We start from the raw sequence: 91,688 nt of genomic DNA, 5'->3' as shown, positions 1-91,688 counted from the left end.
AGAATCAAGCAATCCCAATCGATGAATATCGATGTGTGAGGCAGTCTAACTATATGGCTACTAGAATATAAAAGGCATGACAGAATCGGCTGGTATTTATCCCGTCAGGTTCCCTCAGTAATGACATGTGACCACTTCGAATTTTGTTATCAACAAGCGATCCCATCGCAATGACTATCATCTTCACCAGATAGCAACGTCTCAGTTTTTATGACAAGTTTTCGCTTGAAAAAGCGTCAAAATCAGCCCAATTTACAAAAAAATATGACAACTGCTATAATTGAAGTCCAAAAAGATAAATCATTAGCCTAACTCACTGTTAAAGATAGAATTTGTCAACAGCCGTCGAAACTTCTGTCTCATTAAATTTCCAAGGGTGTGAATTTATGGGCAAAGTCTATGATGGCTTGCACCGTATCAGCTTCTTAATCAATGAAGAAGGTGTGATTGAGCATGTATTTAATAAGTTCAAGACTAAAACTCACCACGAAGTAGTGCTTGATTACTTGAACGACAAAGCATCTTAAGACACCTTGTAGTTCGGGACATTCAATTCAAAAAAGCCTCGCTTGTGTAGCGAGGCTTTTTTACTCTTTTCAGATAGCTAAGTGGCGTGCTGAGTGCCATCATCATGACTTGGTAGTGCATTCCAAACCGCTTTAACTAGCGTTGCCAATGGTATGGCAAAGAACACTCCCCAGAAGCCCCATAATCCACCAAATACCAAGACCGCAACGATAATTGCTACCGGGTGTAAATTCACCGCTTCAGAGAAGAGTACTGGTACAAGAACATTACCATCCAACGCTTGGATAATACCGTATGCTACAAGTAACCAGTAAAATTGTGGTGCTAAGCCCCATTGGAACAGACCCACCATAGCAACGGGAACCGTAACGGCTGCTGCACCGATATAAGGGATAAGTACTGAGAAACCAACCAACACGGCCAACAAGACCGAATAACGAAGATCTAGAATAGCAAAAGTGACATAACTTACTGTACCAACAATCAAGATCTCCAATACCTTACCACGAATGTAGTTAGAAATTTGCTGGTTCATCTCGATCCAAACTTTATTCGCTAGACGACGGTTACGAGGTAAAACGCCGCTCGCCATGCTGACCATCTCTTCTTTGTCTTTCAACAAGAAGAAAACCAGTAACGGTACTAAGATCAAATATACTGCTAGCGCCGCTAAACTAACAAGCGATGCCAGTGAACCTTTCACTACATTTTCACCCAAAACGAGAACTTTATCTTTCACGTTGCCCATTATGGTTTCAACTAAATGAATTTCAGCGAGATCAGGGTATCGTTCAGGTATCGTCGCGACAAACTGCTGCATGCCGTTATACATATTTGGAATATCATTCAGTAAGTTTCCAACCTGATTCCAAATTGTTGGCACTAATCCAAAAATTGCTAACAGCATTAAACTGATGAAGAGGAGGATGACCGCTACCACTGACAGTGTTCTCGGTAAACCAAGTGCGCATAGTTTGCTAACAGGCCACTCTAATAAGTACGCCAAAACAATCGCCACCAACAATGGAGCAATCAAATTACCGAAGAAGTAGATGGTAATAAATCCAAATAACAGAATTACTACCAAGCTCACTGCATCTGGGTCGGAAAAACGTCGCTTATACCAACGACGGACCATATCTAGCATCAATTAATCATCCTGTTTACGAATATTGATAACGCTCACTTCACCTTCAATCCTATGATTTATTGCTGCATTCTGGATAGATAAGTATTGAAGGACGTCCGAGACTGAGTGTTTGTCGACTAACCTCACCGACAATAGTTGCCCTATTTCAATCTGTTTAAAAGCGCGCTTGACTAAGAGTAATGACATCGGGCATCGCTCTTCCACTAAATCAAGATGCATATCGGTCATACTCTTTCCATTTGAACAGCATTGAAACTTAACATATACGCTACGAATCTCTCAAAGTCATCCATTGTAAAGACTTTTGATAGCATACCCAACCAGTAAGTGTTACAGAAACTATGAATAATGGATATTCACACAAACCAGAGATAACAAAATACAGCTAAGCCCGAGAATGAGAAAACCTTTCCTATCCCAGTTCCGTATGCAAAAATGAGTGGCAAGAGGATAAGGTAGGAAACCAAGTTAGGATTTCATGGTCAAAACTACCACATTTTAAGGAGTCACCTCAGTCGTATGTTGAAACGCGCCCGTTCATTGATTTGCCTATGCGTCGCTACCGCATTAAGCGTCCCTCAAGTTGCCTATGCCGAACTCGGTCTTCCCGATATCGGAACTGCAGCAGGGGCAACGTTGACCATAGATCAAGAACTCATTTATGGTGATGCGTATATGCGGATGATTCGCGCTAGCTCTCCAATTGTTAATGACCCAGTGCTCAATGAGTACGTTGATTCTATTGGCCATCGATTGGTTTCCAGTGCTAATGATGTAAAGACCCCTTTCACTTTCTTTATGATACGCGACCGCAACATAAACGCTTTCGCGTTCTTTGGTGGTTATGTCGCACTGCATACGGGGCTGTTCCTTCACGCCCATACTGAAAGTGAGCTGGCCTCAGTTATGGCGCACGAAATCGCCCACGTCACTCAGCGCCACTTAGCTCGTAGAATGGAAGACGAAGCTCGCCGTTCACCCGCTACTGTTGCAGCACTTGTTGGTTCACTTTTATTAGCGATAGCTGCCCCTCAAGCGGGTATGGCAGCGCTTACAGCGACCACTGCTGGTTCGATGCAGGCTTCTATCAACTATACACGCAGTAACGAAAAAGAGGCCGACCGATTTGGCATTGCCACTCTTGCTCGCGCCAAGTTTGACGTCAACGACATGCCTCGTTTCTTCGGTCGTCTTGCGGACGAATATCGTTACGCAAGCAAGCCGCCACCAATGTTATTGACTCACCCACTTCCAGAAGATCGTATTACCGACACTCGTGAGCGAGCTCAGAGCTACCCACCGCTGCGAGTACAGCCATCAATCAATTATCATCTGGCTCGGGCTAGAATTGTAGCCCGCTATGCTGGAATTAAGTCTGCTTCGGCAATGGATTGGTTCGAGCGAACCGCTCGTAAAGCAGGACCGAAAATTCAAGACTCCTTCGAATACGGCAAAGCCCTGGTGTACCTAGACACTAATAAACTCGATGAAGCTGAAGCAATACTCGACAAGCTTTTAAAGAAAGATCCAAACAACAATTTCTATCTAGATGCAGCATCCGACCTTTACATTGCTCAAAAGCAGCCTGAAAAGGCAGCCGAGCTGATGAAAGAAGTCTTAACCGTTAAGCCTAATAACCCAGTCATTACTATCAACTACGCCAACGCGTTACTTAAAGGCGAAAAATACAAAGACGCGATTCAAGTTCTCCAGCGTTACACCCACGAGCACCCTAATGATACTAATGGCTGGCACTTGCTGTCGGAAGCTAACATTAAACTAGGCAATAGCGCCGAAGATCTTGCTGCACGCGCAGAAATCTTGGCCTTGAATGCTCAGTGGGATAAATCTATTCAGCTTTACTCTCAGGCTAGTCAACTGGCCGAGTTAGGAAGCCTAAAACAGGCTCGCTATGACGCACGTATTGACCAATTGCTGGTACAACGTGACCGTTTCATGGCATTACAATAAAACCAAAAAGGAATAGCCATCTATGTCAGTCACCATTTTTCATAATCCACGTTGCTCTAAAAGCCGCCAAACTCTTGCTCTTCTTGAAGAAAAAGGCATTCAACCAGAAGTAGTTAAATACCTAGATACACCACCAACAGTAGAAAAGCTCAAAGAGATTTTTGGTCAGCTGGAATTAGAAAGCGTTCGTGCGATGATGCGTACTAAAGAAGATATTTACAAGGAGCTTAATCTAGCAGATCCGGCACTGACCGATGATCATCTGTTTCAGGCTATGTTTGATAATCCAAAGCTAATCGAGCGTCCTATAGTGATCAACAACGGTAAAGCAAAGCACGGCCGCCCGCCTGAGCAAGTGCTAGACATCCTATAATGTCATGCCAAATTCTGGTGCTTTACTACAGTCGACATGGAAGCACCAAACAACTCGCTCGTGCGATAGCGCGAGGGGTTGAATCAGTCGAGCAATGCCAAGCTATTCTGCGTACAGTGGAAGAGTTGACGACAGAGTCAGACTCAAACAGTGGCGATCCGGTCGTCTCCATCAAGGAGCTAAAGCAATGCGACGGTTTAGCTATGGGTAGTCCAGTTTGGTTTGGCAACATGGCTGCTCCTTTGAAGCACTTTTGGGATCAAACCACCAGCTTATGGATCGCTGGAGACCTAATCGATAAACCCGCATGTGTGTTTACCTCATCATCCTCATTACATGGCGGTCAAGAAAGCACCGCCATGAGTATGCTACTTCCTCTGTTGCACCACGGGATGATGATTTTAGGTATTCCCTATAGTGAGCCGCAGTTACATACCACGACAACCGGTGGAACGCCTTACGGAGCATCACACGTAGCAAATTCAAGTACACAACTTAGTATTGAAGAGTCAGAGCTAGCTTTTGCGTTAGGAAAACGCTTGGCACAAACCGCCAGAAAATTGAAGTAATGGAATCATGATAGCAATCCCTTTTAAAACCAAAACCATGCGCATCTTTGCACTGGCAGCCAACTTAGCATTGCTAACTTGGGTCACTGTTTGGCACGGCTATTTGTCTCCACATCCTCACATTAGCCCCACTGCGATTACAATCGCTTGGATGATTCCGCTGCTATTACCGTTACCGGGTATTATCGCGGGAAAACCTTATACCCACGCTTGGGCGAACTTTGTGTTGATGTTGTATTTTCTGCATGCACTAACACTGCTTTATGCCGATGAAGGAGAACGTTGGCTAGCATTAGTAGAACTTCTACTCACCTGTTCGGCCTTCGCAGGAAACATCCTCTACGCCAGATTAAAAGGAAAGGAGCTTGGACTTAAGCTACCAAGACTGTCTTCGGTAGAGAAAAAGGAAAAACAGCGCTTCGAAGAGTAGGCTTTTGAAGAACAAGAAATTCTTGAAACAAGAAAAAAGGAGGCATTGCCTCCTTTTTCAACCTGTAAATTTACGCCTCAACTAGTATAGCCATTCAAAAGTCAGTTGTGGCTTAGCGATTAGGCCAGATGTAGACGCTGTAGACTCTGATGAGTCCGTAGCCACATTAACCTCATCAACCGACGACACTGTTGCTGGTTCAGCAGTATCGGGCTGAGCTGGAGTATTCGCCTCAGGATTTGCCGTTGAGCTATCGACCTCAGGTAAAGTCGCAGGTACAGCTGTAGGAGCAGGCTCAACCACAGCTTCTTCCGGCAGAACTTCAACCAGCTTTACTAAGCCAAGCTTAAGTACTTCTTGTTCAAATGACTCAATCGAACCAAGTAAGTAAGCTCTGATAATGACTTCATCACCTTTAACTTCAGCCACTTCCACTTTCGCCGTCGAAGCTAAGCGGCCTAATGCACGTTCCAGAGTAAAGAACGCATCTGCACTCTTCATACCGATAAAAGACACAGTAACAGTGCCTGCACTTTCGCCGCTAATCACTGTTGCATTTTTAGAGGCGAAATAGTCACTGACTTGATCGATAAGGTTAGCCATTGCAACGCCACCTGACGCTGAACCAGTGATAGGCTCTAACTGGTTTCGACCTAAGGTTTCTGGTGCTTGGTCGTATAGTGTCCAGCGTAAACTACTACCTTCAGCTCTTACAACCATCACCGCATCTACAGGATAACGCTGAGTTGCTTGTGATATTGGGCCTACAAAGCCTCCCCACAAATCTGTTGGTTGAATTCCCGTCATGTCATCAAAATCACCAACAGGGAATGTCACTGGAAGCCCACGTCGTTTTGCTTCTTTTCTTAGCTGATTCGCCGCTTCAGAATTGGTATGTTCCCAAGTAATAGCGCGATCCCTACCGTCATCTTCGACCAACCACACCATGACATTGGCACGATCAATTGGCCAAGAAGACAGATCAGCTTGCTTCAGTAGAGTATTAATTTGCTCACTATTGAATGTCATTCTTAATGCTTGCTCACCATTTAGCTGCGTATAACCCAACTGTGTAATGAACCTGGAGCTCTTGCCTAGTGCTTTCTTTACCACGGGATTAGCCGCCGCCTTCGAATCACCGCTGGCTTTAATGAGTACTTCCAGCATGCCTTGCTGGCGAGCTACTTCATCAGCATTCGGTTCTTCAGAATTCACCACCACTTCGGTCGAGTAAATATCAACCTTGGTCAATGCATAAGCTGGCAATACAAAGACTGTTGCCAACAACCAAGCTAAATAACGCATAAGCATCCTAAATTACAAAGATATAAGTCGAAATGATAAGCAAGTATGAGTTCAGGAGCAAGCCAAGTGCTTCAAGGTTTGGTTAATATTTTTTGCCACAGCCCCTATCCATCAAGATCTAAAGCACGATATCTGGCCTTGTATCGAAGTTTTACTAACAAATAATCCAGATTTTTTACCAAGATCATTAAGTAATCGATTGCAAAGTGATATTATCGCGCCAATTTGCCCAAAGCCCTTGGGTGAAAACTTCTATTTGCTTGGATATCAAACTATGAAAACTATCTTACAAGGTTCGCAAATGCTATTCGTCGCGTTTGGTTCCTTAGTCCTAGTACCGCTGCTTACTGGGTTAGATCCTAACGTTGCTCTGTTTGGAGCTGGTGTGGGCACACTGTTGTTCCAATTAATAACCCGTCGTAGCGTTCCTATTTTTCTAGCGTCTTCTTTTGCTTTCATCGCTCCGATCATGTTCGGTGTTCAAACTTGGGGCGTCGGTGCCACTATGGGTGGCTTGATGGCCGCAGGTGTTGTTTACGTCATAATGGGTGCCGTTATCAAAGCAAAAGGCGTGGAGATCATTCATAAGCTTTTGCCGCCTGTTGTAGTAGGCCCGGTTATTATGGTGATTGGTCTTGGCCTAGCGCCAGTTGCTGTAAACATGGCATTGGGTAAAACTGGCGATGGCGCCATTGAACTCGTCAACGGTAATGCCGCACTATGGATTTCGTCAATTTCGCTATTAGTGACGATTGCAGTCAGTGTCTTTGCAAAAGGTTTCCTTAAGCTTCTGCCTATTTTCAGCGGAATCGTGGCGGGATATGTCACTAGCTTAGCATTTGGTGTCGTTGACTTTACTCCTGTTGTTCAAGCGTCTTGGCTGTCGATGCCAAACTTCACTACTCCCGAATTTAACATCAATGCAATTCTGTTTATGTTGCCTGTTGCGATTGCACCAGCGGTTGAACACGTTGGTGATATGCTAGCCATCTCGAACGTTACTGGTAAAGATTATTTGAAGAAACCAGGGCTTCATCGCACTATCACAGGTGACGGCGTAGCAACAATCGCAGCCTCTATGGTAGGTGCTCCGCCAAACACCACCTACAGTGAGGTAACTGGTGCTGTGATGCTAACCAAAGCATTCAACCCGGTTATCATGACCTGGGCAGCAGTGACTGCGATCGTCTTAGCATTGGTAGGTAAGCTTGGTGCTATTTTACAAACCATCCCCGTTCCTGTAATGGGCGGTATCATGATCTTACTGTTTGGCTCTATCGCTACTGTAGGTCTGAATACACTGATTAAGAACAATGTTGATTTGCATAAATCCCGCAACTTAGTGATTGTCGCTATCACATTAGTATTCGGTATTGGAGGCATGGCATTTGGTATTGGCGACTTCAGCCTTCAAGGTGTGAGTTTGTGCGGTATTGTGGCGATTGTTCTTAACCAGATTCTTCCTCATGACCTAGGTGAGAATAAAATGGTTGATAATGCTCAAATGGAAGATTAATTACTCCGAACGCAAAAAAGGCTGACAATTGTCAGCCTTTTTCTTTTTAAATCATCAGACTCTTAATTATTGAGTACCGAAAATCTTATCACCCGCGTCACCTAGACCAGGAACGATGTAGCCTTTGTCATTCAGACACTCATCGATAGCAGCAGTATATAGCTCAACGTCTGGGTGAGCTTTTTCTAGTGCTTCGATACCTTCTGGAGCAGCAACAAGAACCAATACTTTAATTGCTTTACAGCCTTTTTCTTTCAGCAGGTCGATGGTTGCAATCATAGAACCACCCGTTGCTAGCATTGGGTCAACAACTAGCGCAATACGCTCGTCGATGTTTGACGCTAGCTTGTTGAAGTAAGGTACCGGCTCCAGTGTTTCTTCATCACGGTAGATACCAACAACACTGATACGTGCACTTGGCATGTGCTCAAGCACGCCATCCATCATACCTAGACCAGCACGAAGAATTGGCACTACGGTCACTTTCTTACCTTTGATTTGGTCTACTTCAACAGGACCATTCCAACCTTCAATAGTTACTTTCTCAGTTTCAAAGTCTGCGGTCGCTTCATACGTCAACAGGCTACCTACTTCTGTAGCAAGTTCACGGAAACGCTTTGTGCTGATGTCCCCTTCACGCATCAAACCCAGTTTGTGCTTCACAAGAGGGTGTTTAACTTCAACAACTTTCATGTCCTACTCCGGCAATTTTTAACAAAACCTGCAAATTATACATGGTTTCTTTCGCTATTTCAGTCAAGATTATAGGTTAATGGTGTTTTTTCCGCATATTTACTCGCTTAAACTGGCCTATATCAACAGATTACCCTCACTCAAAAATAGTTTGTAATTTCTTACGCAAACGTTTTCCTTTTTGTTTAAACCCCTGTTAGAATAGCGCCGCTTTTCACATCCATTTATTTATCGAGGACTGTCCCGTGAGCGGAAACAACACTTCCCTAAGCTATAAAGACGCTGGTGTAGATATTGATGCTGGTAACGCATTAGTTGACCGTATTAAAGGCGCGGTTAAGCGCACTCGTCGCCCTGAAGTTATGGGAGGCATCGGTGGATTTGGTGCTTTATGTGAGCTGCCAACTAAATACAAAGAGCCTGTACTCGTATCTGGAACAGACGGTGTCGGTACCAAACTGCGCCTAGCTCTAGATATGAACAAACACGACACTATCGGTATCGATCTGGTTGCGATGTGTGTGAATGACTTGATTGTTCAAGGTGCAGAGCCATTGTTCTTCCTCGACTATTACGCAACAGGCAAACTGGACGTAGACACTGCAGCTGATGTGGTATCTGGTATCGCTGAAGGTTGTATCCAAGCTGGTTGTTCGCTTATTGGTGGCGAAACGGCTGAAATGCCTGGTATGTATGAAGGTGAAGACTACGACGTTGCTGGTTTCTGTGTCGGCGTCGTTGAAAAATCAGAAGTTATCGACGGTACAAAAGTCGCTGCCGGTGACGCACTTATCGCGGTTGGTTCAAGTGGCCCACATTCAAATGGCTACTCTCTTGTACGCAAGATCTTAGAAGTATCTGGCGCAGATAAAAACGAGATGCTAGGCGAACGCACAATTGGTGAACACTTACTAGAACCGACGAAAATTTATATCAAATCAGCTCTGAAAATGATCGCTGAACACGATATCCATGCAATCTCACACATCACAGGTGGTGGTTTCTGGGAAAATATCCCTCGCGTACTTCCTGAAGGAACAAAAGCTGTGATTGACGGCAAGAGCTGGGAATGGCCAGCAATCTTCAACTGGCTACAAGAGAAAGGTAATGTTGATACATTTGAGATGTACCGTACCTTCAACTGTGGCGTAGGCCTAATTGTTGCTCTGCCAAAAGATCAGGCAGAGGCAGCAGTTGAACTATTAAAAGCTGAAGGCGAAAACGCATGGGTAATTGGTGAGATCGCGACTGCACAAGCTGGTGAAGAGCAAGTAGAGATCAATTAGTTTCATGAAGAATATTGTTGTTTTAGTTTCAGGGAATGGTACCAACTTACAGGCGATTATTGACGCTTGTGAGTCCACCATCGAAAACGCCAAGGTTCGAGCGGTATTCTCAAACAAAGAGTCCGCTTTCGCCTTAGAACGTGCACGGAAGGCAGGAGCGGAGGCTGAGTTCCTTGACCCGAAATTAAGTGAAACACGTGAAGCGTTTGATGCTGAACTGATGCGTCGCATTGACGTGCACAAACCTGACTTATTGGTACTAGCAGGCTACATGCGTATCTTAAGTGGCGAGTTTGTACGCCACTACATGGGACGAATGATCAACATTCACCCTTCGCTGTTACCAAAATATCCAGGTTTGCACACACATCAACGTGCGATTGATAACTGTGATGAACACCATGGCACCAGTATCCATTTTGTTACTGAGAAGCTAGATGGTGGTCCAATTATCTTGCAAGCTAAAGTTCCAGTATTCGATGATGATACGATTGAAACACTAGAACAGCGTGTTCAAAGTCAGGAACATAAGATCTATCCGCTGGTTGTAAAATGGTTTGTAGAAGGCCGCTTATCTATGGATGGCAGTAAAGCGATGTTGGATGGTTTAGAACTTGGCCCTCAAGGCTACGCAGACAAATAACCCTGTAAATCACAACGAGTAAATATCAAAAAAGCGAGTGATGTAATCACTCGCTTTTTTCTTATGTCCCAGTTTGATGTGGGCTTATAATGGCTCAGTAGGCGCTTGGCTTGCAGGCTTTGCTTCCGCAAACTCCACGTCTTTTAACTCATCAACATTGCTGGCGACTAACTCCCCAAAATGAAACAGGTTAAATTCACCAGGCTTCATTCGATGCCAACTCTCATTGCTAGTCAGCGGTTGAGTCGCAACAACCGTCACCACATCGTTAGGTGTCGTCTCTTCGTGGAAGTTAATCGTCACATCTTCATCGAGTAAAGTAGCTTTACCAAATGGGGCTTTACGCGTGATCCAGTACAAATGGTTAGTGCAATAGGTCATCACAAACTCACCATCACTTAACAACATGTTGTAGACACCGTATTCTCGTAATTCATCACAACATTCGGAAATGTACGCGAACATCGCCATCATATCTTGCGGTGGTTCAGGAAAGCGCTCATCCAATTTTCGCAGCAGCCAACAAAACGACAATTCACTGTCAGTTTCGCCCACTGGACGAAAGTGACCAGTCTCTAGTCCTTGATAGTCACTAAGCTGACCATTGTGTGCGAATGTCCAATAGCGTCCCCATAGTTCACGCGTGAATGGGTGCGTATTTTCTAGATTAACCTGACCACGGTTCGCTTGTCGTATATGACTAACAACTGCACGACTCTTTATCGGATAATTTTGAACCAACTCCGCAATTTTCGAATCACAACTCGGTTGAGGATCTTTAAAGGTTCTAAAACCTTTCCCTTCATAAAAGGTTATACCCCAGCCATCTTTGTGAGGGCCGGTGTTGCCACCCCGTTGAATCAAACCGGTAAAGCTGAAACAGATATCTGTTGGCACATTTGCACTCATGCCAAGCAATTCACACATTGAGTTCCCTACTCTTTTTCTTCCACAATAATGTCACTAGTAAACTGAGATTATTCCATCTCTTTTTCAATCAATTGGATCACAATATGAATGATCTTGATGTGTACTTCTTGAATTCGATCCGCATAACCAAAGTGCGGTACGCGAATCTCAATATCAGCAACACCTGCCATTTGACCACCATCTTTACCTGTAAGGGCAATTGTCTTCATGCCCTTTGCCTTGGCAGCTTCAATAGCTTTCAAAATGTTGCCAGAGTTGCCCGATGTAGAAAGACCAAACAAAACATCACCAGAACGGCCTACTGCTTCCACATAACGTGAAAATACATAATCGTAACCAAAGTCATTGCTCACGCATGAAAGGTGGCTTGGATCAGAAATAGCGATACCAGCGTAACCCGGACGGTTCTCACGATAGCGACCCGTTAGCTCTTCAGCAAAGTGCATCGCATCACAATGCGATCCACCGTTACCACAGGACAATACCTTGCCGTCTTGCTTGAATGATTCCGCAATCATTTTCGCTGCTGCTTCGATCTGCGCAATGTTGTGATCGTCGCTTAGGAATTTATTTAGTACGTCTGCCGCTTCTGTTAGCTCGTTTCTAATTAGATCTTGGTACATAGGTTTATTCTCTTTATTTTCCGACATCAACGCGTCGTTGCGATTACCTGAGTTTAACTATAAACCCCCAATTCTGTCGATAGGCACAGGCTCATCTAACCCCTTCCTGATTGGTTTTTCATAGCTTCGCATTCGAAACTGGTGGGAAATTATACAAAGCTCTCATTTTTGAATCGAATTAGAGTAATTACTTTTGAAAATTTACATTTATGCAATAATTGAGTTACAATTATTACTGGTACGACCTCTTACCTTACGTATTACTAAAACGGTCAACCACTACAACAACGATAAGTACCCAGATAAAGGAACAATCATGGACATCTTGCTCTCTCTCGTCGCCTTGCTCGGCGCAGTTGGATTCAGTTTCTACCAACGAGCATCGCTGGCAAAATCTTTATTACTCGTGACCACTGCTATGGTCTTAGGTTCACTACTCGGTGTATTTGGCGTCATCATATGGGCGTTGTACGTTGCTACGGTAGCGGTATTGTGTGTTCCTTCTATCCGACAATCACTGATTTCTGCTAAAGCGCTTAAACTATTTAGGAAAGTGCTTCCTGCCATGTCTCAGACAGAAAAAGAAGCATTGGATGCGGGTACGGTTTGGTGGGAAGCAGAGCTTTTCAAAGGCAAGCCAAACTGGCAAAAGCTACAGAATATTAGTCAGCCAAAACTTAGCGCAGAAGAGCAAGCCTTCTTAGATGGTCCTGTTAACGAAGTCTGTGCGATGGTGAGCGATTATCAAGTCACTCACGAGTTAGCTGACCTTCCACCAGAAGTTTGGCAGTACCTAAAAGATCACAAATTCTTTGCCATGATCATTAAGAAAAAATACGGCGGCCTTGAATTTTCTGCGTATGCACAGTCTCTCGTTCTACAAAAACTAACCGGCGTGTCGGGTGTGCTTTCATCTACAGTTGGTGTCCCTAATTCCTTAGGCCCAGGTGAACTCCTTCAGCACTATGGTACAGAAGATCAAAAAGACTACTACTTACCTCGCCTAGCAGTCGGTAAAGAGATTCCGTGTTTTGCTCTAACTAGCCCAGAAGCCGGCTCTGATGCAGGCTCAATCCCTGATTTTGGTGTCGTATGTAAAGGCAAATGGGAAGGCAAAGAAGTCTTGGGCATGAAGCTCACTTGGAACAAACGTTACATTACCCTTGCGCCAGTCGCTACAGTACTTGGTCTTGCTTTCAAACTTCGAGATCCAGATGGCCTGCTAGGTGACAAAGAAGACTTGGGCATTACTTGTGCGCTTATTCCAACACACCTTAAAGGTGTAGAGATTGGTAACCGTCATTTCCCTCTGAACGTTCCGTTTCAAAACGGCCCTACAACAGCGAACGAGTTGTTCGTGCCACTGGATTTCATTATCGGCGGTCAAAAAATGGCTGGTCAAGGCTGGCGTATGTTGGTTGAGTGCCTCTCAGTTGGACGTGGCATCACACTACCATCAAATTCAACAGGTGGTATCAAAACAGCAGCTTTGGCAACAGGTGCTTACGCTCGTATCCGTCGTCAGTTCAAACAACCAATCGGCCATATGGAAGGTATTGAAGAACCATTAGCACGTATTGGCGGTAATGCTTACGTAATGGATGCAGCCAGCCATCTTACGGTTACAGGGATCGACTTGGGCGAGAAGCCATCAGTGATCTCTGCCATCGTCAAATATCATTGTACTCATCGCGGTCAACAAAGCATTATCGATGCCATGGATATTGTTGGCGGTAAAGGCATTTGCCTTGGCCCATCAAACTTCTTAGCACGCGGCTATCAAGGTTCACCTATCGCTGTAACGGTAGAGGGTGCCAATATTCTCACTCGTTCAATGATCATCTTTGGTCAAGGCGCGATTCGTTGCCATCCATATGTTTTAACGGAAATGGATGCCGCGCACTCTACCGCCAATGATGCTGTTGATAAATTCGACAAAGCCCTTGCAGGCCACGTTTCATTTACGATCAGTAACTTAGTACGCAGTTTCTGGCTCGGTCTTACGGATGGTCGTGGCTCATCAACACCACAGAAAGATGCAACCAAACGTTATTACCAACAGTTGAACCGTTACAGTGCCAACCTAGCATTGCTTTCAGATGTGTCTATGGCAGTCCTTGGTGGCTCACTAAAACGCAAGGAACGCCTATCGGCGCGCCTTGGTGATATTTTGAGTCAGTTGTATCTAAGTAGTGCTGCATTGAAACGTTATGACGTGGAAGGCCGTAACAGCGAAGATTTACCGCTTCTTCATTGGGGTCTACAAGATAGTCTAATGCAAACTGAAAAAGCGTTGGACGATTTCTTGGCTAATTTCCCCAATAAAGCGATTGGTCGTTTGATGCGCTTCATCGTCTTACCACTAGGCACAGTTCGCAAAGCGCCTTCAGATAAGCTTGATAGCCAAGTGGCTCGTATCTTACAAACCCCTTGTGGTGCTCGAAGCCGTTTGGGTCGCGGTCAATACCTAGAACCAACCGAATTCAATGCTGCAGGTCGTATTGAGCAAGCGCTTGATATCATTCTACGTGCTGAGCCTGTGTTTACTAAAGTGTGTAAAGCGCTTGAGCAGCGACGTCCATTTACGCAGCTTGATAAAGTCGCGGCATTAGGCTTAGAGAAAGGCCTAATCACTCAGGATGAGGCGACACTGCTTATTACTGCAGAAGCACATCGTCTGTACACTATAAACGTTGATGACTTTGCACCAGAGGAGCTCGCAGCAAAGCCTGTCTACCCGACAATGGAAGAAGTCGCGTAATTGGTCACTCCAGATAATTGATCATTCCAAATAGCTAAAAGGGTCAGCAATTGCTGACCCTTTTTTATGTCATTACCGTTACTAAACTAACGCGGCATATTTAACTGCATTTCTGGTAGTGAAGCCTTAATGGCTCGCTTACGTCGAACCAACCACCAGATGAGTCCACCCACCACGATAAGCACTAGATTGCCGATCACGATGGCCAGTATTGCTCGAGTTCTCACTTGTTCTCTGTGCGCAAGGATTTGCGCTTCTTGTTCCGCTTTTTTCTTCGCTTCTCGTGCCGCCGCTTGCATTTCCTCGGCTTTTTCTAAATCCAAAGCCCCGACAACACTGAAGGTACGCATTGGAAGATCAAACACTAACGAACGCCCCGTGGAAGCCTCATTGGCATACACATGGCCAGTCCAATGATAGGTCCCCATTTGATGTAAGTCGTTAAAATACGAGGTGACATCGTTTTTACCTGCGTCCGCTTGGTGTTGCACGACCTGCTCTGACTCATCAGGGGACTGCAGTTCAATTGAGGTGGCCAAACTACCAGCTTCAATCGTCGCGACTTCACCGCGAACTACAATTTGATGTGGTTTCTTATCATCGCCTTGGATAAATTTGCTAGAAAATGGCGTCGGGTAAATCAGCACTTCTTGCTCTAGAGCGCGTAAAAACACCCCATTGCCTGTAGTAATTCGAACATTGTATTTCCCGGGCTCAAGTTCAATAGGTAGCTCAACGGTGAACACACCATCTCCAGCGCGCTCATCCAACCCTTCACCGTTATCATAAAACTCACCAATGACAATAGGTACCGGGCGCACCTTGTTATCCGTTTGTTCTTGAGATTCTAAATAGCGCGTCATCACCACTTTAAGGTTCACACGGTCGAGGATGTTCTCAACAATTAACGGCTTGCCATCGGTCATGAGTCGGGCAGTAAACTTTAACTTCTCACCTTGATAAATACGCTGTGGCAAGGTGTCAGCTTTTAAAGACAGCTGAGAAATGATTTGAATGTTATTTTTGGGCGTGACTTTGCCAATGGCTTGCCAAGGGCCTGGCATTGGCTTTTCGATTGAAATGACATCGACACTAGGCTCTTCAATCCAGTGAACATTTTCAGGATGACGCCAAGCGTAGTATTTTTTACCGTCAGGGCGAACTAGCGTAACCGGCTTAGAGTTATCCTGTCGATAAACCAAAAAAGTGATTCGTTCCACCGTTTGGTCAACTCGAAAACGGTTATCAAGAAATGACATTGAGGACTCAGTCGCGAAGGCACCAACTGTCAGCGATAACCATAACGCCATCGCAAAAATAATCCTCTGCATGTTTCTCTCCTACAGGCGCCAGAGACAACTGCCACCTTTTTCAACAATATCTAAGCGCGAATTGTGCGCTTCTATTTCATCGGCAGAAGCATGCAAGATCTTTAGCGATTTTCTTCCCGTTGTGAGCCTCTTAATGGTTTCACCACCGCTTTCGTCCCCATCAGACTGTCCCGCATTAAATTGCATCGAAGTTTGGCCGCCCGTCATTGCCAAATACACATCCGCCAAGATCTCCGCATCGAGCAAAGCGCCGTGGAGAATACGAGCAGACGTATCTATCGTGTAGTGTTTTGCTAACGAGTCGAGGTTCTTTCTTGCCGGCATGTTCGCCATGCGTTTTGCCATCGCAAGCGTATCGGTAACCTTACAATACTGTTCGGTTTTACCAATCGAAGCGTCTAACTTCTCAAACTCGTAGTCCATAAAGCCCACATCGAAGGGCGCGTTGTGGGCAACTAGTTCTGCGCCTTTAATAAAATCTAAGAACTCTTCGTGAACTTGATGATAGAGCGGTTTATCTAATAGAAACTCATCAGTGATACCGTGAACGTCGATAGCGTCAGGTTGAATTTCACGATCAGGCTTTAAATAGACATGAAAATGGCGACCAGTCAGTTTACGGTTGATGATTTCCACCGCACCGATTTCAATGATTCGATGCCCCATGTAGTGAGGACCACCTTCGCGGTTCATACCTGTGGTTTCGGTATCGAGTACCACGATTCTGCGTTGTTCTGAATTGAGACTGGTATTCATGATGTTTTGTATGTCAGACTATATAGATAAACTTACTGAGCTATATAGTATCAAATCATGACGAAGCAGGTTGAAATTTTCACAGATGGTTCTTGTTTGGGTAATCCTGGTCCTGGCGGCTATGGAATCGTCCTAAGGTACAAACAGAACGAAAAGACGTTAGCCAAAGGCTATACGTTGACAACAAACAATCGCATGGAAATGATGGCAACCATTGTTGCACTTCAGACACTTAAAGAGCCTTGCAACGTTATCTTAACCACAGATAGTCAGTATGTTCGACAAGGGATTACCCAGTGGATACACAACTGGAAAAAACGTGGTTGGAAAACCGCAGATAAGAAGCCAGTTAAGAATGCGGACCTATGGAAAGCACTCGACTCAGAGACTGCACGCCACGATATTGACTGGCGCTGGGTGAAAGGTCATGCAGGTCATAGAGAAAATGAAATGTGTGATGAACTAGCAAGAGCTGCTGCAGAAAACCCAACAGAAGAAGACACTGGCTACCAGCCAAGCTAAGGTTTCTTCCGCTTATAGCTTTCCCTTGATTACGAGCTTTGCTTTTTATCTGCAGTACGATAGCTAACACTGGCCGGTGTTAGCTTTTTCTTTAGACGCCAATGCGGCTTTATCGGTTTAAGAGGGTAGGTGCGCTTTCTCGCTACGATGAAATACAAGCTTCCCATGGGCGACGCCCAGTCACCAATACTGCTTTCTAACCACGTCCACATCGTCCGATATCGTTTCATAGGAAACAGCGCATAAGTATCCGCATAGACGACCTGATAATTGAGTACCCCTAACCAGTCTTTTATCCGATTTGGCGTAAACATGCGGCCACTCCAAGGGAAATTGTTCTTTCTCCAAGGCATCAAGCTAGCAAGACCGGTGAAGCTCATAGGGTTGAAGCCAGTAATGATAAGGTAACCATCATCGATCATCACTCGATCCACTTCGCGCAATAGACGATGGGGGTCTTCGGCATACTCAAGTTGATGCGACATTACAACAGCATCAAAACTCTTCTCTAAGAATGGTAATTCGTAGCGGTCAGCGATAACATTGTGCAGAGGGTTCTTAGAATCAAGGTTCACTTGATGCTGAATGTTGCAATTACAGCTTGTGAGTTCACAACTCAGTCCTCCAAGTTTTAGCATATGATAGCCAAAGAACTTGGGGCACCACTCATCAAGCCTCGTTTGAATAGATTCAGAGACCCATTGACCGTTGGCAAGCTCTTCCCAAGAATGGGGATGATCAACTTTTTTCTTGCTGCGTGCTGGCTTCATTTACGCGCTCTCTCCCATACTGAACTGGAGAAACAACAATGTTACATATCAAAAGCATACCTGCATTTAACGATAATTACATCTGGCTGATTCAAAATAACCAGAACTTGTGCGCCGTTGTCGATCCAGGAGATGCTGAACCTGTGATCGAGTATTTAGAAGCCAACCAACTTGAGTTAGTAACGATATTGATTACTCATCACCACTGGGACCATACTGGTGGCATAGAGAAACTGGTAGAAAAGTACCCGACGATCACCGTGCTTGGTCCTGAGAATTCCAATATAGGACAGCTTACTCATCATGTCAGTGAAGGACATCGTATCAACTTGTTCAATGAAGAGTTTTTGGTGCTCAATTTACCTGGCCACACGCTCGATCATATTGGCTATGTAGGCGACGGTAAGCTATTTTGTGGCGATGTCCTATTTTCTGCGGGCTGTGGACGCATTTTTGAAGGCACTCCGGAGCAAATGTACAATTCGCTACAAAAACTCACTCTACTACCTGAAGAGACGGAAGTGTACTGTACTCACGAATACACACTTAGTAACCTCGCCTTTGCCATGGCCGTAGAGCCCCATAATGAGTTCCTTCATGAATACAGAGATGGTGCCAATCAGAAACGCGCTAAAGGTTTCCCAACCTTGCCAACCACGATTTCCATAGAGAAGCGCATCAATCCATTTTTACGAACTACTCAACCAGAAGTTGTGAGCTCGGTAGCAAACCGAACTGTCAATAATGATCCCCTATCAACTTTTACAGCATTACGTGAGTGGAAAAACGAATTTTAACGTTTTGCTGCTTGTTTGGCCCAATCCGTATTAGTATTATGCACAACCGTTCAAATTAGAGGTTGTAGCAAACAAAATGCATAAGAAATACAGTTGGGCCTTAGCCCTGTTGCTGGCCGGTTGTCAGATGACACAGCCAGATTCAAGCAACACCACAACAGAGCCCACCAACTCTCCTGCAGAAACAGCAACCACTAATACAACAAAGCCCGTTTCCGTTGATACTCCAACTCCAGCAAAAGCACTAACGCCACAAGAGCAAGAAGATGTATGGCAGCGCATTGCTATGCAGCTAAAAATGGAGATTCCAGACAATGCTAAAGTGGACTATTACCGCGAATGGTATATTAAACATCCTAGCCACTTAAGAACGGTCTCACAGCGCGCTCAACCTTTCCTATATTTGATTACTGAAGAAATAGAAGCACGTAACCTCCCATTAGAGCTTGCGTTACTGCCTATTGTCGAGAGCTCCTTTGATGCCTTCGCTTATTCTCATGGCAGCGCGGCAGGATTATGGCAGTTTGTCCCAGCAACAGGAAAAGCGTTCGGTCTAGACCAAACCTACTGGTATGACGGTCGTCGTGACGTTACCGCATCAACTCAAGCCGCTTTAGATTACCTGACTCAGTTGAACAAACGTTTTGATGGCAACTGGAATCACGCGATCGCGGCCTATAACAGTGGCGGTGGTCGAGTAAACAGTGCGATTCGAAAAAATCGTAACTTAGGCAAGCCAACGGACTTTTTCTCTCTCGATTTACCGAAAGAAACTAGCAGCTATGTCCCTAAGTTGCTGGCTCTAGCTGATGTTCTGGCTAACAAAGAAAAGTATGGTGTCGACATTCCACCAATCGCAAACAAGCCTGTGTTGGAATTGGTCGACCCTAATGAACAGCTCGATCTTGCAATTGCAGCCAAATATGCCGGCATTTCGATTAAGGAACTGCAAAGTTATAACCCTGCATACAACCAATGGGCAACTGCACCAGATGGCCCTCAGACATTACTGCTACCCATCGAGACTTTAGATAAGTTCCGCTTCGAACTGGAACAGAATCGCGGTAAAGGGATGCGTCTTGTGCGTTATAAAGTAAAGTCAGGTGATTCATTGAGTGTGATTGCGCGAGACCACCAGACAACGACGCAAGTGATTCGCAGTGCCAATGGGTTAAAAGGCAACAATATTCGCGCGGGCCAGTATCTTCTCGTTCCGACATCAACTAAAGATGAATCAACCTATTCATTAAGCGCAGCAAATCGCTTGGCAAAAACACAATCAACATCTCGTGGTAACTATAAAGTGACCCACAAAGTTGCCAGTGGTGACAGTTTGTGGTCGATTGCCAGAGCAAATAAAGTTTCTCACCAATCGTTGGCAAAATGGAACGGTATGGGGCCTCGTGACACACTAAGAGTTGGGCAGGAACTCGTAATCTGGAAAAATGCGAGTGATGGCGCGATTATCCGCACCGTTTTCTACTCTGTAAGAAGTGGGGATACCATCAGCGGTATTGCACAGAAATTCAAAGTACGTACCAACGATGTTGTTAAATGGAACGACCTTCAGAAACAGAAATATCTTAAGCCGGGCCAAAAACTGAAACTCTACGTTGATGTCACCAAAACTAGTGCTTAGTTCTCATTAAAAAAGCGGCGTTTACGCCGCTTTTTCTATGTCTGACCACCTCATTGGTTCAATTACTTAGAGACAATCCTAAACTCAGCAAGTAGAGGATTATGATCAGAGGCATCAGATTCAGGAACGCACTGTCCTGTCAGTTCCATTCCACGATAAAAAATGTGATCCAAAGGTAAACCAGTGATAAATCGCTTACGGTTATCACGTTGAAATTCGACCTCTTTAATATGGTATTTATGTAGGGCTTGTTTTAACGCGGAGAGTCGTGAGTCACTCCAACTATTGAAGTCCCCTGCTATTAGCAGTGGTCCTTGATGCTTCTCGAGTACTTGCTTGAAGGACTCAAGTTGTTGCTTATACTCTTCTGTTCCTATCGTAAAATTTACAGAGTGCAGATTCACACTGATTAAAGTTTGTCCATTCGTCAGTGCGTATTCCGCATACAAGCCTGATTTAGGTAATCTTAGCCAAGGTTCGGTTTGCAGATTCGCGCAAGCGATTGAAGGCATGGTACGGCTTAAATTAAGTACGCCAGAAGAGACATCAAATGCTTTGAATGCACTAACTTGATTACTCCCCCAGTCCGAGCGCTGTAGCCAATCTAAAAATGTATCATCGAGGCTGGCTTCTTGAAGTAGGACCAATTGTCGGTCTTCGGACAGACGAGTAAGTTCGGGCAATAAGTTTTCGCGATTTTGTTTGTAAATATTCCAAACCAAAATATTCAAGTGCCCGGACTCGTCCAACGCAACTGGATGGTCATTGCGGTAACACTTTAGCTCCGTTTGAACTTGGCTATCCTTAATACTGGTAATTTCTGGTGTTTCTCGCACGGTAAATACCGATTGAAAACCACCCACTGTCATTCCCACAATAGCGACACCAGTAAGCAGTACCCACTTTAACTTCATAATACCTCTTCTCTAAAACGAAAAAGGAGCAGTTACCTACTCCTTTATGATTCTTTGAGATTCGACTTAGATAGCGTCTTCATCTTCTTCGCCAGTACGAATTCGTACTACACGTTCGATATCAGTGATGAAAATCTTACCATCACCAATCTTACCCGTTTGAGCGGTCTCAATGATGGTTTCCACACATTGATCAGCCACGTCACTTGATACGACAATTTCCAATTTTACTTTTGGCAAAAAGTCGACCATGTATTCAGCACCGCGGTAAAGCTCTGTGTGACCTTTCTGGCGACCAAAACCTTTTACTTCAGATACGGTCATACCTGTAATGCCCACTTCTGCCAATGCTTCACGGACGTCATCAAGTTTGAATGGTTTGATAATCGCTTCAATCTTTTTCATGTTCTTCCCTTAAACCTCATTGATTGACACCATTATCTGGCAGGCTGCGCCAACAATCAACGAAAACAAAAAACCCGAAGGCAATCTTCGGGTCTCTTAATAGTAAATCGATAATGCAATTATTTCAGACTAGCGTAATAAGCAGCAACGTTGGCAATATCTTCGTCGCTCAGCATTGACGCTTGAGCTTGCATGACAGCAGCCAAACCGCCTGTACGTTCTTTATTCTTGTACGCTTTGATAGAAGTTGCTAAGTACTGCTCGTTTTGTCCCTTAAGGTTTGGGTAACCTGGAATAACTGCGATGCCATCAGCACCATGACAAGCGGCACAAATCGCTGCTTTTGCCTTACCAGCTTCAATGTCAGCGGCCATCGCCGTACCACTCAATAGGCCTGCAGCCAATACTGCACCAATTACCATATTTTTCATTGCTTTACCTTCTGTGTATTTCCATATAAGCCAGATAACAGCGTGTACTCTAGTTTGCGCTTTGCCATTTCTGGCGCTTTATTATTGTATACGATTGTGACATGAAATGTGGTCACTTGTCCCATACAAGTTCACAATCTGAACCATAAAATGCTTTATCTACAAATAAGTTACCAACAGCAACAACCTTATCATCCCGCATTAGAATAGGGATTCTACGTCGCTGCCAGCTGGGTATTTTCAGCTCTTGGAACAGTTTTTTTAACTTACGAGATCCTGCTCGTCCATGGGGATGAGCACTCAAACCTTCAGGGTTGAAAATAACTTTTAACAACCCATTCAACGTTTGACGATCTAGTGTCATCTTTGCGTCTTTGCTCGGCGATACCAACTTTAATACGCCTAAGTTATCTGGCAACACTAACGTGTCTTTATCTGACCATGATTGTTGCCAATCGCTGACATCTTTATAAGCTTCAACCCAATATAAATGCCCCTGAGCACGTCTAATGGCTCCACCAGCCAAATTCATTTCCGGGTTAGCATCTTGCTTAGCCATTGCCACTTCTTGCCAAATTTTGCACAACTGCACCTCAGTAGGCATCAACGAAGTATTGGCTTCTAACCACAGTCTAAGTAGTTGTTCTCTCTTTAAAATAGAGTGTGATGACATCGTGGAAATACTCAGCCCTTGGAACTCATTCATACATACTTCAAGTTCAGGCAATAGTAACTCTTTAATTAACCTTTCTTGTTTCGCACATAAGCGCGCACTGCGACTTGCAGCTTGAGCAAAATTAGGCCAGCGCTGATTCAATACGGGTAAGACAGATTGACGAAGAAAATTACGGTCAAATCGGGTATCTGAATTACTTTCATCCTCGACCCACTGTAATTGCTCATGCTGCGCATAGCGCTCAATATCATGTCGTGCAGTATTTAAAAGTGGACGAACTAACTTACCCGAGCCAAAGTTCATTGAAGAGGCCATCGAAGAGAGCCCTTTGGGTCCGCTACCACGTTTTAAGGCCAGCAACATGGTCTCAGCTTGATCATCAAGGTGCTGACCCGTAAGCAAAATATCGCCGCTCTGCATATGTTGACGCAGCGCTTGATACCGAGCTTGACGCGCCAACTGCTCAAGGCTTTCTCCCGAGTCTTGCGACAATGTTACGCGCTCGCAGGTAAACTCAACGGCCTCCTCTTGAGCCCAACGCTCACACTGAACTTGCCATTCATTTGCGTTATCGCTTAATCCATGATGCACATGTACCGCTAAACAGGTTATTGAATGCTGTTTGCTATACCTTGCTGCTAATCGCAGCAGTACACGTGAATCCACCCCGCCACTAAATCCAACAATGATCTTGCCATGCATCACTTTCTGTTCATCAAGCACTTGAGAAAATTGCTGGTACAGAGTCATGGTTTCTTCCTAGGTTAAATAAAAAAGGCGAGCATCTCGCTCGCCTTATTATATAAACAGTTTCTACTTAGCAGTAGCCATAACTCATCAAACGTTGATAACGACGCTCAAGTAAGTTGTCATCATCCAACTGATCAAGTTCTTCTAATTGGCGTAGCAATGTCGCTTTCATATTAGCAGCCATTTGCACCGCATCACGATGAGCGCCACCTAGTGGCTCTTCAATGATTTCATCAATAAGCTCAAGCTCTTTTAATCGAGGAGCAACCAATCCCATTGCTTCCGCTGCTTGCGGCGCTTTATCAGAGTCACGCCATAAAATTGACGCACAGCCTTCAGGAGAAATTACCGAGTACGTTGAGTATTGCAGCATGTTCACGTAATCGCCTACACCGATCGCTAAAGCACCACCAGAACCGCCTTCACCGACAACGTTACAGATGACTGGCACTTTTAGACCTGCCATGACTTTAAGGTTCATCGCAATCGCTTCTGATTGACCACGTTCTTCTGCGCCAACCCCTGGGTAAGCACCCGCAGTATCGATAAAAGTGATGATTGGCATATTAAAACGCTCTGCCATTCTCATCAAACGAAGTGCTTTACGGTAACCTTCTGGTTTTGGCATACCAAAGTTACGCTTCACTTTCTCTTTTGTTTCGCGGCCTTTTTGGTGGCCAATGATCATAACCGGACGACCATCTAGGCGAGCCATACCACCAACAATAGCTTTATCGTCCGCAAACGCGCGATCGCCAGCCAGTTCATCAAACTCAGTAAATACATGCTCTACATAATCAAGCGTGTACGGACGCTGTGGGTGACGTGCAAGCTGTGCCACTTGCCATGCCCCAAGATCACTAAAGATTTTTTTCTTAAGCTCTAAGCTCTTTTTCTCTAGTTGTTCAATTTCTTTATCTAAGTCAATTGCACTATCACCACCGTGACGAGAAACGTCACGCAATGCTTCGATTTTTGCTTCTAGTTCGGCAATTGGCTTTTCAAATTCAAGAAAGTTCAAGCTCATCTGTGAATCCTTTTCGATTCAGCCCCAAGTCTTTTTGCTGTGGGACTCAATTAGTTAAATTCGAGTTCAACCTGGTCTTTACCAAGTAACTGCTGTAATTCTTCTAGTAACGCATCATTCGGCGTTACACGCCATTCTGTTCCTAGCGTAAGTTTTGCGCGTGCATCGGCACGCTGGTAGTAAATATTAACAGGTACTGTCCCAGCTTTGTGTGGGGTTAATATTTCTGTGAAGCGCTGGTAAAAACGCTCATCTATTTGTTGCTCTAACAACGAAATGGATACGCCTCGTGTAAATTTCTCACGAGCGCTACCTAAATCTAAAACTTCGCGGCCAGACATTTTAAGGCCACCGTTGAAGTCATCAAAGCTGACCTGTCCAGAAACGACCACTATTTTATCTTTTTCTAACAATTCAGCATATTTATCTAGCGCATCTGAGAACAACATCACTTCCATACGACCGCTTCGGTCATCCAAAGTCATCAGTCCGATACGTGTTCCACGCTTGGTTGTCATTACCCGAGCAGCAATCACCAAACCTGCGACCGTCAACGATTGATCGCGTCTTGTTGGTGTTGCGTCTTTTAATCGACAACTGGTGTATTTGGTAAGTTCCTTAAGATAGGCGTTTATTGGGTGCCCCGTCAAATAAAGCCCCAAAGTTTCTCTCTCACCTTCTAACCATACCTTTTCTGGCCATGGTGGAACTTGAGTATATTTATGCTCCACATCTTCTGGCGCATCAGTCAATACACCAAACATGTCAGCCTGACCAAAGGCTTCAGCCTGATGGTGTTGGCTCGCCGCTTTAACCGCATCGTTCAGTGATGCCATCATCGCCGCTCGATGCGGGCCTAGTCGGTCAAGCGCACCCGACATAATAAGCTTTTCAATTACTCGCTTGTTGACTTTCTTGATGTCAATACGAGCACAAAAATCGAATAAATCTCGGAAATGGCCACCTTTATTACGAGCCTCGATAATGACATCAATAGGACCTTCACCAACCCCTTTGATCGCGCCAATACCATAAACGATCGCGCCCTCTTCGTTAACATTAAAGCGGAACAAACCAGCATTAATATCAGGTGGTAGCACTTTGAGCTTCATGCGGAAGCATTCATCTACGAGACCAACAACTTTCTCTGTATTATCCATATCGGCGGTCATAACCGCCGCCATAAACTCAGCAGGGTAATGGGTTTTCAGCCAAAGCGTTTGATAGGAGACCAGTGCATATGCCGCTGAGTGAGATTTGTTAAAACCATAACCCGCAAACTTTTCTACCAGGTCAAAGATCTTCATGGCAAGTTCGCCATCAACGCCGTTGTTTATCGCCCCTTCTTCAAAGACGGCACGCTGCTTAGCCATCTCTTCCGGCTTTTTCTTACCCATTGCACGACGCAGCATATCCGCACCACCCAGCGTATAGCCCGCTAGGATCTGTGCAATTTGCATAACCTGTTCTTGATAAAGAATGATGCCGTACGTAGGCTCCAGAGTCTCTTTTAGAGATTCATGTTGCCACGTTTCATCTGGGTAGGAGACCGCCTCTCGCCCGTGCTTACGGTCGATGAAGTTATCAACCATGCCTGATTGCAATGGGCCTGGACGGAATAGCGCCACCAATGCAATGATATCTTCAAAACAATCCGGCTGTAGACGCTTGATAAGCTCTTTCATACCTCGCGATTCCAACTGGAATACCGCAGTGGTTTCAGAATTCTGTAACAGCTGGAATGAAGCCGAGTCATCAAGTGGGATCGATTCAATTCGAACTGGGTCTTTACCCTCTCTTTCGAGTCGAGGGTTAATCAGTCCAAGCGCCCAATCGATAATCGTTAATGTTCTCAGACCCAAGAAGTCGAATTTAACCAAGCCTGCCGTTTCAACATCGTTCTTATCAAACTGAGTAACAGGGAAATGTCCCTCAGAGTCGGCATAAATCGGTGCAAAATCAGTAATCGTAGTCGGTGAAATTACTACCCCACCCGCGTGTTTACCGGCATTTCGAGTACACCCTTCCAATATGCGGCACATATCGATGAGGTCTCGAACTTCTTCATCGCCATCATAAAGCTGTGGCAATGCAGGCTCCGCCTTGAAGGCTTTTTCTAACGTCATGCCAGGGTCAGCTGGAATCAGTTTTGATATGCGGTCAACAAAGCCAAACGGGTGACCTAATACACGCCCCACATCACGAATAACCGCCTTCGCAGCCATAGTACCGAAGGTAATGATCTGCGATACCGCATCCCGACCGTACATCTCGGCTACGTGATCAATCACTTGGTCACGTTTATCCATACAGAAATCGACATCGAAATCGGGCATGGAGACACGTTCAGGGTTCAAGAATCGCTCGAAAAGAAGATCGTACTCAAGCGGATCAAGGTCGGTGATTTTAAGAGCATAGGCCACCAATGAACCAGCACCTGAACCACGTCCAGGTCCTACTGGAATCGCATTATCTTTTGACCACTGGATGAACTCCATAACGATCAAAAAGTAACCTGGGAATCCCATCTGGTTGATAACATCAAGCTCAATTTGTAGTCGGTCATCATACTCAGGGCGTCGCTCTACTCGCACCGCTTCATCTGGGAATAAAAACTCCAAACGCTCCTCAAGACCTTCTCTTGATTTCATCACCAAGAAATCAGTCTCTTTCATACCTTCAGTTGGGAACGCTGGTAAGAAGTATTCACCGAGGCGCACGGTCACGTTACAGCGCTTAGCAATTTCTACTGAGTTCTGAAGTGCTTCTGGGATGTCCGCAAACAGCTCACACATGTCTTCCTCACTACGAAGATATTGTTGAGCACTGTACTTTTTAGGACGTTTAGGGTCATCAAGTGTGTAACCATCATGGATCGCAACACGAATTTCATGAGCATCAAATAGTTCTTTGTCGACAAACACGACCTCATTGGTCGCGACAACAGGGAGATCGAGCTCCTCGGCTAACTCTACGGCAAAATGCAGGTAACTTTCTTCGTCAGGTCGTCCGGTACGAATCAGTTCTAAATAGTAGCGATCTGGAAAATGCGTCTGATAAAACTGAGCGCACTGCTTAGCAAGTGTTGTATTGCCTTTTAATAGCGCTTTACCTACGTCACCCTCTTTCGCTCCAGAAAGAACGATAAGCCCTTCAGATAACTCGACTAACCACGCCTTATCAATCACAGGTTGATGTTGGATATGGCCTCGAAGGTATGCTTTTGAGATAAGCAAAGTCAGATTGTTGTAACCAGTATTATCCGCTGCCAATACTGTAATGCGAGTTAACTCATCTCCAAATTCGTCAGACTGAACGGCAAAGTCAGCACCAATCAGCGGTTTAATCCCTGAGGAGTGCGCGTTACCATAAAATTTCACTAACCCACATAGGTTAGTAAAATCAGTCAGTGCCATTGCAGGCATACCCATCTCTGCCACTTTTTTAACTAATGGTGGCACCTTCGACAGGCCATCGATCATAGAAAAGTCACTGTGAACTCGAAGGTGTATAAACTTGGGGTCTGACATAATAAATCCTAAATTGCCATGACGAATATTTGGCGAATCATACTCTAACGAATCGTAGTATCACGATCCTTAAAACGACTAATGCGTGCTAGTCTTCAATACCTAATGCGCGTTTGACTGGCTTGAAACTTTTGCGATGCTCTGCAATGACGCCATGCTGTTCAATGGCTTCAAAATGCGCTTTCGTTGGATAGCCTTTATGTTTAGCAAAACCAAATTGTGGATGTTGCTGATCAAGCTCTTCCATCTCTTGGTCGCGAACGACTTTAGCGATAATCGATGCGGCACTGATTTCTGCGACACGCAAGTCTCCCTTAACAACCGCTTGAGCATCCATTGATAACGTTGGCGTTCGGTTGCCATCAATAAGCACCATATCAGGTTGCACTTGCAGTCCAGCGACCGCACGCTGCATTGCTACCATGGTCGCTTGTAGGATGTTTAACTCATCGATTTCTGTTGGAGAACAACGCCCAACTGCCCATGCCAGCGCTTTTTCTTTTATCTCAGGATAAAGGGCGAGTCGTTTTTTCTCGGAAAGTTTCTTTGAGTCGTTCAATCCTTCAATCGGATTGTTGGGATCCAAGATAACCGCGGCTGTGACGACATCACCCACTAAAGGGCCTCGACCTACCTCATCCACACCCGCGACTAGTGAGTAACCTTGCGGATAATCAAAGGGGGGAAGCTCAGCACTTTTTTTCTTCGTTGTCATAACTTTCCAATTAGATTTAACACTGCATTTGCCGCTTGTCTGTCGGCATCTTTACGAATCCAGTGGTGCATTTCCGTGAATTTGGCAATCACCGCACTGTTGTCACTATTAAGAAGCTTGGTGAGCTCATTGTACAAGTTTTCCGGCGTACAAGCTTCTAACAGAAACTCTTTTACTATCTCATCATCGGCGAGAATATTCGGTAAGGAAACGTATTTGGTTTTCACTAAACGCTTGGCCAGAAATGCGGTTATTGCATTCATTTTATAACCAACGACCATTGGTCTTTTAAGTAGCATGCACTCTAAAGCTACGGTGCCAGAGGCCAATAATACTACATCTGCAGCAGTTATAACGTTACGTGCAGTATCTTGAACAATGTGAAATTCAAGCTGAGGTGCAATTTGCTGCCAAGCTTCAATAAACTGCTGTTTACGCTTTTCGTTGACCGCTGCTACCACAAAACCGAGGTTTGGGTTGTCTTGATGAAGTTTCACACAGGTTTCAATAAACGGTTGTGAAAGCATCTTCAATTCGTTGCCACGACTACCAGGCAAGACCGCTAGCCACTTTTTATCAGGCGCTAATCCTAAAAGCTCGCGAGCTTGTTGTGCATCCGATTCTAGAGGGATGGCATCAGCCAAAGTATGGCCGACAAACTCACAAGGAACTTGGAATTTGTCATAGAAGGCTTTTTCAAATGGCAAGAAAGCAAGTACGAGGTTAGTCGCCTCGGCAATCTTATGGATGCGCTTTTGTCTCCACGCCCAAACAGAAGGACTGACATAGTGTACCGTTTTTGTTCCAGCTTGTTTAAGGTCCAATTCGAGACGCAGGTTGAAGTCAGGGGCATCTATACCGACAAACACATCTACTGGGTTTTGAGTAAAGTATTTCACCAACTCTGCTTTAACATGTAACAACCTTCTTAAGCGCCCAAGAACTTCTACCAATCCCATGACCGCAAGCTCTTCCATATCGAAAAGAGACTCGCAACCTTGAGCAATCATTTTAGGGCCACCGATACCAACAAACTCGGCATCTGGATATTGTTGCTTTATTGCTTTGATGAAGCCCTCTCCCAGAGTATCTCCGGAAAGTTCGCCAGCTACGATACCAATTCGCAATGGTCGTTCCATTACCAGTCCTCATTTTCGCCAAATTTCTCGAATACCATAAAACAGAAAAAGACCGCTAACTGATTAGCGATCTTTTTCTACTTGCGTCACCAACGTTAGCGGATGATGCCACGCTCAGAGCTTTCCAAAATATCCACAAAACGCTGAACTGATGTCCACTCTTGCGCCATTTCCTCAAGCACAGGCTTTACCTCTGCCAGTGTCTTGCCTGAACGGTAAATCTCTTTGTACGCTTTTTGCAAAGCACGCAGCTCTGGCTTCTCGAAACCGTTACGCTTTAATCCAACTAAGTTAAGACCAAACGGTGTTGCATGATTGCCTTGCGCTAGAACGTAAGGTGGCACATCTTGTACCACTGCCGAACAACCGCCAACATAAGCGTATGCACCAACTGTGCAGAATGGGTGGATCGCCGACAACGCCATAACCCCAGCATGATCACCAACCGTTACATGACCACCGAGAATAGCGTTGTTACCAATGTGTGTGTGGTTGCCCACAATCACATCATGCGCAATATGAGCATTCACACAAAGAAGGTTGTCATTACCGACCACTGTTTGGGTCTTATCTTGAACAGTACCACGATGAATTTGTACGCTCTCGCGGATGACATTTCGGTCGCCAACCACAACTCGCGTATCTTCACCACCGTATTTCTTATCTTGGTTCTCTTCACCAATGATCGCTTGAGGGAATACTCGGTTGTCGTTACCTATTGTCGTATGACCCTTAATAACAACATGCGACATAATCTCATTGTTCTCACCAATTGTGATATCACCTGAGATATAGGTAAAAGGACCTACTGTGGTATTTGCACCAATAGTGACGTTCCCTTCTATAACGGCACTAGGGTGAATCTTAGCGGTTTCATGAATCATATTAAAACTCTCGACGAGCACACTTTAGCTCAGCAGAACAAACAACCTCTCCATCAACCTTTGCCACGCCGTTAAAGGCAGCGATACCGCGACGTTCCTTGATGAATTCTACCTCAATAATTAATTGGTCACCTGGTACAACTGGCTTGCGGAACTTCGCTTTATCGACACTCGCAAAGTAGTACAGCTCATTGCCTTTTGGCGCACCAAACGATTTAAATGCTAGTAGACCCGTTGCTTGAGCCATAGCTTCTAAAATCAACACACCAGGAAATACAGGTAACTGCGGAAAGTGCCCTGTAAATTGTGGTTCATTCACAGACACATTTTTAATAGCGGTTAGATACTTTTCTTCTTGATAATCGGTAACGCGATCGATCAACAGAAACGGATAGCGATGAGGAAGCAGTTCCTGGATCTCAGTGATTGTCATTGTTTTTGTATCAGTGCTCAAAGTAAAAATCCTATTATCAATTCTTTTTCTAACTAGAGGCATTATATACCCAAATGCCACTTAGTGTCAGTTCGGGGGAGCATTGCTCAACCTAGCGTTATCTGACACACATAAAAAGACTCGCCTAAGCGAGCCTTCATTTTTAAGCCACAGAAGTTAGTCTTCTGTTTGCTCTAGCAGTTTCTCAACTGCTTTGAGGCGCTTGTTCATCTCATCAATACGATGGACTCGAGTAGCCGTTTTGCGCCACTCTTTGTTGGTCTGTAGTGGAATACCTGATGAGTAGATGCCTTTTTCTGGCAAGCTACGCATGACCATTCCCATACCTGTGACAATAACACCATCAGCAATTTCGATATGTCCATTGAGAACACTCGCACCGCCAATTTGGCAGTATTTACCGATTTTGGTGCTACCAGCAACAATAGTACCACCAGCCATTGCTGTGCCATATCCGATGTGCACGTTATGAGCAATTTGCATCTGGTTATCAATGATTACATTGTCTTCGATGATGGTGTCGTCCAGCGCACCACGGTCGATAGTGGTACAAGCACCAATTTCTACACGGTTTCCAATTCGCACGGTACCGACTTGAGGAATTTTGACCCACTCGCCTTTTTCATTAGCGTAGCCAAAACCATCAGAACCAATGACAGTACTTGACTGCACTAAACAATCGTCACCAAGCACTACATCATGATAAATCGATACATTAGCCCAAAGCTTAGTATTGCGACCTAGCTTAGCACCCTTTCCAATAAAGCAACCCGCGCCGACAATTACGTTGTCGCCAAGTTCTGCTCCGGCTTCAATCACAGCATTGGCGCCTACGGATACATTCTCACCCAAGCAGGCCTCTGAAGAGACCACTGCACTTGGCGCAATACCAGATGCAGCAGGAGCTGGAGTAGTATCTAACGCTTGGGCGACTTTAGCATAGGCCACATAAGGATCAGCAACCACTAGAGCATTGGTTTTGCAATGCTCTAACTCACTGGCTTTCACCATGATTGCCGATGCTTGGCATTCACCAAGATGCTTTGCGTATTTTACATTAGTGAGGAAAGTAATTTGTCCCTCACCTGCGCTGTTCATAGGCGCTACCGCACTAATTAGCGTGCTCTCATTACCATGGATTTCCCCACCAGTAATCTCCGCTAATTGTGCTAACGTCAATGCTGTCATGTCTAACCTACTGCAATACTGTTACTTAAGTGAGTCGATAACTTTCTTCGAGATGTTGAACTCTTCTTTTGCATAACCAACCGCCTGAATATCGATGATCATGTCGTAGCCTTCTTTTTTCGCTACTTTTTCAACTGCTTCTTGGATGGTCTTAAACAGCTTCTGCTTTTCTTCCGCTTCACGACGCTGGCTCTCTTTTTCTAGAGCTTGGCCTTTGATCTTATATTTGCTATCTAGCTGACCAATCTCGATACGTAGTTTCTCGATTTCATCTTTACCTAGTAGCTCACCATCACGTTGAAGTTTTTCCATCTTCTTAGCTGCATCCGCTTGAATCGCTTGAAGCTCGGCAGCTTTGTCTTTGAACTCATTCTGTAATTTTTGCAGTGTTGCTTCACGCTGTGGAAGTGCTTGGAAAACTTGAAGCGTATTCACATAGCCAATTTTCTGCGCCGCTTCTGCTGCGTTTGCAAACAGTGAAGACGTAAGGATAACTAGGCCAAGTCCAGCCGCTTTCATTAATTTTTTCAAGGTCGATTCCTCTGTTCGTATAGAAACTATTTTCGTTACAAAATATATAGTTAGAAAGTATTACCAATTGTGAAGGTAAAGGCTTCGGTTTTATCGCCTTCAAACTTCTTAACTGGCGTTGCGAGTGAGAATACCAGAGGTCCCATTGGAGACATCCACTGTACTGCTACACCTACCGACGCTCGGTAATTCGACGGATCCGAGTAATCGTAATAATACTGGCTTCCAGGCATGTTAGGGTCTGGTGAAACATAAGTAAACTCTGTGTCCCAAAGGCTTGCTGCATCCATAAACAAGCTAGTACGAATTTGATTGCGGAACTCATCCGAGGCAAATGGCGTCGGGACAATCAACTCAACACTAGCAAGCGCTACTGCGTTACCACCCACTGACTGGTCAGTCGCGGAGTAACACGGGTTATTCCCACCTACATTACCGCAACCACCACCATTTGGATCGTTATAGACTGCTTTAGGGCCTACCGAGTTCTGACGGAAACCTCGAAGTGTGGAGAAACCACCCACATAGAAGTTCTCGTAAAACGGCAGCAAGTTATCATTACCATTGGTTTGACCATAACCGTTACCGTAACCTAAGCGACCTTTCAACAATAACGTAAAATTGTGACTTTCAGTAATAGGAAAATACTGTCTTATGTCATATTGAGTCTTGAAGTATTGAACATCCGATCCAGGAACCGTCACTTTACCATAGAGTTTTTGATGGTTACCTGCGGTCGGGAAACGTCCACGGTTTAAATTATTTCGAGTCCATGCTGCCGTTAAGTGGAAATCATCCGTAATCAAGTTACCTTCTGAATCACGGTTCTTCTCTTGAGCTTGCAGGAACTTCTCAATTTGAACGTACTCTTTGATATTACCTAATCGGCTATGTGTATAACCACCACCAAACTCTAGGTAGTTAAGTTCATCGACCGGGAAACCCCAAGTCAACGTACCACCATAACTTTGATCGGTATAATCAACGATACCAGCTTTCGATGCTTCAAACTCATTGTAGAAAATCTGACCACCAAGGCTGACACCATCTAGGTTCCAGTATGGGTCGCGATAATCCAACGTTACGTTTTTCTGATACTTGTTGGTCATCGCACTGATACCAACTCGGTCCCCAGAACCTGCAAAGTTATCTTGCTGAAGACCAACCTGGAAGCTAATACCTGATTCAGTACCATAACCGACACCAAAGTTAATGCTTCCTGAGTTTGCCTCTTTGACATCGTATACCAAGTCTACTTGATCATCAGTGCCAGGAACACGTACTGTTTGAACATCAACCGTTTCAAAGAAACCTAATCGGTTCAGACGGTTTTTACCGGTTTCAATAGACTTCGAGTTCAACCAGCTCGATTCCATCTGACGCATTTCACGACGTAACACTTCATCTTTGGTGGAGTTGTTACCTGTGAATCGAATATCGCGAACATAAATACGGTTTCCAGCTTCAACATTAATGACCAAAGAAACTTGGTTATTCTCATCATCAAACTCTGGAATGGTGCGTACTTGCGGGTAAGCATAGCCAGCTTCACCCAAGACGCGCTTAATGTTCTCTTCTAATGCAGTAACACTAGAGCCGTTATAAGTATCACCATCCTTAAATGGAACCATACTTTCGAACTCAGCTTGTTTACCAATTAGCTGACCACGGAACTTCACATCTTTTACTTGATAAGGTTCGCCCTCATCAATACCTAGTGTGATGTAAACGCCTTTCTTGTCAGGAGAAATCGATACTTGAGTCGTATCGACTTTAAACTTTAAGTAGCCTCGATCGAGGTAGAACGACTTGAGGGCTTCAATATCGCCTGCGAGAACTTGCTTTTGGTATTTATCATCCGCAAGGAAATTCCACCATGCTACATCTACATTCAGGTTAAAACGTGATAGTAATTCCTGATCGCTAAAGACAGTATTACCAATGAAGTTAATCTGTTTGATCTTTGCCGAAACACCTTCAGAGAATACAAACTTCAAGTCAGCACGATTACGTGGCAACGGTGTAACCACCGCTTGAACCTTCGCGTTATATTTACCGACACTGTAATAGAAATCTTCTAGACCTTTTTCGATATTACTTAACGTTGTGCGGTCTAGTGCTTCACCGACAATAACACCTGACGCATCAAGGTTTTGCTGTAGTTGCTCTTCCTTTATCGCGCTGTTACCTGAGAAAGAGATGCTCGCTATAGTTGGGCGCTCTTTGACACGTATCACCAGTGCGTCTTTGTCACGAAGTACCTTAATATCCTCAAAGTTACCCGATTGATAGAGGGCATTAATGATCTCTGAGATATCTTTACTGTCTACCGAATCACCAATACGTACAGGCATTTTCAAAAGAGCGGCACCTAGTGCTACCCTTTGCAAACCTTCGATTCGAATGTCCTGTACAACAAAATCCTCAGCCCCATTCGCCGACACACTGGTCGCTAGTAGAGATGCGAATAGAATATGCTTAATCGCCATACCTGCTCTAATTAATCCTTGCTAATACCGCTGCCTAAATTCTGATATCAAAGGCGTGTAAAATCATTAAAAATTGCTATCAGCATCAATGAGAAGATAATAGCCCCTCCCACTCGATACCCCATTTCTTGTACTTTTTCTGGTACAGGTCTTCTAATTACTGCTTCTATTGCAAAGAACAACAAATGTCCTCCATCAAGCATTGGCAATGGTACTAAGTTGATAATACCCAAGTTGACACTAATCAGCGCCAAGAAGCCTAAGAAATAGACCAGTCCATAATCTGCGGTTGTACCTGCCCCTTTCGCAATCGAAATAGGTCCGCTTAGGTTGTTTAGGCCAACATCACCTACGATCAGCTTTTTCAGCATAGAAATCGTAAGCTCGATAATTTGTCCCGTTTTCGCGATAGCTTTACCTACCGCTTCAACCGGCCCGTATTGAAGGTCAAAGCGATAACTCGCAGGCCACTCGCCAATCTCTGGAGCGATACCCGCAAAGCCAATAACCGTGCCATCTCTTAGCTCACGTGCCCCAGGAGTCAATGTTGTTGTTAATCGCTCACCATCTCTCAGCACTTGTATAGTCACTGGACTATTTGGGTTCGCTTGAATCACATCCACAACTTGTTGCCATTGAGAGATGTCTTGCTCTCCCGCCGAGATAATAGTATCACCAACCTGAAGGCCAGCCGCCGAACCGGCTCCGTCTTCACTTACATTTGTCAGCGTTGTTTTAATCTCTGGGGTATACGGTTTAAAACCAAGCGTCCCCATAGCAGACTCTGTTTCTGGATTAAAGTTCCAGCCCGACAAATCAATTGTTAATTTTTTGTCCGTTCCTATTTGGCTATCTGATGAAACTGTGACCGTCATTTGATTATCGCCAATATGCGACACTAGCCCCAAATTAACCGATTCCCAGTCCAACGTTGGCGTACCATCAATGGATTTGAACTCCATCCCGGAAGTCAGTCCAGCTTGGGCAGCAATCGAGTGTGGGGTAACTTCGCCAATAACAGGCTTAACCGCAGGCACACCAATCAAAAACACCAGCCAGTAAGCAAATACCGCAAAAAAGAAGTTAAAAGCTGGCCCTGCACCTACAATAGCGGTTCTTTTCCAGAGAGGCTTTTTATCAAAGGCATACTTGTGATCGGCTTCAGAGACTTCATCGACTCGACTATCGAGCATCTTGACATAGCCGCCTAAAGGAATGACAGAGATACTATATTCAGTTCCATCTTTACCGATTTTCGACCAAATCGATTTACCGAAACCAATCGAGAACTTTTCGACATACACACCACACTTTCGCGCTACCCAAAAATGACCGTATTCATGTACGGCGACTAGAATCCCTAGCGCAACAATAAAGGACGCGAAGTTCCAAAGGATGTCCGTCATATCAAAAGTTCTCTCACTAAATCGAACGCACGATTTCTCGTGCATAGTTTCGAGCCATTCTATCTAGCTCAAGAATAGTTTCCAAGTTATCTAATTGTATAAATTCATTTGCTGAACAGACTTTCGACATAACGCGCTCATTTACCACGCTAATATCAGTAAAACGGATTTTTTCCGACAAGAAGGCTTCAACCGCAATTTCATTCGCGGCATTGATAGCCGTCGTTGCATGTTGTCCTTCAAAACAGGCATCCATTGCTAACGCTAAGCAAGGATACTTGGCATAGTCTGGAGCCATAAAACTCAGTTCACCGATTGTCGTAAAATCAAGAGGAGCTACTCCGGAAGGGATTCGCTCGGGATAAGACATCGAATAAGCAATCGGCGTTGCCATATCTGGCTGTCCCATCTGTGCTATGACCGAACCATCATTGTATTGCACCATAGAGTGAATCACCGACTGAGGATGAATGACTACTTTTAGCTGCTCTCGATTGGTATTGAATAGCCAGCGAGCCTCAATAAATTCCAAACCCTTATTCATCATTGTTGCTGAATCAACAGAAATTTTTGGCCCCATTGACCAATTTGGATGAGCGATTGCCTGCGCAGGTGTTACTGAAGAAAGCGTTGAAACGTCTGTATATCTAAAAGGACCACCCGAACCGGTTAAAAGGATATGATTGATACCCGCTTCAGCTAACTGGCAGTTCCCAAGATTGGTTTGAATATTTGCAGGTAAACATTGGAATATGGCGTTATGTTCACTATCAACAGGCAGCAACTGAGCGCCAGATTCATACACGGCGTCCATAAATAGCTTACCAGACATGACCAGCGCTTCTTTATTAGCTAACAGGACGCGTTTGCCCGCTTTCACAGCGGCAAGCGTAGGTAACAAGCCCGCTGCACCGACGATAGCAGCCATTACAACATCGACATCACTGGATTCCGATACCATGCACATCGCTTGTTGACCAAACAGTACTTCGGTTATCGTATCACGAGGAAGCAGTCGCTTTAGCTCTGATGCATCTGCCTCCTCATTTAAGACCGCAAACTTGGGTTTCCAAATGGAGCAAAGCTCAGCCATCTTGGCTACGTTTTTACCACCAACAAGAGCATAGATGGCGAAAGATGAAGGGTTTTCTGAAACGACTTTTAGAGTGCTTGCTCCAATAGAACCAGTAGCGCCTAGAATGGTTAGATTTTGCATGCTATTACAACCGCTTATAAGCAACCAGAGAATAAGAACTTATTCTCTGGTTGGGAAGATTAGAAAATGAGATAAAGAAGAGCAAATACAGGAAACGCTGCGGTTAGACTGTCCACACGATCGAGGACACCACCATGACCCGGAATAATGTTACTACTGTCTTTTATCTTCGACACTCGTTTAAACATACTTTCCACTAAGTCGCCAAGCACTGAAATAACAACTGTGGCAAGAGTAATGATAGTCATACTGACATAGCTCGTAAACTGAATATCAAAGAGTAATGAGCTTCCCCATGCGACAACCAAAGCTGCAGCAATGCCGCCAATCAAACCTTCAATCGTCTTATTAGGGCTTACATGAGGCGCCATCTTACGTTTACCTAAACTTTTTCCAGCAAAGTAAGCGCCGCTATCGGCAGCCCAAACGATCAAACAGACAAACAGAACCAGTTTTGAGCCGTAATAAGGGTCTAGGTAGTAATGCTGTCCTCTCAGGATAACAATGCTCCACAAAAATGGCAGCAAGGTTAGCAGACCAAATAGATGTCGGAGTACATTAGAGTGCTCCCATAGTCCAGCAGACTTAGGATAGGACATCGCTAAACCACTGGCGATAAGCCACCAGCCAAAACCAATACCTAGCAATAAAAGGTGTAATGAATCTACCTGGTTCAAAGAGACAATGTCAGACGGGACAATAAATAAAGAGAGTCCAACTGCAAGGCCAGAAGGAATTAAAGCGAGTAGCCGAGAACGGGTAAGAGTAAATTGAGTCCATTCCCATGCGCCAACAAGCGTGACTGCCGCAACAAAACCTATAAACCACGTTAATGGCAGTGAAAAAATACCCCAAACCACCAGCGGAGCTAGTATTAGGGCGGTAATAATTCGTTGTTTCAAATTAAATCGTCCTTAATTGGCTTCCATTAACGCTTTGACTTGTTCTCCGGTACAACCGAAGCGCCTTTCGCGATTCACAAACCAAGTGATTGCCTGAATGAGGCTGTCCTCGTCAAATTCTGGCCAGTACTCTTCCGTGAAGTACATTTCGGCATACGCCATTTGCCAAAGCATAAAGTTGCTAATGCGACATTCACCACTAGTACGAATCAAAAGGTCGACATCTGGGAGATCGGACATAGTGACACAACGACCAATCATATCTTCAGTAATGTCATCCGCAGAGAGCTCTCCTTGTTCTACAAGTCCAGCTAACCTTTTGGTTGCTTGTAAAATATCCCACTTACCGCCGTAGTTTGCTGCGACGTTGATAACAGTACCAGTGTTGTTTTCTGTCAATTTCTCCGCTTCAGCGATTTTTCTTTGTAATCTGTCATTAAAGCGTGATTTGTCGCCGATGATGCGAAGACGTAAGTTATTTTTATGAAGCTTTTTGATTTCACTCGACAGAACCGTAATAAACAGCTCCATCAGCAGACCGACTTCATCTTCAGGTCTACGCCAATTCTCACTACTGAAGGCAAACAGTGTCACTGCTTGAATATTCAGTTTTGCAGCGGCAGAAATGGTCTTACGTACCGCAGAAACCCCTTTTTTATGCCCGAAAACGCGTGGTTTTCCCTTAGATTTTGCCCAACGTCCATTACCATCCATGATGATAGCAATATGTTTTGGAAGGGAATCATTGAAGATGTGTGAGTTTTGCATAAAAGAGTATAGTTATAATTCGGGTCGGACAGAGTAGCATAAAAAAACGCTGTGCTGTCAGCACAGCGTTCAAACTAGAACTGATTGGTGAAATATTAGACTTCCATCAACTCTTTTTCTTTTGCTGCAAGAAGTTCATCAACATTTTTCACTGCTGTATCGGTAAGCTTTTGAATCTCATCTTGTGCTTTACGATCTTCATCTTCAGAAATTTCTTTATCTTTCAGTAGCGCTTTCAAGTCACCGTTAGCGTCACGACGAATATTACGGATTGCAACGCGGCCGCCTTCAGCTTCACCACGAACGATCTTCACTAGGTCTTTACGACGCTCTTCTGTTAGCGGTGGAAGTGGCACGCGGATAACCGTACCCGCAGACATTGGGTTTAAACCAAGGTCAGAAGTCAGAATCGCTTTTTCAACTTTAGGCGCAAGCTCTTTATCGAATACTGTAATAGCAAGTGTACGCGCGTCTTCAGCAATGACGTTTGCTACTTGGTTTAGAGGTGTTGGCGCACCGTAATATTCAACAGAGATACCTTGAAGAAGGCTTGGGTGTGCACGACCTGTGCGAATTTTAGTTAGGTTATTCTTAAGTGCTTCAACACTTTTTGCCATGCGCTCTTGAGCGTCTTGTTGGATTTCGTTAATCACAATATCACCTTAAATAATAGTAACCTGAAAGCCGGTCTGCTTTCAGGCTATGTCCTTCGATAATTCTGGTTAAGAGTGTACTCTTATTCTGCGTCGCTGATAAGTGTGCCTTCTGCTTCACCCATCACAACACGACGCAATGCACCTGGCTTATTCATGTTGAATACGCGGATTGGCATCTTATGGTCACGAGCCAATGTGAATGCCGCCAAGTCCATTACTTTCAGCTCTTTCTCTAGAACTGCACTGTAAGAAAGCTTATCACATAAAACTGCATCAGGGTTAGCCACTGGATCAGCCGTGAAAACACCATCTACTTTTGTTGCTTTAAGCACAACATCAGCTTCGATTTCGATACCACGAAGACATGCAGCAGAATCCGTTGTGAAGAATGGGTTACCAGTACCTGCTGAGAAAATTACCACGCGGCCTTGACGTAATTCACGAATAGCATCAGCCCAGTTGTAATCGTCGCAAACACCTTTAAGAGGGATAGCAGACATAACACGTGCATTCACATACGCGCGGTGAAGAGCATCACGCATAGCTAGGCCATTCATAACCGTTGCTAGCATACCCATGTGATCACCAACTACACGGTTCATACCTGCTTCAGCAAGGCCTGCACCACGGAACAAGTTACCACCACCAATGACTACACCAACTTGAACACCCAGTTCAACCAGTTCTTTAACCTCTTGTGCCATACGGTCAAGGATTTTTGGATCGATACCAAAGCCTTCCTCGCCTTGTAGCGCTTCACCACTAAGTTTTAACAGAATACGTTGATAAGCTGGTTTAGGGTTCGTTGTCATGAAGTATACCTTCCAAAGAGTTATCGATTAACGGTCATGGCTTGAGACTAGTATAGACTCAACTCATAACGGCTAAAAAATGACAGATAGCCTAGTCGTAAAAAGACCGTAGCCAAGGCCACGGTCTTTTCATCAACAAATCATCAAGGATTAACCTTTCTGAGCTGCTGCTACTTCGTCAGCGAAGCTCATTTGCTCGCCCTTGTCGATGCCTTCACCAACTTCTAGACGTACAAAAGTAGCTACTGATGCGCCACGCTCTTTAAGGATTTCGCCAACAGTTTTCTTTGGCTCCATTACGAACGCTTGACCAGTTAGAGAGATTTCGCCAGTGAATTTCTTCATGCGGCCAACAACCATCTTCTCAGCGATCTCAGCAGGCTTGCCTTCGTTCATAGCGATTTCAACTTGAACAGCTTTCTCTTTTTCTACTACGTCTGCAGGTACGTCTTCTGGGTTAACGAACTCTGGACGAGAAGCAGCAACGTGCATAGCAACGTGCTTAAGAGTTTCTGCGTCGCCTTCACCAGCAACAACAACACCGATCTTCTCACCGTGACGGTAAGTAGCGATAGCAGCGCCTTCAACGTACTGTACGCGACGGATGTTGATGTTTTCACCGATCTTAGCAACAAGAGTAACACGCTCGTCTTCGAACTTAGCTACTAGCTCTTCAGCAGTTGCTTTAGTTGCTAGAGCTTCGTCAGCTACTTTCTCAGCAAATGCTGTGAAGTTTGCATCTTTAGCAACGAAGTCAGTTTGGCAGTTAACTTCAAGAAGAGCAGCAACGCCGTTCTCTTCTTTAATGATGATCGCGCCTTCAGCAGCGATGTTACCTGCTTTTTTAGCAGCTTTAGCAGCGCCAGACTTACGCATGTTTTCGATTGCTAGTTCGATGTCGCCGTTAGTTTCAACAAGCGCTTTCTTACATTCCATCATGCCTGCGCCAGTGCGGTCGCGCAGTTCTTTAACTAGAGCAGCAGTAACAGCCATTCTCTATTCCTCAGTTGATTCTGATTAGGGTAAAAATCAGGGGCTCTCATTCGGCCCCTGATGCTAACTATAACTCAGTTTATATGAAGACTAGATGTCTTCGAAACTAAGTGTGACTTCGAGCCGCTATTATTCAGCTTCTTCTACGAAACCGTCTTTGTCAGCTACAGCTGCAACGTCTTTGTTGCGACCTTCTTTAACCGCGTCTGCAGCAGCGTTTAGGTAAAGCTGTACTGCACGGATTGCGTCGTCGTTACCTGGGATAACGTAGTCAACGCCGTCTGGGTTAGAGTTAGTATCAACAACAGCAAATACTGGGATACCTAGGTTGTTTGCTTCTTTAACAGCGATGTGCTCGTGATCAGCGTCGATTACGAATAGAGCGTCTGGTAGGCCGCCCATGTTCTTGATACCACCAAGAGACTTCTCTAGCTTCTCCATTTCGCGAGTGCGCATTAGAGCTTCTTTCTTAGTTAGTTTCTCGAAAGTACCGTCTTGAGCTTGTGCTTCGAAATCTTTTAGACGCTTGATAGACTGACGAACAGTTTTGTAGTTCGTTAGCATACCGCCCAACCAACGGTTGTTCACGTAGAACTGGTCAGCGTTGATTGCAGCTTCTTTAACAGCTTCAGATGCAGCGCGCTTAGTACCAACGAAAAGAACTTTACCTTTCTTCTCACCGATTTTAGCTAGCTCAGCTAGTGCATCGTTGAACATTGGTACAGTTTTTTCTAGGTTGATGATATGTACGCGGTTACGAGCACCAAAGATGAATGGCTTCATTTTTGGGTTCCAGTAACGAGTCTGGTGACCGAAGTGAACACCAGCTTTTAGCATATCGCGCATTGATACAGTTGCCATTTTAAATTCCTCTATGGGGTTAGGCCTCCACATTTCCCATGAATCCGACTTGGTATGAATGATTACTCAAGCACCCCGGAACATGTGACGAAATGTGTGTGATTTAAATTAAAGTTAATGGGAACAAAACCGAGCTCGCCGATTCGAAGAAACTAAGTCCTGTTTCCGGCGCGCTTTATACCATAATTTGGCCACTGATTTCTACAAAAATCGCAATAAATGTACAAAGTACAATCATCACAGCAGTGAGTTTTTAACTAAACCCAACTAAAATGAATCACGTACATAACTACAAACGAGTTTTATTCTTGTTGCGCTTAATCTCGCCACTGATAGAATAACCCGTCAATTTAGAAAGCAGAGAACACAGATGTCTATCAAAATCAAAACTGAAGCTGAAATCGAAAGAATGCGTATCGCAGGTAAGCTTGCAGCAGAGCTTTTAGAAATGATCGAACCTCACGTGAAAGAAGGGGTAACGACGGAAGAGCTCGATAGAATTTGTGCGGATTACACTCGTGAGCGTGGCGCTTACTCGGCCCCACTTGATTATCACGGTTATCCAAAATCAATCTGCACATCGATCAACCACATTGTTTGTCACGGTATCCCAGCAGAACAAGACGCAATGGGTACTACAGGTAAACTAAAACCGGCTGTTCTAAAAAATGGCGATATCGTCAACGTGGACGTGACAGTTATTATTCCTAACGATGAAAATGCCTCACTAGACACTCGTCCAGAAGGTTATCACGGCGATACATCAAAAATGTTTTTAGTCGGTGATGTTTCACCTGCTGATAAGCGCCTATGTATGGTTGCTCAAGAAGCACTGTATCTGGGCATGAAGACCGTAAAACCAGGCTCCACAGTTGGTGCTATCGGTACTGAGATTGAAAAATTCATTAAAACGAATAACAAGAATAACCCACGTAATAAGTTCTCTATCGTGAAGGATTTTTGTGGCCACGGTATCGGTTCTGAGTTCCATGAGGAGCCACAAGTAGTTCACTACAAAAACAACGATCGCCGTGTACTAAAAGAAGGTATGGTGTTCACTATTGAACCAATGATCAATGCTGGTAAGTTTGGCTGCAGCATTGACGCAGAAGACGACTGGACAGTCTACACTGGCGACGGCAAAAACTCCGCGCAATGGGAACATACGATTGTGGTAACCAAAACAGGTTGCGAAGTATTGACCTTACGTAGCGACGAATCTATTCCTCGTCACATGAACAATATCTAGCCATTTCGCTTCGATTCAACAATATCCCCAAACACTGGGGATATTTTTTTATCTGAATCATTTTGGTATAACCGTAGTTAGAAACTTTTTTGCTTGCACGGATCGCACTCATGACTTTTCAGAGCCCAACCACACTAAGCGACGAACAACTCACGATCAGCGAGTTAAAGTCACAATTAGAAACCTTTTCTGAACATCAGAAACAAGAGTTCTTAAATCACCACCCTATTACCGATTTGGTCCTAGGTCGTTCAGATTACATTGACCAGCTACTTAACCGGTTATGGCAGTTCACTGGTCTAGCTAACCAAACCAGCCTAGCGTTAGTGGCTGTAGGTGGATATGGTCGCGGCGAGCTGCACCCGCTATCGGATATCGATATTCTGGTGGTCTCGCGCAAAAAGCTTCCAGCGAACCTTGAAAGCACCATCAGTGAATTCATTACCCTACTTTGGGATCTGAGATTAGAAGTCGGCCACGCGGTAAGAACCGTTCAAGAATGCCTTGAAATCGGCCAGTCGGACTTAACCGTTGCGACGAATCTTCAAGAGGCGCGTTTGCTATGTGGCAGCGAAGACACCTTTTCCTTACTTAAGAGCCAGATAGATTCCGAAGAATTTTGGCCCTCAGAAACCTTTTATCACGCAAAAATCGAAGAACAACGCACTCGTCACGCCAAGTACCACGACACCACCTACAATCTAGAACCCGATATTAAATCCACCCCGGGCGGATTGCGTGATATCCATACTCTAAGTTGGGTAGCGCGCAGCCACTTTGGGGCTACTTCCTTGTACGAGATGAGCCGATTTGGTTTCCTCACCGATGCAGAATACCGAGAACTCGTCGAGTGCCAGAACTTTCTCTGGCGCGTGCGCTTTGCACTACACATCGAACTACGACGCTACGACAACCGGCTAACCTTCGCTCATCAAGCTCAAGTGGCCGAGAACTTAGGCTTTGTTGGTGAAGGCAACGTAGCGGTCGAGATGATGATGAAAGAGTTCTATCGAACACTACGACGTGTCGCTGAACTGAATAAGATGTTGTTGAAACTGTTTGATCAAGCCATCGTCAATAAAGGTAAGATTCAAGACGCTATCGTCATTAACGATGATTTCCAGCGCAGGGGCAAACTCATAGAAGCAAGAAAGCCTGCGCTGTTTCAAGCTAGGCCAGAAACCATCTTAGATATGTTTATTCATATCGCTAATGACTCGAGTATTGAAGGCGTCAGCCCAGCAACATTGCGTCAATTACGTACTGCTCGACGTCGATTAAACAAGTTTTTGCACACCATTCCGGCAGCAAGAGAGAAGTTTATGGATCTGGTTCGCCACCCGAACGCGCTGCACCGAGCGTTTCGCTTGATGCACAAGCTAGGGGTTTTATCGGCCTACCTGCCCCAGTGGAGTCAGATCGTCGGACAAATGCAATTTGACCTGTTTCATGTCTACACCGTTGACGAACACAGTGTCCGCCTGCTGAATCATATCCACACCTTTAGCATCGAGGAAAACTACTCCAAGCACCCCATTTGCTGCGAGGTCTATCCTCGTATGCAGAAAAAAGAACTGCTTATCCTCGCTGCCATTTTTCATGACATCGGTAAAGGTCGAGGGGGCGATCACTCAGAGATCGGCGCTGTCGAAGCGTATGATTTCTGTATGGAACACGGCTTGTCTAAACCGGAAGCCAAACTGGTCTCTTGGTTAGTTCAAAATCACCTATTAATGTCGGTTACCGCTCAACGTCGTGATATTTACGACCCAGATGTGATTATCGAATTTGCTAAAAAAGTTCGCGATGAAGAATACCTTGAGTATCTAGTCTGCCTCACTGTTGCCGATATCTGTGCCACGAACCCAGAACTATGGAACAGTTGGAAGCGAACCTTGCTAGCTGAGCTCTTCTACTCCACACAGCGAGCACTCAGAAGAGGCCTAGAGAATCCCGTCGATGTTCGTGACCGTATTCGACACAATCAACAACTCTCTTCAGCGCTTCTACGTAAGCAAGGCTTTAACGCTCGAGAGATCGAAGTACTTTGGCAACGATTCAAGGCTGACTATTTCCTAAGACACACTCACAAGCAGATTGCCTGGCACAGTGAACACATCCTTAATGCCGATGATCCTACTAAGCCACTAGTGCTGATGAGTAAGAATGCGACACGTGGCGGCACTGAAGTCTTTGTATATTGCCAAGATCAGCCTGCATTGTTTGCCACAGTGGTTGCAGAACTCGATCGCCGTAATTTTAACGTGCATGACGCGCAGATCATGACCAGTAAGGATGGTTTCGTCCTTGATACCTTTATGGTGCTTGATCAACATGGTAATGCCATTGATGTAGAGCGACACTCTGCGGTGATCAAACATTTGGTTCATGTCTTGGAGGATGGACGCCCTACCCGCGTGAAAACGCGTCGCGCACCAAGAAACCTAAAGCATTTCAATGTAAAAACTCAGGTCGACTTTTTACCCACTAAGGGGAAAAAGCGCACGCTGATGGAACTGGTCGCTTTAGATGCCCCAGGCTTACTAGCAAAAGTGGGAGCGACGTTTGCCCAGCTTGGCGTTAATCTACATGCGGCGAAAATCACTACAATTGGCGAACGTGCAGAAGACTTATTTATCTTAACAAGCGCAACGGGTGGCAGACTGTCTGAAGAGGAACAGAGCCAGCTAAAACAAAAACTGCATGACACAATTTCAGAACAAATTGCTAGTTAATAAATAGTTATCAGTAATAATGACTGGCCATACCGTCGTGGCCAGTCACCTAAATTAAAATTGCGCATCATTTAAGCGATCTCGTCCACATTTCTCTCTTATTTGTCTAATTATCAGCTATCTACCACATTAATTGCCTGCTACAGTTGTAGAGAAACACACTGCAATAAGAGGTAACTTATGTATCCAAACCTCACAGGTTTAGGCATTCACGATCCTAAACAAATTGAGCGTTACTCACTACGACAAGAAGCGCACAAGGATGTGTTGAAGATATACTTTCATAAGCAAAAGGGCGAGCTCTTCGCCAAAAGCGTTAAGTTTAAGTATCCAAGACAAGTAAAGAATGTTCGCGTTAATAGCAGCAGTGGCAATTACAAAGAAGTCACCGAAATTAACCGCAATCTCACGCTGGTTATTGATGAATTAAATAAACTAACCAAACCTGTAGAAGTCGCCGAAGTCGATGTTAAGCAGAAAATCCTCACCGATCTTCGCCACTTAGAAAAAGTCGTTTCTAGCAAAATTGCCGAGATTGAAGCGGATTTAGAAAAGTTAAAGTAATCAAAAAAAATGCTCCCCTAAGGGAGCATTTTTTATAGGCGTATCTATTAAGGCGTATAGAACGTTGCTGCGCCTGGACCTACTGGTAGACCTAGTAAGAATACCCAAATGTAGAACAGTAAACTCCAACCTACCAAGAAACAGATAGAGTACGGCAACATAGTTGCGATTAGCGTACCAATACCTAGATTCTTCATATAGCGTGTTGCCACTGCCAGAATCAGTCCAAAGTAGCTCATCATAGGTGTGATGATGTTGGTAGTTGAATCACCAATACGGTATGCCGCCTGAATGGTTTCAGGAGCATAACCAACCAACATAAGCATTGGAACAAAGATAGGTGCTGTTACTGCCCACTGTGCAGACGCTGAACCAATCATTAGGTTGATAAAGCCACACATTAGGATAAATGCAAAAAACAGAGCAGGACCTGTTAGACCGATAGTCTGTAGGAAGTCAGCACCCGCTACAGCAAATACCTGACCAAAGTTTGTCCACTTAAAGAAAGCAACAAATTGCGCAGCAAAGAACACCAATACAATGTACATACCCATCGAAGACATAGACTTCGACATCGCATCGATCACGTCACGGTCATTCTTCATAGAGCCAGTCACTTTACCGTAGACAAAGCCCGGAATCGCGAAGAAGACAAAGATGAATGCTACGATACTCTTCAAGAACGGAGAACCTGCAACCTGACCATCAGCAGTACGAAGCACGCCATTTTCAGGAACAACAGTTGATGCAATGATTGCACTTACAACCAGTACTGCAATACCTGCCATTTTCAGGCCTTTCTTTTCTACTGCAGTCAGTGAACCCATGCTGTCATTAGAAAGATCTTCTGCTGCTTCTTCTTCATTGTATTTACCCAGTTTAGGCTCAACGATTTTTTCGGTAACAAAGGCACCTGTAATCGCAATGAAGAAGGTCGACACAAACATAAAGTACCAGTTAACCTCAGGGCCAACGGTATAGTTTGGATCGATCATTTGAGCGGCAGTTTCAGTAATACCTGATAGTAGTGGGTCCACAGTACCAATTAATAGGTTTGCTGAATAACCACCAGATACACCAGCAAACGCTGCTGCAAGACCTGCTAGAGGGTGACGTCCTAGAGAGTGGAACAGCATCGCTGCCAATGGAATAAGTACGACGTAACCAAGCTCTGAAGCAGTGTTAGAAATAATACCTGCAAATACAACGGTTACTGTTACCATGCGCTGAGACGCACCCATAACAAGACCACGCATTGCGGCAGATAGCATGCCAGAGTGTTCAGCAATTGCCACACCCAGCATAGCGACAAGAACGGTTCCTAATGGCGCAAAACCTGTGAAGTTTTTCACTAAGTTTGTCACGATTAGCTGTAAGCCTTCTGCGTTCAATAAGCTCACTACTTTAATCATACCGTCTGCTGCACGACCAGCAGCGCCTTCAGGGCGCGGATCGGCAACCGCTACGTCAAAGTAGCCGGCAATGCCTGACATAACTAAGATAGCAACACAGAAAATAGCAAACAGTGTGATTGGGTGGGGTAATAGATTCCCCAAGTACTCTACCGCGTCAAGAAAACGGGTAAATAGAGGCTTTTTTGGCTTGTTGTGTTTCATTGTGGCAGATGAACTCATCTGTCCCCTCCTTTTTTATTTGTCCTAGCATTCTTTACAAAGCCATGGTCGATTCCTGACAACTTTGTAAAAAAGCAGCCGCAGGGTACGTGAGGGAGCTCAACATTAAAAGCCGAAAATGTTGCTAATTGTAAATGTTGCGCAATTTACATCCAGTTATTTAGCAAAAACACAACAACTTATAATGACAAAAATATAAAACAAAAAATAACAATCTCGTGACATATTTACCTTTTAGTAATATCGACAACCGATTAGGGCTAAAAAAAGCTCAACTAAATCATCATTGAAAACACACTCAGCTTCTGAAATGATGGATTGTGATTTATGTGAACTAGGACTCAATTCGTGACTTACTCATTGGAGCCAATTGGCATCATTCATTCTCCTTACAAAGAGAAGTTTGCTGTACCGAGACAACCTCGGTTAGTCTCGAGCGCCACCGCAACAATTGCATTACAGGGTGACATCAATTGTCTGGAAGCCGTTCGCGGCCTTGAACAATTTTCTCACCTTTGGTTGCTGTTTCTCTTTGACCAAAACCTTGCCGCAGGCTGGAAACCTACAGTGAGACCACCTCGATTAGGAGGCAATGAACGAGTCGGAGTATTAGCCAGCCGCGCGACATTTCGTCCCAATGGTATCGGAATGTCTTCAGTTGAACTGAAAGGTATTCGTCAGCAAGGTTCCCTAGTCTTTATTGATGTGGGCAGTGTTGATCTTGTAGATGGCACCCCAATCGTCGATATCAAACCTTATATCCCTTATTCAGACTCAATCCCTGATGCCATCGGTGGCTATGCGGAATCTGAACCTGAATCGATTGAAGTCGCGTTTTCAGACATCGCATTAGAGGTACTTGCTAAGGACAAGGAGGTTGCCTATAAAACGCAAGTCATCAAAGAGGTACTCGCTCAAGATCCCCGACCTGCTTACAAAAAAAGTAAGGTTGATGATAAGGAATACGGAGTCAGACTCTTCGATTGGAACGTAAAATTCAAAATAATCGCGCAACTAGCATTGGTAACTTCCATTGACTCTTTGTAGAAAGCGAATTGGCTGATATCATAAGCGGCTTAACTCGATTTGGGTCTTCTGCCCAGATTCTCTATTAACATAATGAACGGATACCCATAAATGCGTACCAGTAACTATCTTCTTTCTACTCTGAAGGAGACACCAAACGACGCAGAAGTTGTAAGTCACCAGCTAATGCTGCGTGCAGGTATGATTCGTAAACTAGCTTCAGGTTTATACACTTGGCTACCTACGGGTCTACGTGTTCTGCGTAAAGTCGAAAACATCGTTCGCCAAGAGATCGATAATGCAGGTGCAGTTGAGACTTTGATGCCCGTAGTGCAGCCGTTTGAACTATGGGAAGAAACAGGCCGATCTGAAAAGATGGGTGCGGAACTACTTCGCTTCACTGATCGCCACACGCGTCCGTTTGTTCTTAGCCCAACGGCTGAAGAAGTTATCACTAGCCTTGTTCGCAACGAAGTAAGCTCTTATAAGCAACTTCCGCTGAACCTATATCAGATTCAAACTAAATTCCGTGATGAGCGTCGCCCTCGTTTCGGTGTTATGCGTGCACGTGAATTCTCGATGATGGATGCATACAGCTTCGATATCGATAAAGAAGGTCTAGAAAAATCTTACCAAGCGATGCACGAGGCGTACTGCAAAGCCTTCGATCGCATGGGTCTAGATTACCGTCCAGTACTAGCAGACACTGGCGCTATCGGTGGTAACGGTTCACATGAATTCCATGTATTGGCAGAGAGCGGTGAAGATCTCATCGCCTTCTCTTCTGAATCTGACTACGCAGCTAACATCGAAAAAGCGGAAGCAGTAGCGCCAGCAATGGATCTAGCAGCACCGACTCAAGAGATGACATTGGTTGATACACCAAATGCCAAAACTATTGCAGAACTTGTAGAACAGTTCGATCTACCAATCGAAAAGACCGTCAAAACACTGTTTGTAAAAGCCTCTGAAGAGATCGATGCTCCACTTGTTGGATTGATCATTCGTGGCGACCACGAGCTTAACGAGATCAAAGCAGAGAAACTGGCTGAAATCGCTTCACCGCTAGAAATGGCGACTGAAGAAGAGATTCGCGCTGCTATCGGCGCTGGTCCTGGTTCTCTTGGTCCAGTTGGCCTTGAACTGCCATTTATCGTAGACCGCTCTGTTGCAGTAATCAGTGACTTCGGTGCGGGCGCAAACATTGATGACAAACACTACTTTGGCATCAACTGGGGCCGCGATGTAGAGTTAGGCAAAGTTGAAGATCTACGTAATGTTGTTGAAGGTGACCCTAGCCCATGTGGTCAAGGTACTATCCAGCTTAAGCGTGGTATCGAAGTTGGTCACATCTTCCAGCTTGGCAAAAACTACTCAGAGAAAATGAACTGTGGTGTACTTGGTCCAGATGGTAAGAATACTATTCTAGAGATGGGTTGCTACGGTATCGGTGTTTCTCGTGTAGTTGCTTCTGCAATTGAGCAAAACAACGACAAATACGGCATTATTTGGCCAGATGCGATTGCTCCATTCCAAGTAGCTCTAGTTCCTATGAACATGCACAAATCTGAGCGCGTTAAAGAAGCAGCTGAAAAGCTATACGCTGAACTAACTGCTGCTGGTATCGAAGTTCTGTTCGATGACCGAAAAGAACGTCCAGGCGTAATGTTCTCTGACATCGAACTTATCGGTATTCCTCATACGATCGTTATTGGCGACCGTAGCATGGATGAAGGTAACTTCGAATATAAGAACCGTCGCACTGGTGATAAGACTCCAGTTGCCATGGAACAAATCGTAGCGCACGTTACTTCGCAGCTAGCGTAATACTGCGTTATCGCGACTGGCCCTCTACGCCAGACGAGCTAAATTTTATCTTTAAGGCCGCTTACGCGGCCTTTTTTATTACCTTCATATTCTGTTCATCTTCCCTCTTTTACTATGACTTATATCGGTAAGTATCAGGAGAACAAGATGGACTTGAAAGCACTTCTTAATCAAGCTCTCAGCTCAGATATAGCAAAACAGGCCACTCAAAAAGCAAGCCAATCTTCATCCAGTTTAAGTAACGCACTTGGTGACAAAAAAACTCTGGGGGCGTTAGGAGCTGGAGCCGTGGGCGGTGGTATTCTTGGCATGCTGATGGGCTCTAAGAAAACAAAGAAAATGGGTAAGAAAGCCCTAGGTGTTGGCGGTGCAGCAGCGCTTGGAGCTCTAGCCTATAAACTCTACAACGACTACAGCAATAATAACGGAGGAAACTCCGATGCTACTACAGTTACATATTCATCAACACCGGCCAATTTTACTCAGACTAACCAGCACGATGAGTCAGTACTCAAAGCCATGATAGCCGCAGCTAAAGCAGATGGTCATATTGAAGAGCAAGAAATGGCGAAGATTGAACAAGCTCTGACAGGATTAGATGCAGACCCATCAGTACATCGACTTGTTCAAACTGAAATGGCAAAACCTCTCGATCCAAGCGAAATTGCTAAGCTAGCCGTCTCTCCCGAGCATGGTACTGAAATCTATTTGGCGAGCCTATTGGTCGCGGATGAACAAAACTTTATGGAAAAAGCGTATTTGAAAGAACTGGCGAACCAGTTAGGTTTAGAAGAGGGGTTAGTGGCGCAACTGAATACGCAAATCACTCAATAAAGTAACAAGGTACCTAAGGCCTAAAACCGACCTTAGGTACATAAATTCTTATTCTTCGCTTACAACAGCCGCAGCAGCTTTAGCAGCGCGTGCTTCCGCTTTGCGCTCATTGCGCTTTGCTTGGTTTTCAATGAAACCAGCTAGCTCTTTATCCGCCCAAGCTTGAGCCAACTCTTGACTCTCAAAACCCATCTCACGCTTTGAAACAACAGTGCGACGAGACGTTACTTGACGAATGATCTCTGCAGACCAACCGTTACGCTTTTCCGTTAGACGGATAGTAAATTTTTTATTTTCAGACATTTATGTAGTTCCTAAAGACTTTGTTAAGGGATATTCCAGCAATGTAATGCTAGCCATCCCTAAGCCAGCGCGGTATTAGAACACAAATCGAGCGCTGACGCTCAGAGTTTTTATAAGAAAAAGTCCCCAGTGTTTCCACTGAGGACTTCATTAACTATTTAGCTGTAACGTTTGAGGTAGTTGCCTCGGTTCGATTACTTACCTACGTTCACGCGAGCGTTGCGGAACATGCGCATCCAAGCACTGTCTTCACCCCAAGATTCAGGCGCCCAAGAGTTAGCAACCGTACGGAATACACGCTCTGGGTGCGGCATCATGATAGTCACACGACCGTCACGAGTCGTTAGACCTGTGATTGCGTTTGGTGAACCGTTCGGGTTATTTGGATACTGCTGCGTTGGGTTGCCATTGTTATCAACATAACGCACCGCTACCGTACCTGATGCTTCAATCGCATTTAGGTGGTCAGTATCGCGCACTTCTACGCGACCTTCACCGTGAGAAACTGCGATTGGCATACGTGAACCTTCCATGCCATCGAAGAAGATAGAGTCAGACTTCTGCACTTCTACTAGGCTAAAGCGAGCTTCAAAGCGCTCAGATTCGTTACGAACAAAGCGTGGCCATAGGTCTGCACCTGGGATCAGCTCTTTTAGGTTCGATAGCATCTGACAGCCGTTACACACACCTAGTGAGAAGGTGTCTTCGCGGTGGAAGAAGCTCTGGAACTGGTCACGCGCCTGGTCGTTGAACAGGATAGACTTCGCCCAACCTTCACCCGCACCTAGAACATCACCGTAAGAGAAGCCACCACAAGCCACAAGACCTTGGTACTCTTCTAGAACTGCTTGACCCGTTAGGATGTCGCTCATGTGGATGTCTGTTGCTTCAAAGCCAGCGCGGTCAAACGCTGCTGCCATTTCAACGTGAGAGTTAACACCCTGCTCACGAAGAATTGCCATCTTAGGCTTAGCGCCCGTCGCGATGTATGGCGCTGCAACGTCTTCTTTAACGTCGAAGCTCAGTTTCACGTTTAGACCTGGGTCAGAATTGTCTTTCTTCGCTTCGTGCTCTTGGTCTGCACACGCAGAGTTGTCACGTAGAGACTGCATCTTGTGCGTAGTTTCCGCCCAGATAGTACGCAGCTCTGTACGAGAGCGCTCGATAACAACCGCATCACCAGAAGTGATAACGAAGTCGTCCGACGCTTCAACGCTGCCGATTATGTGAGAACATGCTTCTAGGCCGTTCGCCGCTAGAACTGCTTTCACTGCTTCTAGGTCGTCATTCTTAACCTGAACAACTGCACCTAGCTCTTCGTTAAATAGTGCTGCAAGAGTATCTTCGCCAAGACCTGAGATGTCTGCTTTCAAGCCACAGTGACCCGCAAATGCCATCTCAGCAAGCGTTACAAATAGACCGCCATCGCCTTTATCGTGGTAAGCTACTAGCTTGTCATCACGAACAAGGGTTTGCATCGCATCGAAGAAGCCTTTTAGCTGCTCTGCGTTGTCTACGTCTGCTGGCTTATCACCAAGCTGCTTATAAACCTGTGCCAATGCCGTTGCACCTAGACGGTTCTTACCGTTACCTAGATCAACAAGAACCAGTGACGACTGACCTTTGTCAGTGCGAAGCTGCGGCGTGACCGTCTTACGAACATCTTCTACACGACCAAATGCAGTGATAACCAGTGAAAGTGGAGACGTTACTTCTTTGTCTTCACCGTTCTCGTTCCACTTGGTCTTCATCGACATTGAGTCTTTACCTACTGGAATCGTTAGACCCAGAGCTGGACATAGCTCTTCACCTACCGCTTTCACCGCTTCGTAAAGACCTGCGTCTTCACCTGGGTGACCCGCTGGAGACATCCAGTTAGCTGACAGCTTGATGCGCTTGATATCACCAATGTCTGTCGCTGCGATGTTAGTTAGAGACTCACCTACCGCTAGACGAGCAGACGCGCCAAAGTCTAGAAGAGCAACTGGTGTGCGCTCACCCATAGACATCGCTTCACCGTGGTAAGTATCGTAGCTCGCTGCTGTTACTGCGCAGTTTGCTACCGGTACCTGCCAAGGACCAACCATCTGGTCACGAGCAACAAGGCCTGTAACCGTGCGGTCACCGATGGTGATTAGGAATGTTTTCTCAGCAACCGTTGGTAGACGAAGAACGCGGTCAACCGCATCGTTCATTTCAATGCCTTCGCGAGAAATAGCTGGGCTGTCTACTTTCAGTGTTTTCGCATCACGGTGCATCTTCGGCGTTTTGCCTAGAAGGATGTCCATCGGCATGTCGATTGGCGTGTTGTCGAAGTGTGAATCTTCAAGTTTCAGTTCACGCTCTTCTGTTGCCACACCCACTACTGCGTATGGTGCGCGCTCACGCTTACAGATAGCATCAAATGCTTCCATGTTCTCTGGCGCTACCGCCATTACATAGCGCTCTTGAGATTCGTTACACCAGATCTCAAGTGGGCTCATGCCTGGCTCATCGTTTGGTACGTCACGTAGCTGGAAGATACCGCCGCGCTCACCATCGTCAACAAGCTCAGGAAGTGCGTTTGAGATACCGCCCGCGCCCACATCGTGGATAAATGCAATTGGGTTGTCTTCACCTAGCTGCCAGCAGCGGTCGATCACTTCTTGACAGCGACGTTCCATCTCAGGGTTTTCACGCTGTACTGAAGCAAAGTCTAGATCTTCAGCAGACTGACCAGACGCCATAGAAGACGCTGCGCCGCCACCAAGACCGATGTTCATTGCTGGACCACCAAGTACGATTAGGCTTGCACCTACTGGGATCTCTTTCTTCTGAACGTGCTCGTCACGGATGTTACCCATGCCACCGGCAATCATGATTGGCTTGTGGTAACCACGTACTTCTTCACCTGCGTGTGATGTAACTTTTTCTTCGTAAGTACGGAAGTAACCAAGTAGGTTTGGACGACCAAATTCGTTGTTAAACGCCGCGCCACCTAGTGGACCTTCTAGCATGATATCCAATGCGTTAACGATACGACCTGGCTTACCAAAATCCGTTTCCCAAGGCTGTTCGAAGCCAGGAATGCGAAGGTTAGAAGTCGTAAAGCCTACAAGACCTGCTTTTGGCTTACCCCCAATACCTGTTGCGCCTTCGTCACGGATTTCACCGCCGCTACCTGTAGAGGCACCTGGCCACGGAGAAATCGCTGTTGGGTGATTGTGTGTTTCCACCTTCATCAAGATGTGTGCTTTCTCGTGGTTGTAACCGTACTGACGTGTTTTTGGATCTGGGAAGAAACGACCCACTTCAGAGCCTTCCATTACTGCTGCATTATCTTTGTAAGCAGATAGAACGTGGTCTGGTGTCGTTTCAAATGTGTTTTTGATCATCTTGAACAGCGACTTGTCTTGCTTCACGCCGTCGATAGTCCAATCTGCATTGAAGATCTTGTGACGACAGTGCTCAGAGTTCGCCTGCGCAAACATCATCAGCTCGATGTCTGTTGGGTTGCGCTCTAGCTTAGTCACAAAGCTTTCAAGTAGGTAATCAATTTCATCTTCTGCAAGTGCAAGACCTAGCGTCACGTTCGCTTCTTCTAGTGCTTTGCGGCCACCTGTTAGTAGATCAACATCAGCTACCGGTGCTGGCTCTGCTACTTGGAACAGTGCTGCCGCTGATTCGAAGTCAGAGAAAACCACTTCCATCATACGGTCGTGGATCACCGCTTTAAGCTCAACAAGTTGAAGCTCAGTCAATTCGCTTGATGTCTCTACATAGTATGCCGTACCGCGCTCTAGGCGAGTCACTTTGTCTAGGCCACAGTTATTGGCGATATCCGTAGATTTAGAAGACCATGGCGAGATTGTGCCAGGGCGAGGTGTCACTAGAAGCAGTGTGCCTGTTGGCTCGTGCTCTTCGATAGTTGGACCGTAAGTCAGCAACTTCTCTAATTTTTCAACTTCAGACTCATCCAGGTCTGCCGTTAGGTCGGCAAAGTGGGCAAACTCAGCGTAAATACCTGTTACTGGTAGGTTTAGTTCACGACAAAGCTCTAGTAGCTTGTTAACACGAAACTCAGAAAGAGCTGGGGAACCACGCAAAATTCTCATGTGCTTAGGTCTCTTATGCAGTTGATTGAGGTGAAATTAGTATAAATTCAAATAGTTAGCTTGCATTTCTGAACTTATAACAATTTATCCTGCTCTAATGCGGCGCTATTATAGAGGATTTTTTTTTGTGACGTAACCGCTAACGCAAACGTTTTCGTCATTTTTTTTCGATTTGCAGCAAACGATATCGTCATGGTGATAGAGTGACCACTCTCGGGTGTTTATGCCTTCTTGCTTTGCCAAGCTCGCTAGCTTTGGTATAAAGGCAGCACTATCGTTGTGAGATAAATGAATTAATGCAAAATCCATCTGCTGTTTATTGGTTAAATTTACGCTGGCTCAAATTACTATCCGTTTGTCTGTTAACGCTTGGAATGGCAGGCTGCCAAATCGACTCTGATCCCAAAAGCGAACTAGAGAACATTAAAGAGCGCGGTGTCCTTCGTGTCGGTACACTCAATAATCAACTCTCTTATTACATTGGCCCTGATGGTCCAACTGGCTTGGACTACGAGCTTGCAAGACAGTTTGCCGACGAACTGGGTGTGCGGTTGGAAATGAAACCCGCTTACCGCCAAGCAAGTCTATTTCCAGCTTTGCAAAAAGGTGAAATCGATATTATCGCCGCTGGACTAAGCCAATCTCCAGAGCGCATCAACCACTTCCGTGCAGGCCCTGCCTACTACTACGTGAGCCAACAGGTGGTTTATAAGAAAGGTCAATGGCGACCAAGAAACTTAGAGCAATTATTAAACAACCAGCAAGAGTTAATCGATAAAGCCGATGGTGAAGAGGTCTTTGCGATAGTAAAAGACTCTCACTTTGAGCAAACGCTGGCGAATGTCGCTAACCAAAACCCTGACTTCCGCTACTACATTGATGCTAATGCTGACGTCAATGACCTATTAAAGCAGGTTTCTGAAGGCCAACTTAAGTTCACCATGGCAGACTCTGTGGAACTGTCACTTTCTCAACGGATTTATCCTGATCTCGCATTGGCGTTTGAAATGACCGAAGATCAACCGATCTCTTGGTATATGCGAAAGTCAGAAGACGAGAGTTTGTACGCGTTATTGATCGAATTCTTTGGCCGCTTGAAACAGACAGGTGAACTGGCGAATTTAGAAGAGAAATATATCGGACACATTGGTGTCTTCGACTATGTCGATACTCGCGCGTTTATCCGTGCTTTAGATGGCAAATTGCCTAAGTGGTCGCCTCTCTTCAAGAAATATTCGAACGAATTTGATTGGCGCTTAATCGCGGCTCTTGCCTATCAAGAGTCTCACTGGAATCCTGTGGCTAAATCGCCAACAGGTGTTCGTGGTATGATGATGCTTACATTACCGACGGCGAAAAGTGTTGGTGTGACCAACCGCTTGGATCCAGAACAGTCTGTTCGTGGCGGTGTGGAATACTTAAGACGAATTGTTGATCGTGTTCCAGATTCTATCGCGGAACATGAGAAAATCTGGTTTGCCCTCGCCTCTTATAACGTCGGCTTCGGTCATATGATGGACGCAAGACGCCTGACAAAACGACAAGGTGGTGATCCTGATGCTTGGGCGGATGTGAAAGATCGTTTACCGTTATTACGTCAAAAGAAATATTACAGCCAGACACGTTACGGCTATGCTCGCGGTGATGAGGCAAGAAATTATGTCGAGAATATTCGCCGCTACTATCAAAGCATTATTGGTCATATTGACAAACAGATAGCCGTTGAGGCTGATAAAGAAATCAGTACTGAAGACTTAATCGTCATCCCAGCCCTGCCTCCAGTATCCGGCGCTGTCGCGTCAGAGCAAGGGGCAGTTAGCTCAGCCTCAGACTCTACGTCAGCACAGAAAACTGGACACTCAGGACGTTAACTATCAGGAATCTTCAAGTATGCGAATGTGATCGTATATCGCATACTTGAAATCTTATTCTCAAGCCCTTACATTAAACTTTGAGATTGATCATTCGCCAACGCTTCGCTTGGCGAGATAATCTCTTCTATCGCAAGGTACTGTCGTGCCCTCTGCAAATACTCAGCATAATCGAAATCACCCTACGACAAGGTTGGGCGGTGGATTGTGTTTCGTACTCCGGCATCGATCCATTGATAAGGAAATCTATTACGCAATGATTGTGTCTAGATACAGATCGGAGAGGTTTATCTTTCGTGATAGGAGGTAGTTTTATGCTTGCAAGGAAAAGAATGCAATCTAAACACCTTAATAAGACGGTGGCAGCAAACCGCCGCAAAAGAAAAATGGCCAATAATAAAAAGAAAGTTATTTGGCGTCACCGAGCTTTTATGCAGTTACTCACTCCATAAAGCACAGACAGCAAACATCTGCCCAGCAGATGTTTGCTAAAAATTACTCTTCACCCTTCATCTGTTCATCACGCTTCTCTTGCTTCTTTTGTTTTATTTCTTTGCGTCTGCGTTTGAAAAATGCCTGCAATTGATGACGACATTCCGCTTCTAATAACCCAGATTCAACATCGGCGTAGTGATACGATGCTTGGCTCTCAAACAAGTTTAATACCGTCCCTGCTGCGCCAGCTTTTAAATCAGGTGCACCGAATACAATCCGCTTTACACGACTATGCAGCAGAGCTCCAGCGCACATTGGACATGGCTCTAGCGTTACATACAATGTCGTATCCAGCAGTCGATAGTTTTCTAGGCTCTGGCCTGCTTTACGAATCACTTGCATCTCAGCATGCGCCGTCGCGTCGTGATTACCGATAGATTGATTCCATCCTTCAGCGATAATCTCCCCACCTCTGACTAATACCGCTCCAACAGGCACTTCACCTTCAGATTCAGCATGATTCGCCAACTCCATCGCGCGTTGCATAAAATGACGGTCTTCATCATTAAACTCAAAGGTCATTTGTTCATCAGTCATGTTTTTCTCGGCTTAATGCTTCTGATAAGTAATCAATTAACGTTCGAACTTTCGAAGTGAGCATTCGGTTCTGTGGATACAATGCCCAAATACCCTCACGATCACCTCGATATGGAGTCAGCACTTCCACCAGCTCCCCAGCTTCCAAATACGGCTGCACATAGTAATCAGGAAGTTGCACTATGCCTAATCCTTTTAAAGCCGCATCAACGAGCGCATAACCACTGTTGCATTGAACTCGACCTTCAACGTGAATAAGACGCTCAGACCCTTTTTCATCGAAACGCCAGTACTTTGTTGAACCTCGTAAACAGCTATGCCTTTTCAATTCAGACAGTGTATGAGGCTCACCATGGTTTTCAAGGTAGGTTGGACTTGCACACACAAACATATGTCGGTCGAGTAGTTTTCTGGCCATCATAGAAGAGTCTTCTAGTCGACCAAGACGAACGGCTAGGTCAAACCCTTCTTCTACCAAGTTCATTTTCTGGTTAGAAAGAATCAAGTCCAATTCAATTTGTGGGTGCATCAACAGAAACTCGTGCATCAACGGCGCAAGAACTTGTTCACCAAAGGTGACTGGCGCCGTCATCTTTATTTTACCCTTAGGCGTCGATTGCAACTGAGTAATCGCTAATTCTGCCAACGCTAGTCCATCAACAAGAGGTTTACAGTGTTGATAGTAAGTCGCCCCCACTTCCGTTACTGAAACCTTGCGAGTAGTTCTAACAAATAGCTTTACGCCGAGCTTTTCCTCCAACGCATTCACTCTGCGACTAATATTGGCTACTGATGTTGCCAACCTGTCTGCTGCACCAGTAAAGCTCTGCGTTTCTACCACTGCTACAAACTCATTGATCCCTTCCCAATTTGCCATTTCAACCCTCACTATTACTTTCATGTAATAGTGTATTTCAATTTATGCTAATTATCATTATTTAAGAAATAAATATACTAGCCCCATCTGATGCAAACGGCGTGAAGTGAACTAGTCTTACTCAAGTTAGCCGTTAGTTAATTTTGTGACCTTGTAATAATAAGGAATAACCATGACTGAACAATTTATCAAATCACGTGCTGCTGTTGCTTGGGGCCCTAACCAACCACTTAAAATGGAAGAAGTGGATGTAATGCTTCCAAAAGCTGGTGAAGTACTCGTAAAAATCGTTGCTACTGGCGTATGTCACACCGATGCATTCACTCTATCTGGCGATGATCCAGAAGGTATTTTCCCAAGCATTCTTGGCCACGAAGGTGGCGGCATTGTAGAAATGGTTGGTGAAGGTGTAACAAGTGTTGAAGTTGGCGACCATGTTATTCCACTTTACACAGCAGAATGTGGCGAATGTAAGTTCTGTAAATCAGGTAAAACTAACCTTTGCCAAGCAGTTCGTGAGACTCAAGGTAAAGGTCTGATGCCAGATGGTACGACTCGTTTCTACAAAGACGGTCAACCGATTTACCACTACATGGGTTGTTCAACTTTCTCTGAATACACCGTACTACCAGAAATTTCTCTGGCTAAAGTAAACAAAGAAGCGCCTCTAGAGGAAGTATGTTTACTTGGTTGTGGTGTTACTACCGGTATGGGTGCGGTACTGAACACAGCGAAAGTGGAGAAAGGCGACACTGTTGCTATCTTCGGTCTTGGGGGTATCGGGCTATCAGCTATCATTGGTGCTCGTATGGCTGGCGCTAGCAAAATCATTGGTGTTGACATCAATGAAAGCAAGTTCGAGCTTGCTCAGCAACTTGGCGCGACTGACGTGATCAATCCACAAAAATTCGATAAGCCAATTCAAGAAGTGATTATTGAGATGACGGATGGTGGTGTTGATTACTCTTTCGAATGTATCGGTAACGTAAACGTGATGCGTCAAGCACTTGAGTGCTGCCACAAAGGTTGGGGTGAGTCCGTTATCATCGGTGTAGCGGGTGCAGGTCAAGAGATCTCAACTCGTCCATTCCAACTCGTGACTGGTCGCGTATGGCGTGGTAGTGCTTTCGGTGGTGTTAAAGGCCGTAGTGAACTACCAGAAATCGTTAACCGTTATATGGCAGGTGAGTTCGGCTTACAAGAGTTCATCACTCATACCATGCCACTGGAAGACATTAACGAAGCATTCGAATTAATGCATAAAGGCGAAAGTATTCGTACCGTTATTCACTATTAATGATTCAGGGCTCTAGTGTACTAGAGCCCTTGCTTTTAAATTGGATTGATAGAATGACCATAGAAAATGTAAGCCAAGCCAAAGTATTTGGTGGGTGGCACAAACAGTACCATCACCAATCTTCGGCATTGAGCTGCCAGATGAGATTTGCCATCTATTTACCACCAGAAGCGAGCGCTGATAATCCAGTCCCCGTCCTCTACTGGCTTTCAGGTTTAACCTGCACCGACGAAAACTTCATGCAAAAAGCAGGCGCTTTCCGCATGGCGGCAAAACTCGGTATTGCCATCGTCGCACCTGATACTAGCCCTCGCGGTGAAGATGTACCTGATGATGCCGAGGGTGCATACGACTTCGGTCTAGGCGCTGGGTTCTATGTAAATGCGACACAAGCACCTTGGAATCAACACTATCAAATGTACAACTATGTCGTCGATGAGTTGCCATCGCTTATCGAACAGCACTTCCCTGTCACGCAGGTTCGATCCATTTCTGGACACAGCATGGGCGGACATGGTGCGCTAACGATTGGATTAAAGAACAGTGATAGATATCGCTCTATTTCGGCATTTAGCCCAATCAGTAATCCAATGAACTGCCCTTGGGGCCAAAAAGCACTGAGTCAGTACCTTGGTAACAATACGAATGACTGGAAACAGTATGACAGTGCTGAGCTGCTTAAAGCTAAGATGGCAACGCTGCCAATTTTAGTAGACCAAGGGGAAGATGACGGATTCCTACAAGAGCAGCTAAAGCCAGAGCTGTTATTAGCTGCGGCAGAAATTTCTGGCAGTGATATAAAGCTACGTATGCAGCCTGGTTATGACCACAGCTATTTCTTCATTCAGAGCTTTATTGAAGATCACTTACGCTTTCATGCTGGATTCTTGAAAGACTAAGCTTCAGCTATTACTTAAACTAAAAAGCCCGCCCTTTATAGAAAGGGCGGGCTTTGTTCTAACTGTCTATCAACTTACATTGTATAAGTGTATGGCGCTTGGATACCTAGAGGGATACCTAGTGCCCAGTAAGCTAGCAAGAAGATTGTCCAACCAATTAGCATTGGAACAAGGATAGGGCCAATCAGTGCCCATTTCGCAGATGCAGAACCAACAAGTAGGTTTACACACGCTGTTAGCAGAATCATACCAACAATCGTCGCTTCACCAGGAAGGTTCATCGCTTTCAGACCTTCTGCACCGTAAAGCGCCAGCATAGTACCAATGTTTGATTGACCAAACGCCGCTAGGAACTGTGCACAGAAGAATGACATTACAATGTATGCGCCCATTGTCGCCATTGTGTCAGACATCGCTTTGATTACATCATTGCTGTTCTTGAATGTGCCAGAAACACGGCCATATACGTAACCAGGGATGATGAATAGAATGAAGATTAGAGGAACAATCGACTTCATTAATGGTGCAGAGAACGCAGTGATCTCACCTTCAGGTGAACGCAATGCCGATGTCTCAGGGATGATCGCTGCGATTAATAGCGCGATACCAGCAACCATTGACCAACCAGCAGCGCGGAACGCTTTAGATTCAGTCTCAGTAAATGTACCTAGGTCCGGTGCTTCTTCTGCATCTTCATCTACAGGTGTGTTCGCAAGACGCGGTTCGATGATTTTCTCTGTAACATACCAACCGATAGCAACAATAATCACTGAAGATAGACCAGTGAAGAAGATGTTTGCTAGAGGGTTAACGATGTACTCAGGATCAAGAACTTGAGCAGATGTCTGCGTGAAACCAGCAAGTAGTGGGTCGATACCTGAAGGGATAAAGTTCGCAGAGAAACCACCAGATACACCAGCAAATGCTGCTGCAATACCCGCTAATGGGTGACGGCCAGCTGCGTGGAAGATGATACCACCTAGAGGGATAACCAGTACATAACCTGCATCTGCTGCTGTGTGCGATACAATCGCAACAAGAATTAGCATTGGTGTTAGTAGCTTAGCTGGTGTGAAGTTAAGCATCTTCTTAAGGCCTGTAGTAATAAAGCCTGAAGAGTCAGCAACACCAACACCTAGCATCGCAACAAGAACGATACCTAACGGCGCAAAGCCAGTGAAGGTTGTCACCATATTAGCTAAAAAGCTAGCCAGTGCTTCACCAGTAAGTAGGTTATTAACTTCTAGTGCAGTACCTGTACGTGGGTTAATCAGATCAAAACTGACGTTAGATAAAAGTGCTGACGCAACCCAAACAATAACCAGTGCCCAGAAGAAAAGGATAGCAGGATCTGGGATCTTGTTACCTGCTTTCTCAATAAAGTTTAAAAAGCGATCCATTCCACTCGGCTTTGGAGCTGGCGCTTGATTAATCGATTGGTTACTCATGGTAACTCCGTGTGTGATGTTGTTATTTGTTGGTCTCATCGCGCGAGGCGAGAAGATTATATTTGCGTGACCATTTTATTTAAAAAAGATGAAAAGAGTAGATAATTTGGAACTTTTTCCATATTTGTAGACTTATTTTGCAAAAAACACCGACTAACATAACATTTAACCAACATGTTAATGCACAAATGCAAAACAATTATCTAACTAGCACGCAAAAGACCCGATTATATAAACATAGCTTATATTTTCACCATCATCTAAGCGCCTAATGCTTGCGACAATAACGCAAACCTTGGCTATGACTCTCAGTTCATTTACTTAATGGAAAAATGACACGATAGAGGCAAGAGAATTAGTCAAACTCACTAAAGCGGGAAATCTGAGTAACCAGAGCAACATTGCGTTTCACTCCCAATCGATCAACCCAAAATACTTCAACCTCAACCGTCTTGATGCTTCCATTCAGAGCTACTTTCGAGACAGTCCACTTAACATCAAACACTGGATGTGAGTGGTCCTGTCCGTCAACAATATCCGTCATATAATCTGCAACAACTCGATTGGAAACTGAGGAGTCAGCCCCGCGAGTTCGAAACCACTCTAGCTTTGATTCCGCTAATGCTAGCGCTTGAGTACTTCGATAAGCAAAATCTGAGCGCTGCTCCATGTCGACTTGCATTTTCGCCAGACCTAACGCACTAATTCCAAAAAGGCACAATGCGACTAACACTTCAATGATGCTGATGCCACTCTGTTTAAAAATCACGCCACGCCCCCTTCTTCCATAGGTAACTGGAGGATGAAGAACTAGAATGAGTGATGACATCATGATTGTATTGAAAGCTTAAGGAATCTCGGAATAATGCAAGATGTTCTACATTGGAGTAATCAAAAAATGCGCCTCCAGTAATCATAAAACTGCCGTCTTGGTAATAAGCCGCAAGTGATTGATCTTCAGGAAAGTGTGTCGTAATACTGTCGCTTATTCCTAACTGTTGCCATTGCTCAATTGAAGGTTCAAAGTCTTGATTGAAATGAAACAAAACACCTTTAATGCTTGCTGCGCCTTGCATCGCAAATATACCTTCATGAACTAGTAACGTAATGCCTTCACTCGCTTCCGATAGCACTTTAATATCTGCTAAGTAATCATCCGATATGACACATGAGCCATTTATCCAAAGATGTAAGTTATTCTGTCGGAGCTGCTGGAGTATCTCTTCTCCACAGTTTTTCCGTTCCCAAAGGCCTTCTGCCGTTTGAGTTTCTAGGTTTATCTCTCTAAACACTCCGTTAGTTCTCACCGCATCATGTTGATGACGAGGAACACCGAAAAAATCTTCAAATACGCTAAGCTGGTCATCTTGAACAAAATCGTTAGCAAAACATTTGGGATCTGAAGAAGAGCTGCAATCACCGACGACAGTAGTTAAGTGCTCCTGCAAACACTTCTTATGACTCATAAACTCTTCACTAGGCACTGGACCATCACTCAATCCGCGATTAATTAATGAACCTTTTACTGAAAGATGACCTTTGAAGCGAAATGCCGCACATTCCCAGCCTTCATCCTCTTCCATACCAGGATCCGGCGTATTGATCACCAAGGACGATTTGATTTTAATGCTCGCAGAAGTTTGTATTGCCCCTGACTTTAATTTGGAAGTTGCTAAAGCAAAACGCCGGCTGATAGTCTGGTTTCCTGATGTCGCTGAAGCCACCACATCACCAGTTATACTGTCTGACCACAATTTTGTTGTCACTGATAATGTGTCATCGCAAACCTGAATGCTTGCAGGGATTTTCTGCGAAGGGAAATACTGAGCAATCGCGCATTCCACACCACCTTCAGCGAGCCAGAAAGACTTTCGAGAGGTAATTTCGTTTTGTGCACGCTTGATCTCGTAAAATGTCGTCTTATACATACCAATAAACAACATCAAAGCCAAACTCAGCAATATTGAAGTCATCATTAAAGTGATCGCTCCTAACTGATGTTTGACTCTCATTGGCCATTCCTCACCATGAAGTCTCGATAAATGGATGCGGTGACAGAAGGTTTTGCTCTTAAGTGTCCTTCCATCTCCAATTTAAGGTACTGATTGGTGCTACTCGAAGAGCCCACTTCATCGCTGATTAGCTCAAAGCGTGAAATCGCCACCAAGTTTGGTTCGAATACGGATGTACATCCCGAGACGAAGGAAAAACTAATGTCTCTTGCCCCCGATGCCAAACTTGAAACTGAACGGCAAATCTTCAGTTTTTGGTTATCAGCATCAAATTGCCACACTACATTTTCAATTGGTTTGGTCACATTAGGGTCTCTGTCGTCCCAATAAGCATATTGAACCGACATGCCATTGTTGGATATGTATACAGTCTGTGTTGAACCTTGAGGATTCAGCGTCGCATTATTAAAGCCAGCTGCACCAGAGCGTATAAGGTCATTTTGAACTCGCCGTGCTGTTGTTGACAGCGCTTGCTGAAGAATAAGTAACTGCGAGCGCTCGATAACATGACGTTGGATAGACATATAGAAGGTAACAAGTGCCGATAGCACTAACGTACTCAGAGCCATTGCAATGACAAGCTCTATCAACATGACTCCACGTACGAGATTAGGGGCACTTCTCATTTAGGACAGGCTCCAAAGCCAAACTGGATCTCGCCAACATCACATACAATCACTCGACCAGAAACACTGTGAGTCCGAATATTGATATAAGACTCCTCATCACTGTAGGGCTGTAATTTGATAGTGCCATTAGACAGGGCCATTCCCGTCAAGTTATCAAACTTAATCCGATGGTTAGAATGATTGAGTGACAACCCAATGCCTTTAAACACCTCGCCTTTTATTTGCCTTAACAACCTGGCATCGGGATCATTAATATCAACACGATTCGTCACTTCAACACTCCAGTGCTCAGTTTCTAGATGCTCTGAGAACCCCGAAAAATGAACCCATAGCGGCGTGTTCTGTGCAATTGACTCGGCCTTTGTTTGCATTAACAGAGCATATAGCTCATTAGCGGCTCGCGTTACTTTGAGTTTCTTAGAAGCGTCTTGAAAGGTAGGAGCTACAGCAGAAAGCAGAGCACCAAGAACCGCTATTGCAATAACCAACTCAAGGAGTGAGAAGCCGCGAGATCTTTCCCAAAAAAGAATGAAACCACCTACAAATGACGACTAAGACTTGCGTTAAATCTAGCAGCCACGAAAACTATTAAAGTAAATGAAATGAGTTATTTAGGGCTAGGGAGAAAAATGAAATGCAATAAAAGTAACAGACTTCAACGTGGTTTAACTTTGGTCGAGGTTGCTATTACTTTAGCCATACTTGCAGTAATCACAGGTATTGCTTACCCAAGTTACCTGCAACAAGTTAGGAAGAGTCATCGTATGGTAGCGCTGAGCGATATGCTCGCTATTCAACACGAACTAGAACGCCGCTATGACAACGGCTATCATTTCGAACAAATCGTTTCTGCCGGCACTTGTTCGATCTGTGACTCACAAACGACGCGATATCGGTTTGAAATAACTGCTGGCCGCACCGTTGCCTACATCATTAAGGCAACGGCTCAATCATCACAACAACAAACGAAAGATAGCTGTCTGGATGATGATAAGTCGATGACATTAAACGCCTTAGGTGTGACCACCCCTGCAGCGTGTTGGGGGCAATAAAAAAGCTCGCGACTGGTCGCGAGCTTTAGCAATAGTTTGAATAATCTTAACTTGTTAGATCATCAAAGAACTTTTTAACGCCATTGAAGAAACCTTCTGATTTAGGCTTATGCTTATTAGCAGCATCACCACCGCATGACTCTTCAAATTCACGTAGTAGCTCTTTTTGACGGGAACTTAGCTTAACTGGTGTTTCAACTACAAGCTTCACGATAAGGTCACCCACACCGCCGCCGCGAACGCCTTTCACGCCTTTACCGCGCATACGGAACATGCGTCCTGTTTGGGTTTCTTCTGGTACTTTAAGGCTTACACGACCATCAAGGGTAGGTACTTCCACTTCGCCGCCTAATGCCGCTTGAGCAAAGCTCACAGGTACTTCACAGTATAGGTTGTTGCCTTCACGTTCAAAGATATGATGCTCTTTCACGTGCACTTGAACGTACAAATCACCTGCTGGTGCGCCATGCTCTCCCGCTTCACCTTCGCCAGATAGACGAATGCGATCGCCGGTATCTACGCCAGCTGGAATCTTAACATTAAGTGTCTTAGTCTTCTGAATACGACCTTGGCCATGACAGCTATTACAAGGGTCTTTGATGATCTTACCTTGGCCATGACAAGTAGGACAGGTTTGCTGAACCGCAAAGAAGCCTTGACGCATTTGAACTTGACCGTGTCCATGACAGGTACCACAAGTTTGTGGCGAAGAGCCTTTCTTCGCACCGCTACCATCACAAGTCTCACACTCAACGAGCGTTGGAACTTCAATCTCTTTAGAAATACCGCGAACAGCTTCCTCCAGTGACAGCTCCATGTTGTAACGTAGATCAGCACCACGTTGTGCACGACTGCCACCACCACGGCGACCGCCGCCAAAGATATCACCGAATACATCACCGAAGATATCACCGAAATCAGCACCGGCGCCACCAAAGCCGCCACCGCCCATACCACCCTGTTCAAAGGCTGCATGACCATACTGATCGTAAGCCGCTTTCTTTTGCGGTTCGGTAAGAATTTCGTACGCTTCTTTTACTTCTTTAAATTTCTCAGCAGCGGTTTCATCACCTTGGTTTCTATCTGGGTGATACTTCATCGCAAGACGCTTATACGCCTTCTTGATGTCGCGCTCTGATGCGTCACGATCAACGCCTAATACTTCGTAAAAATCACGTTTTGACATATTGCTTGTTACCAATTACTTCGACAAACAGCCCGACGCTGTTTGGGGATTGTATCGTTCTAGATAAAGATTGGTGTCCTTATCTAGAGCGACATGACTCTCGTAAACTCACTGTTTACAAATTTGCGGGCGTAAAGGTTACCCCAAACGCCCGCACAAATCACTTTTCGAGAATCCAGTTCACTGAATTCTCTAAGCTATAAAGTTCAAGCTCAAGGAGGAAACGCGCAATTTGCTTAGTCTTCATAGAGAAAGTGCAAATGAGCATTTCCGACGCCGAGATTGGGCTTTATAGCGACGAGAAATTATTTTTTCTCGTCTTTTACTTCTTCGAACTCAGCATCAACAACATCGTCGTCTTGCTTAGGCTGTTCGCCAGCTTCAGTGCCCGCACCTTGTGCTTGAGCTTGCTGTTGTGCGATTTCCATTAGCTTCTGAGCCGCTGCCATTAGCGCTTGAACTTTCGCGTCAATCGCTTCTTTGTCCTCACCTTTACGAGCTTCTTCTAGCTCAGTGATTGCTGCTTCGATCTTCTCTTTCTCTTCTGCAGGTAGCGCTTCACCAGCTTCTTCTACTTGCTTACGAGTACCGTGAATCATTTGGTCTGCTTGGTTACGTGCAGCTGCTAGCTCTTCGAACTTCTTGTCCGCTTCTTTGTTAGCTTCTGCTTCTTGAACCATTTTCTCGATGTCTTCATCGCTCAGACCACCAGACGCTTGGATAGTGATCTTCTGCTCTTTACCAGTCGACTTGTCTTTCGCAGATACATGTAGGATACCGTCCGCATCTAGGTCGAAAGTTACTTCGATTTGAGGCATACCACGAGGTGCAGCTTGAATGCCTTCTAGGTTAAATTGACCTAGAGACTTGTTGTACATCGCTTGCTTACGCTCACCTTGAAGAACGTGGATAGTTACCGCGTTCTGGTTGTCTTCTGCTGTAGAGAAAACTTGGTTCGCTTTCGTTGGGATAGTGGTGTTCTTCTCAACTAGCTTAGTCATTACGCCGCCCATAGTCTCGATACCTAGAGACAGAGGAGTAACGTCTAGTAGAAGTACGTCTTTCACATCACCAGCTAGTACACCACCTTGAACTGCAGCACCCATTGCTACTGCTTCATCTGGGTTCACGTCACGGCGAGCTTCTTTACCGAAGAACTCAGCCACTTTCGCTTGAACCATAGGCATACGAGTTTGACCACCAACTAGGATTACGTCGTTGATGTCGCTTACTGATAGGTCTGCATCAGCTAGAGCAACTTTTAGTGGCTCAAGAGAACGTTGTACTAGGTCTTCAACTAGAGATTCTAGTTTCGCACGAGTCACTTTTACGTTCATGTGCTTAGGACCAGTTGCATCCGCAGTAACGTAAGGTAGGTTTACGTCAGTTTGAGAAGTAGAAGAAAGCTCGATTTTCGCTTTTTCTGCTGCTTCTTTAACACGCTGCATTGCTAGAGGGTCGTTCTTAAGATCGATGCCTTGCTCTTTCTTGAACTCTTCAACTAGGTAGTTGATCATGCGGTTATCGAAGTCTTCACCACCAAGGTGCGTGTCACCGTTAGTTGCTAGAACTTCAAATGTCTTCTCGCCTTCAACTTCGTCAATCTCGATGATAGAAATATCGAATGTACCACCACCAAGGTCGTAAACTGCGATAGTGCGGTCACCGCCTTTCTTGTCTAGACCGTAAGCAAGTGCTGCTGCTGTTGGTTCGTTGATGATACGTTTAACTTCTAGACCTGCGATACGACCAGCATCTTTAGTTGCTTGACGCTGTGCATCGTTAAAGTAAGCAGGAACTGTGATAACTGCACCAGTTACTTCCTCACCTAGGAAGTCTTCAGCAGTTTTCTTCATCTTCTTAAGTACTTCAGCAGATACTTGAGGAGCAGCCATTTGTTGGCCTTTCGCTTCTACCCATGCATCACCGTTGTCAGCCTTAACGATTTTGTAAGGCATGATTTCGATATCGCGCTGAACTTCTTCGTCTTCAAAACGACGACCGATAAGACGCTTAATTGCAAATAGCGTGTTCTCTGGGTTTGTAACTGCTTGACGTTTCGCAGGTTGACCTACTAGCGTTTCGCCGTCTGTGTAAGCGATAACCGATGCGGTTGTACGCTCACCTTCAGCATTTTCGATTACGCGTGGTTTGTCGCCGTCTAGAACAGCAACACAAGAGTTAGTAGTACCTAAGTCAATACCAATGATTTTACCCATCAGGCTATCTCCGAATAAATTCTATTGTTTCGTTTGCAAGCTCCGGTATGGAGCGTTGAGCCGGCAATACACCCGCTCGCAATAGGTTTGTTTTATGTATGAACCTTAAATAAGGGCTGCAAAATGCTTTTCAAGGGAGGAAGGTAAAAAAAATTAAGTTTTTTGCCGAAGAAATTAAAAACTGTCTATAAAAGGGGCAACTAACCTCTTGAAAGCATGACTATCAATAAAAAAAGCGGAGCTTTTAAGGCTCCGCTTTGCAAATCGTTAAATAACGTGATTAAGCACGGCTTTCAGTAAGTTGAGCTTCCGAACCTTGTTCAACATCAAGCTCATTTTCGCTACCCGCTACAATCGTATTGACGGCAGTATCACCAACAACGTTAGAACTTGTACAGAACATATCATTAATACGGTCAACTGCAGCAACAATAGCCAGACCTTCTGGTGGCAAACCTAGTTGGTGCAGGATAACGCCGATCATGACAACGCCGCCACCAGGAACACCACCAGCACCAATAGAAAGTAGTAGAACTGTGAAACCTAGTGTAAATAGGTCGCTCATTTGAATTGGCTGACCAAACGCATTAGCGATAAAAATAGTTGCGATAGCAATATAAATAGACGCCCCTGCCATGTTCATCGTTGCACCTAGTGGAACACCAAAACCAGCTACCGATTTAGACACACCAATTTTGTCAGTCAAAGTACGCATCGTTACTGGAATCGTAGCGTTCGAACTTGCTGTTGATAGTGAGAACAGTACCTGCTCACGAGTCGCACGAATAAACTGTGAAGGAGTCATCTTGGTTGTTGCGCCCACCATTAATGGATACACAACAAAAATCCAAAGCACAAGGATACCAACAACCAGTGCCACATAACCTGCCACTGAAGCTAGCGTACCAGCATCTAGAGTTGCACCTAGTTGAATCATAAGAGCAAACACACCATAAGGAGCAAGACTCATGACTAGACCAATGAGCTTCATCATGATGTCGTTCGCTACTTTGAACGCATTCACAGCAGGACCGCCCTTCTTATCCAATGCTTGGATGGCAAGACCTGTCAAAATTGCCATAAAGATGATTTGCAGCATATCGCCATTTGCAAACGCCTGAATTGGATTGCTTGGAACGATATTAGTGATCATTGAGAAGATATCAGGGGTTGTGGTTGACGTAATCTCAACGGCTTGAGCTACTGTACCACCAAGGTTTGCACCCGCCCCCGGCTGAACGATCATACCGATTGTTAACGCAAAAGTGATAGCGACTACAGTATTAAGAATATAAAGCGCAAAAGTTTTACCGCCTAGACGGCCAAAAGAGTTGATGTCTTTAAGTTCTACGATACCGCAGACAATAGAAACGTATACGAGTGGAACAACAAGCAGTTTGATAAGCGAGACGAACATGCCGCCCACACCTTCAGCAAAACCAAGTAGGTATTGGTCAAAAATGCTGACACCTGCGAATAAGTATTGAATCGCTGTACCAATTAGCAGGCCAGCAAATAGACCTATAAAGATCTTTTGGGATAGTGATTTATTCATTCATAAACTCCAGAATGTTGTGTTTAGTCCCTGTATTTTTATAGTTATTTACTTTCTTATTAGTAGAAAGCTCAGGGCATCTTACAGATCTGAAGCTCAAAATAAAGCATTAATTTTACATTTTGTTATCCAAAATCTAAAATACTATCACCTATTTTTTCAAAGGTTATTAGAATAAATAACTAAAAAAAATGAAGCCCATAAGGCTTCATTTCTCTATAAATCAAAAACAAGCGGGATAAACCTCTAGTGTCAATCCCTAACTGTTTGCTTGTTATTTAGACACCATGACCATAGCTGGTCTGATCACGCGACCATTTAGCTCGTAACCCTTTTGCATAACAAACATTACGGTATTAGGTTCATGATCAGCACTTTCCTGAATAGACATCGCTTGGTGCAGCTCTGGATTGAACGCTTCACCTTCAGGGTTAATTTCTTTCAAGCCAAATTTAGCTACCACATCAACGAACGTTTTGTGAGTTAGCTCTACGCCTTCAACAATCGGTTTTACCGCTTCATTCTCTGTGTCAGCAGCAGCGATAGCGCGCTCAAGGTTATCAATTACCGGAAGCAACTCTTCAGCAAACTTATTCAGTGCATATTTACGTGCTTTATCGATCTCTTGTTCTGTGCGGCGACGCATGTTCTCAACGTCTGCTTTTGCACGAAGCACAGCATCTTGCTGCTCTTTTACTTTCGATTCACTCGCTAGCAAAGCTGCTTCTAGTTGAGCAATTTTCGATTCTTGAATATCTTGCTCGGATTCTTCGTTCCACTCAACATCAGCGTCAGAACCAACTACATCAGCGTCAGCTTGCTTCGCTTCCGCTTCTTGCGTGTGCAGCTCTTCTTGGTTTACCTTATTTTCTTCGTTGCTCATGGTTTCTCCGGAATACTCAATTCAAGGCAATGTAGAATATGACTTGCCCATAAAACTTGGATCAAAATCATACCAAACACTGCATATATACATACTTTGGGTATATTATGGGGATGAAGATTTGTGATTCAAGCACTATTAGTTTGGAAGTGATATGAAAAAACCCTTTGAGGTGATCGCCATCATAGGCAAACCAAGAGCACAGAAAGCCGTTCAGACCCATAAAGAACTGTTTCACTGGCTCACCTCTAAAGGCTACAAAGTATTGGTGGACGACCGGCTTATCGACATTCTCGTCGATATCCCACGACAACACTTTTTTAGCCTAGTCCGTATTGGACGTGAAGCTGATCTCGCCATTGTGGTTGGAGGTGACGGTAACATGCTCGGAGCAGCACGAGTTCTCTCGCGCTTCGATGTTGCGGTTATTGGCGTCAATAGAGGTAGCTTAGGGTTTTTGACCGATTTAAATCCAGAAGGGTTTGAAACCTCTCTTGAGGCCGTACTTCAAGGGGAATTTCGTGAAGAAGAGCGCTTTCTTCTTGAAGCCGAAATTCATCGTCATGGCCAGATAAAGAGTCATAATGCCGCTCTCAACGAAGCAGTCCTCCACCCTGGACAAGTCGCACATATGATCGAGTTTGAGGTATACATAGATGATACCTTTGCATTTAGCCAACGTTCTGATGGGCTAATCGTTTCTACACCAACGGGTTCAACAGCCTATTCGCTTTCAGGAGGTGGCCCTATTCTGTCCGCAAACCTAAATGCGATTTCGCTGGTGCCGATGTTTCCTCACACTCTCTCTAGTCGCCCTTTGGTTGTCGATGCAAACTGTCGCATTAAGCTGATTGTATCCCCCGATAACCGAGGCACTCAAGAAGTCAGTTGTGACGGGCAAATCTCCTTACCTGTCTCACCAGGTGACGAGATTCATATTTACCAAAGCCCGAATCGCCTGAAACTGATTCACCCTAAAGACTATAGCTATTACCACGTCCTAAGAAACAAGCTTGGCTGGTCAAGCAAATTGTTTTAAAAATCATATTGATGAACCCCAGCACATAACGCTGGGGTTTTCGTACCTAGTGTTAACGTTGACGATAAATTCAACAACAGTGCGTTCAATCACATAAAAAAACACCTGTACAACTTTACTGTATAAAGAAACAGTATATACTGAATTTACATACAGTAGTGTTCATTTAAACAGGTAACTAAAAATGCTGTCTCATCTAAGTGTTAATAATTTTGCCATTGTAAAATCTCTGCAGTTAGAACTCAGTACAGGTATGACAACCATCACCGGTGAAACTGGCGCAGGTAAATCGATTGCGATTGATGCACTAGGACTTTGCTTAGGTGGCAGAGCGGAAGCAGGAGCCGTTCGCGCTGGTGAAGATAAAACCGAAGTCACCGCGGCTTTTGTTATCGAAAACAACCAACAAGCAACACGTTGGTTGGAAGATAATGACTTGTTTGATGGCACTGAATGTATTTTAAGACGCACCATTACCAAAGAAGGTCGTTCGCGTGCCTTCATCAACGGCAGCCCTGTTCCGTTATCGCAATTAAAATCTCTAGGGCAGCTTCTAATCAACATCCATGGTCAGCACGCTCATCACCAGTTGATGAAAAGCGATTACCAATTGTCACTGCTTGATCAATACGCGGGTCACACCAATCTACTGCAACAAGTTCGTAATAAATACCAAGCATGGCGCAGTGCCGATATTGCACTATCCCAACTAAAAGAAAACAGTGCTAACAACCTCGCTCAGCTTCAACTTTTAGAGTACCAAATAAAAGAACTTAATGAGCTAGCGATTGGCGAACAAGAGTTTCCCGAATTAGAACAAGAACATAAACGTCTATCCAATAGCGGAGAGCTGGCAATCACCTGTCAGCAAGCTATTGATATCATCTATGAAGGTGAAGAAGTCAATGCATTAGGTATGCTTCAAACTGTGAGCAGTAAACTGGTTCAACTTGCCGAGTTAGACACCGAATTGACTGCCCTACCCAATATGATTGAAGAAGCCATGATTCAGTTAGAGGAGGCCAATACCGAGCTGCGCAGTTACCTTGATAAGATTGATGTTGACCCTGAACGTATGGCCTATGTAGAAGAACGCTTTTCAAAGATTATGTCTCTGGCTCGAAAACACCATGTGATGCCCGAAGAGCTGTACCAACATCATCAAGATCTTCTGGGGCAAATTGAAGCACTGGACTGCTCCGATGAAAAGTTAGCTGCAATGGAGGAAGAAGTCTCTGCACATTTCGACGCTTACGTCCGCTCATGTGAAAAACTAAGCAAATCTCGTGGACGCTACGCGAAAGAGCTCAACAAATTGATCTCACAAAGCATGCATGAATTGAGCATGGAGAAGGCCAAATTCGCCATTACCGTTGATTTCCAGCAAGAGCATCCTTCACCAACAGGTATGGATAACGTGGTATTCGTTGTTTCCACCAACCCAGGTCAACCAATGCAACCAATCGCAAAAGTAGCCTCTGGTGGTGAGCTATCTCGAATCTCACTCGCGATTCAAGTCATTACCGCACAAAAAGTTGACACACCTAGCCTCATCTTTGACGAAGTAGATGTGGGTATCAGTGGTCCAACAGCAGCAGTCGTAGGCAAAATGTTACGTAAGCTCGGAGAATCAACTCAGGTACTGTGCGTTACCCACTTACCTCAAGTTGCGGGCCATGGCCATCAACAGCTATTTGTTACGAAAACTACCAAAGCCAACAAAACTGAGACCAGTATGTTGACGCTAAACGAACAACAACGCATCAGTGAATTAGCGCGGTTACTGGGCGGTAGCCAGATTACCGATAGCACACTGGCCAATGCGAAAGAGCTATTAATTGCGGCGTGATTGCGGGACTTCACGATAGTTCCATCGGATTGTTTTTTTAAACAAGGATTGTAAGCTAACTCATAAAATAGCGTCTCTAGTTACAATCTAAGACAGACAAGTTTTTACTTCTGCTTCATCCTTGTTTATTATCTTTGCAGTCTCAGAAATCAAAGTCGTAAATTAAAGCTATGCAATTAAAAAAGTGGTTGATCGCATTACCACTCGCGCTCACGATGCTGACAGGATGTTCAGTGATCGAAAAAATCGTTTATCGTATCGATATCAACCAAGGTAACTTTGTTGAGCAAACGGCTGTTGAACAGCTACGTTTCGGCATGACAAAAGAACAAGTTCGTTTCGTACTTGGCTCACCTATGCTGATTGAAAATGGCTACCCAAATACTTGGTATTACATTTACCATGCAACGAAAGGTCACGATGATCCAGTGCAACGTAATCTAGTTGCCAACTTCGATGCAACAGGCACTCTCACCAGTATCTCTGGCGATTATGAAGCCAGTGACCAGTTCTACGAAAGCCTAAACTAGACATCAAAAAAGCTCGCATTTAGCGAGCTTTTCTATTTGAGTCTTTTAAACGTCACCACTAACTGGATATAGATTCAGACTTTCTCTGCGCAGCAGGTTTTCCACCAGTAACTGGGTCAGCGGTTCCAGCCATTTTGGCCTGCTCTGCTCTCTTACGTCGAATTTCTTTCGGATCAGCTAGCAACGCACGATAGATTTCAATACGGTCTTTATCTCGTACTGTCGCGTCCAGCTTAACATTACGACTAAACACACCCACTTTATTGTTTTCAAGATCAATTTCAGGATAAACCGCTAAAACGCCTGACTTTTGAATGATCTCTTCGACCGTTGACTCGTGATTTACAACCAGTTGAAACACGCGCTGCTCGTGAGGTAGTGCATACACCACTTCGACATGGATAAGCTGACTATCAGCACTCATAGGTGTACACCTCTTTTGCACGCTTGGTAAATGCATTGACCATATTACTGGTCACATCGTGGAAAATCTTACCAAACGCCAATTCAATCATTTTGCTCGAAAATTCAAACTCTAGCTTCAGCTCCACTTTACAAGCCTGATCATCAAGAGGAATAAAGGACCAAACGCCTTTCAACATCTTAAATGGACCATCGACCAATTCCATGAAAATTTCGCTGCCATGCACCAAGGTATTCGCTGTCGTAAAGGTTTTACTGATCCCGGCCTTTGATACATCGACCGACGCCACCATACCTGAGTTCGATAACTCCAAAACTCGAGAGCCAGAACAACCAGGCAAAAACTCATGGTAACTGTCAACATCATTGACCAAGTTAAACATTTGATCAGCACTAAACATCACCAATGCTGAACGCGTCACTTGTTGCATAAAATTTCCTCAAAATAAAAGGCTGCCTCCGATTCTACTGTTTACCTTGAGTTAGCTCAAGTTACTCGACCTTACGTTTCGTCATAATCAAGCACACAGCCTTGTTGCTAATTTATCAATCAAGCACATAAAAGCCTTTCCTTAATCCAAAAACAGACCTTATAATGACTCCATTATGGTAAAGAAGAATTCAAAGAAAAAAGCGGGTAGCAATACCATCGCTCAGAACAAAAAAGTTCGCCACGAATATCACATCGAAGACGAAATTGAATCTGGAATTGAGCTGCAAGGATGGGAAGTAAAATCACTTCGCCAAGGCAAAGCTAATATCGCAGAAAGTTACGTCTATATCCGTGATGGTCAGGCGTACATCAGTGGCATGTCTATCATTCCGCTTAACCAAGCATCTACACACATCGTGGCTGAACCGACTCGCGTTCGTAAACTACTGATGCACCGTCGTGAACTAGACAAACTTATTGGTTTGGTTAACCGTGATGGTATGACATTAGTAGCGACTGCACTTTATTGGTCTCGCTCTTGGGCGAAGCTCAAAGTCGGTGTTGCGAAAGGTAAAAAGCTTCACGACAAACGTGCTGATCTTAAAGAAAAAGATTGGGCTCGCGATAAAGCACGAATTATGAAGAGTAATTTGCGTTAATAGTGACCACTTAAACTTGCAAAGCTAGACAGCGTAAGCTTTTCTGGTACTATGCAAGGAACACTTTGGGGCTGATTTAGGATTCGACAGGAATTTTGCAGTCTGAGGTGCATGCCGTGGGGCGGTTGGCCACGTAAAAAGCCGCAAAAAAATAGTCGCAAACGACGAAAACTACGCACTAGCAGCTTAATAACCTGCTCAGAGCTCTCTCGCCCTAGCTTCCGCACGTAAGACGGGGAATAACGAGAGATCAAACCCAAACGCGCTAGCCCGGATTTTCCCACCTGAGAGATGAACGGCGAATTATAATTCAGGTTAGCCATTAACTAGCGTGTCGGTTCGCAGGTTGGTGGTGAAATTAAAGATCGACTAAGCATGTAGTACCAATGATGAATGGTTTCTGGACGCGGGTTCAACTCCCGCCAGCTCCACCAAACGTTTGGAAAGGGCGATAACTCTTAGAGTTATCGCCCTTTTTGTTTCTTATGACCTTCCCCAGACGAAGCCAATTCACTTTGCGGTCAAATTAGCCTTCTCAGCTCGACAATTTAGTAATCTGTAGTTGATACCGAAACAACTGTAACAATTCGAGTTACACTGAATGGATAACAATAAGTGTCGAGGGTTTATGACCATTTCTCCTGCCATTTTACGTAAGGTTTGGTACTCACCATCCATCAACTTAGGGCTACGAGCCACCAGCGCCATTGTGATTTTTATTGGCTTAGGTGTGTTATTCCATCAGGTTAATATTGCGATGACCGCTTTGATGACAATGCCCGCAGCATTGATCAGCGGATTAGACACTGCGGGGCCTAGACGTTGGACTCGGTTTGCTATTACTGCAATGACGTGGAGTCTTACTCTCGTTGCTAGCTACGTATTGCTTTTGAGCGAGTTACCCTTGTGGTTTACTTACGGTGCTATTGGTGCCGTAATGGCAAGTTTTGCCGTTAATGGACCATTCTGGGGGCGACTGGGTATGTCGAGTTTGCTTATCGCCGTGGTGACTTTGTCGCTTTATCATTCACACTCCGGCACCCTTTTGTATCCAATGTTAGTGCTTGGACCGCTCACTTTTGCGCTCTTCAGCTGGCTATGGTTTGCCTTATGGAAACATTATGCGTTGCGAGTTTGCCTTTCGGCGATCTACGAGAAATTGGCAGACTACATTCAATATCGACAAGCTTTTTTGTTAGGGAATGAAAGTGAAGCTCCTAAGCGTCTTATCAAATACCAGCTTATTGAGCTTTTTCAACAAGCCCTTCAATCTGAGTCATTTCGCTCAAAACATGAGGACGTTAACGATCTTAGACAGGCGTTATTTCTCGCTCTGGATACTTTTGAAGTTATTCTGAGCAGCCACACTAATAACCCAGATCTGTTATCACAGTTCCAATCCAGTAAGTCGAAACGTGACCTACTATTGGTATGGAGCCAACACTGTCAGCAAAGGCTCAGACACAAAGCGAGACAGTTGCTGTACAACTCTCATGAGAAGGCTGCCCATTTAAGTTCACTCGAGCAAGAGGCTCACGATCTCATCGAAGCGGTAAAGCTTGAAGATCAACCGCGTTTCCGCTACTGGGCCTATGCGATTAAACACATCTCTCATCGCATTGAGTTAAACGAACCCGCCTACGAACGCTCTTTTGAAGTACAGCCCTTCGAGCTTTCCTTGCGCTGGCCAAGTAAAGACAATCCAATTTGGCGACACGTCGCTCGTGTCGGGCTGATGTTTGCCCTTGGCGCAGGCATTGCTGAGTATTTCGAATTGATTCGTCCTGATTGGGTGCTTATTTCCATGTTAATGGTGATCCAACCTAGCTTCTTAGCCACACGCAGTAAGACATGGCAGCGCTGCTTAGGCACCGCCTTGGGCGTCTTGTTTGCAACAACTGTCATTAAAATTGGAGTGCCGCCCACAGCTATATACACATTGATAATTGTATTACTGCCCGTCGCTATGCTTAATATCATGCGCCGTTATTCGCTTGCTATTGGATGTATCACCGCTTTATTAATTCTGGTTTACCATGCTATGGCTCATCAAGGGCTTAACTTTGCAGCACCACGTTTGATCGATAATCTTATTGGTGGTGCGATAGTGTTGTTAGGCTACAGCGCTTTATGGCCACAGTGGCGCGGTAAAGAAATTCACTCTCAAGCACTAAAGGCATTGGACAGCTCAAAAAGCCTTTTTGTGTATTGCTACACTCAACTGCAAGCGGAGCCGGCTCAAAGAAGCCACATAGATCTCACTAAGCAAAGAGCCGCAATGCTTACTGCCGAGAGTGACCTTGAGTTGGTATATAGTGAGATGCAACAAGAACCACGCCACACTCGCAGTGACCCACATTATTATGACGATATGCTAAGCCATTACCGACTGCTCAATCATTACCTCTGTTTGCTTTTGCCTTTGGTACGAGCTGGCATCTCGTATCAAGGTTCCAAGCAGGTAGAGTATTTAATCAACAGCGCAATGGATGCCTTAATATTTAGTCTGCGCGACCAACAAGTTCACGAACTACCTGCTTTGAGTAATAAAACCGCAGACAAGGCACTCAGCTCTACATCAGGTCAACGCTCGGTAGAAGAGATCATATGGTTAGCATTAATGACCATTAAACAGATGCACGATTTAGTCAGGCGCAACCTTAATAGCTAACCTCACGTGAGATATAACAAAAAAGAGCGACAACTACGCTAGTTATCGCTCTTCCAGTTTCAGTAAACTGCTTATTCTTAATGTCGGTTATTTGCTTTTGACCACCTATAGCCCAAAAGCTTACTGGTGGTCAAAAAGTTGCAGTTTTTACTCGTACTACTAGCAACCTTGCTCAATGAGCTCGAGATACCCTTTCAACTCATCGTCTGGCATCTGCAGCAATGTGTCACCAACATACCACTCAATATAGCTCTGCTGTGCGAGTAGCCCTTGTTGGGGATTGCCAATCCAAACACTGTGCTGCTGCGCTAAGGTATCGCGAAGGGCAATGGCTTTCTTCTGACTAATTGGCAAATGGATATGTAGCATATTAGCTTGCGGAGCTTCTGGATTCGGAGTGAGAGAGGGGTAATCTGCTAACATTTGGTAGAGCGCAAGTGTGCGCTCGAATAAGGCTGGAAGTGCTTGAATGCGTGATTCAAATTGCATCGCCGCCGCAACAACATAAGGAGAACGCTGATAAACACTACCACCTTGCCTGTGCATCCAAACACTCGCTTTATCAATGAAGGTTTTATCACCAAGCAACATCGCCCCACCTAATCCTCCGATACCTTTATAAAGAGAGACATAAACTGAATCAAAGCCATTAGCGATCTCTTGATAAGATTTCTGGTAGTACGCGGCACACTCCCAAAGCCGAGCTCCATCCATGTGTAAGTGAATGTTGTTGGTTTGACAGTGGTTTTTAATCGCCTCTAGTTCACCAAAGCTAGGTAACTGCCCACCAATTTCTCGCATTGGTAACTCATAAACAGCTGCCCCAAGCGTGTCTGGAATTTGCAAAAGCGATGACACATTCCAAGGCTCATAAGGTTTGCCAACGGGCAATGCATTAAAACGATTTTGTAACTGATAGCCTTGGTTTTCATGTATATAGATATGGCAGGAAGGATGCATTGCCACATTGTTACTGCCTCGCTGTTCACAGGCAATTTGCAGCGCAGTGGGTTGTGTCATGGTGCCAGTAATTACAAATAGTCCGGCTTCAAATCCCAGGAGTTCTGCAACTTGGCGCTCAAAGGATTGTATCAATTCCCCCTCACCATATTTGTCGTGCTTTACACCATTTTGCTCACACCAGGCCGCCATTTGCGAAAACATCTCTGCGGGTGTAATCGCCCGATTTCCGGGTAATACAACTTGACACTTATCCTGCATCTTATCTTCCTTTCTCTTACTACAAAGTTCGTCAACCATGTCACCTGTCAGTTGTTTAGTAAAGAGAAGATTGTTAATCGATTACTCAGTAATGAAGTGTAGGTTTTACCGGAGCTTTGATTGACGAACTGCAATAACAGGAGTATTTATCAATAGATCTTCATTATTTGGATACTGCATTTGCAACATATCAACGACCTTTTGCTCGCAATGAAACCGTTACTTGAGCAGTACGGCTACTTCGCTCTTATTGTCAGTATCTTTTTAGAAGGTATTGGTATTCCCATGCCAGGACAATCTTTGATGATTGCAGCTTCAATACTCTCTTCACAACAGGTTATGAATCTAAGCTTGGTCCTCTCAATATCCTGGTTAAGCTGCTTTTTGGGTAATACTTGTGGCTATATGATTGGCTACTATTTTGAGGGGTGGCTGGATAAGAAGGGTTATGTATCAGGCCCTAAAATGCAAAAGCTTCAATCGATGATAAAACGCTATGGTCCTGCATGCTTAGTCATCAGCCGTTTCGTTGAAGGAATGAAGCAGTTTATGCCACTGGCGTGTGGCGTAGCAAAAATGCCGCGCAATGAATTCTTATTAGGGAACGCTCTTGCGACCACGATTTGGGTTACTGTATTTGGTTTACTCACTCATTTTGCTTTTGACCACCTACAGTTATTCCAGCAGTTTTATCATCAACACCGAGCGATCGTTTGGTTGGTGTCAGCCGGCTTATTTGTCGCTCTCATCGTCGCGCTTATGACGAGAAAGCGACGCACAAGTTAGTCTACTGTCACCGCTAACTCTAGTCGTAATATATCCATATCATCGATTGGACTGGCTTCTGCTATGGACGGTTTGAGTCCTAAACGGCGACAAACGGCAATGGCAGCCTTATTCCCTGCTTTAGTTTCAGCAAATATGGTTGTCGGAGCAAATTGACCAATACCAAACTCAATTAAAGCAGACATGGCTTCGACCGCGATGCCTCGTCCTTGCCTATCAACCGCTAAACCGAAGCCAATAGATGCTTGATTATCAGCTTCTAAGCGAAAGCCAACAGTGCCAATAACTTGATGGCTCTCTTTTCCTTCAATCACAAGCTGGAATTTGGTGCGTGGAAGCTGCTCTGATTGCTCGACAAACATTTCCAGTAAATGCGCATTAAACTCCGGCGAGCACTCTTCTTTTGGATAGAAGGTTTGATACTTGGGATGAGACGTTATGGTGAGCCATGCCTCGATATCACCCAGTTGAAAGTCACGTAAAATAAGTCGTTCTGTTTCTAGCGTTAATTGCATTTTGTTCTCTTTTTAAATCGGGCACACATATCTGCCGCCTAATTTTGGCAAGGCTGGATGTTTATCACACTCATCAACTCAATAGAGTGACGAAGGTAGCTATTTGGCTACCGGAAAGGTTCAGTGTAGAACAAGCGGTGATATTTGGAGTCGTAATTGTAATTAATGCGACCCTTGCTGCTTTTCAAGCTGTAAAAAAATCGCTACCATTTACAAGTCGTTAAGACATTAACTTTTATTCTCAGGGCGGGGCGAAATTCCCCACCGGCGGTAAATCAATGTTTGATAAGCCCGCGAGCGCTTAACTTTATGGAGTTAAGGTCAGCAGATCTGGTGAGAATCCAGAGCCGACGGTTAAAGTCCGGATGGGAGAGGATAATGATATTTACAGATACTGTAGTGAGTACTCACTAGAGTTTGCTGTGCGTATTGTTGCGCACGTTGTGAATATAGAATGATACCTCCTTGCTTTACGGCGATGCGGGTGTCGTTCATCTATCTTTTGGATCTGTGTATTTTCATACAGGGTCCCCATACCTATGCCCTGATTCTGGTATTTTTATTTAGGAGTATTACCATGAATCAGAACCAAACTTCATTGCTATCTGAATTTGGCAACCCACTAGAGCGCGTTGAAATCGCATTACAAGCCCTTCGAGAAGGTCGCGGTGTATTGCTACTCGATGACGAAGATCGTGAAAACGAAGGCGATATCATCTATTCCGTTGAGCACTTAACTAACCAGCAAATGGCGCTTATGATTCGTGAGTGCAGTGGTATTGTTTGCCTGTGTATTACTGATGAACAAGCCAAGCAACTTGACTTACCGCCTATGGTTGAGAACAACAACAGCGCTAACCAAACTGCATTTACCGTCTCTATCGAAGCAAAAGTGGGAGTGACAACTGGCGTTTCTGCCGCTGATCGTGTCACAACTATCAAGACAGCATGTCAAACTGGTGCTCGACCAGAAGATCTTGCTCGTCCAGGGCACGTTTTCCCGCTACGTGCGAAGCAAGGTGGAGTACTAACTCGTCGTGGTCACACTGAAGGAACCATTGACCTGATGCAAATGGCTGGCCTATCACCATTTGGTGTACTTTGTGAAGTCACTAACCCAGACGGAACAATGGCGAAAGCTCCAGAAATCGTTGCATTTGGTAAGCTTCATAACATGCCAGTGCTGACGATTGAAGATATGGTTCAATATCGCCTAGCAACGGCAGAGCAGTCAGCTTAAGCCCCTACTTCAATGAAAATCGCCACCTAATATTAGGTGGCGATTTTGGTTCTAGCATTTAGCTATTGAGTTCTTGCCTTTCTTATTGGCATGCACCGGTATTTTCCCAGACACCCCACTCGCCTGTTTTCGTAGGATCTTCACCCTGCGTCCACCATTTGGCTTTGTAGTTCTGGCCTTGGTAAATCACTTGATCACCACCAGTGTACACCGCTGCCGCATCCCAATTATCTTCACAAGTACCACCAATTGGTCCATCGGCACTCACCGTAACTGTATGAGTCTGACTGGTACTTAGTGAGCCATCACTAACGGTCACAGTGAAGGTATAACTCGTATCGGCAGAAACACTAGGTGCCGAAAAGCTCACTGAACTGCCTAGAACAGATACATCTAGACCATTGGGTGTCTGCCAACTGAAACTCAACATATCGTTTTCTGCATCTGTTGATGCACTGGCATCCAGCACCACAACTTCATTAGCGCTAGCAGTAGTCGGTCCAGTAATGACCGCGTTCGGCGCAGTATTATCTGGAGTCGTCACTTTTGGAGTGACATTAATCATTACCACGTCTGTGGCCGTTGCACCTTCATTATCCGTTACCGTCACCGTAAACTGATAAGTCTGTGTCGCAGTGACCTCTTGAGCATCAAAACTCGCTTGAACCGTATCGGATCCAACAAGAACTACCGCGTCACCACCAGTTTGCACCCAGCTATAGCTTACGATAGAGCCATCACTATCACGTGATGCACTAGCATCTAATATTACTGTCGCAGGGCCTTGAACTGATTGGTCTGCACCAGCACTGGCAAAGGGTGCACGATTGCTTGGTGTTCCGCCAGCTAAACTCTCATGCATTGCATTAAGAATGTCACCATTGTCAGCATCAATCTCCCATGAAAATAAGCCTGCAAGTCCAAGGCTTTGAACATAAGCACCTTTCGCTTTCACTGAACGGTCATCGTCGAAAGTAATCAAATCGCCAGTTGTTTGATTCCAGACATAGGCTGCTTCAGCCATCGCATCATAACCGTACTCAAAACCGTTGACTCCAGTGTTGTCTGGACCAAGCATATACGCTTTTATGCCTTTGTAATCAATAACACCATCTTCCCATACTCCTTGAGCTGTTGAACCCTTCAGCTTGCCGGTCGCAACGCCAGTCATAGGGTCTGTGGGGTCAGTTAAAGTATCAGGTGTTACCCCAGTCCAACCTCGGCCATACATGGCGGCACCCAATACCAACTTGTTCGCAGGTACACCTTGAGCTAACAATAACTGAATACCGTTGTCCGCAGTATAGGCAGGCCCTTTGTATGGAATCCCTTCGGCATCAACACCCGTTCCATCACATTGCCCAGGACGCATAAAGTTGCCACAATACAACGCGGCTTGGTGTCCAGGAACATTATTCCAGCCGCCATAGAAGTCATATGTCATGGCAAAGATGTAATCCATATATGGAATCGCTTTGCCATAATCCACGTCTTCAATCTTGTCATGACCAACGCCTATCGCAGAAGTCAGTTCGTACTCTCTGCCTGTTTCTGCTTCAAGCTCATCCAACATAGCTCGCAGTTCGCTCATCAAATCGATGTAAGCCGGACCATCATTTACTGGGTCACCTAAATCTGGTGCAGCACCATCCCCACCCGGATACTCCCAATCGATATCCACGCCATCATAGAACTTCCACGTATTGAGAAAGCGTTTCACAGACGCGACGAATATGTCTCGATTGGCTTTATCGGTAAAACTGTAAAATGGGTCTGAAAGAGTCCAACCACCAATGGAAGGGAGAATTTTAAGATCGGGATTACGCTGCTTTAGTGCCATTAACATGGCATAGTTGCCTTTAATTGGCGTGTTGTAGTCATGACCAGCTTGAGTGAAGCTTTTCTGGTACGCTGCCCAAGGGTCGTGAATAACTACTTCAAAGTCTTGCATGCCCTTACAGGCGGTCTGCAGGGCATTAAAGCTGTTGCCCCCCACAGATTTCACCGATTCATTAGGACCACAAATCGGGATAAAACCATAGATAATATGGGTTAGGTTGTCTGCCGGAATGTTGTCTACTGTGTAGTCACGTCCATAAATTCCCCATTCCACAAAGTAGGTGCCGACGACCATATTAGGGTCGGTATTATAAGACTTGTTGTTGGGGTCAATATTCATTGTCAAAGGGGCTAGATGAGAGCCATCAGTATCAGCAACCACCAGCTCCATTGGCGCACTTTTGCTACATCCCGTTGCATCACACGCTTCCACTTGCATTTGATACAAACCACCCTGACCATAACCAAACGTAGCGGTTGTTTGGCTACCGGTTATTGGCCCTGTCGCCACCTTATTGCTATCAAAGTAGATGTTATAAGTATCTCCAGTAGTACCACTCCACTGATTAAATGTGATTTTGATCTCTGCTAGATCGTTGTATTGAACCATCTGGTCGTAGCCAGAGGTGGTCTCCATAGCCAATTGGATTTTCGAAAACTGCAGATTATTCGAGCCCCAGACGTCAATTGAGGGTTTTGCTGGCGCGGCATTGACACTTTGGCTTACCGCCAAAGCAACCGCCGATACCCCTAATAATAGATTTTTCATTATTTGTTCTCTTTCCCTGAAAGGTCTAATGACGCTGCTCACACCTGTTATAAAAGTGTGAACATCGAGAACAATTAATAGAACTTGGGGTTTATTTTGTGTTCAAAAAATAAACTCACTTCGAGTCACCACTCAAAAATACTCAATGTGTAACAAGAATTTTCATTCACATTTTTACTTTGTGCCCAGAATTTTATTCTTGTGATGGCACCTCCTTCCTTAAAAAACACCAAACCCATTCACCAAGAGAATAAGCGCACTCGGAGGTATTTTCCGTTTAAGTCGATGAGCTCACGTTTTAATTCTGGAAAAAAACCAGCGCTTGTATAACAATGTCCTTTCTCATTAGTCGGGGAGCGTTTTCGCTGAGATCACCAAAGTGGTGAGACCCGTTGAACCTGATTCAGTTAGCACTGGCGTAGGGAACTGATAGACACCGCACTAAGACTCTGCGTCCGCAGTGGATCTTTGCCCTGCCTATTTTGTGTTCCTACCCTGAAAAGGAACATGATATGACATCATCAACCTCTAAAACTCCTATTGTATTGACAATCGCTGGCTCCGATTCTGGCGGTGGCGCTGGAATTCAAGCTGACATTAAAGCCATCTCAGCAACAGGTTCTTATGCGTGCTCAGTCATTACTGCGTTGACCGCTCAAAACACGCAAGGTGTGTCTGGTATTCTCGGTATTGATCCTCAATTTGTGCAGGCGCAATTAGACGCGGTATTCAGCGACTTAGATGTAGTGGCGGTAAAGATCGGTATGCTTGCTGACGCGAGTATTATTCGCGCTGTGGCTGAAAAGATTCGTCAATATCAGCCAAAGCATGTGGTTCTCGACCCTGTCATGGTCGCTACCAGTGGCGACCTGCTATTAGAAACTTCCGCTATTGATGCGTTAAAAACGGAATTACTACCTTTAGCGACAGTGATCACACCTAATTTACCTGAAGGTGCAGCCCTACTTGGCACCCAAGTTCCGCAATCCCAAAATGACATGGAAGCGTTGATTGACCAGCTACGCGAACTCAATACGTCAGCGATTTTGCTTAAAGGTGGTCACCTTGAGTCTGACTCCAGCAGTAATGACCTACTGATTACTCAAAATGATGTGTCTATCTTTGAAACAACGCGTATCAATACCAAGAATACTCATGGTACAGGTTGCACATTGAGTTCTGCCATCGCGTCTTACTTGGCTCAAAATAATACCTTACATCAAGCGGTCTCTAACGGTAAAAGCTATATTACTCAAGCGATTGCTCATGCCGATGAGCTCGACATCGGTAAGGGGCACGGTCCTGTTCACCACTTTTACGCGCTGAACCGATGAACCATATTCGTATTGAAAACGCCACGCTCACCTATTTAGGTGACGCTCAACCGATATTCTCAGACTTGAGCGTACAGTTTGAAGCGGGAAGCTGGACCGCTTTGTTAGGACCTAGTGGCTGCGGGAAGTCGACGTTGCTGCGCTATATCGCTGGGCTACTAACGGAAAAAGTCACCTTTACCGCCAAAACTGTAGTTCCTAGCCTTACTCAGCTATCGAGTAACGTAGCCTACATGGCGCAGCAAGATTTACTTATGCCTTGGTTAACCGTTGTTGACAATGTGTGTTTAGCCACACGTTTGAATGGTCAGCGTGTCGAAGCCAATACGAAAGCCAAAGCCATGGCGTTATTGGAACAGGTTGGACTCGATAGCAAAGCGAATGTTCTGCCCAACGAACTATCTGGCGGACAAAAACAGCGCGTTGCATTAGCTCGAACTTTAATGCAAGACAAATCGATAGTGTTGATGGACGAGCCATTTTCTGCGCTTGATGCCGTCACTAGACATAAATTGCAAAATCTTGCCGCTCAGTTGTTGTGTGACAAAACAGTGTTATTGATCACCCACGATCCACAAGAAGCCTTGAGGCTCGGCGAGCAAATATTGGTCATGAACGGGAAACCCGCCCAGCTTAATAAAGTCGTCCCTCCACAATCGGCTATTCCTAGAGATATCGATGGCGAATTCGCAACCATCCAACAATCCATCCTAGAACATTTAGGGGGACACTCGTGACAGTCTTAACACAAGTCGCTGAACAAAGCCGTCGACAGGCGGCTGCTCAGAAAAAACAAGGGATAAGCACACTATTGCGAGTGCTGGTTAGCTTCCTGATTATCTTAGGACTTTGGAAAGCTATCGTGGTGCTGTTTGCACTCCCCAGTTTTATCTTACCAGCACCCGAGGCCGTACTCGTTAAGCTGGTCGAGCGTCAAGATGTACTTCTCAAACACACTTGGGTTACGACACAAGAGATCCTGCTCGGACTCCTACTAGGCTTATCAATGGGGCTGTTCTTTGCACTGCAAATGCTGTTGTTTCAGCCCGTCAAACGTTGGCTCCTGCCGATTTTAATAACCAGCCAGGCTATTCCAGTGTTCGCTCTCGCTCCAATTCTGATGCTGTGGCTGGGCTACGGTATTGCTTCCAAAGTGGTCATGGCAGCACTGATTATCTTCTTCCCCGTTACCACTTGTTGCTATGACGGACTGCGTAATACGCCTGTGGGCTATTTGGATTTGTCACAGACCATGGGGGCTAGCCAATTCCGCCAACTATGGCACATACGTTTACCAGCCTCGCTAACTGTCCTTGCTTCTGGTATACGAGTCGCCGTCGTAGTTGCTCCTATCGGTGCTGTCGCTGGCGAATGGGTTGGTTCGAGTGAGGGCTTGGGGTATCTCATGTTGCAAGCCAATGCTCGCATGTTAATTGATGAAATGTTTGCGGCGCTGTTTATTTTAGCCAGCGTCTCAGTCGCGCTTTACTTTTTTACCGATTGGGGGCTTAAGCGCCTGATCCCTTGGGAAAATAAATAACAATCAAAAGGAAAAACCATGAAATCCATGCACAAACTCGCTGCGGCTCTGCTGCTAACTACAGCCAGCATCATGCCAGCGCACGCTGCAGAAAAAAAACTCACGCTAATGCTCGACTGGTTTATTAACCCAAATCATGGCCCTATCGTCATTGCTCAAGAGAAAGGTTACTTCAAGGAGCAAGGGCTTAATGTTGATATTCAAGAGCCAGCCGACCCAAGTACACCGGCCAAACTGGTTGCTGCGGGGAAAGTCGACCTTGCGGTTTCGTATC

Annotated in this window: 80 protein-coding genes, 1 other RNA gene, 2 pseudogenes and 2 riboswitches (1 of these 85 only partly in view); of the genes and pseudogenes, 34 read left to right on the top strand and 49 right to left on the bottom strand. The window is 44.9% G+C overall.

The genetic code is table 11. From position 1 onward, the window contains the following. Nucleotides 1–380: 380 nt before the first annotated feature. Nucleotides 381–527, top strand: a pseudogene (locus VME0621_RS26360) (thioredoxin-dependent thiol peroxidase); the annotation flags it as partial. A 77-nt stretch (nucleotides 528–604) separates the two neighbouring features. Here the strand turns inward: VME0621_RS26360 and VME0621_RS22565 are convergent. After that, nucleotides 605–1,675 carry an AI-2E family transporter gene (locus tag VME0621_RS22565; protein ID WP_038227860.1) on the bottom strand — a complete coding sequence of 357 codons (1,071 nt, stop codon included), beginning with the start codon at nucleotides 1,673–1,675 and terminating at the stop codon, nucleotides 605–607. A 3-nt stretch (nucleotides 1,676–1,678) separates the two neighbouring features. After that, nucleotides 1,679–1,906, bottom strand: a complete 228-nt coding sequence (locus tag VME0621_RS22560; protein ID WP_038227861.1) for a sulfurtransferase TusA family protein — start codon at nucleotides 1,904–1,906, stop codon at nucleotides 1,679–1,681. 291 nt (nucleotides 1,907–2,197) lie between these two features. On the opposite strand from VME0621_RS22560, the gene bepA reads away from it, so the two are divergent. Genes bepA through VME0621_RS22540 form a run of 4 tightly spaced genes read left to right on the top strand, consistent with a single transcriptional unit; the run spans nucleotide 2,198 to nucleotide 5,021 of the window. Next, nucleotides 2,198–3,649 (top strand): beta-barrel assembly-enhancing protease, encoded by a 1,452-nt coding sequence (gene bepA / locus VME0621_RS22555; RefSeq protein ID WP_062460793.1) that lies wholly within the window; start codon nucleotides 2,198–2,200, stop codon nucleotides 3,647–3,649. A 22-nt stretch (nucleotides 3,650–3,671) separates the two neighbouring features. Next, nucleotides 3,672–4,022, top strand: a complete 351-nt coding sequence (arsC, locus tag VME0621_RS22550; protein WP_062460790.1) for an arsenate reductase (glutaredoxin) — start codon at nucleotides 3,672–3,674, stop codon at nucleotides 4,020–4,022. Next, nucleotides 4,022–4,591, top strand: coding sequence for an NAD(P)H:quinone oxidoreductase (gene wrbA, locus VME0621_RS22545; protein WP_038227864.1), 570 nt, complete (start codon nucleotides 4,022–4,024; stop codon nucleotides 4,589–4,591). Before arsC ends, wrbA begins: the two co-directional genes overlap by 1 nt. 7 nt (nucleotides 4,592–4,598) lie before the next feature. Then, nucleotides 4,599–5,021, top strand: coding sequence for a DUF2069 domain-containing protein (locus tag VME0621_RS22540; protein WP_062460787.1), 423 nt, complete (start codon nucleotides 4,599–4,601; stop codon nucleotides 5,019–5,021). Between the two features lie 81 nt (nucleotides 5,022–5,102). On the opposite strand, the gene VME0621_RS22535 is transcribed toward VME0621_RS22540, so the two are convergent. Continuing rightward, on the bottom strand, nucleotides 5,103–6,326 hold the full coding sequence (locus VME0621_RS22535; protein ID WP_062460784.1) for a DUF2066 domain-containing protein: 1,224 nt from the start codon (nucleotides 6,324–6,326) through the stop codon (nucleotides 5,103–5,105). Between the two features lie 274 nt (nucleotides 6,327–6,600). Here VME0621_RS22535 and VME0621_RS22530 point away from each other — a divergent pair, with 274 nt between their 5' ends. After that, nucleotides 6,601–7,842 (top strand): uracil-xanthine permease family protein, encoded by a 1,242-nt coding sequence (locus VME0621_RS22530; protein ID WP_062460781.1) that lies wholly within the window; start codon nucleotides 6,601–6,603, stop codon nucleotides 7,840–7,842. A gap of 66 nt (nucleotides 7,843–7,908) precedes the next feature. Here VME0621_RS22530 and upp read toward each other — a convergent pair whose 3' ends face one another. Beyond that, nucleotides 7,909–8,535 carry a uracil phosphoribosyltransferase gene (upp, locus tag VME0621_RS22525; protein ID WP_006072840.1) on the bottom strand — a complete coding sequence of 209 codons (627 nt, stop codon included), beginning with the start codon at nucleotides 8,533–8,535 and terminating at the stop codon, nucleotides 7,909–7,911. A 245-nt stretch (nucleotides 8,536–8,780) separates the two neighbouring features. Between upp and purM the strand changes: the two genes are divergently transcribed. Then, a complete protein-coding gene (gene purM / locus VME0621_RS22520; protein WP_062460778.1) occupies nucleotides 8,781–9,821 on the top strand; it encodes a phosphoribosylformylglycinamidine cyclo-ligase in 1,041 nt (346 codons plus the stop codon). Between the two features lie 4 nt (nucleotides 9,822–9,825). Continuing rightward, a complete protein-coding gene (gene purN / locus VME0621_RS22515) occupies nucleotides 9,826–10,464 on the top strand; it encodes a phosphoribosylglycinamide formyltransferase (RefSeq protein ID WP_006072838.1) in 639 nt (212 codons plus the stop codon). Between the two features lie 84 nt (nucleotides 10,465–10,548). Here purN and VME0621_RS22510 read toward each other — a convergent pair whose 3' ends face one another. Together VME0621_RS22510 and lpcA are read right to left on the bottom strand one after the other, a co-directional pair. Then, nucleotides 10,549–11,391, bottom strand: a complete 843-nt coding sequence (locus VME0621_RS22510) for a class II glutamine amidotransferase (RefSeq protein WP_006072837.1) — start codon at nucleotides 11,389–11,391, stop codon at nucleotides 10,549–10,551. A 50-nt stretch (nucleotides 11,392–11,441) separates the two neighbouring features. Beyond that, nucleotides 11,442–12,017 (bottom strand): D-sedoheptulose 7-phosphate isomerase, encoded by a 576-nt coding sequence (lpcA, locus tag VME0621_RS22505; protein WP_006072836.1) that lies wholly within the window; start codon nucleotides 12,015–12,017, stop codon nucleotides 11,442–11,444. Between the two features lie 316 nt (nucleotides 12,018–12,333). Between lpcA and fadE the strand changes: the two genes are divergently transcribed. Beyond that, nucleotides 12,334–14,778, top strand: coding sequence for an acyl-CoA dehydrogenase FadE (gene fadE, locus VME0621_RS22500; RefSeq protein WP_062460775.1), 2,445 nt, complete (start codon nucleotides 12,334–12,336; stop codon nucleotides 14,776–14,778). An 86-nt stretch (nucleotides 14,779–14,864) separates the two neighbouring features. On the opposite strand, the gene VME0621_RS22495 is transcribed toward fadE, so the two are convergent. Together VME0621_RS22495 and dnaQ are read right to left on the bottom strand one after the other, a co-directional pair. After that, nucleotides 14,865–16,109, bottom strand: a complete 1,245-nt coding sequence (locus VME0621_RS22495) for a TIGR03503 family protein (protein WP_062460772.1) — start codon at nucleotides 16,107–16,109, stop codon at nucleotides 14,865–14,867. A gap of 9 nt (nucleotides 16,110–16,118) precedes the next feature. Next, nucleotides 16,119–16,865, bottom strand: coding sequence for a DNA polymerase III subunit epsilon (gene dnaQ / locus VME0621_RS22490; protein ID WP_038227872.1), 747 nt, complete (start codon nucleotides 16,863–16,865; stop codon nucleotides 16,119–16,121). A 57-nt stretch (nucleotides 16,866–16,922) separates the two neighbouring features. Between dnaQ and rnhA the strand changes: the two genes are divergently transcribed. After that, nucleotides 16,923–17,387 (top strand): ribonuclease HI, encoded by a 465-nt coding sequence (gene rnhA, locus VME0621_RS22485; protein ID WP_038227874.1) that lies wholly within the window; start codon nucleotides 16,923–16,925, stop codon nucleotides 17,385–17,387. Between the two features lie 29 nt (nucleotides 17,388–17,416). On the opposite strand, the gene VME0621_RS22480 is transcribed toward rnhA, so the two are convergent. Further along, entirely contained in the window at nucleotides 17,417–18,157 is a 741-nt protein-coding gene (locus VME0621_RS22480) for a class I SAM-dependent methyltransferase (RefSeq protein ID WP_038227875.1), read from the bottom strand. A 38-nt stretch (nucleotides 18,158–18,195) separates the two neighbouring features. On the opposite strand from VME0621_RS22480, the gene gloB reads away from it, so the two are divergent. Both gloB and VME0621_RS22470 read left to right on the top strand, forming a co-directional pair. Then, complete coding sequence (gene gloB, locus VME0621_RS22475; RefSeq protein ID WP_038227876.1) at nucleotides 18,196–18,954, top strand: hydroxyacylglutathione hydrolase; 759 nt, start codon at nucleotides 18,196–18,198, stop codon at nucleotides 18,952–18,954. Nucleotides 18,955–19,030: 76 nt separating this feature from the next. Then, on the top strand, nucleotides 19,031–20,593 hold the full coding sequence (locus VME0621_RS22470) for a LysM peptidoglycan-binding domain-containing protein (RefSeq protein WP_031493868.1): 1,563 nt from the start codon (nucleotides 19,031–19,033) through the stop codon (nucleotides 20,591–20,593). A gap of 62 nt (nucleotides 20,594–20,655) precedes the next feature. Here the strand turns inward: VME0621_RS22470 and VME0621_RS22465 are convergent, their stop codons facing one another. The 21 genes from VME0621_RS22465 to rpsB form a co-directional block, all read right to left on the bottom strand. Beyond that, a complete protein-coding gene (locus tag VME0621_RS22465; RefSeq protein ID WP_062460770.1) occupies nucleotides 20,656–21,507 on the bottom strand; it encodes an endonuclease/exonuclease/phosphatase family protein in 852 nt (283 codons plus the stop codon). 66 nt (nucleotides 21,508–21,573) lie between these two features. After that, nucleotides 21,574–21,912 (bottom strand): nitrogen regulatory protein P-II, encoded by a 339-nt coding sequence (gene glnB / locus VME0621_RS22460; protein ID WP_031495634.1) that lies wholly within the window; start codon nucleotides 21,910–21,912, stop codon nucleotides 21,574–21,576. Nucleotides 21,913–22,031: 119 nt separating this feature from the next. Then, nucleotides 22,032–22,343 carry a c-type cytochrome gene (locus tag VME0621_RS22455; RefSeq protein ID WP_031495636.1) on the bottom strand — a complete coding sequence of 104 codons (312 nt, stop codon included), beginning with the start codon at nucleotides 22,341–22,343 and terminating at the stop codon, nucleotides 22,032–22,034. 112 nt (nucleotides 22,344–22,455) lie between these two features. Then, complete coding sequence (tilS, locus tag VME0621_RS22450) at nucleotides 22,456–23,769, bottom strand: tRNA lysidine(34) synthetase TilS (RefSeq protein WP_062460769.1); 1,314 nt, start codon at nucleotides 23,767–23,769, stop codon at nucleotides 22,456–22,458. Between the two features lie 67 nt (nucleotides 23,770–23,836). Beyond that, nucleotides 23,837–24,796 (bottom strand): acetyl-CoA carboxylase carboxyl transferase subunit alpha, encoded by a 960-nt coding sequence (gene accA / locus VME0621_RS22445; RefSeq protein WP_006075352.1) that lies wholly within the window; start codon nucleotides 24,794–24,796, stop codon nucleotides 23,837–23,839. A 50-nt stretch (nucleotides 24,797–24,846) separates the two neighbouring features. Further along, nucleotides 24,847–28,326: a DNA polymerase III subunit alpha gene (dnaE, locus tag VME0621_RS22440; protein WP_062460766.1), complete on the bottom strand. Its 3,480-nt coding sequence runs from the start codon at nucleotides 28,324–28,326 to the stop codon at nucleotides 24,847–24,849. Between the two features lie 88 nt (nucleotides 28,327–28,414). Next, nucleotides 28,415–29,041, bottom strand: a complete 627-nt coding sequence (gene rnhB, locus VME0621_RS22435) for a ribonuclease HII (RefSeq protein ID WP_062460763.1) — start codon at nucleotides 29,039–29,041, stop codon at nucleotides 28,415–28,417. Continuing rightward, nucleotides 29,038–30,180: a lipid-A-disaccharide synthase gene (gene lpxB / locus VME0621_RS22430; RefSeq protein ID WP_062460760.1), complete on the bottom strand. Its 1,143-nt coding sequence runs from the start codon at nucleotides 30,178–30,180 to the stop codon at nucleotides 29,038–29,040. Before lpxB ends, rnhB begins: the two co-directional genes overlap by 4 nt. Before the next feature lie 95 nt (nucleotides 30,181–30,275). Beyond that, nucleotides 30,276–31,064 (bottom strand): acyl-ACP--UDP-N-acetylglucosamine O-acyltransferase, encoded by a 789-nt coding sequence (gene lpxA, locus VME0621_RS22425; protein WP_038227893.1) that lies wholly within the window; start codon nucleotides 31,062–31,064, stop codon nucleotides 30,276–30,278. A gap of 1 nt (nucleotide 31,065) precedes the next feature. After that, the gene (gene fabZ, locus VME0621_RS22420; protein WP_370736793.1) at nucleotides 31,066–31,560 is read right to left on the bottom strand and encodes a 3-hydroxyacyl-ACP dehydratase FabZ; all 495 of its coding nucleotides are present in this window, start codon (nucleotides 31,558–31,560) and stop codon (nucleotides 31,066–31,068) included. A 114-nt stretch (nucleotides 31,561–31,674) separates the two neighbouring features. Continuing rightward, nucleotides 31,675–32,706, bottom strand: a complete 1,032-nt coding sequence (lpxD, locus tag VME0621_RS22415) for a UDP-3-O-(3-hydroxymyristoyl)glucosamine N-acyltransferase (RefSeq protein WP_006075358.1) — start codon at nucleotides 32,704–32,706, stop codon at nucleotides 31,675–31,677. Between the two features lie 21 nt (nucleotides 32,707–32,727). Next, nucleotides 32,728–33,237: an OmpH family outer membrane protein gene (locus tag VME0621_RS22410; RefSeq protein WP_038223300.1), complete on the bottom strand. Its 510-nt coding sequence runs from the start codon at nucleotides 33,235–33,237 to the stop codon at nucleotides 32,728–32,730. A gap of 50 nt (nucleotides 33,238–33,287) precedes the next feature. Continuing rightward, entirely contained in the window at nucleotides 33,288–35,726 is a 2,439-nt protein-coding gene (gene bamA / locus VME0621_RS22405; protein WP_038227898.1) for an outer membrane protein assembly factor BamA, read from the bottom strand. A gap of 47 nt (nucleotides 35,727–35,773) precedes the next feature. Then, entirely contained in the window at nucleotides 35,774–37,132 is a 1,359-nt protein-coding gene (rseP, locus tag VME0621_RS22400; RefSeq protein WP_062460758.1) for a sigma E protease regulator RseP, read from the bottom strand. A 16-nt stretch (nucleotides 37,133–37,148) separates the two neighbouring features. After that, a complete protein-coding gene (gene ispC / locus VME0621_RS22395; RefSeq protein ID WP_062460756.1) occupies nucleotides 37,149–38,348 on the bottom strand; it encodes a 1-deoxy-D-xylulose-5-phosphate reductoisomerase in 1,200 nt (399 codons plus the stop codon). 59 nt (nucleotides 38,349–38,407) lie between these two features. Further along, nucleotides 38,408–39,250, bottom strand: a complete 843-nt coding sequence (locus tag VME0621_RS22390) for a phosphatidate cytidylyltransferase (RefSeq protein ID WP_038227903.1) — start codon at nucleotides 39,248–39,250, stop codon at nucleotides 38,408–38,410. Nucleotides 39,251–39,262: 12 nt separating this feature from the next. Then, complete coding sequence (uppS, locus tag VME0621_RS22385; protein ID WP_038227905.1) at nucleotides 39,263–40,018, bottom strand: undecaprenyl pyrophosphate synthase; 756 nt, start codon at nucleotides 40,016–40,018, stop codon at nucleotides 39,263–39,265. Between the two features lie 95 nt (nucleotides 40,019–40,113). Next, nucleotides 40,114–40,671 carry a ribosome recycling factor gene (frr, locus tag VME0621_RS22380; protein WP_062460754.1) on the bottom strand — a complete coding sequence of 186 codons (558 nt, stop codon included), beginning with the start codon at nucleotides 40,669–40,671 and terminating at the stop codon, nucleotides 40,114–40,116. Between the two features lie 83 nt (nucleotides 40,672–40,754). Beyond that, the gene (gene pyrH / locus VME0621_RS22375; RefSeq protein ID WP_038227906.1) at nucleotides 40,755–41,486 is read right to left on the bottom strand and encodes a UMP kinase; all 732 of its coding nucleotides are present in this window, start codon (nucleotides 41,484–41,486) and stop codon (nucleotides 40,755–40,757) included. Between the two features lie 150 nt (nucleotides 41,487–41,636). Then, nucleotides 41,637–42,479: a translation elongation factor Ts gene (tsf, locus tag VME0621_RS22370; protein WP_038227908.1), complete on the bottom strand. Its 843-nt coding sequence runs from the start codon at nucleotides 42,477–42,479 to the stop codon at nucleotides 41,637–41,639. 129 nt (nucleotides 42,480–42,608) lie between these two features. After that, nucleotides 42,609–43,340, bottom strand: coding sequence for a 30S ribosomal protein S2 (gene rpsB / locus VME0621_RS22365; protein WP_006072474.1), 732 nt, complete (start codon nucleotides 43,338–43,340; stop codon nucleotides 42,609–42,611). Nucleotides 43,341–43,710: 370 nt separating this feature from the next. Between rpsB and map the strand changes: the two genes are divergently transcribed. The 3 genes from map (at nucleotide 43,711) to VME0621_RS22350 (ending at nucleotide 47,888) form a co-directional block, all read left to right on the top strand. After that, nucleotides 43,711–44,589 (top strand): type I methionyl aminopeptidase, encoded by an 879-nt coding sequence (map, locus tag VME0621_RS22360; protein ID WP_062460750.1) that lies wholly within the window; start codon nucleotides 43,711–43,713, stop codon nucleotides 44,587–44,589. Nucleotides 44,590–44,699: 110 nt separating this feature from the next. Further along, nucleotides 44,700–47,324, top strand: coding sequence for a bifunctional uridylyltransferase/uridylyl-removing protein GlnD (gene glnD, locus VME0621_RS22355; protein ID WP_062460747.1), 2,625 nt, complete (start codon nucleotides 44,700–44,702; stop codon nucleotides 47,322–47,324). A gap of 180 nt (nucleotides 47,325–47,504) precedes the next feature. Then, nucleotides 47,505–47,888, top strand: coding sequence for a DUF3461 family protein (locus tag VME0621_RS22350; RefSeq protein WP_006072480.1), 384 nt, complete (start codon nucleotides 47,505–47,507; stop codon nucleotides 47,886–47,888). 47 nt (nucleotides 47,889–47,935) lie between these two features. Here VME0621_RS22350 and VME0621_RS22345 read toward each other — a convergent pair whose 3' ends face one another. Continuing rightward, nucleotides 47,936–49,522 (bottom strand): AbgT family transporter, encoded by a 1,587-nt coding sequence (locus VME0621_RS22345; RefSeq protein ID WP_006072482.1) that lies wholly within the window; start codon nucleotides 49,520–49,522, stop codon nucleotides 47,936–47,938. Between the two features lie 348 nt (nucleotides 49,523–49,870). On the opposite strand from VME0621_RS22345, the gene tsaA reads away from it, so the two are divergent. From tsaA to VME0621_RS22330, 3 genes are all read left to right on the top strand, one after another. Beyond that, the gene (tsaA, locus tag VME0621_RS22340; protein WP_038227913.1) at nucleotides 49,871–50,569 is read left to right on the top strand and encodes a tRNA (N6-threonylcarbamoyladenosine(37)-N6)-methyltransferase TrmO; all 699 of its coding nucleotides are present in this window, start codon (nucleotides 49,871–49,873) and stop codon (nucleotides 50,567–50,569) included. A 90-nt stretch (nucleotides 50,570–50,659) separates the two neighbouring features. Beyond that, complete coding sequence (locus VME0621_RS22335; protein WP_062460744.1) at nucleotides 50,660–52,375, top strand: proline--tRNA ligase; 1,716 nt, start codon at nucleotides 50,660–50,662, stop codon at nucleotides 52,373–52,375. A 147-nt stretch (nucleotides 52,376–52,522) separates the two neighbouring features. Continuing rightward, a complete protein-coding gene (locus VME0621_RS22330) occupies nucleotides 52,523–53,209 on the top strand; it encodes a tellurite resistance TerB family protein (protein ID WP_062460741.1) in 687 nt (228 codons plus the stop codon). 48 nt (nucleotides 53,210–53,257) lie between these two features. On the opposite strand, the gene VME0621_RS22325 is transcribed toward VME0621_RS22330, so the two are convergent. Continuing rightward, entirely contained in the window at nucleotides 53,258–53,512 is a 255-nt protein-coding gene (locus VME0621_RS22325) for a DUF3622 domain-containing protein (protein WP_038227917.1), read from the bottom strand. A gap of 194 nt (nucleotides 53,513–53,706) precedes the next feature. After that, entirely contained in the window at nucleotides 53,707–57,606 is a 3,900-nt protein-coding gene (purL, locus tag VME0621_RS22320; RefSeq protein ID WP_062460738.1) for a phosphoribosylformylglycinamidine synthase, read from the bottom strand. Nucleotides 57,607–57,902: 296 nt separating this feature from the next. Here purL and mltF point away from each other — a divergent pair, with 296 nt between their 5' ends. After that, complete coding sequence (gene mltF, locus VME0621_RS22315; protein ID WP_062460735.1) at nucleotides 57,903–59,477, top strand: membrane-bound lytic murein transglycosylase MltF; 1,575 nt, start codon at nucleotides 57,903–57,905, stop codon at nucleotides 59,475–59,477. A gap of 495 nt (nucleotides 59,478–59,972) precedes the next feature. Here the strand turns inward: mltF and tadA are convergent, their stop codons facing one another. Both tadA and VME0621_RS22305 read right to left on the bottom strand, forming a co-directional pair. Then, complete coding sequence (gene tadA, locus VME0621_RS22310) at nucleotides 59,973–60,509, bottom strand: tRNA adenosine(34) deaminase TadA (RefSeq protein ID WP_038227919.1); 537 nt, start codon at nucleotides 60,507–60,509, stop codon at nucleotides 59,973–59,975. After that, complete coding sequence (locus tag VME0621_RS22305; RefSeq protein WP_062460732.1) at nucleotides 60,502–61,386, bottom strand: LysR family transcriptional regulator; 885 nt, start codon at nucleotides 61,384–61,386, stop codon at nucleotides 60,502–60,504. The genes tadA and VME0621_RS22305 overlap by 8 nt, the downstream gene beginning before the upstream one ends. Before the next feature lie 172 nt (nucleotides 61,387–61,558). Between VME0621_RS22305 and VME0621_RS22300 the strand changes: the two genes are divergently transcribed. Both VME0621_RS22300 and fghA read left to right on the top strand, forming a co-directional pair. Continuing rightward, a complete protein-coding gene (locus VME0621_RS22300) occupies nucleotides 61,559–62,683 on the top strand; it encodes an S-(hydroxymethyl)glutathione dehydrogenase/class III alcohol dehydrogenase (RefSeq protein WP_006072498.1) in 1,125 nt (374 codons plus the stop codon). A gap of 53 nt (nucleotides 62,684–62,736) precedes the next feature. Beyond that, nucleotides 62,737–63,582, top strand: a complete 846-nt coding sequence (fghA, locus tag VME0621_RS22295) for an S-formylglutathione hydrolase (protein WP_062460803.1) — start codon at nucleotides 62,737–62,739, stop codon at nucleotides 63,580–63,582. Between the two features lie 74 nt (nucleotides 63,583–63,656). Here the strand turns inward: fghA and VME0621_RS22290 are convergent, their stop codons facing one another. The 5 genes from VME0621_RS22290 to VME0621_RS22270 form a co-directional block, all read right to left on the bottom strand. Further along, the gene (locus tag VME0621_RS22290) at nucleotides 63,657–65,030 is read right to left on the bottom strand and encodes an AbgT family transporter (RefSeq protein WP_065311741.1); all 1,374 of its coding nucleotides are present in this window, start codon (nucleotides 65,028–65,030) and stop codon (nucleotides 63,657–63,659) included. A gap of 355 nt (nucleotides 65,031–65,385) precedes the next feature. Continuing rightward, nucleotides 65,386–65,799: a type IV pilus modification PilV family protein gene (locus VME0621_RS22285; protein ID WP_006072506.1), complete on the bottom strand. Its 414-nt coding sequence runs from the start codon at nucleotides 65,797–65,799 to the stop codon at nucleotides 65,386–65,388. Continuing rightward, complete coding sequence (locus VME0621_RS22280) at nucleotides 65,789–67,042, bottom strand: hypothetical protein (RefSeq protein WP_062460729.1); 1,254 nt, start codon at nucleotides 67,040–67,042, stop codon at nucleotides 65,789–65,791. Before VME0621_RS22280 ends, VME0621_RS22285 begins: the two co-directional genes overlap by 11 nt. Beyond that, complete coding sequence (locus VME0621_RS22275; protein ID WP_062460725.1) at nucleotides 67,039–67,668, bottom strand: PilW family protein; 630 nt, start codon at nucleotides 67,666–67,668, stop codon at nucleotides 67,039–67,041. The genes VME0621_RS22280 and VME0621_RS22275 overlap by 4 nt, the downstream gene beginning before the upstream one ends. Further along, entirely contained in the window at nucleotides 67,665–68,201 is a 537-nt protein-coding gene (locus tag VME0621_RS22270; RefSeq protein WP_256200721.1) for a GspH/FimT family pseudopilin, read from the bottom strand. The genes VME0621_RS22275 and VME0621_RS22270 overlap by 4 nt, the downstream gene beginning before the upstream one ends. A 99-nt stretch (nucleotides 68,202–68,300) precedes the next feature. On the opposite strand from VME0621_RS22270, the gene VME0621_RS22265 reads away from it, so the two are divergent. After that, complete coding sequence (locus tag VME0621_RS22265; protein WP_062460719.1) at nucleotides 68,301–68,723, top strand: type IV pilin protein; 423 nt, start codon at nucleotides 68,301–68,303, stop codon at nucleotides 68,721–68,723. A 46-nt stretch (nucleotides 68,724–68,769) separates the two neighbouring features. Here VME0621_RS22265 and dnaJ read toward each other — a convergent pair whose 3' ends face one another. The 4 genes from dnaJ to grpE all read right to left on the bottom strand — a co-directional run bounded on the left by dnaJ (nucleotide 68,770) and on the right by grpE (nucleotide 74,566). Next, a complete protein-coding gene (dnaJ, locus tag VME0621_RS22260; protein ID WP_038227929.1) occupies nucleotides 68,770–69,909 on the bottom strand; it encodes a molecular chaperone DnaJ in 1,140 nt (379 codons plus the stop codon). Between the two features lie 305 nt (nucleotides 69,910–70,214). Then, nucleotides 70,215–72,128 carry a molecular chaperone DnaK gene (dnaK, locus tag VME0621_RS22255; protein WP_062460717.1) on the bottom strand — a complete coding sequence of 638 codons (1,914 nt, stop codon included), beginning with the start codon at nucleotides 72,126–72,128 and terminating at the stop codon, nucleotides 70,215–70,217. A gap of 280 nt (nucleotides 72,129–72,408) precedes the next feature. Further along, nucleotides 72,409–73,683: a dicarboxylate/amino acid:cation symporter gene (locus tag VME0621_RS22250; protein ID WP_038227932.1), complete on the bottom strand. Its 1,275-nt coding sequence runs from the start codon at nucleotides 73,681–73,683 to the stop codon at nucleotides 72,409–72,411. Nucleotides 73,684–73,957: 274 nt separating this feature from the next. After that, nucleotides 73,958–74,566 (bottom strand): nucleotide exchange factor GrpE, encoded by a 609-nt coding sequence (gene grpE, locus VME0621_RS22245; RefSeq protein WP_006072516.1) that lies wholly within the window; start codon nucleotides 74,564–74,566, stop codon nucleotides 73,958–73,960. A 154-nt stretch (nucleotides 74,567–74,720) separates the two neighbouring features. Here grpE and nadK point away from each other — a divergent pair, with 154 nt between their 5' ends. From nadK to bamE, 3 genes are all read left to right on the top strand, one after another. Beyond that, nucleotides 74,721–75,605, top strand: a complete 885-nt coding sequence (gene nadK, locus VME0621_RS22240; protein WP_006072517.1) for an NAD(+) kinase — start codon at nucleotides 74,721–74,723, stop codon at nucleotides 75,603–75,605. A 184-nt stretch (nucleotides 75,606–75,789) separates the two neighbouring features. Then, on the top strand, nucleotides 75,790–77,454 hold the full coding sequence (gene recN, locus VME0621_RS22235; RefSeq protein ID WP_006072519.1) for a DNA repair protein RecN: 1,665 nt from the start codon (nucleotides 75,790–75,792) through the stop codon (nucleotides 77,452–77,454). 170 nt (nucleotides 77,455–77,624) lie between these two features. Beyond that, nucleotides 77,625–77,984 carry an outer membrane protein assembly factor BamE gene (gene bamE, locus VME0621_RS22230; protein ID WP_006072521.1) on the top strand — a complete coding sequence of 120 codons (360 nt, stop codon included), beginning with the start codon at nucleotides 77,625–77,627 and terminating at the stop codon, nucleotides 77,982–77,984. A 58-nt stretch (nucleotides 77,985–78,042) separates the two neighbouring features. Here the strand turns inward: bamE and VME0621_RS22225 are convergent, their stop codons facing one another. Together VME0621_RS22225 and VME0621_RS22220 are read right to left on the bottom strand one after the other, a co-directional pair. After that, nucleotides 78,043–78,408 (bottom strand): RnfH family protein, encoded by a 366-nt coding sequence (locus VME0621_RS22225; RefSeq protein ID WP_062460714.1) that lies wholly within the window; start codon nucleotides 78,406–78,408, stop codon nucleotides 78,043–78,045. Continuing rightward, a complete protein-coding gene (locus VME0621_RS22220) occupies nucleotides 78,398–78,838 on the bottom strand; it encodes an SRPBCC family protein (RefSeq protein WP_006072526.1) in 441 nt (146 codons plus the stop codon). The genes VME0621_RS22225 and VME0621_RS22220 overlap by 11 nt, the downstream gene beginning before the upstream one ends. A gap of 175 nt (nucleotides 78,839–79,013) precedes the next feature. Between VME0621_RS22220 and smpB the strand changes: the two genes are divergently transcribed. From smpB to VME0621_RS22205, 3 genes are all read left to right on the top strand, one after another. Then, nucleotides 79,014–79,499 (top strand): SsrA-binding protein SmpB, encoded by a 486-nt coding sequence (gene smpB / locus VME0621_RS22215; protein ID WP_006072527.1) that lies wholly within the window; start codon nucleotides 79,014–79,016, stop codon nucleotides 79,497–79,499. Between the two features lie 67 nt (nucleotides 79,500–79,566). Further along, nucleotides 79,567–79,933: a transfer-messenger RNA gene (gene ssrA / locus VME0621_RS22210) on the top strand. A gap of 194 nt (nucleotides 79,934–80,127) precedes the next feature. After that, nucleotides 80,128–82,170 (top strand): FUSC family protein, encoded by a 2,043-nt coding sequence (locus VME0621_RS22205; RefSeq protein WP_062460712.1) that lies wholly within the window; start codon nucleotides 80,128–80,130, stop codon nucleotides 82,168–82,170. Between the two features lie 159 nt (nucleotides 82,171–82,329). On the opposite strand, the gene VME0621_RS22200 is transcribed toward VME0621_RS22205, so the two are convergent. Continuing rightward, a complete protein-coding gene (locus VME0621_RS22200; RefSeq protein ID WP_062460709.1) occupies nucleotides 82,330–83,391 on the bottom strand; it encodes a threonine aldolase family protein in 1,062 nt (353 codons plus the stop codon). 180 nt (nucleotides 83,392–83,571) lie between these two features. Between VME0621_RS22200 and VME0621_RS22195 the strand changes: the two genes are divergently transcribed. Next, a complete protein-coding gene (locus VME0621_RS22195; RefSeq protein ID WP_231892992.1) occupies nucleotides 83,572–84,177 on the top strand; it encodes a DedA family protein in 606 nt (201 codons plus the stop codon). Here the strand turns inward: VME0621_RS22195 and VME0621_RS22190 are convergent. Continuing rightward, the gene (locus VME0621_RS22190) at nucleotides 84,174–84,692 is read right to left on the bottom strand and encodes a GNAT family N-acetyltransferase (RefSeq protein WP_051868158.1); all 519 of its coding nucleotides are present in this window, start codon (nucleotides 84,690–84,692) and stop codon (nucleotides 84,174–84,176) included. The genes VME0621_RS22195 and VME0621_RS22190 overlap by 4 nt on opposite strands. Before the next feature lie 233 nt (nucleotides 84,693–84,925). Next, nucleotides 84,926–85,073: riboswitch (FMN riboswitch) on the top strand. A gap of 196 nt (nucleotides 85,074–85,269) precedes the next feature. On the opposite strand from VME0621_RS22190, the gene ribB reads away from it, so the two are divergent. Then, nucleotides 85,270–85,932, top strand: coding sequence for a 3,4-dihydroxy-2-butanone-4-phosphate synthase (gene ribB / locus VME0621_RS22185; RefSeq protein WP_062460707.1), 663 nt, complete (start codon nucleotides 85,270–85,272; stop codon nucleotides 85,930–85,932). A gap of 82 nt (nucleotides 85,933–86,014) precedes the next feature. On the opposite strand, the gene VME0621_RS22180 is transcribed toward ribB, so the two are convergent. Next, nucleotides 86,015–88,540, bottom strand: a complete 2,526-nt coding sequence (locus tag VME0621_RS22180) for a glycosyl hydrolase family 18 protein (RefSeq protein WP_062460704.1) — start codon at nucleotides 88,538–88,540, stop codon at nucleotides 86,015–86,017. A gap of 340 nt (nucleotides 88,541–88,880) precedes the next feature. Beyond that, nucleotides 88,881–88,982, top strand: a riboswitch (TPP riboswitch). Nucleotides 88,983–89,052: 70 nt separating this feature from the next. Here VME0621_RS22180 and thiD point away from each other — a divergent pair. The 4 genes and pseudogenes from thiD to VME0621_RS22160 all read left to right on the top strand — a co-directional run. Then, on the top strand, nucleotides 89,053–89,874 hold the full coding sequence (gene thiD, locus VME0621_RS22175; RefSeq protein ID WP_062460701.1) for a bifunctional hydroxymethylpyrimidine kinase/phosphomethylpyrimidine kinase: 822 nt from the start codon (nucleotides 89,053–89,055) through the stop codon (nucleotides 89,872–89,874). Beyond that, nucleotides 89,871–90,611, top strand: coding sequence for an ABC transporter ATP-binding protein (locus VME0621_RS22170; RefSeq protein ID WP_062460698.1), 741 nt, complete (start codon nucleotides 89,871–89,873; stop codon nucleotides 90,609–90,611). The genes thiD and VME0621_RS22170 overlap by 4 nt, the downstream gene beginning before the upstream one ends. 89 nt (nucleotides 90,612–90,700) lie before the next feature. Beyond that, nucleotides 90,701–91,414: pseudogene (locus tag VME0621_RS22165) on the top strand (ABC transporter permease); the annotation flags it as partial. A gap of 18 nt (nucleotides 91,415–91,432) precedes the next feature. Continuing rightward, nucleotides 91,433–91,688: the start of an ABC transporter substrate-binding protein gene (locus tag VME0621_RS22160; protein WP_062460692.1), read on the top strand. The gene runs 692 nt beyond the window's last position; the window shows 256 of its 948 coding nt (coding positions 1–256); it begins with the start codon at nucleotides 91,433–91,435; its stop codon lies beyond the right edge, outside the window.

Origin of the sequence: Vibrio mediterranei (genome assembly GCF_900088415.1) — a bacterium.
In the GTDB taxonomy this organism is placed as follows: Bacteria; Pseudomonadota; Gammaproteobacteria; order Enterobacterales; family Vibrionaceae; genus Vibrio; species Vibrio mediterranei.
This window is presented reverse-complemented; position numbering and strand designations above follow the sequence as displayed.

What these genes read in the sequence shown, in the direction of transcription:
- ribB (WP_062460707.1), top strand. Translation starts at nt 85,270, where the DNA reads ATGAATCAGAACCAAACTTCATTGCTATCTGAATTTGGCAACCCACTA.
- dnaJ (WP_038227929.1), bottom strand. Translation starts at nt 69,909, where the DNA reads ATGTCAAAACGTGATTTTTACGAAGTATTAGGCGTTGATCGTGACGCA.
- glnD (WP_062460747.1), top strand. Translation starts at nt 44,700, where the DNA reads ATGACTTTTCAGAGCCCAACCACACTAAGCGACGAACAACTCACGATC.
- VME0621_RS22265 (WP_062460719.1), top strand. Translation starts at nt 68,301, where the DNA reads ATGAAATGCAATAAAAGTAACAGACTTCAACGTGGTTTAACTTTGGTC.
- tadA (WP_038227919.1), bottom strand. Translation starts at nt 60,509, where the DNA reads ATGACTGATGAACAAATGACCTTTGAGTTTAATGATGAAGACCGTCAT.
- tilS (WP_062460769.1), bottom strand. Translation starts at nt 23,769, where the DNA reads ATGACTCTGTACCAGCAATTTTCTCAAGTGCTTGATGAACAGAAAGTG.
- bamA (WP_038227898.1), bottom strand. Translation starts at nt 35,726, where the DNA reads ATGGCGATTAAGCATATTCTATTCGCATCTCTACTAGCGACCAGTGTG.
- pyrH (WP_038227906.1), bottom strand. Translation starts at nt 41,486, where the DNA reads ATGACAACGAACCCTAAACCAGCTTATCAACGTATTCTGTTAAAACTT.
- lpxA (WP_038227893.1), bottom strand. Translation starts at nt 31,064, where the DNA reads ATGATTCATGAAACCGCTAAGATTCACCCTAGTGCCGTTATAGAAGGG.
- VME0621_RS22220 (WP_006072526.1), bottom strand. Translation starts at nt 78,838, where the DNA reads ATGCAACAAGTGACGCGTTCAGCATTGGTGATGTTTAGTGCTGATCAA.
- VME0621_RS22470 (WP_031493868.1), top strand. Translation starts at nt 19,031, where the DNA reads ATGCATAAGAAATACAGTTGGGCCTTAGCCCTGTTGCTGGCCGGTTGT.
- VME0621_RS22495 (WP_062460772.1), bottom strand. Translation starts at nt 16,109, where the DNA reads ATGCAGAGGATTATTTTTGCGATGGCGTTATGGTTATCGCTGACAGTT.
- VME0621_RS22510 (WP_006072837.1), bottom strand. Translation starts at nt 11,391, where the DNA reads ATGTGTGAATTGCTTGGCATGAGTGCAAATGTGCCAACAGATATCTGT.
- mltF (WP_062460735.1), top strand. Translation starts at nt 57,903, where the DNA reads ATGCAAAATCCATCTGCTGTTTATTGGTTAAATTTACGCTGGCTCAAA.
- VME0621_RS22455 (WP_031495636.1), bottom strand. Translation starts at nt 22,343, where the DNA reads ATGAAAAATATGGTAATTGGTGCAGTATTGGCTGCAGGCCTATTGAGT.
- arsC (WP_062460790.1), top strand. Translation starts at nt 3,672, where the DNA reads ATGTCAGTCACCATTTTTCATAATCCACGTTGCTCTAAAAGCCGCCAA.
- upp (WP_006072840.1), bottom strand. Translation starts at nt 8,535, where the DNA reads ATGAAAGTTGTTGAAGTTAAACACCCTCTTGTGAAGCACAAACTGGGT.
- recN (WP_006072519.1), top strand. Translation starts at nt 75,790, where the DNA reads ATGCTGTCTCATCTAAGTGTTAATAATTTTGCCATTGTAAAATCTCTG.
- lpcA (WP_006072836.1), bottom strand. Translation starts at nt 12,017, where the DNA reads ATGTACCAAGATCTAATTAGAAACGAGCTAACAGAAGCGGCAGACGTA.
- tsf (WP_038227908.1), bottom strand. Translation starts at nt 42,479, where the DNA reads ATGGCTGTTACTGCTGCTCTAGTTAAAGAACTGCGCGACCGCACTGGC.
- VME0621_RS22300 (WP_006072498.1), top strand. Translation starts at nt 61,559, where the DNA reads ATGACTGAACAATTTATCAAATCACGTGCTGCTGTTGCTTGGGGCCCT.
- VME0621_RS22540 (WP_062460787.1), top strand. Translation starts at nt 4,599, where the DNA reads ATGATAGCAATCCCTTTTAAAACCAAAACCATGCGCATCTTTGCACTG.
- VME0621_RS22535 (WP_062460784.1), bottom strand. Translation starts at nt 6,326, where the DNA reads ATGCGTTATTTAGCTTGGTTGTTGGCAACAGTCTTTGTATTGCCAGCT.
- bamE (WP_006072521.1), top strand. Translation starts at nt 77,625, where the DNA reads ATGCAATTAAAAAAGTGGTTGATCGCATTACCACTCGCGCTCACGATG.
- gloB (WP_038227876.1), top strand. Translation starts at nt 18,196, where the DNA reads ATGTTACATATCAAAAGCATACCTGCATTTAACGATAATTACATCTGG.
- rpsB (WP_006072474.1), bottom strand. Translation starts at nt 43,340, where the DNA reads ATGGCAACTGTATCAATGCGCGATATGCTAAAAGCTGGTGTTCACTTC.
- wrbA (WP_038227864.1), top strand. Translation starts at nt 4,022, where the DNA reads ATGTCATGCCAAATTCTGGTGCTTTACTACAGTCGACATGGAAGCACC.
- map (WP_062460750.1), top strand. Translation starts at nt 43,711, where the DNA reads ATGTCTATCAAAATCAAAACTGAAGCTGAAATCGAAAGAATGCGTATC.
- grpE (WP_006072516.1), bottom strand. Translation starts at nt 74,566, where the DNA reads ATGAGCAACGAAGAAAATAAGGTAAACCAAGAAGAGCTGCACACGCAA.
- dnaQ (WP_038227872.1), bottom strand. Translation starts at nt 16,865, where the DNA reads ATGAATACCAGTCTCAATTCAGAACAACGCAGAATCGTGGTACTCGAT.
- rnhA (WP_038227874.1), top strand. Translation starts at nt 16,923, where the DNA reads ATGACGAAGCAGGTTGAAATTTTCACAGATGGTTCTTGTTTGGGTAAT.
- VME0621_RS22290 (WP_065311741.1), bottom strand. Translation starts at nt 65,030, where the DNA reads ATGAGTAACCAATCGATTAATCAAGCGCCAGCTCCAAAGCCGAGTGGA.
- dnaE (WP_062460766.1), bottom strand. Translation starts at nt 28,326, where the DNA reads ATGTCAGACCCCAAGTTTATACACCTTCGAGTTCACAGTGACTTTTCT.
- ispC (WP_062460756.1), bottom strand. Translation starts at nt 38,348, where the DNA reads ATGCAAAATCTAACCATTCTAGGCGCTACTGGTTCTATTGGAGCAAGC.
- VME0621_RS22205 (WP_062460712.1), top strand. Translation starts at nt 80,128, where the DNA reads ATGACCATTTCTCCTGCCATTTTACGTAAGGTTTGGTACTCACCATCC.
- VME0621_RS22465 (WP_062460770.1), bottom strand. Translation starts at nt 21,507, where the DNA reads ATGAAGTTAAAGTGGGTACTGCTTACTGGTGTCGCTATTGTGGGAATG.
- dnaK (WP_062460717.1), bottom strand. Translation starts at nt 72,128, where the DNA reads ATGGGTAAAATCATTGGTATTGACTTAGGTACTACTAACTCTTGTGTT.
- VME0621_RS22530 (WP_062460781.1), top strand. Translation starts at nt 6,601, where the DNA reads ATGAAAACTATCTTACAAGGTTCGCAAATGCTATTCGTCGCGTTTGGT.
- VME0621_RS22275 (WP_062460725.1), bottom strand. Translation starts at nt 67,668, where the DNA reads ATGAGAAGTGCCCCTAATCTCGTACGTGGAGTCATGTTGATAGAGCTT.
- VME0621_RS22280 (WP_062460729.1), bottom strand. Translation starts at nt 67,042, where the DNA reads ATGAGAGTCAAACATCAGTTAGGAGCGATCACTTTAATGATGACTTCA.
- bepA (WP_062460793.1), top strand. Translation starts at nt 2,198, where the DNA reads ATGTTGAAACGCGCCCGTTCATTGATTTGCCTATGCGTCGCTACCGCA.
- lpxD (WP_006075358.1), bottom strand. Translation starts at nt 32,706, where the DNA reads ATGACAGCATTGACGTTAGCACAATTAGCGGAGATTACTGGTGGGGAA.
- nadK (WP_006072517.1), top strand. Translation starts at nt 74,721, where the DNA reads ATGAAAAAACCCTTTGAGGTGATCGCCATCATAGGCAAACCAAGAGCA.
- VME0621_RS22565 (WP_038227860.1), bottom strand. Translation starts at nt 1,675, where the DNA reads ATGCTAGATATGGTCCGTCGTTGGTATAAGCGACGTTTTTCCGACCCA.
- lpxB (WP_062460760.1), bottom strand. Translation starts at nt 30,180, where the DNA reads ATGGAACGACCATTGCGAATTGGTATCGTAGCTGGCGAACTTTCCGGA.
- fadE (WP_062460775.1), top strand. Translation starts at nt 12,334, where the DNA reads ATGGACATCTTGCTCTCTCTCGTCGCCTTGCTCGGCGCAGTTGGATTC.
- VME0621_RS22345 (WP_006072482.1), bottom strand. Translation starts at nt 49,522, where the DNA reads ATGAGTTCATCTGCCACAATGAAACACAACAAGCCAAAAAAGCCTCTA.
- VME0621_RS22180 (WP_062460704.1), bottom strand. Translation starts at nt 88,540, where the DNA reads ATGAAAAATCTATTATTAGGGGTATCGGCGGTTGCTTTGGCGGTAAGC.
- fabZ (WP_370736793.1), bottom strand. Translation starts at nt 31,560, where the DNA reads ATGCCTCTAGTTAGAAAAAGAATTGATAATAGGATTTTTACTTTGAGC.
- VME0621_RS22480 (WP_038227875.1), bottom strand. Translation starts at nt 18,157, where the DNA reads ATGAAGCCAGCACGCAGCAAGAAAAAAGTTGATCATCCCCATTCTTGG.
- VME0621_RS22335 (WP_062460744.1), top strand. Translation starts at nt 50,660, where the DNA reads ATGCGTACCAGTAACTATCTTCTTTCTACTCTGAAGGAGACACCAAAC.
- uppS (WP_038227905.1), bottom strand. Translation starts at nt 40,018, where the DNA reads ATGCAAAACTCACACATCTTCAATGATTCCCTTCCAAAACATATTGCT.
- VME0621_RS22350 (WP_006072480.1), top strand. Translation starts at nt 47,505, where the DNA reads ATGTATCCAAACCTCACAGGTTTAGGCATTCACGATCCTAAACAAATT.
- VME0621_RS22305 (WP_062460732.1), bottom strand. Translation starts at nt 61,386, where the DNA reads ATGGCAAATTGGGAAGGGATCAATGAGTTTGTAGCAGTGGTAGAAACG.
- VME0621_RS22560 (WP_038227861.1), bottom strand. Translation starts at nt 1,906, where the DNA reads ATGACCGATATGCATCTTGATTTAGTGGAAGAGCGATGCCCGATGTCA.
- purL (WP_062460738.1), bottom strand. Translation starts at nt 57,606, where the DNA reads ATGAGAATTTTGCGTGGTTCCCCAGCTCTTTCTGAGTTTCGTGTTAAC.
- purN (WP_006072838.1), top strand. Translation starts at nt 9,826, where the DNA reads ATGAAGAATATTGTTGTTTTAGTTTCAGGGAATGGTACCAACTTACAG.
- fghA (WP_062460803.1), top strand. Translation starts at nt 62,737, where the DNA reads ATGACCATAGAAAATGTAAGCCAAGCCAAAGTATTTGGTGGGTGGCAC.
- accA (WP_006075352.1), bottom strand. Translation starts at nt 24,796, where the DNA reads ATGAGCTTGAACTTTCTTGAATTTGAAAAGCCAATTGCCGAACTAGAA.
- smpB (WP_006072527.1), top strand. Translation starts at nt 79,014, where the DNA reads ATGGTAAAGAAGAATTCAAAGAAAAAAGCGGGTAGCAATACCATCGCT.
- rnhB (WP_062460763.1), bottom strand. Translation starts at nt 29,041, where the DNA reads ATGACAACGAAGAAAAAAAGTGCTGAGCTTCCCCCCTTTGATTATCCG.
- glnB (WP_031495634.1), bottom strand. Translation starts at nt 21,912, where the DNA reads ATGAAAAAGATTGAAGCGATTATCAAACCATTCAAACTTGATGACGTC.
- VME0621_RS22170 (WP_062460698.1), top strand. Translation starts at nt 89,871, where the DNA reads ATGAACCATATTCGTATTGAAAACGCCACGCTCACCTATTTAGGTGAC.
- VME0621_RS22190 (WP_051868158.1), bottom strand. Translation starts at nt 84,692, where the DNA reads ATGCAATTAACGCTAGAAACAGAACGACTTATTTTACGTGACTTTCAA.
- thiD (WP_062460701.1), top strand. Translation starts at nt 89,053, where the DNA reads ATGACATCATCAACCTCTAAAACTCCTATTGTATTGACAATCGCTGGC.
- VME0621_RS22200 (WP_062460709.1), bottom strand. Translation starts at nt 83,391, where the DNA reads ATGCAGGATAAGTGTCAAGTTGTATTACCCGGAAATCGGGCGATTACA.
- VME0621_RS22330 (WP_062460741.1), top strand. Translation starts at nt 52,523, where the DNA reads ATGGACTTGAAAGCACTTCTTAATCAAGCTCTCAGCTCAGATATAGCA.
- VME0621_RS22250 (WP_038227932.1), bottom strand. Translation starts at nt 73,683, where the DNA reads ATGAATAAATCACTATCCCAAAAGATCTTTATAGGTCTATTTGCTGGC.
- VME0621_RS22225 (WP_062460714.1), bottom strand. Translation starts at nt 78,408, where the DNA reads ATGAGTGCTGATAGTCAGCTTATCCATGTCGAAGTGGTGTATGCACTA.
- rseP (WP_062460758.1), bottom strand. Translation starts at nt 37,132, where the DNA reads ATGACGGACATCCTTTGGAACTTCGCGTCCTTTATTGTTGCGCTAGGG.
- VME0621_RS22325 (WP_038227917.1), bottom strand. Translation starts at nt 53,512, where the DNA reads ATGTCTGAAAATAAAAAATTTACTATCCGTCTAACGGAAAAGCGTAAC.